General features: G+C 41.4%; 72 protein-coding genes, 2 tRNA genes and 1 pseudogene. 38 read left to right on the forward strand and 37 right to left on the reverse strand.

The window, feature by feature from the left end:
* The 5 genes from JR005_RS02985 to JR005_RS03005 all read left to right on the forward strand — a co-directional run.
* Positions 1 to 546 (forward strand): FimV family protein (locus JR005_RS02985; protein ID WP_416378505.1); only part of this gene is annotated, 546 nt, incomplete at its 5' end.
* Between the two features lie 63 nt (positions 547 to 609).
* Positions 610 to 1,920 carry a hypothetical protein gene (locus JR005_RS02990; protein WP_004994010.1) on the forward strand — a complete coding sequence of 437 codons (1,311 nt, stop codon included), beginning with the start codon at positions 610 to 612 and terminating at the stop codon, positions 1,918 to 1,920.
* A 48-nt stretch (positions 1,921 to 1,968) separates the two neighbouring features.
* Positions 1,969 to 2,934, forward strand: a complete 966-nt coding sequence (locus JR005_RS02995) for an asparaginase domain-containing protein (protein WP_218665532.1) — start codon at positions 1,969 to 1,971, stop codon at positions 2,932 to 2,934.
* A gap of 16 nt (positions 2,935 to 2,950) precedes the next feature.
* Entirely contained in the window at positions 2,951 to 3,757 is an 807-nt protein-coding gene (truA, locus tag JR005_RS03000) for a tRNA pseudouridine(38-40) synthase TruA (RefSeq protein WP_218665533.1), read from the forward strand.
* 79 nt (positions 3,758 to 3,836) lie between these two features.
* Positions 3,837 to 4,604, forward strand: coding sequence for an SDR family oxidoreductase (locus JR005_RS03005; RefSeq protein ID WP_228128169.1), 768 nt, complete (start codon positions 3,837 to 3,839; stop codon positions 4,602 to 4,604).
* A gap of 33 nt (positions 4,605 to 4,637) precedes the next feature.
* Here the strand turns inward: JR005_RS03005 and JR005_RS03010 are convergent, their stop codons facing one another.
* Positions 4,638 to 5,651 (reverse strand): AraC family transcriptional regulator, encoded by a 1,014-nt coding sequence (locus JR005_RS03010; protein WP_004991427.1) that lies wholly within the window; start codon positions 5,649 to 5,651, stop codon positions 4,638 to 4,640.
* A gap of 227 nt (positions 5,652 to 5,878) precedes the next feature.
* Here JR005_RS03010 and infA point away from each other — a divergent pair, with 227 nt between their 5' ends.
* Together infA and JR005_RS03020 are read left to right on the forward strand one after the other, a co-directional pair.
* Positions 5,879 to 6,100 (forward strand): translation initiation factor IF-1, encoded by a 222-nt coding sequence (gene infA / locus JR005_RS03015; protein ID WP_004718087.1) that lies wholly within the window; start codon positions 5,879 to 5,881, stop codon positions 6,098 to 6,100.
* Positions 6,101 to 6,300: 200 nt separating this feature from the next.
* On the forward strand, positions 6,301 to 6,693 hold the full coding sequence (locus JR005_RS03020; RefSeq protein WP_004991430.1) for a hypothetical protein: 393 nt from the start codon (positions 6,301 to 6,303) through the stop codon (positions 6,691 to 6,693).
* 78 nt (positions 6,694 to 6,771) lie between these two features.
* Here JR005_RS03020 and leuB read toward each other — a convergent pair whose 3' ends face one another.
* The 6 genes from leuB to JR005_RS03050 all read right to left on the reverse strand — a co-directional run bounded on the left by leuB (position 6,772) and on the right by JR005_RS03050 (position 11,707).
* Positions 6,772 to 7,851 carry a 3-isopropylmalate dehydrogenase gene (gene leuB / locus JR005_RS03025; protein WP_004991433.1) on the reverse strand — a complete coding sequence of 360 codons (1,080 nt, stop codon included), beginning with the start codon at positions 7,849 to 7,851 and terminating at the stop codon, positions 6,772 to 6,774.
* A gap of 48 nt (positions 7,852 to 7,899) precedes the next feature.
* Complete coding sequence (locus tag JR005_RS03030; protein ID WP_004991435.1) at positions 7,900 to 8,475, reverse strand: hypothetical protein; 576 nt, start codon at positions 8,473 to 8,475, stop codon at positions 7,900 to 7,902.
* Positions 8,476 to 8,588: 113 nt separating this feature from the next.
* The gene (gene leuD / locus JR005_RS03035; RefSeq protein ID WP_004991436.1) at positions 8,589 to 9,239 is read right to left on the reverse strand and encodes a 3-isopropylmalate dehydratase small subunit; all 651 of its coding nucleotides are present in this window, start codon (positions 9,237 to 9,239) and stop codon (positions 8,589 to 8,591) included.
* 11 nt (positions 9,240 to 9,250) lie between these two features.
* Positions 9,251 to 10,684 (reverse strand): 3-isopropylmalate dehydratase large subunit, encoded by a 1,434-nt coding sequence (leuC, locus tag JR005_RS03040; protein ID WP_010588573.1) that lies wholly within the window; start codon positions 10,682 to 10,684, stop codon positions 9,251 to 9,253.
* Between the two features lie 219 nt (positions 10,685 to 10,903).
* Entirely contained in the window at positions 10,904 to 11,170 is a 267-nt protein-coding gene (locus JR005_RS03045; RefSeq protein WP_004991440.1) for a DUF4282 domain-containing protein, read from the reverse strand.
* 18 nt (positions 11,171 to 11,188) lie between these two features.
* Positions 11,189 to 11,707 carry a hypothetical protein gene (locus JR005_RS03050; protein ID WP_004991442.1) on the reverse strand — a complete coding sequence of 173 codons (519 nt, stop codon included), beginning with the start codon at positions 11,705 to 11,707 and terminating at the stop codon, positions 11,189 to 11,191.
* Positions 11,708 to 11,939: 232 nt separating this feature from the next.
* Here JR005_RS03050 and JR005_RS03055 point away from each other — a divergent pair, with 232 nt between their 5' ends.
* Both JR005_RS03055 and ovoA read left to right on the forward strand, forming a co-directional pair.
* Positions 11,940 to 12,827 (forward strand): LysR family transcriptional regulator, encoded by an 888-nt coding sequence (locus JR005_RS03055; protein WP_218665534.1) that lies wholly within the window; start codon positions 11,940 to 11,942, stop codon positions 12,825 to 12,827.
* Between the two features lie 212 nt (positions 12,828 to 13,039).
* Positions 13,040 to 15,262: a 5-histidylcysteine sulfoxide synthase gene (ovoA, locus tag JR005_RS03060; protein ID WP_004991446.1), complete on the forward strand. Its 2,223-nt coding sequence runs from the start codon at positions 13,040 to 13,042 to the stop codon at positions 15,260 to 15,262.
* A 230-nt stretch (positions 15,263 to 15,492) separates the two neighbouring features.
* On the opposite strand, the gene JR005_RS03065 is transcribed toward ovoA, so the two are convergent.
* The gene (locus tag JR005_RS03065) at positions 15,493 to 16,143 is read right to left on the reverse strand and encodes an HAD family hydrolase (RefSeq protein ID WP_004991451.1); all 651 of its coding nucleotides are present in this window, start codon (positions 16,141 to 16,143) and stop codon (positions 15,493 to 15,495) included.
* 183 nt (positions 16,144 to 16,326) lie between these two features.
* On the opposite strand from JR005_RS03065, the gene JR005_RS03070 reads away from it, so the two are divergent.
* Both JR005_RS03070 and ptsP read left to right on the forward strand, forming a co-directional pair.
* Positions 16,327 to 16,827 (forward strand): RNA pyrophosphohydrolase, encoded by a 501-nt coding sequence (locus tag JR005_RS03070; protein ID WP_004991453.1) that lies wholly within the window; start codon positions 16,327 to 16,329, stop codon positions 16,825 to 16,827.
* A 69-nt stretch (positions 16,828 to 16,896) separates the two neighbouring features.
* Complete coding sequence (ptsP, locus tag JR005_RS03075) at positions 16,897 to 19,188, forward strand: phosphoenolpyruvate--protein phosphotransferase (RefSeq protein ID WP_004991456.1); 2,292 nt, start codon at positions 16,897 to 16,899, stop codon at positions 19,186 to 19,188.
* Between the two features lie 75 nt (positions 19,189 to 19,263).
* Here the strand turns inward: ptsP and JR005_RS03080 are convergent, their stop codons facing one another.
* Positions 19,264 to 20,928 carry an acyl-CoA dehydrogenase family protein gene (locus JR005_RS03080; protein ID WP_218665535.1) on the reverse strand — a complete coding sequence of 555 codons (1,665 nt, stop codon included), beginning with the start codon at positions 20,926 to 20,928 and terminating at the stop codon, positions 19,264 to 19,266.
* A gap of 68 nt (positions 20,929 to 20,996) precedes the next feature.
* Here JR005_RS03080 and JR005_RS03085 point away from each other — a divergent pair, with 68 nt between their 5' ends.
* Both JR005_RS03085 and JR005_RS03090 read left to right on the forward strand, forming a co-directional pair.
* Positions 20,997 to 21,623 (forward strand): TetR/AcrR family transcriptional regulator, encoded by a 627-nt coding sequence (locus tag JR005_RS03085; RefSeq protein ID WP_228731738.1) that lies wholly within the window; start codon positions 20,997 to 20,999, stop codon positions 21,621 to 21,623.
* A gap of 304 nt (positions 21,624 to 21,927) precedes the next feature.
* Positions 21,928 to 23,448 carry a catalase gene (locus tag JR005_RS03090; protein ID WP_004991461.1) on the forward strand — a complete coding sequence of 507 codons (1,521 nt, stop codon included), beginning with the start codon at positions 21,928 to 21,930 and terminating at the stop codon, positions 23,446 to 23,448.
* A gap of 105 nt (positions 23,449 to 23,553) precedes the next feature.
* Here JR005_RS03090 and JR005_RS03095 read toward each other — a convergent pair whose 3' ends face one another.
* From JR005_RS03095 to JR005_RS03105, 3 genes are all read right to left on the reverse strand, one after another.
* Positions 23,554 to 25,896, reverse strand: a complete 2,343-nt coding sequence (locus tag JR005_RS03095; protein ID WP_228731739.1) for a membrane-bound PQQ-dependent dehydrogenase, glucose/quinate/shikimate family — start codon at positions 25,894 to 25,896, stop codon at positions 23,554 to 23,556.
* Between the two features lie 125 nt (positions 25,897 to 26,021).
* Entirely contained in the window at positions 26,022 to 27,077 is a 1,056-nt protein-coding gene (locus tag JR005_RS03100) for an MBL fold metallo-hydrolase (RefSeq protein ID WP_004991466.1), read from the reverse strand.
* 84 nt (positions 27,078 to 27,161) lie between these two features.
* Positions 27,162 to 28,106, reverse strand: a complete 945-nt coding sequence (locus JR005_RS03105) for a cation diffusion facilitator family transporter (RefSeq protein ID WP_004991468.1) — start codon at positions 28,104 to 28,106, stop codon at positions 27,162 to 27,164.
* Positions 28,107 to 28,332: 226 nt separating this feature from the next.
* Here JR005_RS03105 and JR005_RS03110 point away from each other — a divergent pair, with 226 nt between their 5' ends.
* A complete protein-coding gene (locus tag JR005_RS03110; protein ID WP_218665537.1) occupies positions 28,333 to 29,217 on the forward strand; it encodes a LysR family transcriptional regulator in 885 nt (294 codons plus the stop codon).
* A gap of 135 nt (positions 29,218 to 29,352) precedes the next feature.
* Positions 29,353 to 30,048, forward strand: coding sequence for a DUF1345 domain-containing protein (locus tag JR005_RS03115; protein ID WP_151724124.1), 696 nt, complete (start codon positions 29,353 to 29,355; stop codon positions 30,046 to 30,048).
* A gap of 52 nt (positions 30,049 to 30,100) precedes the next feature.
* Here the strand turns inward: JR005_RS03115 and JR005_RS03120 are convergent, their stop codons facing one another.
* Together JR005_RS03120 and JR005_RS03125 are read right to left on the reverse strand one after the other, a co-directional pair.
* A complete protein-coding gene (locus tag JR005_RS03120; RefSeq protein WP_218665538.1) occupies positions 30,101 to 30,766 on the reverse strand; it encodes an HAD-IA family hydrolase in 666 nt (221 codons plus the stop codon).
* Positions 30,763 to 31,695, reverse strand: a complete 933-nt coding sequence (locus JR005_RS03125; RefSeq protein ID WP_218665539.1) for an RluA family pseudouridine synthase — start codon at positions 31,693 to 31,695, stop codon at positions 30,763 to 30,765. The genes JR005_RS03120 and JR005_RS03125 overlap by 4 nt, the downstream gene beginning before the upstream one ends.
* A 751-nt stretch (positions 31,696 to 32,446) precedes the next feature.
* Between JR005_RS03125 and JR005_RS03130 the strand changes: the two genes are divergently transcribed.
* The 5 genes from JR005_RS03130 to ahpC all read left to right on the forward strand — a co-directional run bounded on the left by JR005_RS03130 (position 32,447) and on the right by ahpC (position 39,103).
* Complete coding sequence (locus JR005_RS03130) at positions 32,447 to 35,854, forward strand: Rne/Rng family ribonuclease (protein ID WP_218665540.1); 3,408 nt, start codon at positions 32,447 to 32,449, stop codon at positions 35,852 to 35,854.
* A 196-nt stretch (positions 35,855 to 36,050) separates the two neighbouring features.
* Entirely contained in the window at positions 36,051 to 37,892 is a 1,842-nt protein-coding gene (locus tag JR005_RS03135; protein WP_218665541.1) for a long-chain-acyl-CoA synthetase, read from the forward strand.
* A gap of 243 nt (positions 37,893 to 38,135) precedes the next feature.
* Positions 38,136 to 38,211 (forward strand) — tRNA-Lys (locus JR005_RS03140).
* A 43-nt stretch (positions 38,212 to 38,254) separates the two neighbouring features.
* Positions 38,255 to 38,330 (forward strand) — tRNA-Lys (locus tag JR005_RS03145).
* Between the two features lie 209 nt (positions 38,331 to 38,539).
* Complete coding sequence (gene ahpC, locus JR005_RS03150) at positions 38,540 to 39,103, forward strand: alkyl hydroperoxide reductase subunit C (RefSeq protein ID WP_004991486.1); 564 nt, start codon at positions 38,540 to 38,542, stop codon at positions 39,101 to 39,103.
* 74 nt (positions 39,104 to 39,177) lie between these two features.
* Here ahpC and JR005_RS03155 read toward each other — a convergent pair whose 3' ends face one another.
* Entirely contained in the window at positions 39,178 to 40,074 is an 897-nt protein-coding gene (locus tag JR005_RS03155) for a LysR family transcriptional regulator (protein ID WP_004991487.1), read from the reverse strand.
* A gap of 114 nt (positions 40,075 to 40,188) precedes the next feature.
* On the opposite strand from JR005_RS03155, the gene JR005_RS03160 reads away from it, so the two are divergent.
* Complete coding sequence (locus tag JR005_RS03160) at positions 40,189 to 40,944, forward strand: SDR family oxidoreductase (RefSeq protein WP_125269271.1); 756 nt, start codon at positions 40,189 to 40,191, stop codon at positions 40,942 to 40,944.
* A 47-nt stretch (positions 40,945 to 40,991) separates the two neighbouring features.
* On the opposite strand, the gene JR005_RS03165 is transcribed toward JR005_RS03160, so the two are convergent.
* Both JR005_RS03165 and JR005_RS03170 read right to left on the reverse strand, forming a co-directional pair.
* Entirely contained in the window at positions 40,992 to 41,975 is a 984-nt protein-coding gene (locus JR005_RS03165) for a FecR family protein (RefSeq protein WP_218665542.1), read from the reverse strand.
* A 27-nt stretch (positions 41,976 to 42,002) separates the two neighbouring features.
* A complete protein-coding gene (locus tag JR005_RS03170) occupies positions 42,003 to 42,521 on the reverse strand; it encodes a sigma-70 family RNA polymerase sigma factor (RefSeq protein ID WP_218665543.1) in 519 nt (172 codons plus the stop codon).
* A gap of 214 nt (positions 42,522 to 42,735) precedes the next feature.
* On the opposite strand from JR005_RS03170, the gene JR005_RS03175 reads away from it, so the two are divergent.
* On the forward strand, positions 42,736 to 45,204 hold the full coding sequence (locus JR005_RS03175; protein ID WP_218665544.1) for a TonB-dependent siderophore receptor: 2,469 nt from the start codon (positions 42,736 to 42,738) through the stop codon (positions 45,202 to 45,204).
* Between the two features lie 92 nt (positions 45,205 to 45,296).
* Here JR005_RS03175 and hemW read toward each other — a convergent pair whose 3' ends face one another.
* Complete coding sequence (gene hemW / locus JR005_RS03180; protein ID WP_218665545.1) at positions 45,297 to 46,454, reverse strand: radical SAM family heme chaperone HemW; 1,158 nt, start codon at positions 46,452 to 46,454, stop codon at positions 45,297 to 45,299.
* A 120-nt stretch (positions 46,455 to 46,574) separates the two neighbouring features.
* Between hemW and JR005_RS03185 the strand changes: the two genes are divergently transcribed.
* Together JR005_RS03185 and JR005_RS03190 are read left to right on the forward strand one after the other, a co-directional pair.
* Positions 46,575 to 47,036, forward strand: coding sequence for a DMT family transporter (locus JR005_RS03185; protein WP_044433969.1), 462 nt, complete (start codon positions 46,575 to 46,577; stop codon positions 47,034 to 47,036).
* Between the two features lie 26 nt (positions 47,037 to 47,062).
* On the forward strand, positions 47,063 to 48,412 hold the full coding sequence (locus tag JR005_RS03190) for an MATE family efflux transporter (RefSeq protein ID WP_218665546.1): 1,350 nt from the start codon (positions 47,063 to 47,065) through the stop codon (positions 48,410 to 48,412).
* A 149-nt stretch (positions 48,413 to 48,561) separates the two neighbouring features.
* Here the strand turns inward: JR005_RS03190 and JR005_RS03195 are convergent, their stop codons facing one another.
* Together JR005_RS03195 and JR005_RS03200 are read right to left on the reverse strand one after the other, a co-directional pair.
* On the reverse strand, positions 48,562 to 49,815 hold the full coding sequence (locus JR005_RS03195) for an acyl-CoA dehydrogenase family protein (protein ID WP_026039853.1): 1,254 nt from the start codon (positions 49,813 to 49,815) through the stop codon (positions 48,562 to 48,564).
* A gap of 121 nt (positions 49,816 to 49,936) precedes the next feature.
* Positions 49,937 to 51,205, reverse strand: a complete 1,269-nt coding sequence (locus JR005_RS03200) for an SfnB family sulfur acquisition oxidoreductase (protein WP_218665547.1) — start codon at positions 51,203 to 51,205, stop codon at positions 49,937 to 49,939.
* Positions 51,206 to 51,453: 248 nt separating this feature from the next.
* Between JR005_RS03200 and JR005_RS03205 the strand changes: the two genes are divergently transcribed.
* The 3 genes from JR005_RS03205 (at position 51,454) to JR005_RS03215 (ending at position 53,689) form a co-directional block, all read left to right on the forward strand.
* Positions 51,454 to 52,746, forward strand: a complete 1,293-nt coding sequence (locus JR005_RS03205; protein ID WP_218665548.1) for an ABC1 kinase family protein — start codon at positions 51,454 to 51,456, stop codon at positions 52,744 to 52,746.
* 101 nt (positions 52,747 to 52,847) lie between these two features.
* Entirely contained in the window at positions 52,848 to 53,096 is a 249-nt protein-coding gene (locus tag JR005_RS03210) for a type B 50S ribosomal protein L31 (protein WP_218665549.1), read from the forward strand.
* A 260-nt stretch (positions 53,097 to 53,356) separates the two neighbouring features.
* Positions 53,357 to 53,689: a HopJ type III effector protein gene (locus JR005_RS03215; RefSeq protein ID WP_004994116.1), complete on the forward strand. Its 333-nt coding sequence runs from the start codon at positions 53,357 to 53,359 to the stop codon at positions 53,687 to 53,689.
* A 476-nt stretch (positions 53,690 to 54,165) separates the two neighbouring features.
* Here JR005_RS03215 and JR005_RS03220 read toward each other — a convergent pair whose 3' ends face one another.
* The 6 genes and pseudogenes from JR005_RS03220 to JR005_RS03245 form a co-directional block, all read right to left on the reverse strand.
* Positions 54,166 to 54,705, reverse strand: a complete 540-nt coding sequence (locus JR005_RS03220) for a flavin reductase (protein ID WP_035271676.1) — start codon at positions 54,703 to 54,705, stop codon at positions 54,166 to 54,168.
* Between the two features lie 80 nt (positions 54,706 to 54,785).
* Positions 54,786 to 55,817: pseudogene (locus JR005_RS03225) on the reverse strand (methionine synthase).
* Positions 55,818 to 55,840: 23 nt separating this feature from the next.
* The gene (locus JR005_RS03230; protein ID WP_035271674.1) at positions 55,841 to 56,875 is read right to left on the reverse strand and encodes a DUF1852 domain-containing protein; all 1,035 of its coding nucleotides are present in this window, start codon (positions 56,873 to 56,875) and stop codon (positions 55,841 to 55,843) included.
* Positions 56,876 to 57,192: 317 nt separating this feature from the next.
* Positions 57,193 to 57,606 carry a GFA family protein gene (locus JR005_RS03235; RefSeq protein ID WP_005001275.1) on the reverse strand — a complete coding sequence of 138 codons (414 nt, stop codon included), beginning with the start codon at positions 57,604 to 57,606 and terminating at the stop codon, positions 57,193 to 57,195.
* A gap of 77 nt (positions 57,607 to 57,683) precedes the next feature.
* Positions 57,684 to 58,889 (reverse strand): TIGR03862 family flavoprotein, encoded by a 1,206-nt coding sequence (locus JR005_RS03240; protein WP_218665550.1) that lies wholly within the window; start codon positions 58,887 to 58,889, stop codon positions 57,684 to 57,686.
* Complete coding sequence (locus JR005_RS03245; protein WP_218665551.1) at positions 58,879 to 59,517, reverse strand: SAM-dependent methyltransferase; 639 nt, start codon at positions 59,515 to 59,517, stop codon at positions 58,879 to 58,881. The genes JR005_RS03240 and JR005_RS03245 overlap by 11 nt, the downstream gene beginning before the upstream one ends.
* A gap of 96 nt (positions 59,518 to 59,613) precedes the next feature.
* On the opposite strand from JR005_RS03245, the gene JR005_RS03250 reads away from it, so the two are divergent.
* Both JR005_RS03250 and JR005_RS03255 read left to right on the forward strand, forming a co-directional pair.
* Complete coding sequence (locus JR005_RS03250) at positions 59,614 to 59,802, forward strand: DNA gyrase inhibitor YacG (RefSeq protein WP_004991521.1); 189 nt, start codon at positions 59,614 to 59,616, stop codon at positions 59,800 to 59,802.
* A gap of 136 nt (positions 59,803 to 59,938) precedes the next feature.
* The gene (locus JR005_RS03255) at positions 59,939 to 60,115 is read left to right on the forward strand and encodes a hypothetical protein (protein ID WP_004991523.1); all 177 of its coding nucleotides are present in this window, start codon (positions 59,939 to 59,941) and stop codon (positions 60,113 to 60,115) included.
* Between the two features lie 52 nt (positions 60,116 to 60,167).
* Here JR005_RS03255 and JR005_RS03260 read toward each other — a convergent pair whose 3' ends face one another.
* The 5 genes from JR005_RS03260 to JR005_RS03280 all read right to left on the reverse strand — a co-directional run bounded on the left by JR005_RS03260 (position 60,168) and on the right by JR005_RS03280 (position 64,610).
* On the reverse strand, positions 60,168 to 60,812 hold the full coding sequence (locus JR005_RS03260; RefSeq protein WP_044433999.1) for an MBL fold metallo-hydrolase: 645 nt from the start codon (positions 60,810 to 60,812) through the stop codon (positions 60,168 to 60,170).
* A 29-nt stretch (positions 60,813 to 60,841) separates the two neighbouring features.
* Positions 60,842 to 61,855, reverse strand: coding sequence for a ferrochelatase (hemH, locus tag JR005_RS03265; protein WP_218665552.1), 1,014 nt, complete (start codon positions 61,853 to 61,855; stop codon positions 60,842 to 60,844).
* An 82-nt stretch (positions 61,856 to 61,937) separates the two neighbouring features.
* A complete protein-coding gene (locus JR005_RS03270) occupies positions 61,938 to 62,963 on the reverse strand; it encodes a DUF4062 domain-containing protein (protein ID WP_218665553.1) in 1,026 nt (341 codons plus the stop codon).
* 103 nt (positions 62,964 to 63,066) lie between these two features.
* Positions 63,067 to 63,936, reverse strand: coding sequence for a glutamate racemase (murI, locus tag JR005_RS03275; protein WP_218665786.1), 870 nt, complete (start codon positions 63,934 to 63,936; stop codon positions 63,067 to 63,069).
* 47 nt (positions 63,937 to 63,983) lie between these two features.
* Positions 63,984 to 64,610 carry a DUF1285 domain-containing protein gene (locus JR005_RS03280; RefSeq protein ID WP_005001260.1) on the reverse strand — a complete coding sequence of 209 codons (627 nt, stop codon included), beginning with the start codon at positions 64,608 to 64,610 and terminating at the stop codon, positions 63,984 to 63,986.
* Positions 64,611 to 64,799: 189 nt separating this feature from the next.
* Here JR005_RS03280 and JR005_RS03285 point away from each other — a divergent pair, with 189 nt between their 5' ends.
* Positions 64,800 to 66,512, forward strand: coding sequence for an electron transfer flavoprotein-ubiquinone oxidoreductase (locus JR005_RS03285; protein ID WP_049173921.1), 1,713 nt, complete (start codon positions 64,800 to 64,802; stop codon positions 66,510 to 66,512).
* A 353-nt stretch (positions 66,513 to 66,865) separates the two neighbouring features.
* Positions 66,866 to 67,993, forward strand: coding sequence for a hypothetical protein (locus JR005_RS03290; RefSeq protein ID WP_218665554.1), 1,128 nt, complete (start codon positions 66,866 to 66,868; stop codon positions 67,991 to 67,993).
* A gap of 57 nt (positions 67,994 to 68,050) precedes the next feature.
* Here the strand turns inward: JR005_RS03290 and JR005_RS03295 are convergent, their stop codons facing one another.
* Positions 68,051 to 68,647: a LysE/ArgO family amino acid transporter gene (locus JR005_RS03295; RefSeq protein WP_218665787.1), complete on the reverse strand. Its 597-nt coding sequence runs from the start codon at positions 68,645 to 68,647 to the stop codon at positions 68,051 to 68,053.
* A 2-nt stretch (positions 68,648 to 68,649) separates the two neighbouring features.
* Positions 68,650 to 68,907, reverse strand: coding sequence for a sulfurtransferase TusA (gene tusA, locus JR005_RS03300; RefSeq protein WP_204470539.1), 258 nt, complete (start codon positions 68,905 to 68,907; stop codon positions 68,650 to 68,652).
* Positions 68,908 to 69,097: 190 nt separating this feature from the next.
* Here tusA and JR005_RS03305 point away from each other — a divergent pair, with 190 nt between their 5' ends.
* Together JR005_RS03305 and lnt are read left to right on the forward strand one after the other, a co-directional pair.
* Entirely contained in the window at positions 69,098 to 69,937 is an 840-nt protein-coding gene (locus JR005_RS03305; RefSeq protein WP_004991545.1) for an HlyC/CorC family transporter, read from the forward strand.
* Positions 69,934 to 71,493, forward strand: a complete 1,560-nt coding sequence (lnt, locus tag JR005_RS03310) for an apolipoprotein N-acyltransferase (RefSeq protein WP_218665555.1) — start codon at positions 69,934 to 69,936, stop codon at positions 71,491 to 71,493. Before JR005_RS03305 ends, lnt begins: the two co-directional genes overlap by 4 nt.
* A 65-nt stretch (positions 71,494 to 71,558) precedes the next feature.
* Here the strand turns inward: lnt and JR005_RS03315 are convergent, their stop codons facing one another.
* The 4 genes from JR005_RS03315 to gspF all read right to left on the reverse strand — a co-directional run bounded on the left by JR005_RS03315 (position 71,559) and on the right by gspF (position 74,381).
* Positions 71,559 to 71,897 (reverse strand): tRNA-binding protein, encoded by a 339-nt coding sequence (locus JR005_RS03315; RefSeq protein ID WP_004991549.1) that lies wholly within the window; start codon positions 71,895 to 71,897, stop codon positions 71,559 to 71,561.
* A gap of 133 nt (positions 71,898 to 72,030) precedes the next feature.
* Complete coding sequence (locus JR005_RS03320; RefSeq protein ID WP_004994178.1) at positions 72,031 to 72,369, reverse strand: hypothetical protein; 339 nt, start codon at positions 72,367 to 72,369, stop codon at positions 72,031 to 72,033.
* A gap of 330 nt (positions 72,370 to 72,699) precedes the next feature.
* On the reverse strand, positions 72,700 to 73,152 hold the full coding sequence (gspG, locus tag JR005_RS03325) for a type II secretion system major pseudopilin GspG (protein ID WP_005001245.1): 453 nt from the start codon (positions 73,150 to 73,152) through the stop codon (positions 72,700 to 72,702).
* 23 nt (positions 73,153 to 73,175) lie between these two features.
* Positions 73,176 to 74,381 carry a type II secretion system inner membrane protein GspF gene (gene gspF / locus JR005_RS03330; RefSeq protein ID WP_218665556.1) on the reverse strand — a complete coding sequence of 402 codons (1,206 nt, stop codon included), beginning with the start codon at positions 74,379 to 74,381 and terminating at the stop codon, positions 73,176 to 73,178.
* 156 nt (positions 74,382 to 74,537) lie between these two features.
* On the opposite strand from gspF, the gene JR005_RS03335 reads away from it, so the two are divergent.
* The 5 genes from JR005_RS03335 (at position 74,538) to JR005_RS03355 (ending at position 81,090) form a co-directional block, all read left to right on the forward strand.
* Complete coding sequence (locus JR005_RS03335) at positions 74,538 to 76,766, forward strand: primosomal protein N' (RefSeq protein WP_218665557.1); 2,229 nt, start codon at positions 74,538 to 74,540, stop codon at positions 76,764 to 76,766.
* Positions 76,767 to 76,854: 88 nt separating this feature from the next.
* Positions 76,855 to 78,708 carry a monovalent cation:proton antiporter-2 (CPA2) family protein gene (locus tag JR005_RS03340; RefSeq protein ID WP_004991563.1) on the forward strand — a complete coding sequence of 618 codons (1,854 nt, stop codon included), beginning with the start codon at positions 76,855 to 76,857 and terminating at the stop codon, positions 78,706 to 78,708.
* Between the two features lie 50 nt (positions 78,709 to 78,758).
* Complete coding sequence (locus JR005_RS03345) at positions 78,759 to 79,634, forward strand: Hsp33 family molecular chaperone HslO (RefSeq protein ID WP_004991565.1); 876 nt, start codon at positions 78,759 to 78,761, stop codon at positions 79,632 to 79,634.
* 170 nt (positions 79,635 to 79,804) lie between these two features.
* Positions 79,805 to 80,749, forward strand: coding sequence for a DnaJ C-terminal domain-containing protein (locus tag JR005_RS03350; RefSeq protein WP_151724101.1), 945 nt, complete (start codon positions 79,805 to 79,807; stop codon positions 80,747 to 80,749).
* 11 nt (positions 80,750 to 80,760) lie between these two features.
* Positions 80,761 to 81,090, forward strand: coding sequence for a chaperone modulator CbpM (locus JR005_RS03355; protein WP_004991571.1), 330 nt, complete (start codon positions 80,761 to 80,763; stop codon positions 81,088 to 81,090).
* The last annotated feature ends 74 nt before the right edge of the window (positions 81,091 to 81,164 follow it).

Raw genomic sequence — 81,164 nt, forward strand, 5'->3', positions numbered from 1 at the left:
TCTAGTGAAAATCAACATGTTGTACAACGTAATGAATCGCTATGGAGTATTGCAAATCGAATTGCGACTCAAACCAATCAACCCATTGCACAAGTCATGCAACAAATCAAAGCACAAAATAGTCACGCGTTTATTCAGGGTGATGTCAACCGTTTAAGACAGGGGGTTGCACTTAACTTATCTGCGGCAGTCGATCAGGGCCCACAAAAAACCGCTACCGTCAAAACTGCGCCGAATTCGACTCAAGCATCAGGACGAGCAAAATATCGCCTCAATCAGGCTGAAATGAACTTAGTTGCAGACAGTGAACAAGATTCCACACAAGGAAGTGCAAAACACAGCACAAAACAAGACAAAAGCACCACCGAGTTGTCATTAAAAGTTATGACAGCACGAGAAAAAACCGTTAAATTACAGCAAAGCGTCACTGAAATGGAACTGGCTCTGAGACAAAAGGATCAAAGAATCCAGCTTTTAAATGCGCGTCTGGCACAATTACAGCAACAGCTAAAAGAGCGAGAAAATGCAAAAAAGTCAGTTCGTTAAAGTCAAACGCATAGATATTTAAATGAGTCAAAGAAAATGGCTCATGCTTGAAGGGGTATAAGCATGTTGTATGTGATTCCGTTTATTATTTTATTGGTCATTGCGGTTGTTTTAAAAAAACGGGAAGCCAGCAAAGAAGAACAAAAACCTAAAAACAAGATCAATACAAATAAAAAGGGAAAAAAAGCTGCAGGAAAATCGGTAACTCGTCCTCGTAATGAGTCTCGCGAAGTTACACCTACGATTATTGCTGAACAAAAAAAGACCACACCCGTTTCTCAGGAATTACATCAAAAGATTATTTCACTGATCCAATCTGGAAATTATTCTACTGCAGAAGCACAAATTAATCAGGCTTTAAACCGCGATAATTCACAACACGGATTATATCTACACCTGTTAGATATTCATATTCTACAAAAAGATGAATTTGCTGTTGATCAATTAATTACTCACCTGCGCGCACTTGATTTACAAGATATTGTGATGCAGGCAGAAGCTAAAAAACGTGAGTATGATCAACAAAAGCAACCTGATTCAATCGAGTTTTCTGCAACCGGTTTAGATTTTCCTTCAACTGCACCACCACAAGCAGAAGCAACAGCGCCCCCTGTCATCAGTGATGCCGATTTTGATGCTTTGGTTCAGCCAGTGCAGCAAAACAATGCAATTACCACTGATCATATTGAAAGCAAAAAGCAAGATTCTGCTGAAATAGAAGCACTGGAATTTAATTTTTCTTTTGATCAAACAGCAAAACCTAGCGAACAAATACCGACACCTCCTGAAGCACCATCTGAGAATTTAACTGAGTTTTCATTAAGCTTAGAACCTAGAGAAGTTTCAAATCATCATATTGAAACAGCGCAAAATATTAATGTTGATTTTGCACAAGAATCTAGTACAGATGCAAAATTAGCAGAGCCAAGCAATCTCGATTTTTCCAATTTAGATTTTGCTCCACAACCTGCATTAAGTCCTGAAAACACCACTCAAGAAGCCCCTCCAGAGCAGCTAGCAGAGACATTACCTGAATTTAAGTTTGATCAGTTAGAACTTGAACCAACAGCAACACAGTTAGAACCAAGTGCAGAACCTGTATTATCCTTTGATCAAGTAGCGGAGCCCGTTACCCAGCCTCCATCTCAGGTTTCTACTGCATCTTCTGCCTTTGATTTAAATGATCCATTGGTTCAATCTTTTCCAGAACTTGCTCAGGTTAATGAAACTCAATTAGATCTTGATCTTGCAATAAAATATGTTGAATTGGGTGCCTATGATTCAGCACGGATTTTATTAACTAAAAATGAGACAGTTTTTAGTACTGAGCAGCGAGAACGTTCAAAAAACTTACTCAATCGCATAGCATCTTAAAAAAGATCGTTCTACCATAAGCAGTCTGTTCAGACTGCTTTTTTTATTATGAAGAAAATTGCATTAATCTATATGGGTGGAACCTTTGGCTGTGTTGGAGAACCTCTGGCACCCATGCCTTATATCCAGTTTATGCCCCAACTACAACGCATCATTCCTATAGAGCTGCATGTCGATTGTTTTTCTGCACCTGTCATCAAAGATAGTAGCGCCTGTACTGCGCCAGACTGGCTTATGTTGGTTCAACAAATACAACAGTTACAATTACAGGGCTATGCTCATTTTGTAGTCATTCATGGCACAGATACCTTAAGTTATGCTGCCGCCACATTGGCACGTTTCTTAGGGCAATCCTGTCATTTGGTCATTACAGGAAGTCAGTATCCCCTGCTCAACAAAGCTGGAACAGATACCCGCGAATTTACTGATGCACTGGATAATTTATATTACGCGCTTGATCAAGTCGTAAAATTACCCGCAGGAAGTTATTTGGCATTTCATCATCAGGTTTTCCATGCACAAACCGCGTTAAAAATACAAACCACTGAGCTGGATGCTTTTACTGGGATATTGGCCGAAAAAGACTGTGGCACAGCAACATCATCTTATCTGGTCAATGATGAAACAATATTACGTAGCCAAAATTTATCGCTTTTAAATATAATGGCACAGCCGATTGGCCTACACGCTTTTAAGCAACAATTACAAAACCTAGTTTCACATCCACCGCATTTTTTAATTATGCAAGGTTTTGGGACAGGTAATTTGGCTGTTGATGAAGAACTCATTTCACTTTTGCAACAGCTTCGACAACAAGACTGCCTGAGTATTTTAACCACTCAAGTCTGTTTTGGTCAGATGGATCAGCGTTATGCAGTCAGTGAATGGGTCCATAGCGCCAAAATATTGATCAATAATACCCTTAGCCATGCCGATTTATATGCCAAAGCATTGCAACTTTATTTACAATTTGACTCCCCAGAACTGCGTGAGCAACACTGGACACTATCTTAATCTTTGAGGTCTAAATATGCAGCGCTTTGCAATCGGTATTGAATTTTGCGGTATTCGTTATCGGGGCTGGCAAACGCAACAAGCGGGCGTACCAAGTGTGCAGGAAGCTTTGGAGCGTGTATTAAGTACCATCGCAGATGAACCGATTATTTTGCATGGTGCAGGTCGTACCGATGCGGGTGTGCATGCCACCAATATGGTGGCGCATTTTGATACCCATGCCATACGCCCTGAACGTGGCTGGATGATGGGTGCCAATAGCCAATTGTCTAAAGATATTTCGATCCAGTGGATCAAGGAAATGTCCCCTGATTTTCATGCGCGCTTTAAAGCCATCGCGCGTCGCTATCGTTATGTGGTGTATAACACAAACTATCGTCCCGCCTTACTTTATAAACAAGTCACACATATTTATCAGCCGCTAGATGTGGAAAAAATGAAGCTAGCGGCAGCTAAATTTGAAGGCACACATAATTTCGAGAGTTTCCGAGCAGCCGCATGTCAATCCAACCAACCCGTGCGTCATGTCAGTCATTGCCAACTCATTGAACATGGTCGTTATTTGGTACTCGATATTCAAGCTGATGGCTTTTTACATCATATGGTACGTAATATCATGGGATGTCTACTTGAAATTGGGCAAGGACTGTACGGCGTAGATCATATTGATACCATGTTTGCAGCGCAGGATCGAAAGGCCGCAGGCATCACAGCCCCAGCACATGGCTTATATTTTATTCAGGCTTATTATCCAGAACAATTTGAGCTTCCTCAACCACCACTTGGACCACATTGGCTGAATCTGCCTGATGCATTTGCCTAATTTTTGTATTAACGCAAGAATCGGGTCGTTACTTGCCCCCAAAATTTTCAAAATGAGTCTTTCAATATCATTGAGACTCATGATGAAACGTCTAGAAAATAAAATTGTTATTATTACAGGTGCAAGTTCAGGTATCGGTTGGGAAAGTGCTTTACTGTTTGCGCAGCAAGGTGCAATCGTGATCAATGTGGCTCGACGTGCCGAACGTCTTCAAGAGCTTGAGCAACGCATTAAAGCAGAAGGCAATATGTGTTTCTCTGTCGTTGGTGATCTTTGTGATCCATCGACCATGCAACGTGCTTTAGACTTAGCTTTACAACGTTTTGGTCGCATTGATATTGCCTTTAACAATGCGGGTATATTAGGCGCATTAAAACCTGCGCATCAAATCAGTCAAAATGAATGGGAAAATACCTTAAACACCAATCTTTCTGCAAATTTCTATGCTGCACAAATGCAATTAAACGCCATGCTTCAACAAAAAAAGGGCTGTATTTTATTTACCTCGACGTTTGTTGGGCATCGCATAGGTTTTCCAAATATGGCGGCTTATGCTGCCAGTAAAGCAGGTTTAATTGGCTTAACTCAGGTGATTGCCGCAGAGTATGGCGCCTTCGGTATTCGTTGTAACTGTCTCATTCCGGGAGGTACAGACACAGAAATGGGACGTGCTGCTGTAGATAACGAACAAGCACGTCAACATATTCAGAATTTACATGCTTTAAAACGAATGGCACAGCCTCAAGAAATTGCACACGCTGCTTTATTTGCAGTGAGTGACGAGTCGAGTTTTATGACAGGCTCAACCCTTTACGTTGACGGCGGTATTTCCGTAGTGCGGGGTTGACTCAAAAAAAGCATCCATTGAGGATGCTTTGTCTTAAGAAGAACGCTGCTTACGCTTTCTATATTCTACTGGCGTTTCATTGGTCCAGCGTTTAAATGCTCGATAAAAAGTACTTGGTTCAGAAAAACCCGTTAGATAAACAATACGTTCAACACTTTCATTGGTATTAGCCAGTAGTTTCTTGGCTAAACGGCAACGGTAATCTGACAAAATCTGCTGAAAACTGGTATTGGCTTCGCTCAATTGAGTTCTTAGGCGACGCGGTGTAATGTGTAACTGCGCTGCAACTGTTTCCAGTGTGGTTTCACCGCTTTCTAAGGTTGAACCAATCGCACGGCGGACTTCACCGACTAAATCATAGCGTGCCAGCTCCTGAAGCTTTTCAATCGCAAGTTGTTCATGTAACTGCAATAGCTCTGGTTCCGCTTGCCACAGTGGATAATCCAGAATATCGGCATCAAAATATAACCGTGTTTCTTTTTGACCTAGACTGACTGGGCAGCCATACACACGTATATATTCATCTTCTGCTGCGCCTTGATTAAAGTCAAAATCAATAAAAATAGGCTTAAACGCACCTTCGGTAATAAATTTAAAAAATCGTAAGATGCCTGATAAAGCGCATTCTGAAAAATGTCGATTGACAATATTGTCAGAGAATGACTGTTCGCCATTGGTCAAGTAACATCCATTTTCATCGACCACTAAGCGCGCTTGTAAAGCATCACTAATTAAACGTTGATAGGCTAATGCTCGTTTGAGTCCTTCACCAAATGTTGCACTACTAATAAATAAATGCTCAATCACCTGACCACGATATAAAGGTAAATGCTCACCCAAATGCAAACCAATATCGGGGTCTTTACTCACTTCTTCTGCCGCAATCCAAAAGGCATATTGCGCATTTAAAGGAGTACGGGTATTGGTATCCACCTGATTTAAGGCAACACCCGCTTTTGTTAAAATTTCTTCGGTTGGCAATCCCGCACGACGAATCGCCTGATAGCCAAATCGTAATACAACCGACGCATCTGTTAGCTGACCCACGTGACATCCTTCCTTGTATGTTCTTCATTTATACTTAAAAACGTAATTTAGATTACCGCTGATTGACCAAACTGACAACTCAATTCAGGTCATTTTTACACATTTTTTTTAATGAATTTGACCCATTTGCCACTTTGACAAGCACCATAAATTGGGGCACTGGTCTTGTTTTTTGATAAAAAATTGACTACAATTTGCGCCTTTCCAATTTGATCATCAGGTAGGCTATGGCCAATAAAGAGGAACTCATCGAGTTCGAAGGCGTTGTCACCGAAACGCTTCCTAATACGATGTTCCGTGTACGTTTAGAAAACGGTCACGAAGTAATTGCACACATTTCTGGTAAAATGCGTAAACACTATATTCGTATTTTAACGGGCGACAATGTTAAAGTTGAAATGACCCCATACGATTTGACCAAAGGTCGTATTACTTATCGTGCGCGCTAATTCCGTTTAGTGAATGCAAAGAAGCCACTGTTTATCTGTGGCTTTTTTTATATACATGAACTCACATAACTCAAATTAATATTGAGTTTTTAAAAAAATTAGATGAATTTTCAACTTATAACCTGTTTTTTTTATATAATTACGAACCCATACACTAAGGCTTTTAAAGCCTATCCTTAAAAGAAAATGGAATATTTAAAATGAAAAAATCTTGGATGGCACTTTCAACACTTTGCATTTGTTTTAGCTTATTTTCTGCCTGCACCACAACAGGGTGGAAATCTAAAGATCTTAATGCATATTTGCAACAATTTGTTGGGCAATCAACTCAACAAGTGCAACAAACCATTAACTTAAAATCCATGGGATATCAAACAACACAAAAGCCTATTCTCACATCAGATCAGCTCACATATACCGTGATACGTTCTTTAAACATCCCCACTCCAGCGGCTAGAAGTTTTGACGGGATGACCATTCAAACAGGTGCAAGCGGAGCAAATAGTTATAATTTAAATATAAAATGCGATATTGTATTTTTACTCAAAAATAACGTTGTTCAATCTTATCAATATCAGGGTCGAGCTTGTTAAAAATATATGATTATGTGGATTTAATAAAAATGCAGCCGAAGCTGCATTTTTATTGTTACCAATCTTGATGATTCAAAATTAAGCCAGTGCTTGAACCACAGCATCACCCATTTCTGAAGTACCAACCTTCGTCATGCCTTCAGACATAATATCACCCGTACGCAAGCCCTGATCCAATACGTTACCTACAGCATCTTCAATCGCTTTTGCTGCTGCTTCTTCACGGAAGGTGTAACGCAACATCATGGCAACCGATAAAATTGTGGCCAGTGGGTTTGCAATATTTTGTCCAGCGATATCTGGTGCCGAACCATGACAAGGTTCGTACATGCCTTTGCCATTTTCATCTAGCGACGCAGATGGCAACATACCAATGGAACCTGTCAACATCGCTGCTTCATCAGACAGAATATCACCAAACAAGTTACCTGTGACGATCACATCAAATTGCTTTGGCGCACGCACCAATTGCATAGCTGCGTTATCCACGTACATATGCGAAAGCTGAATGTCTGAATAATGAGCCTGTTGCAAATCAGTTACAGTTTGCTTCCACAGCTCAGTCACTTCTAACACATTGGCTTTATCGACTGAACAAACCTTACCACCACGTAACCCTGCCATCTCAAAAGCAACTTTGGCGATACGTTTAATTTCAGATTCGCTATAAACATCGGTGTTGTAGCCTTGTTTTTCGCCATTTTCCAGTTCACGAATACCACGTGGCTGACCAAAGTAAATACCACCTGTCAGTTCACGAACAATCAGAATATCCAGACCAGCAACGATCTCTGGTTTTAAGCTTGAAGCATCTGCCAATTGCGGATAAAGAATCGCTGGGCGTAAATTTGCAAATAAGTTTAATTCACTACGAATTTTTAATAAGCCACGTTCTGGACGGATCGAGCGCTCAATCGTATCCCACTTAGGCCCACCGACTGCACCAAGTAAAATTGCATCGGCTTTTTTGGCTTGTTGCGAAGTGACCGCAGGATATGGTTCACCATGTGCATCAATCGCAGAACCACCTAACAGTCCATGTTCCCAACTCAAACCTAAATTAAATTTTTGATTAACTGAAGTTAATACTTTTTCAGCGGCAGCCATAATTTCTGGGCCAATACCGTCACCCGCTAAAATTAAAATTTGTTTCGACATTTCTTCTTTCCATTTTTTCACTGTATCAGCCAATTTGCTGATGGGTCATTAAACCTTTTGCTCTACAAACTCACCCAAACCTGTCACAGCGTTAAAAGGACGACAAAAACGGCGAATGGTACGCTGACCCTCTTCCATTGCGACACATAACGGCTCTGGTGCAGACACATTGAGTAAGCTTCCGCCTGTATGTTTGGAGCGATCACGGTACATTTTAAAGGTATAGTGCTGATTCGATTTAAACTGATGAATCACATGAAAAGTTTCAGCACGATCAGGTGAAATAGGATAGAAACGAATCACTAATTCATATTGATCTGCGGGTACAGACAAATACATGACATTATGTGAGCTAAAAACAGAACCCTGTAAGCGGACAATGCCCTGCTCAAGACTTTCCGAACTTACCCGATGACTATTTGCATCCATAATGGGCGTTGTATTTAGACGCTCAAACTCACAATGTTTGACACCAGCACAATAGATAGAAGCATTGGCCCGAGTATTTCCTATCCCCGCTTGTTTAATACGTAATGTATCAACAACTGTGTTTGTGCTTTGACATGCACTCAGTGCAACTGAGCATATTCCAAGCATCACACTATGGAGAAATGTCCTCTTCATTGTCAGAGCCCAACCTTATTCAGAGTAAAGTTTTTCAACATCTTTTAGCCTGCATGGTAACAAGAGTTGAGCTTCTATGCTATTGCTATCTTTAAAAAGTACCGCTCTCCTATTTACTGCTGCAACTCCTGAAATACCCAAGGACGTGACTGTTTGGCCTGCGCTTCAAATGCACGAATTGCATCGGCATTTTGCAAGGTCAAGCCAATATCATCCAAACCATTCAACAAACAATGCTTGCGGAACGAATCAATTTCAAATGTAAATGCCTGACCCGATGGCGTACGTACTTCCTGTGCCGCTAAATCAACAGTCAGTTGATATCCTTCGTTTGCAGCGCATTCTTTAAATAACTGATCTACAATATCTTCTGGCAAAATTACAGGCAACATCCCATTCTTAAACGAGTTATTAAAGAAAATATCCGCATAACTTGGTGCAATCACGGTACGAAAACCGTATTCATTTAATGCCCACGGTGCATGTTCACGGCTTGAACCACAGCCAAAATTGGTCCGTGCCAATAAAATATTTGAACCTTGATAGCGTGGCTTATTTAAAACAAAATCAGGATTTTTAGGGCGCTTGCTAATATCCTGTCCCAAATAACCTTCGTCTAAATAGCGTAGCTCATCAAATAAGTTATCGCCAAAACCTGTACGTTTGATCGATTTTAAAAACTGTTTTGGAATAATTAAATCGGTATCGACATTGGCACGATCCAAAGGTGCAACAATACCCTGTTCAACTGTATATTTTTTCATGGTTTGCTTCCTTAGAATGAACGAACATCAACAAAATGACCCGCAATTGCGGCTGCTGCGGCCATTGCTGGACTGACCAAATGCGTTCTTCCCCCATTGCCCTGACGCCCTTCAAAGTTACGGTTTGACGTTGAAGCGCAATGCTCGCCTGGTTGTAACTTATCTGCATTCATGGCCAAACACATTGAACAACCCGGTTCACGCCATTCAAAACCTGCTTCCAAGAAAATTTGGTCTAAACCTTCTTGCTCTGCCTGTTGTTTGACCAAACCAGAACCCGGCACGATCATCGCCTGTTTAATGCTTGAAGCCACCTTACGACCTTTCACCACTTCTGCGGCTGCACGAATATCTTCTATACGCGAGTTGGTACATGAACCAATAAAGACGCGATCTAACTGAATATCTTCCAATGCCTGACCCGCAGTTAAACCCATATATTGATAAGCACGTGTCCAGTCATTGCGTTGTACGTCATCTTTGGCTTGTTCCAATGTCGGAACAGCTTTCGATACTGGAATGACCATCTCAGGTGAAGTGCCCCAAGATACTTGTGGCTCAATCTCTTCACCCTGCAAAACAACCACTGTATCAAAGTGAGCATCTTGATCAGAATGTAAAGTATTCCAGTAGGCGACTGCTTGATCCCATTGTTCATCTTTTGGTGCATACGGACGATTTTTCACATATTCAATGGTTTTATCATCGACTGCCACCATGCCCACGCGCGCGCCCGCTTCGATTGCCATATTACAGACCGTCATACGACCTTCAATCGACATATCACGGAAGACTTGTCCACCAAATTCAATCGCGTGACCTGTTCCACCCGCAGTCCCGATTTTTCCAATAATCGCCAAGACCACATCTTTCGAGGTGACACCTTTGCCTAAAGTGCCATCGACACGAACCAACATGTTTTTCATTTTCTTTTGAACAAGGCACTGGGTTGCCAAGACATGCTCAACTTCTGATGTTCCAATCCCATGTGCCAAGCAACCAAATGCACCATGTGTAGCAGTATGCGAGTCACCACATACCACGGTCATTCCTGGCAAAGTTAAACCTTGCTCAGGCCCCACCACATGTGCAATACCCTGACGAATATCATTGATACCAAATTCAACGATATCGAAAGTTTTGCAGTTATCATCAAGGGTTTGTACCTGAATGCGTGAAGTATCATCTTCAATCCCTGCAATCCCCTGCGCACGTTCTTTTTTGGAGGTTGGAACGTTATGATCAGGCGTTGCGATATTGGCACTTAAACGCCAAGGCTTACGATCTGCAAGTTGTAAACCTTCAAAAGCTTGCGGACTGGTCACTTCATGTAATAAATGACGATCGATATAAATGAGGCTTGAACCATCGTCTCGTTGTGAGACCAAATGGTCATCCCATAATTTGTCATATAAAGTTTTTGCGCCTTGGGTATTGCCTGCCATGTCGTCGCTCTCCACCGTGCTTGCCATTGGACTGGGTAATGCTAATCTTATCTTGATTATAGCGAATGTTTTACATAAAACTAATTTATCATTTTTATAAATTAATAAACTTTTTGGAATGAAATTTTTACTTTTTATTTCTACAAAAAAAATTGCTAAGTGCATATAACGCTCTGGTTATTTGTACTTAGCAATATGTTTTTGATGATCTGGGGACTTTTAGCTTTTATCTGCGATTTTTTTCAAATTATCATGAATTTTGAAAATAACAATGAGTAATTCACTATATACCCGAACTATCACCAAGCCAAAAATAATGACAAAAATAGCCATAAGAAAACGCATGCCGAAATTAGTATAGGCATAACGACCTATTCCAAATAGCATACTCATAGAAGTCAACGAAACACCCACTAGACCTAACCAATATATGATCGTAATAATTTTCGGGGTGATCATCGTATCGAGTTTAAGAAAATCTTTCATAAATATACCCTGTGCAGATTAAGATAATTTCTGTTGTATTCGTTTTTGTTGTTCAAGCAATTGCTTTTGAAGTGTGGCCATTTCCTCTTGAGTTTGTTTAACTTCAACAGGATTAGGTGGAGTAGCTGTTGTTTGTTCAACCATTTTTAAAGATAAATTGTTCATTTGAATCAACTTGTCTCTCAAGCTACTGACTTCAACACTTTTTAATTGAGCTTGTGCCAATTCATTATTAAAGCTATCAATAAAAGGCAACATGGATGTTAAAGTTTGTTTAACTTTATCGGCTTGACCACTTTGCATAGCTTTCATCATTTCATTTTGAAATTCAGATGCTTTTGCTACATTTTTTGTTGAAATTTGATCGATCAATTGTGTATCAGTCTTGATATCTGCCAGATTATTCGTACTAAATTTGTTTGCAGCAACCTGCTGACTCTGCGGTTGTTGTTCGCCTTCTGATTGATTGGCTTGTTTACTACATGCACTCAATGACACAGCAGTACAGCACATAAGTACAGTGATCAGTTTATTCATTAGGTTCCCCTCAAAATAATAATTTTAAGAGATCGCTTTTTTTATTAATTATCTAAAAACTGTTTTATTACTATCTTTTAAAGCAATAGAGAAAATAATCACTGAAGAAAAACTTGCCTTAAAACTCACCAAACAGATCGCTTTGTGTTGGAAAGGTGGGGGTGAAAATCATTTGCTGTTGTTAGCTGACTAAAGTTAAGATGATGTCAATCAAAGAACTTAATACTGCCCCATGAATCTCGCCGCCTTTGAAGCCTTTGTAAAAGTGATGGAAACAGGTTCAATTTCGCTGGCTGCCGAACAGTTGTTTATTACCCAACCTGCTGTCACCAAACGAATCCATAGTCTGGAAGAATATTTTGGAGTCAAATTATTTGAGTCCGCAGGTCGTGGCGTACAACCCACTCATGCAGCGCACTCCTTGTTACCGCGAGTCAAAAACTGGCTGAATGAACTCGGCGATATTCATTACACACTCAGCCATGAACATGATCAGGTGCAAGGTCGCTTAAAAATAGGGACGAGCCATCATATTGGCTTGCATCATCTGCCCTATTATTTAAAACAATATGTACAAGAGTTTCCAAATGTAAAACTGGATGTGCATTTTGTAGATTCTGAACAGGCACATGAACAAGTCTTGGCAGGTGATCTGGAACTCGCTTTTTTAACACTCCCCCCCCAAGGCGATGAACGTTTAAGCTATATGAATGTCTGGACAGATCCACTTGTCTTTGTAGCCGCCCCATTTCATCCATTGGCACAGCAAAAAAATCTAACCCTTGAAGATTTACTAAATTATCCAAGTCTGTTGCCCTCTGCACAAACCTATACCAGTCAAATCACTTTAGCTGAGTTTGAAAAACATGGCCTCAAACCCAAAATCACCATGAGTAATAATCCACTTGAATCCATTCGAATGCTGGTTTCGATTGGTTTAGGTTGGTCTGTTTTACCTAAAACGCTGGTGAATCAGGACTTGCAGCAACTCGATCTAAATATGGAACTACACCGACAATTAGGCATGGTCTGGCATCCATCACGTAGTCAATCCAAAGCAGCTCAAGCGCTTATTCATTTAGTACAATGTCATTTACACAATAAATCTTTTACACAATAAATCTTTGAGACCTATGTAACCCAGATTTACCGCTGTTTACTGAACTATAAAAAACCTAAAGCCAAATAGGAGTAAGTTGGTGCTTAAGCCATGCCTTATTCCTATTCAAGAATAACAAATCAATATGATTGAAATATCGAAGTACTGAAATATCAAAGCATGGTGAAGCTAAATAAAAATCGAATGATAGCCTGCCAAGATGGAGCCTCAGCATGTTGACCGAAACTTCAAAATTAGCCAGCGAACAAAATACTGATGATCCAACCCCAGCCACTTGTGCGATCAAAACATCTGAAGTTTTAAGTCAAAATACGTCTGCAAACAGTACTCGTCCGAAATTGCTACGGACACCCAATTTACGTGATCATGACAGTGCCAGCATGCGCGTGATTTTACGAGATTATTTCTTAAATACTTTTGATACTTATGAATGCCTATTTGAATGTCTGGCGAGTGATGAGGCATTTTATAAAAAACCAATTTCCTTACGCCATCCCCTGATTTTTTATTACGGGCATACTGCGACTTTTTTTGTGAATAAACTGTTATTGACCCGCATGATTGAACAGCGGGTTGATCAGAAAATGGAATCGATGTTTGCGGTCGGCGTCGATGAAATGAGTTGGGATGATCTGGATGATACCCATTATGAATGGCCAACGCCCCAACAAGTCAAAGCCTATCGCGATAAAGTCCGTCACCTCATATTAGATTTAATCGAACATGCACCACTGACTATGCCTATAGACTGGAATCATCCGTGGTGGGCGATCATCATGGGGATTGAACATGAGCGGATTCATCTGGAAACCTCTTCGGTTTTAATTCGCCAACATGATCTAAGTTTTGTAAAACCGCATCCAAGCTGGCAAGCCAATACACAAAGTCGTCATCCACCCGAAAATATGCTGCTTAAAGTATCTGCGGGAAAAGTCTTACTCAATAAAGAAAAACAGGATGCGTACTATGGCTGGGACAATGAATACGGTCAGCATGAAGCAGAGATTGAGGAATTTGAAGCCTCAAAATATCTGGTCAGTAATCAGGAATATTTAAATTTTGTTGAGGCACACGGCTATCAAACCCCTGAATACTGGCTAGAAGAAGGTCGATCTTGGCTAGAATTTAGCCAAGCGAGTCATCCTACTTTTTGGATCAAGAAAAAACAGGGTTGGTTTCTGCGTCTGATGACCGAAGAGGTGCCCATGCGCTGGGATTGGCCTGTCGAAGTCAACTACCATGAAGCTAAAGCATTTTGTCTCTGGAAAAAAACAACGAGTGGCTTAACTGTTCGTTTACCGACAGAGGATGAATGGTATCGTTTGTATGATATTGCAGGTTTAAAAGAACTCAATGACCATCCTGCCGACTCCAATTTACATCTGGACTATGCTGCCTCCTCCTGTCCGATTGATCAATTTCAACATGGCGATTTTTTTGATGTGCGAGGTAATGTCTGGCAATGGACAGAAACCCCGATTTATCCATTTGAAGGTTTTGATGTTCATCCGATTTATGACGATTTTACTACGCCCACTTTCGATGGGCGGCACAACTTAATTAAAGGCGGTTCGTGGATTTCTTGTGGGAATGAAAGTTTGTCTTCTTCCCGATACGCATTTCGCCGTCATTTTTTCCAACATGCAGGATTTCGCTACGTGGTTTCCGAACAAAATGCTATACATCCAGACTCTCACTATGAAACTGATCAATTGCTGTCGCAATATGCCGAATTTCATTATGGCGATGAATATTTTGGTGTCAAAAACTTTTCCAAAGCACTGGTTGATTTAGCCATTCAAACCTTGGGAGATCGACCCAAAATACAAGCACTCGATATCGGCTGCGCGCTTGGTCGCGCGAGTTTTGAATTAGCTCAACATTTTGAATATGTAACGGGCATTGATTTTTCAGCACGTTTTATCCAACATGGTGTACAACTCGCCAAAGGAGAAACTTTGCGTTACACCCTGACCACTGAAGGTGAATTAGTCGACTATAAGTCCTGTGCCTTACGTGATTTAGGTCTTGAATCTATTCAAGATCGGGTTGAGTTTTATCAAGGAGATGCCTGTAATCTCAAACCTCATTTTACCGCTTATGACTTTATCTTCGCGTCCAACCTCATTGACCGTTTATATAGTCCAAGTAAATTTTTAAAGCAGATTCATGAACGTTTAAACATTGGCGGTGTGCTGATGCTTGCCTCACCTTACACATGGCTAGAAGAGCATACCCCACGCGAAGAATGGATTGGCGGGTTTAAAAAAGACGGCGAGAATTTCACCACACTGGATGGCTTACATGAATTATTAGATCAACATTTTCGTTTGATTTCCCCACCACAAAAAACGCCTTTTGTAATTCGAGAAACTGCACATAAGTTCCAACACACTTTATCGGACGTGACATTTTGGGAACGTATCAAGGAATAGGAAATAAAATGCTCAACCCATAAGGGTCATCGTGACAGGCGACATGGATGTCGCCACGCTGGATTGCGGTTGCAGGGATGCATCGTCAATCCAGCAAAAGATTTTTGTTACTTTTCATCTTTGAAAAGTAAGGTAAACATAAAAATAGACAACCTCGATCCAAATCTCAAAAATCTAGAAACTCTTTAGCTGATCAAAATATAAACTAAAGCTATATCTAGACTGAAAACTTAAATCGACCAATCCTGAACTTCCCATCCTTTCTCTTGCGCCAATGTCTCTAAACGATCGTCTGGATTTACCGCAATCGCATGCGTTGCATATTCAAGTAAAAATCGATCATTGATTGAATCTGAATACGCCCAAGATTCATTTACTTGACGACCATCTAACCATTGATCCAGACGAAGCAATTTACCTTGTTGATAACATGGTAATCCTGCGACCTTGCCTGTATAAGCGCCTTCGACCACTTCGGCATTGGTGGCAATAATGTTTGTAATCCCAAACTCACGAAAAATAGGCGCAGTGATAAAATCACTGGTCGCAGTAATCCCCACAATCTCATGCCCCAAGGCTTTATGATGTTCAATCGCTGCAAAACCTTGTGGACGCATTTGTGGGCGAATCACCTTTTGCATAAATAACTGATGCAATTCGGTTAAATAGGCATTGTCATGCCGAGTCAAAAACTGAAAAACAAACTCATTATAAGCAATCGGGTCAAGTTGCCCTGCTTTATAGTCTTCATAAAATTGATCATTCATCTGACGATGATGTACGGGATCGACTAAACCTTCATTGACCAAAAACTCTCCCCAAGAATGGTCAGAATCTGTATTAAGTAAGGTGTGATCGAGATCAAACAAAGCCAATTTCATGAAAATACTCGTTAAAACTGAAATTTAAGAAAAAAAATGTAAATCTATCTCCGCTAGTCGATAGAAATTCGTTAAGATCATAGCAATTTTAATGCATTTTACTTTGATCTTTTCGAGCTGGGCTTCAAGAGTGACCGCCCCCGATTTCAAAGTCAACGATATTGATAAAATTTAGGTAGCCAAATGATCGACTCTGAAGGTTTCCGACCCAACGTCGGGATCATTTTGGCAAATGATAACGGACAGGTTTTATGGGCAAAACGCATTGGTCACAATGCTTGGCAATTTCCACAAGGAGGAATCCAGTTTGGAGAAACCCCTGAACAGGCACTTTACCGTGAGCTGAGAGAAGAAGTCGGCCTCTTGCCTGAACATGTCCAGATTATTGCGCAAACCAAAGGTTGGCTGCGTTATCGTTTGCCACACCGATACATTCGACCGGACTCAGATCCTGTCTGTATCGGACAAAAACAAAAATGGTTTTTACTGAAACTCACCGCTCCTGCGGGCAATATTCAGTTAAACCTCTCTGACCCTGCCGAATTTGATGAATGGCAATGGGTCAGCTATTGGTATCCACTGGGTCAAGTAGTGAACTTCAAACGTGATGTTTACCGCAGAGCCATGATGGAATTATGTATGTTATTGCCGCAGCAACAATCGGCTGAAAAATCACTTCTTTAGCAAGTGATTTTTTGACTGAGTGCTGTTATAACATCACTAAGCGCGATTCATTTTTTGGAGCATATATTCATGTCAAACATGCAACTCGACACCTTAAGACGGATTGTTCAGGAGATCAATGCGTCGGTGAGTTTGCATGAATCTTTGGACATTATGGTGAATCAGGTCGCCGAAGCCATGAAAGTTGATGTCTGTTCTATCTATTTACTGGATGAACGCAATCAGCGTTATTTACTCATGGCTTCCAAAGGTCTCAATCCAGATTCTGTCGGCAATGTCTCATTGCATGTCGGTGAAGGTTTGGTCGGCTTGGTCGGACAGCGCGAAGAAATTGTCAATCTGGAAAATGCCTCCAAACACGAACGCTTTGCCTATTTACCTGAAACAGGTGAAGAAATTTATCACTCCTTTCTTGGCGTACCCGTCATGTATCGCCGTAAGGTGATGGGTGTATTGGTGGTTCAAAATAAAGAACCTCAGGATTTTAGCGAAGCCGCTGAGTCATTCCTCGTGACGTTATGCGCTCAACTTTCAGGGGTGATTGCACATGCCCATGCGGTGGGTAATATCGATGTCTTTCGTAAACCAACTTCTGGCGCTGCCTATAAAACTTTTCAAGGTGTTTCTGGCGCGGGAGGTATTGCCTTAGGTCGGGCGATTGTGCTTTATCCCCCTGCGGACTTGGCAGCCGTTCCTGATCGTGAAGCCGAAGATATCAGTGATGAATTACAACTTCTAGATCAAGCCATTCTTTCAGTACGCACTGAAATTCAATCGCTTGATGAAAAGATGCAAGACTCACTGATGTCAGAAGAACGCGCACTCTTTAGCGTATTTTTACGCATGCTAGATGAAAATGCGCTGCCTGCCGAGATTAAAGAACTGATTCGGGCTGGAAACTGGGCGCAAGGTGCGGTACGCCGTGTGATTGATAAACACATCAGTCTGTTTGCGCAAATGGAAGATGATTATCTGCGTGAACGCGTTTCAGATTTAAAAGATCTTGGGCGACGGATTTTGGCCTCATTACAGGAAGCCGATTCTAGTCATCGTGAAATTAGCCCAGACAGTATTATTATTGGTGAAGAAATCAGCACAGCCGCACTGGTAGAACTGCCTGTCGATAATATTGCTGCCATTGTCACCACAGAAGGCGCGGCAAATTCACATATGGTGATTGTGGCACGTGCTCTCGGAATTCCGACCGTAGTTGGTGTGACCGAATTGCCGATTAACACCCTTGATGATGCAGAAATGATCGTCGATGCCTATCAGGGACGTGTTTTTATCAATCCCCCACGACGGATGCGCCAACGTTATAAAGAGATTCAAAAAGAAGAAGAACAAATCGCCAAAGATTTAAAACAGTACGAAACCCGCGATGCGATTACACCTGATGGTGTTGCAGTCCGTTTATATGTCAATACAGGCTTAATGATCGATGTGGTTCGCGGCGTACAACGTGGTGCCAAAGGCGTGGGCTTGTACCGCAGTGAAATTCCATTTATGTTGCGTGATCGCTTCCCAGGCGAAGAAGAACAACGCGCCATGTATCGTCAGCAACTCAGTCACTTTGCCAACAAACCTGTGACTATGCGTACACTGGACATTGGTGCAGATAAAGACTTACCTTATTTTAGTATTGAAGAAGAAAACTCGGCACTTGGCTGGCGTGGTTTACGCTTTACCCTTGATCATCCAGAGATTTTCTCGACACAGGTTCGCGCCATGCTCAAAGCAAGCATTGGCTTAAATAACCTGCATATTTTATTGCCAATGGTGACGAGCGTCAGTGAAGTCGAAGAAGTCTTGTATTTATTGGAACGCGACTGGATCGCCGTACAAGAAGAAGAACAGGTTAAAATTACCAAACCCAAAATTGGGATTATGGTCGAAGTTCCAAGTGTACTGTTACAGATCGATGAGTTTTCAGAATTGGTCGACTTTTTCTCTGTGGGATCAAATGACCTGATTCAATATCTACTGGCGGTTGACCGTAATAACCCTCGCGTTTCTAGCGTGTATTCACACTTTCATCCATCGGTATTACGTGCTTTGCAACGTCTGGTGAAAGAATGCCATAAATATGAAAAGCCTGTGAGTATTTGTGGCGAAATGGCAGGAGATCCTTTCTCGGCAATTCTATTGATGGCCATGGGTTTCAATACACTCTCCATGAGTTCGAGTAATATTTTACGGGTACGTAAAGCCATTTGCCATGTACCTATGAGTGATGCAGAAAAGTTACTGAGTGAAGTGGTTAAAATGAATAATCCATTGATGGTTAAAAGTTGGATGGAATATTATTTTAAAAAGCATGGTTTGGGCGATATGGTTAAATCTAATCGTTTATCCGTTTAAATTGACCCAACTAAGATTCTGATAAATAAGGGCACATCGATTGTGCCCTTATTTTTTACTTCAATTAAGCGTTTTTTAGATTGGTAAGCTACGCTCTAATATCTGTTGTACTATTCTTGCGTCTGGATCTGTTTCTGGCATTAAAATTAATCCTGTCACACGACCATGAAACATACTATAACGCGACTGGATAAAAGTATTTGCAACTTCATCAGGTGCATAACGTTTTAATAATACAGCCTGAGCGAGTATCACTAAACGACTCACAAAACTTCTTGCCATAAATTGCAGTTGTTCAGGCGATTGTTTTAAGACATCCAATAATTGATTCACTTCATTGTGCAGTTGTGGCACCTGCGAGGTCACGTCATAAAAAGATTCAAATAAAGTCTGAATCGATGCTGGATGACGTTGAATCGCGCGTAATACATCCAGACACATGACATTACCCGAGCCCTCCCAAATTGAATTGACAGGGGCTTCTTTAAATAGTCGTGCCATCATTCCAGTTTCGACATAACCATTACCACCAAACACTTCCATCGTCTCACCTGTCAGTTCAACGGCACGCTTACAAATCCAGAATTTTGCAGCAGGGGTCATGATACGCGCCCATGCCTGTGACAGATCATCCTGATCTTGATAACTCGCAGCTAAATGCATGCTGAGTTGGACTGCTGCTTCACTTTCTAAGGCCAAATCTGTCAAAACAGCCTGCATTAAAGGCTGATCAGCAAGGACTTTGCCAAATGCCTTGCGCTGACGCGTATAAGCAATACATTGCACCAAAGCCTGACGCAAAATGGCAGAACTTCCCACGACACATGTCAACCGAGTATATGCTGCCATTTCTATGATGGTCGGAATACCTCGCCCTTCCTCTCCAATCATAATGCCCCATGCATCATGAAACTCAACTTCACTGCTTGAATTACTACGATTCCCTACTTTATCTTTAAGACGCTGAATATGTACGCTGTTTTTTGTGCCATCTTCTAACCAACGCGGCACATAGAAACAACCTATTCCATCTGTCGGGGTTTGTGCAACCACTAAATGTGCATCCGACATCGGGGCTGAAAAAAACCATTTGTGCCCTGTGAGTAAATATTCCTGCCCCCGACCAGACCTTGCAATCGGTTTTGCCAAAGTTTGATTGGCACGAACATCTGAGCCACCTTGTTTCTCAGTCATGCCCATGCCAATCCAGATCGATGATTTTTCTGAAATGGGCACATCACGCTCATCATAATTTGTCGATAACAGCTTTTCTCCTAACTGTTGCCACAACTTCGGCTCACGCTGTAATAATGGAATACTGCCTAAAGTCATGGCATTTGGACATAAATTTCCACATTCCACTTGTCCACTCAGATAAAACCGTGCAGCCCAATCAACCCAATTTGTCTTAGACTGCGCGGCAATAAACGGATGCGCATGTACGCCATATTGACGATTTAACTTCATCCATGCATGCCATGCGGGATGAAATTCCAGATCATCGATACGACGACCGCGCGCATCAAAAGCGTGTAATTCTGGCGTATGCCGATTGGCTTGATCAGCCCATAGATAGGCCTGAGTAGTGCCCACTTTCTCGCCCAATTCTACAAGCAACGCTTGATCCTGACTGCCATAACGCATCAGGATTTCTTGTAAAACAGGATCGGTTCGATATAAGTTATAGTTCTGTAGCTCATCAAACTGATTTTCGATCTGATGGATCATCCTTGTATTCATTGCTTATCCTTGATTATTTTTATAACAGTATAGGAACAAATCAGACCTAAAGTGTTCGGATTTAATTTATGAAAATCACCAGTATCAAAGTGCGTAGAAAGCCCAAGCAGTCAAGAGCCCGATTTACTCAGGATGCACTGATAGATAGCTTTGTTCAGCTTTTACTGGAGAAAGAAGCGAATGCGATCACGATTCGGGAAATTACCGATCTGGCAGGTGTTGGTCTCGGGACTTTTTATGAATATTTCAGCCAAAAAGAAGATTTACTCGCGCTGACCATTCATCATTATGTGCAGCGTAATGCGCTGTCTCTACAGCAAGCGTCTGAAAAAGCTCTCAAACCAAGTCCCAATTTCAATACCTATATTCAGGCATTGATCCACTTACAGCTTGAACGCATTGCTGAACACGGTACTCTCTGGAAAAAATTATTTCTTCTGGAACGACAAATTTCAAATACCGAGATTTATCAAAAGCATTATTCACAACACGTAGAGGCGTGGTGTTTTGTGCTAAAGCAACATCCCGAACATGTGCTGATGGATGTTGAATGGCTTGCACTCAATATTCATCGTATTAGTTATGGTTTTATTTCCCAAACGCTGATGGTTTCGCAACACGATCAAACAACTGACTGGGAACGCCTTGAACAGGATATTCAAATCGCCATTTATGGATTTATCCAAACATCTTGATAATAATCGATTTTATCTCTTATAAAAATAAATTTAATCGTTTTTACATTGTACAAAATACAGCGTATGTTAAATGCATGAATCATTTACACGGAATGGATTGCCCTCTTTAAGTCGATTCATCATATTGCAATACAGCGCTTTTATGTTGCATAAGATATTGACCTCAGGCATCACAGATTCGATTATTTTTTACAAAATATCCAATGTCATTTAAGGTTGGGAATGTTAGTTATATAGTATTGCTATACCCATGACATTATTAGAATTTTAATCACAAGACCCTGTTTTATGGAGAATTAAAATGAGTGACGATAAACTAAAGTGTCCAGTCACCCACCTTACTACTGATGCAGGTGCGCCTGTTGTAGACAATCAGAATAGTATGACGGCAGGTGCACGTGGCCCTCTTCTTACTCAAGATCTCTGGCTCAATGAAAAGTTAGCCAATTTTGCCCGTGAAGTCATTCCAGAACGCCGTATGCATGCCAAAGGTTCAGGTGCATTTGGAACATTTACTGTAACCCATGACATCACTCAATATACCCGCGCTAAAATTTTCAGTGAAATTGGTAAAAAAACTGAAATGTTTGCCCGTTTTTCTACCGTGGCAGGTGAACGTGGTGCAGCCGATGCAGAGCGTGATATTCGTGGATTTGCCTTAAAGTTTTACACCGAAGAAGGTAACTGGGACATGGTGGGAAATAATACGCCGGTGTTCTTTTTCCGTGATCCTCGCCAGTTTCCTGATCTGAACAAAGCAGTTAAACGTGATCCTAAAACCAACTTACGTAATCCTACTTACAACTGGGATTTTTGGACACTTTTACCTGAAGCATTTCACCAAGTCACCATCGTAATGTCTGACCGTGGTATTCCAGATGGTTATCGTCATATGCATGGTTTTGGTAGCCATACCTATAGTTTTATTAATGCCAATAACGAACGCTTCTGGGTTAAATTTCACTTCCGCACTCAACAAGGGATTAAAAATCTAACCGATGCTGAAGCCGAAGCTCTCATTGGTAAAGACCGAGAAAGTAGTCAATCTGATTTGTTTAATGCCATTGAACGCGGTGATTTTCCAAAATGGAAATTATGTGTTCAAATTATGCCCGAAACCGATGCAGAAAAAGTCCCATATCATCCATTCGATTTAACCAAAGTTTGGCCACATGGCGATTATCCACTGATTGAAGTCGGTGAATTTGAACTGAATCGCAACCCTGAAAACTATTTTCAAGATGTTGAACAAGCGACTTTTGCACCGAGTAATCTAGTGCCTGGTATTAGCTATTCTCCAGACCGTATGTTACAGGCACGTTTGGTGAACTATGCTGATGCACATCGTTACCGCGTAGGTGTCAATCATATTCAGGTTCCAGTCAATGCCCCTCGTTGTCCTGTTCACAGTAATCGCCGTGATGGGCAAGGTCGTATGGATGGTAACTATGGCGGGCTTCCACACTATGAACCAAATAGTTTTCATCAGTGGCAAGAACAACCCCAATACCGTGAACCACCATTAAAAATTAATGGGGATGCAGATTTCTGGGATTATCGTAAAGATGATAGCGATTATTTCAGCCAACCACGCGCTTTGTTCAATTTGATGAATGCTGAACAAAAACAGGCTTTATTTGACAATACTGCACGTAATGTCGGTGGCGCATTAGACTTTATCCAATATCGTCATATTCGTAACTGCTACGCCTGCGATCCAGCTTATGGCGAAGGTGTCGCAAAAGCATTGGGTAAAACTGTTGCAGATGCACAAGCAGCTCGTGCCACTGATCCAGCTCAAGGTAATCCTGGTTTATTGTAAGTTTCATTGTTAGAGATGAAGATTAACTTATTCGAGTGATCTTTTATCTAAAATAAAACAGCCAGTAAAATTACTGGCTGTTTTGCATTTTAACCTATTGATTGATCATGACTGATTTAAGGCAAAAGCCATCACATAATCTCCCACTTCGCTAGAATGTGCTGCACCGCCGACAGAAACCACAATATATTGCTTCCCTGTCTTAGGCGACACATAAGTCATTGGAGTGGCACTAGAACCCACTGGCAAACGGTACTTCCAGATTTCTTGACCCGTTGCTGCATCATAAGCACGTAGGTAATAATCCTGACTCCCCGCAAAAAATAACACTCCGCCAGCAGTTACCGATGTACCTGCATAGGTTGGCATTCCCATCGCTAAAGGAATATGAGACTTGATGCCCCAAGGCCCTAAGTCTTTTGTGGTTCCTACTGGAACTTGCCACAGCACTTGTTTACTTTTCATATCAATCGCGCTAATCGTACCAAACGGTGGCTCAGTACATGGGGTTTGCATGGCAGATGTCCACATCATGGTGACCATTCCATACGGCGTACCCGTCTGTGGTGAAGGTCCATGTCCTGTACCATCGGATGGATATTTTTTATTAACCTGTGCAAACTCATCGCGTTTTACCAACCAGAATACAGATGGAATACGGATATCGTTCATATAGGCAATCTGATTTTTAGCATCATAGGCCACACTTCCCCAGTTCATTCCACCTAAATTTCCGGGCTGTTCCAATGTTTTATTGAATCCGACTGGCGTAAAGTCGCCTTCATAGCTCATTTTTTTAAACTGAATCCGACATACCAGTTGGTCAAATAAGGTAACACCCCAAATTTTCTTCTCATTTAAATGATCAGCACCAATGGTTGGCATACCCACTGAATATGGCTGAGTTGGAGAAAGTGGTTTTTCATCTGGAATCGGGCTTTTTGAAGGTACTGGTTTTTCCACGACATCAGCAATTGGCTGACCTGTTTCACGATTTAGCAGAAAGATTTGTCCACGTTTCGTGGTTTGCATTACCGCTGGAACGATCTGACCATTTTGATCTGGAACATCCATCAATGCAGGCTGCGATGGCAAATCATAGTCCCAAAGATCATAGTGTGTGGTTTGGAAATGCCATTTTTCTTTACCAGTACGCACATCCAATGCCACCAAAGATGAATTATATTGATTCGAAAATTCAGGGCGTTCTTTGCCATAGTAATCAGGCGTGTTATTACCCAATGGAATATAAACTAATCCGAGTTTGTCATCATAACTTAAAGTCGTCCATGAATTTGGCGTACCTCGTGTATAGGTTTGCCCCTCAGGCGGTAATTTATCAATCGCAGGATTACCCAAATCCCATGCCCATTTCAGTTCGCCTGTTTTGGCATCAAAACCACGAATCACTCCCGAAGGTTCAGCAACTTCCTGATTATCGACCACCCATCCACCAATCACGATAGTATCGTTTGCAACCAGTGGTGCCGAAGTCTGAAAATAAAAACCAGGTTTGACCTCACCCATGCCTGTCTTCAAATCAACATATCCTTGCTGACCAAACTCCTGACAAGGCTGACCCGTTTTCGAATCCAGCTCTAATAAACGTGCATCATTGGTGGTTTGTACAATCCGCTGCTGACATTGTGCCCGATGATTTTCACGGGTTAATGCGACTTGCCCAATTGAACGTTGAGGTGTTGCCACACGTGCATCAAAATATCCCAAACCTCGACAGCGTTGCCACATAGGTGATCGACCATTGGCATCAAACTTCCAGACTGATTTTCCTGTATCGACATCTAAAGCAGCAATAATGCCGTTACGTGAACAGCTATAGAGCAAGTTGTCGATTTGTAATGGCGTGTTTTGATCGACCCCAGGGCCTTTATCGCCAGTTTGATAGGTCCAAGCAACTTGCAGATTTTTGACATTATCACGGTTAATCAAGGTAAACGGTGAAAATCGGGTTCCTTCATTGGTACGGCCATAGGCTGTCCAGTTTTCAGGCATTCCAAAAGGCGTATGCGGTTGATACGACTTGCCATTTGCATATTGGGCATCATGCGGAAAGAAAGCGGCAATCGCCATACCAATGAAAATCACCAGTGAGCCTAAACTCAAGCCTAACGTTTTGGCATTGTAATGCTCTTTGCGTAAGGCATAGAGCGCCACAAAAGCCAAGCCTAACGGAACCATGATCCTTGCGAGCATCGGCCAGAAAGCAAAACCGCGTTCGTAAATTGCCCAAAGACCAGTCAAAACCAGCGCAATAATCGTTAAATAAAAACCAAGTGCTTTATTTTTATATAATAAAAAGCTACTTGCTAGATAAATCAAACCGAGTAAAAGGTAATAAAACGATCCACCTGCACTAATTAAGCTTATTCCTCCAATGATGAGAAATAAGCTGGTAAATAGCGTGATGAGAATGATTAAAATCCTCATTATTTTCATACTGAAGTGACCTCTTTTTTTGATCTTTTTATTTTTTATAGCATACGTTTAACATAATATGCTTGTCACTTCGTGAAAATTTATTTTACTTTTCACATAAAATAAGAAAAAATGAATTAAACCGTTAACTTATGTCCTTCTCTAATACAATAAAATGGATTAACAAATTTTGATGAAGTTTTTAGTAGATGACTCAACTCCTGCTCAGGCTCATCACGGCTTTCATCCGTCAGTTGAAAGGTTCGATAATGAATTGCCATAGAGCGATGTGCTTGTAAGTCTAAATGTGCATGCAAAGCATCCTGTGGATTCATATGCACATAATGCATCAATTGACGCGGTTCATAAGCTCCGATCGGTAACAAAGCAATTCGTGCATCCCCAAAGCGTTCATGGATTTCCTTAAAATGTGGAGAATAAGCGGTATCTCCTGCAAAGAAACAGTGTCCCTTTTGAGTAATCAGTGAAAATCCGCCCCACAATGCCTTATTTTGATCTCGCAAGCCGCGCCCTGAACCATGTTGTGCAGGGGTGTAGGCAATGGTGACTTCATCATGAAACGGAATCATTTGCCACCAATCCATTTCAATCACATGAAAATCTTTAGAAAGATAATAACGATTGCCCAACCCCGTATAAATCGGCATGGCAAATTTCTGGTGTAGCCAGTGTAACGTTGCCAGATCCATATGGTCATAATGATTATGACTGAGCAACACACCATGAATGGTCGGCAATTGCTCCAATGCAATGCCTGCTGGACAAACTCGACGAGGACCACGCCCCTGCAACGGACTGGCATATTCACACCAGACTGGATCCGTCAAAAAATTAAAGGGGCCAATTTGAATCAAAACGGTGGCATGTCCAACAAACCAGACTTGCCAATCATCCATATCCGCATTAGGGCGATTCTTAGGTAATCCAATTGGGGTATTGATTCTAGACTCATATTCCTGCTGTATATCGACCTGCCATGTAAATGATTCACGCGTGGCAAGCCAACGTAATAATTCTTTTGATCCTTTTGCACCAGAGCGTTTGATCTGATTGTGAAAGTGATTGCTGCTCGCATGTTCTGAATCTGCATACCGAAATGGTGGTTTACTCCATGTATGTGTCCAGCAGGATTGAGTCGGCAATTGATACGTTAATGTCGGCTTCTCTTTCATAGGGTAATTCGGTTATACAGCAATAGTTTAGGGTTGGGTGTTTATTCATCTTAACGATTAAATCAAATTATGCTACTGCTCAATTTATTTGTCTTGTAACCGTCCTTTCATTCGTTGCAACCAGACCTGCTTCGACTGAGGTTTGATAAACAGTGCAACAATTTCAGGGTGAATTTCTCTAGCTTTCATTTCGATACGATTCACACAGATTTCGATATCATCTGAAGTTAAACTATCTTTAAATTCAAGGCTTAATGATGCAATGACCTGATGCGCACCTATTTGCTCCGTTAACACACCATTTGCCGAAAAAACAGCAATATCCTGTTGCGCAATGAGTAAAAGATTTTCGCGAAGCTCCGGATTGGCCGTTTCGCCCATCAGCAAGCCTTTGGTCTCACGCGCCAATAAAAAAGCAGAAATCGCCAATACCACACCAATCAGGATAGATGCCACACCATCTAATACAGGCATATTGAAATAATGCGCTGCGGTAATTCCAATTAAAGCAATAAATAGACCAATCAATGCGGCAGAGTCTTCAAATAATACAGTAAAGGTCGTCGGATCTTTACTACGTCGAAATGCTTCAAAATAACCCAATGAGCCCTTTTCTTTACGAAATCCTTTCAGTGCGACGCGCCAGGATATCCCTTCACAAATAATCGCAATGCCAAGCACGATATAATTAATCATGGGCGAAACCATTTCTTCGGGTTGGCGAATATGTTGTATACCTTGATAAATTGAAACGATCGAACCCAATGCAAAAACCAGCAAAGATACAATAAAAGCCCAAAAATAAAGTTCACGACCATAACCAAAAGGATGGCGAAAATTGGCCGGTTTTTGTGACTGTTTTAATCCATGCAACAATAGAATTTCATTGAGTGTATCCACCACGGAATGTACGGCTTCACTCAGCATCGCCGAACTATTCGTTATATAAGCTGCGACAAATTTAACCAAAGCAATGATGAGATTGCCCAATAACGCCGCATACACCACGATTTTATTTGATTCAGCCATCGCAAAACCCTGTTCTTATTTTTTCGTTCATTGTTGTTATAGCGGTACTCGATTTATTTACAAAGACTTTTCCTGTTGTCATTTGTTGTTAAAGGGTCTCTATAACGATCCTTTACCCTGAATATTAGCGTTTAAAATATATCGGTTCTACTTGCTGTTTCTGCTTGCCTGATTTGTGCTTTATACTCAAATCCAATTGTATTGCTCATATTTTTGGATTCATTCGATGGAGTTAAGACATCTTCGATACTTTGTCACTGTTGCTGAAGAATTAAATTTTAGTAAAGCAGCGCTAAAACTATATACCGCTCAACCTTCTTTAAGCCAACAGATTAAAGATTTAGAAGAATATGTCGGTGTTCAATTATTCAATCGAACTAAACGTAAAGTTGAGCTAACCGAGGAAGGCGCGGCTTTTTTAGAGCAAGCTCGTTTAACTTTGATGCAAGCCGATAAGGCAGTCGCCACAGCCAGGCAAATTGCAAAAACAAAACAGCAACGCTTACGCATTGGTTTTGTAGCAGCAGCCGAGGTACACATTTTTCCGCAAGTACTGCCACAATTACGTATTCAACACCCCGAACTGATCACTGAGTTCACTTATCTGGATGAACAACAGAATATTCAAGCCTTGATCCAAAATCAGCTCGACATTGCTTTTACGCATCAAAATCTCAATACCGAGACCATTTGTAGTCAGAAAATATTCGATGAAGTTCTAATTTTTGTCTTACCAAAGAATCATCCATTCGCCAAAGAAAAAGTGATTCCTTTACATGCCTTGGGCTATCTGGATTTTGTATTACCTAGTGCAGAACAATTTCCCAGCTTATATGCACTCATTTGGAAATTTATCCAGCAGCATGATTTTACTCTACATACTCAGGAAATGACTGATGTTTTGATCAAAATCAATCAGCTAAAACATCAGAATTGGTGCACGATTTTACCTGCTTATGCACAGAACATGTTAAGTTTTGATCTTGTGATTGCGACATTGGCGATTGATTTGCCAAAGTTACCCTTATTTATCAATTTTAATTCGCAGCAGACGTCAAACCATACAAAAATATTACTCGAACAGCTATCAAAAGTATTTTGTTCTGAGTAAATCATGACTAAAGTAAATGATCAGGGCTGCATGATCGATGAATATCACAGGCACAGTCGCCACATCAGTTCTGTGAAAATCAATAAACCTAACACTCAAATAAATTAAAACGATTTTTTCAGGAGAAACCTGAGCATGTTATCTGTATTACATGGGTTGAAAACTGGATTACAGGGGCTGAAAAGCGGTATTTATAATCGTCCCCACTTTTTTATTTCGTTATGCATTGGCGTCGTGATTGCCGTAGTGTTAACGTTCAGCACAACTTGGCATTGGTCAACAATCATTTTGTTGAGCTGGAATATTTCTGTCGGTATATATCTCATTCATGCCAAAAAAATGATGTGGCAGGCAGATCATTCTGCCATGCAATCTCAAGCTCAAAAACAGGATGAAAGTAAATGGGTGATCATGCTTTTGGTCATTCTGGCACTATTGATGTGTCTTATTGCGATTGTGATGCAACTCTCCTCGATCACTAAAAATACGCCTTTTCAATATTGGCATTTGGGTTTATCCATATTAACCATTATTTCGGCATGGCTATTTATGCATACTGCATTTGCTTTGCACTATGCCCATGATTTTTATATGGCGCGTTCTGATGGCAAAGATGACGGTTTAGATTTCCCCAAAACCCAAGATCCGATGTATCCAGATTTTGTTTATTTTAGTTATATCATTGGTACTTCAGCTCAAACCGCTGATGTGTCGATTACCTCCCGCTCCATGCGGCTACTCAATATTTTCCATGCCATGTTGGCTTTTGGCTTTAATACGACCATTTTAGCCATTTGTATTAATATCGCGGCCAGTTTTATATCGGGTTAATAGACGAGTCTAAACCTGTCTAAAACTAGCGCTGGAAAAAATGATTTAAATTTTATGCGTCTATGTTTATTTGAATCAATTGATTCAAATAATGATGTAATCCCGCAATGTCATCAACAATGGTTAAGGGCTGATATTGTTTGAGTATTTCAATATCATGCACGCCATAGCTCACCCCTATACGCGGCATGTCGATATTCATCGCCATTTCAAGATCATAACTACTATCTCCGACCATAATCGCATGTTGAACATCTACGCCTGTAATCGCCAAAATCTCTTCAAGCATCAATGGATGTGGTTTAGACATAGTTTCACTGGCTGCACGGGTAATATCAAAGAGCTCATGACTCTGGGTCTGGCTGAGAACACGATCTAAGCCACGACGACTTTTACCTGTTGCGACCGCAAGTTTGATACCTTGTTCTTTTAAATTCTGTAAAAGTTCGGCTACACCGTCAAACCAAGCATCATGCTTAGAATTTTGCACATAATGCTCGCCATAACTGACCAAGATATCCTGTTGCAAATGTGGAACTTGCGGAAACAAGGTTTGCATCACCTCAGGCAAACCCAGACCAATAATGCTTTGAGCAGCCTCGTCTGTTAAAGGTTGTTCATATTTTGCTGCGGCAAATTTGAGGCTTTCCACAATTTGCCCCACTGAATTAAATAGTGTGCCATCCCAGTCAAAGATAATCAGTTCTGGTCGTTTCATTTTTGCGCTCTCAACTGTGCCACGACACTTTGAATATCTTCAGGCAACGGTGCTTCAATCACAGGATAATCAGGAATTTCCAGACGCATGGCATGCAAACACAAACGTCGCGCTTCTGGGCCCGTGTAAACCGTTTGATGCCCGTATTTATCATCACCCACCAATGGATGCCCAATACTCAAACCATGTACCCGAATCTGATGGGTACGTCCAGATAAGGGCGAAGCATAAACCAAAGTGGCTTCCTTAAAGCGTTCTGCAATCACCCATTCGGTTTTACTCGGCTTACCCTCTTTAGACACACGGACACGACGCTCGCCATTGGCCAGTTCATAACGTAACAATGGCGCATCGATCAGTTGCTTATCCAGACTGACCTGACCTTTCACTAAGGCGGCGTAAGTCTTACGAATTTTATGCTCGCGTAATAGATCCTGTAGATGTTTTAAAGTACTGCGTTTTTTGCTGATCATGACCAACCCTGAGGTATCTCGGTCAATCCGATGAATCAGCTCCAGATACTTTTTACCTGTTGCGGCGCGCATTGCTTCAATCAAACCGTATGCGACACCACTCCCGCCATGCACCGCGATTCCCGCTGGTTTATTCACAACCAATAAGCCTTCATCTTCATAGATCACACGCTTTAATAAGCTTTGTGCCACTTGATCACTCACAGGCGCAGCAGTTTCATCTTTTGGTTCATAACGAATCGGAGCCACACGAATTTGATCACCAATATTAAGCTTGCTTTCCGCTTTTATTCGTTTTTTATTGACCCGCACTTGTCCTTCACGAATTAGCCGATAAATTCGACTTTTCGGCACACCTTTTAATCGGCTAAATAAAAAATTATCAATGCGCTGCCCGGCTTGATGCTCGTCCACGTCAAACCAAGTGACACTTTGCCATTGCTGTGTAGAATTCATACAGTATTTGAAACCCGATTATTTATTAAATTTGAGTGAAAAATAACCACTTAGACAGTTGATTTCACAAGAAACATCTATTTAGCCCATAGGCAGATGCTGCAAGGTTTGATATAGTCAGCGCACGGATACCGCCGTAAGTGAACAAAAACGAAAAATATTTCAATGTTTATGAAATTGATTTTCGTTCAAGATTTCATCAAAATCTCGGAAAGGTCCCAAAAGAATATGCCGACGCCGAAGGCTTATTATATCGGCAAAATGACAAACTGTTGCGTTTAATTATGCTTTTGCATATGCAGTTTGTTGAAAAATATATGTCGCCAACCGTTAATGTTGGTTATTAAACGTAAACTGATGCACATCAGACACGTTGCGTCATCATGACCTTTCAGGCTCAAGCGTTGATGCATTGGAACTGCCGAGCACCGATACGATGATCATTCCGTATCAAGACTTTACAAGATAAGTCTTCAAGCTCCGTGACAGTGAAAGTCATCATCCAATGCACCGCTCACTCGCCAGTGAAAAGTCAGGACTCGCCGTTAATCGAAACGGGATGAATACGCGACTGCTGACATCATCACCAGCATCATTCACCGAAGCTACATGTGAGATCAGGGAATTTAGCAGCCAGAGCAAAAAACTTTTGTGATCTGGGTTAAATAAGATGCATGATGACTGCCGACAGTTGTCCGCTTTATCGATGTTCGCACTTTGTCTGAGTGAGTCACTATTAGGTGTCACACCCATGAAACGTATGTTGATTAATGCAACTCATGCTGAAGAAGTACGCGTTGCACTTATCACTGGTAATCGTCTTTACGATTTTGACTTAGAGAATCGTACCCGCGAACAAAAAAAATCTAACATCTACAAAGGTCATGTCACTCGCGTAGAACCTTCTCTAGAAGCCGTATTTGTTGAATATGGTGCGCAGCGTCAGGGCTTTTTGTCCATGCGCGAAATCGCCAATACTTACTTTAAGGCTGACCCACGCCAAACTTCAAATATCCGTGAATTGATCACTGAAGGTACTGAACTTTTGGTACAAGTGGAAAAAGAAGAACGTGGCAATAAAGGTGCTGCGCTTTCAACTTTTATTTCTCTTGCAGGTCGTTATCTGGTCCTCATGCCAAACAATCCGAAAGGTGGCGGTATTAGCCGTCAAATTTCGGGTTCAGTTCGTGAAGAATTGAAAGAAATGTTGGCATCACTCAATATTCCTCGCGGAATGAGCGTGATTGTACGTACTGCGGGGATTGGTCGTTCACAAGAAGAATTACAGCTTGACCTGCAACATTTGCTCGACTTATGGAATCAAATCCAAAACACAGCAAACTCGGGTCCATCTCCGATGTTGGTACATCAAGAAGCAGGTGTCGTGACTCGCGCGATTCGTGATTACCTGCGTGATGATGTTTCTGAAATCCTGATTGATAGCGAACAGGCCTATAACGAAGCTTACAACTTTGTAAAAGCAGTGATGCCGCGTCAATTAGACAAGCTAAAAACCTATACATTAAATGAGCCTTTGTTTGCTCACTTTGGTATTGAAAGTCAAATTCAAACCGCTTATGAACGTGAAGTGAAGCTTCCATCTGGTGGTTCAATTGTCATTGACCAGACTGAAGCGTTGGTTTCGATTGATATTAACTCGGCTAAATCAACACGTGGTCATGATGTTGAAGAAACTGCACTGAATACCAACCTTGAAGCGGCTGAAGAAATTGCACGTCAATTGCGTTTGCGTGATATTGGTGGTTTGGTAGTGATCGATTTCATCGACATGACCAAAGATCGCAACCAGCGTATGGTCGAAGCCAAATTGCGTGAAGCAACCCAAAGTGATCGTGCACGTATCCAGTTTGGTCAGCTTTCACGTTTTGGCTTGATGGAAATGAGCCGCCAGCGTTTACGTCCATCTTTAGAAGAAGCCACAGGTTATGTCTGCCCGCGTTGTCATGGTACAGGCATGGTGCGTGATCTACGTTCTTTATCACTTTCGATTATGCGTAAAGTGGAAGAAATTGCACTACGTGAACGTCATGGTGAAGTACAGGTTGAAGTTCCTGTTGAAATTGCAGCATTTTTGCTGAATGAAAAACGCCATAGTCTGGTGTATTTAGAACAAACCTCAGGTGTTCGTGTCACCGTGTTGCCACACCCTCACTTGGAAACACCTCACTACGAAATTCAGTACAATCCTGAAGGTTTTGCACCTTCTAGCTATGAGCGTACTGAAGCGACACGTTCAAGTGAAAAAGAACTTGGCTACGAGTCATCTGAATGGCATCTGGAAGAAGCAGATCATAGTCATGCTGCTGCACCTGTTCAGTCTGAGCAAAATAAACGTAAAGCTACGGCTCAAACACCTGCGCCAGCAGCACAAGCCGCGGTTGCCCCTAAAGCTGCAAGCCCATGCGCATGGTTAGAAAATCTATTTGTACAAAAACAGGCCCAAACCGTTGACCAGTCACGCTCGGCCCAAAATGCAGCATCAGCGATTGAGCAAATGGTGAATGGTGGTGCAGTCAGTCGTGGTCAATTTGGTCAGGTGAACGTTGCTAGTGTGACCGAAACTGTCACTATTGCAGCATCTGGCAATAATGCGTATATGTCTCAAACGCCTGTAGCTAAACAGGAAGCACGTGACAATACCACTGAACGTGACGAGAAAAATAATCGTCCAAATAACAACAAAAAGCGTAAACACAAAGATCAACGCGAACGTACCGAGCGTGAACAACCACAACAACGTGAGCCAAATCAAGAGCAACAACCTGCTCAAGTTCATGAAGAAGTGGTCCAACTGTCACGCCATGAGCAACGTGAACTCAAACGTCAGCAAAAGCGTCAGCAGCCACAAGAACAAAGCCACACGCAAAATCAGGCGCAAACTGACGTACATGCTGAAGAAGCCGTACCACGTCGTGACCGTAACAATCAGCAACGTCCAAATCGCCCACATCGCAACCGTGACCAAAGTGTATTAGACAATGCCCATCAAACGACCAATAAGCCTGTAGCCAATGATGCAAAACAGGTCACAGTCGATGTGGTTGATGCGCCACGTAATGAAATGATGACGACTGCACTGGTGATTAATGTCGATCAAGCGCAAAGCGAAATTGTGGCATTAAATCCACAAGTTGAACCACAGGAATCACCAAAACAGGCTGAAAATCCTTTTGCAAATCCAGTTGAAGAAGCCGTTGTAACTGAAGCTCAACCTTCTGAAGCAGCGACTAAATCCACTGAAGTTGCGACCGAGCAAACTCGCTCACAAGTGAAACGTGCTAGCAATGATCCGCGTATGCGTCGTCGTCAGCAACGTGAAGCACAGCACTCTAAAGTAGCAGCACCAAAAGTACAGCCATCACAAATTCCTGAGCTGGCCAACTATACTTTGGGTAGCCTCATTCGCCATGTCTATGGTGAAGACTGTACCGTACTGATCGAACAGTTTGGACTTGTGCCAACGTTTAATCGTGCTTTGGTCAAGTTTACTGAGCAATATGCCAGTTCACAGGTCGCAGAAGCAAAAACCGTTGAAGAAGACAAAAAACCTGTAACACGTGATGCACAACTTCCAAGCAAGAAAGCGCTTGAAGAAAGTGAAGCAGCGGAGGTGTTACCATTGACGCCACCAGAAGCGCCTGCAACGCGTGTAGCCAATGACCCTCGTGAACGTCGTCGTTTAGCAAAACTTGCGGCAGAACAAGCGCATGAGCAAGCTAAACAAGCTCAAGCTGAGCCAAAAGCTGAAACGGTGAATGAACAAGGCACAGAAATCGAAGCCGTTGCCTCTGAAACCGTAGCGAGTGCAACTAATGTTTCTGAAACTGTCGCATCACCTGAGCAACCACTTGAAACAGCAACTCCTGTTTCTAAGCAAAAAGTGACAGCACCGACAGAAACCGCACAGCCTGAAGTAAAAGCTGAATCAGAAAACGTTTCGAGCGCAGCTCAAACTCAACCTGTGCAAGCTGAATTAAATGAAGTAACGGCTTCAGAGCAAGCATCAGAAGTGAAAGCCAATGATGAAACAACTGAAAAATCAGCCACTCAAGAGACTGCTGCCGATGCGGATAAACCAAGTCGTCCGCGTCGTCCACGTGGTCGTCCACCGAAAAAGGCCAGCACAACTACGGAATAATTTGCACAATTGCATGTAAGTTATGAAAGCCTAGTCATTTCGGTGACTAGGTTTTTTTTGATACTTTATGTCAGATTAGGTTGATTGCACTAGTGCAAAACCTTTAAAACAACTTCTGCGTCATTTTAATGTCTACGTCGTCGTAGCCCGTAGTCATAAAACTGTATTGGATAGATCGAAAAATAATAGGATGTATATGAGCCAGACTGCACAACCCGATATCATTACGCTTGCTAATGTTGCTTCACGCCTCCCTGCTTTTTTGCCCAAAGTGCCGCATATTCTTGCAGGTCTTAAGCAAGCCTATTTGCGTACTTCATCTACACCAGCAGGTTTGGGTATTGCCTTTGAAAAAGCAGTCAAACGTAATCCTCAAGGTGATGCTTTATTATTTGAAGATGAGCGCTACAGCTATCAAGATTTAAATGAATGGGCCAACCAGATTGCACATTATTATCTTTCGATAGGTGCGCGTAAGGGTGATGTTATTGCGGTGATGCTGGAAAATCGTTCCGAGCTGATCGCAACAGTTATTGGTCTAGCTAAAATTGGTGTCACCAGTGCATTGGTCAATACCTCTCAAACAGGTAAGGTACTCACGCATAGTATCAATCTGGTCAATCCAATTGCACTGATTTTGGGTGAGGAAGTTCAATCCTGTATTGATGACATTCGTGCCGATATCAAACTTGCTGAAGATCGCTTTCATTGGTTTGCAGATCAGGCCACACGTCAAAACGTGGGTTCTGCTCCATCTGGTTATGTCAATCTGGCAGAAAAAATTGATCATTTTGCCAAATTCAATCCAGCGACCACTCATACTGTTCAGGGTAAGGATGGATTGTTCTATATCTATACCTCAGGCACTACAGGATTACCTAAAGCGGTGATTTTCACCCATAGTCGCTGGACACTGGCGTATGGAACTTATGGGCATATCCTTGATTTAAAAACTGATGATGTCATGTATGTTACCCTACCGCTTTACCATGCAACGGGTATTGTGGTGTGTTGGTGTGGCGTGATTGCGGGTAGTGCTACGCTTGCTATTCGTCGTAAATATTCGACCAGTGCCTTCTGGAAAGATGTACAAAAATTTAATGCCTCTGCGATTGGCTATGTGGGCGAGCTGTGCCGCTATCTTATGGATGCACCACCCTCAGAAATTGACCGTGCCCATCGTGTGACGAAAATGATTGGTAATGGCATGCGTCCTAATATCTGGGACAAATTCAAACAACGTTTTGGAGTAAAAGAAGTCCTAGAGCTCTATGCGTCGAGTGAAGGCAATGTCGGTTTTAGCAATATTTTCAACTTTGACAATACTGTTGGCTTCTCTCCGACTCCTTATGCAATTGTGCAATATGACAAAGAAAAAGGGGAAGCCATTCGCGATCAAAAAGGTCACTGCATTAAAGTTGAAACAGGCGATGTTGGACTGCTCATTGGTAAAATTACTCGTCGCTCCCCCTTCGATGGTTACACCGATCCTGAAAAAAACAAGTCTGTGATCCTAAAAGATGTGTTTAAAAAAGGTGACTCTTACTTTAATACTGGAGACTTGGTCCGTGACATTGGCTTTCGCCATGCACAGTTTGTCGATCGTCTGGGCGATACTTTCCGCTGGAAAGGTGAAAACGTATCGACCACTGAAGTAGAAAATATGATTTGCGACTATGACAAAATCGCAGAAGCAGTGGTCTATGGCGTTGAAATTCCAAATACCAATGGTCGAGCAGGTATGGCGGCTATCACACTGAGCGATGGCGCAGAATTAAATGAGCAGGATTTGACCGAAATGGTCAATCAGTTCAAAAAGAATTTGCCAGCCTATGCTATCCCTGTATTTTTACGTGTTCAAGCAGTGGTAGAAACCACTGGAACCTTTAAATATCAGAAAAATAAACTCAAGGAACAGGCATTTGATCCGAGTCAAACCGATGAGCGTTTACTGGTACTCTTACCAAATGCAGAGGCCTATTGTGATGTAACTGCTGAGATTTTTGAGAACATTCAGGCGTATAAATACCGTTTCTAGCATATTTTTTGACTAAACAAGAGAAAATCGTGCTTTTTATAAACAGTTATTCGATTGTTTTTCAATTTTCTCTTGTGTTAGTTGAAGATCTTGCTAAAATACGCTCCATCAAAACGATACAGTGTTAGAAAGTTTACTTTCCTCTGAATCCAGTCGAGTTTGAACAATTTTTGAAATTAATTTTTCTTTTTGCGTTCGGGTAAATCCTTAAAGCAATATTTTAAGTTTACTTATCCTCACTCAGGGTCGTTAGCTCAGTTGGTAGAGCAGCGGACTTTTAATCCGTTGGTCCCGCGTTCGAGTCGCGGACGACCCACCATTGATTGTTTTGATACTCCTAGCATAGCTTAAATGCTTGCTCAGGGTCGTTAGCTCAGTTGGTAGAGCAGCGGACTTTTAATCCGTTGGTCCCGCGTTCGAGTCGCGGACGACCCACCAGATTCTAAAAAGCCTCAACACATCATGTTGAGGCTTTTTTTATGGATACTTTATTTTCTCAGCATGAATATTTCATGACATTCAATACGACCCAAAATCTAAATATTCGATTAATTTTATAAAAAATAACTGTTTTTACGATTTAAATAAATGCGTTATCTTGGTTCTCACATTAAGAGCTTTCTCATACCATTAAGAGGATCAAGACAATGAGTTTAATCAATACTGAAATCAAACCCTTTCAAGCTACTGCTTACCAAAATGGTCAATTTATTGATATTTCTGACGCTGATCTAAAAGGAAAATGGTCTGTAGTATTTTTCTACCCTGCTGACTTTACCTTTGTGTGCCCCACTGAACTTGAAGACCTTGCCGATCAATATGCAGAATTTCAGAAGCTAGGTGTCGAGATTTACTCTGTTTCTACAGATACTCACTTCACGCATAAAGCATGGCATGATACATCAGATGCGATTGGTAAAATCCAGTACGCCATGATTGGCGATCCGACTTGGACCATTTCTAAAAACTTTGAAGTTTTAATCGAAGCTGAAGGTCTGGCAGATCGAGGAACCTTTGTAATTGATCCAGAAGGTAAAATCCAAATTGTCGAAATCAATGCAGGTGGAATCGGCCGTGACGCTCAGGAATTACTACGCAAAGTCAAAGCAGCCGTTTATGTCTATAATCACCCGGGTGAAGTCTGCCCTGCCAAGTGGAAAGAAGGCGATGCAACGCTTGCGCCATCCATTGATCTGGTGGGTAAAATTTAAACCTGAGCCATCATATCGCTGAATAGAGCTTAATCATTTTGTAGACCACGTCCTAACATGGAGGTGGTCTTGTTTTAAGACTCTAAGCAACACTGCTGTTTCAACACAGGAATCAGCCAACTCATAAACACATCCAGACGGCGCGGTATATACTGCCGATTAGGATACAACACATTTAAAGGTAAGGCAGGACAAGTGTAATCACTTAAAATTTCTATCAATCTGCCCTGTTCCAGATCCTGACGCACATCATAATAAGGAATTTGAATAATTCCGAGTCCAGAACGTGCTGCCTGAATATAAGCTTCAGTATTATTGACACTTAATTGAGCCATTAATTTGACCCGCTCTTGCCCGTAAAAGAAGACCCCCTGTTGCTCGCCTACGCCACTCGGGTAATTAATCATAATATGGTTTTGTAAATCCTCTAATGTTTGCGGAACACCACAGCGCTGTAAATAAGTTGGACTGGCACAATTCACCATTGCTAACAACCCGACAGACTTGGCAATTAGACTGCTATTTTCAAGTGCTCCGACACGCACCACACAATCAACTTCTTGTTCGACCAGATTGGTTAAATGATCTGAACTATGCAGTTGAATTTTGATATCAGGATATTGTTGAAAAAAATCAGACAATGCAGGCACCACGATTTGATGCGAAATACGACCGGGCATATCCACTTTTAAAATCCCCTGATAATCCTGATGATGAGTCTGAATCATCTGTCCAAGCAGTTGATAATCCATGAGAAGATTTTGACAATCGGGCAAAATTCGTTTTCCATCCTGAGTCAGACTCACCCGTCGTGTGGTTCGTTGAAATAATCGGACTTTGTAAAATGACTCCAAACTTTGAATGGCTGAAGTCACCGTAGATCGGGGTAAGTCCAACCGTAATGCCGCTTCACTAAAACTTTCTCTTTTGGCAACTTCTACAAAGATTTCAAATTGCTGTAAACGATCCATCTGATTGTTCGTGATTTCTGAATAGTGAAACTAAATTAGCATAATTGATGGTTACATGATTCAGAACTAGACTAATAAACATCCAAAAATAGTTCCATTAAAGGAAAGAACATCATGGCGGCACAAACGTTAAAAGATAAAGTGGTTTTAATTACAGGCGGTGCGAAAAATTTAGGCGGACTAATCTCGCGTAAATTTGCAGAACAAGGAGCCAAACTGGCCATTCATTACAACAGTGAATCGAGCAAAGCTGATGCAGAAAAAACCTTGGCTGAGGTGAAAGCTTTAGGTATCGATGCAATTCTGCTACAAGCAGATCTCAGTTCAATTGATCGGATTGAAGAACTTTTTGTCAAAACTAAACAACATTTTGGTGGAATAGATATTGCCATTAATACTGTAGGCCGAGTTCTTAAAAAGCCGATTGTGGATACCACCGAAGCTGAATTCGATTCGATGAGCGACATCAACTCCAAAATTGCCTATTTCTTTATTCAATCGGCAGGTCGTCATCTCAATGATGGTGGCAAAATTTGTACCATTGTGACCTCATTACTCGCAGCATATACAGGGCTTTATTCGACGTATGAGGGCTTAAAAGCACCAGTTGAACATTATACTCGCGCTGCATCTAAAGAGTTTGGTGAACGCGGTATTTCAGTGACTGCGGTGGCACCAGGTCCCATGGATACGCCATTTTTCTATGGTCAGGAAGCACCAGAAGCCGTGGCTTATCATAAATCAGCTTCTGCGCTTGGCGGGCTTACCAAAATTGAAGATATCGAACCTTTAGTGCGTTTTCTGGTGACAGACGGCTGGTGGATTACAGGTCAAACGATTTTTGCCAACGGTGGTTATACCACACGTTAATCAAACTATCTTTTATAGGCTGAGGGCCCTCTTTCCTCAGCTTTTTTTTATGGTTGTAGAGCGATGCGATTCTGTTGATTATGCACAACATTAAAATGATAAGTAGTTTGCAACATATTCAATGTTCTGGATAAGTCCTGAGTAGAATACGCACCAGAAACCAGAATTTTTTCCAGACTAGGGTCAATATCAATTTGTTGTTGATGATAGCGGGATAACTCAGTGATAAATTGTTTTAACGACATACTATGTACCACCAAAAGCTGCTGTCGCCAGAGTAGTGGCATATCACTATAATTTTCGTGATAGATCTGTTGTGCATCAAATCTCACGGTATGCTGTGCAGCAATATCCTGATAATCGGTAGCATAACGTGGTTGGGTACGCACAATCCCCTGTTTGACGATCAGTTCAGTTTGGGTTGATAAATGGCGCACATTAAACACCGTTCCCAGTGCCAATAAATCTCCATCTGCGGTATGTACCGTAAATGGGCGCTGCTGAATATCCTGATGTGTTTCAATATAAATTTCACCACGAGCAAACTCAATACGGCGTTGCTTGGTATTGTATTTGACCCGAATCTTACTATTACTATTTAACCAAAGTTGGCTGCCATCGGCCAAAGTTAGTTGTTGTTGCTCCCCGATGTGTGTTTTATAAATATCAACGGGGTCAAAACTCAACATCTCAGGTAAATAATCTTGCTGACGAATTCCCTGCACCGCATAAAGCGCAATGCATAGCGCAAAAAGAATGAGGCTAAATTTAGTCGCAAATTGCGGTTTTGGCTTGAGTTGCTGCATGGTTTGAGCCATGACCGTCTTGGGAACTCGACCTAATTTTTCATCAAACATGATGACATTTGCCCAGACCTCTTGATGCAATACGTCAGCAGCTAGCCATTGATCAAAGCCTGTTTTTTGCTTTGCATCCAAAGCCTGTTCCTGCATCTGCATATACCATGCAGCAGCTTCACGGTAGGCACGCTGTCTAGCTCGATCTATTTTAGTCTTTAAAGGGATCTTCATATAGCAGCCAAAATATTAAAACTGGCATTATTCCATCGCCATAAAGCACGCTGCCATGGCATGGGTTAAATCACGCTTAATCGTTGAAATTGAGATATTAAGTTGTTGTGCAATTTGGGCATAATTTAAACCCTGTAACTGTGACCGCATAAACACCTGCTTTTGCCGTTCTAGTAGTGCGTCGATAATGTCACATAACTCACATAAGGTTTCGATCCATAACATCTGCTCTTCTAGAGAAATGCTATGTTCAGGATAAGCGTCGGCTAAAGCACTCAAATAGGCTTGTTCAATTTTTTTGCGTCGATACAAATTAAACATCAAGCTTTTGGCGATAGTCGTCAGTAACGCCCGAGGCTCATAATAATAATAGTCAGCGTAACGGCTCATAATTTTGACAAAAGTATCCTGAGTCAAATCGGCTGCATCACAGTGATTACTCATTTTTTTACACAGCCAAGCGTATAACCATGATTGATGTTCGCGATATAAACCATCAATGTGTTGATTGACTTGTTGTTTTGTCAAAATCTGATCGGAAAGCATCTCGCTAAACCAAAGAGAAAATAATAATAATTATCGATACTATGTGGCGTTTTGTAAATAACTTAATCTTTATAATTTTTAAAACTATAAATTTCACACAGTTAATCAAAATAAAAAAATAAATAACCAATCAATGAGCTGTTTTTGATTCTCAGGTGATAAGGCTATAAGCAGAACATCTTTTGATCACAGACAATTTTTATGGGGAATCTTCATGTCAGCAGCATCTACTACACTTCTTCGATTTAAAAGTCCTCTAACCATCGCCATCCATTCGATCATGTTAGGCACCTTGTTCAGTAGTTTTTCAACAATCTCTTTAGCCGCAGAAACAGCCCCTGTTTTATCTAAGACTCAGTCTGTTCAAATTCGTGCAGGAAATCTAGATCAAGCTCTGGCGCTATTTGCAGGCCAAACCAATTCAGAACTTTCTTATGATCCAATATTGGTCTCAGGTAAAAAGACACAAGGCTTAAATGGTCAATATACATTTGAACAAGGGATTACCCAATTATTGAAAGGAACTGGCTTAACTTTAGTGAAGCGTCAGGATGGGACATGGGGCATCATTAATTCTAAAACACAGCCGCGTGAAGTGGGTCAGTTACAGTCGATTCATTCAACTGCAACACAGCAAGGTCAGACATCTAATTCTGCACAGCTTCCACTGATAACAGTGACAGCAGACAATCCAACTTATACCTCACGTAAATCCACCAGTGCGACCAAGCTCAATCTGTCCCAGAAAGAAACGCCTCAATCTATTTCAGTCATTACCAGTCAACAGATAGAAGACCAACATCTGACTTCGCTTGAAGATGTCATGGACCAAACGCCAGGTATTTCAGCATTCAAACAAGGACAACGCGCCGCAGGCTATCGTACCTTTAGTGCTCGTGGTTTTTCCATTTCAAACTATTTACGCGATGGTATTCCCACGTCTTATGGGGCAACTTATGGCAAAGACATTGCTGCATTAGAAAACTCGGCAATCTATGAAAAAATTGAAGTCATTCGTGGTTCAACAGGTTTAACCACTGGCTCAGGAAATCCAGCCGCCAGTATTAACTTAGTCCGAAAAAGACCAACTGATGATCTAAAAGGCTCTGTCCAAGTTTCAGCAGGTTTGTGGAACAATTATAGCAGCACAGTAGACGTATCAGGCCCACTGGATCAATCAGGTGATCTTAAAGGAAGAATGGTTTTGTCCGCTCAGGAAGGGGACAACTGGCAAGACCGCTATGATTTTTCCGACAAACTTATATACGGTGCATTGGATTATGATGTCAGCGATAAGACGGTACTGACCAGTGCGTTAACTTATGAAAAAACACGTGCCAATGACGCAACAGCACAAGGATTCCCTTTTTATACCCGAACCCAGACGGGTGTGATTAATTCAGTACAAACCATCTTTGACCGAAAGGATAATCCTGCAACAGATTTCGCCTATTCAGATACGGAACGTCTAAATGTACTGGCAGGTGTCGAACACCAGTTTAATGAAAACTGGAAAGGCGTTGCAAATTATAGCTACTCTGACTCCGAAATGGATCGTGTGGTGGGTGTGGCAGGTTCGACTTTCTTTGATCCAGACAAGGATCGGATGTCTATTGTGTATGGTCGTATTTATACTGCCCCTAAAGTCCATTCTTTAGACTTGTATACAACAGGGAAATTTACAGCATTCGACCATGAACATACGCTTTCATTTGGTGTAAATGGCTACACCCTCACAGATAAAAACTTATTTAAACTGGCTCGTAATAGCGTTGCATCCATTTCAAACTGGAATGGACAACCGATTAGTTACGGAGATATTCCATCCAAAGACTTGGCAACGGATGTAGACTCGAAACAACTGGGGATTTTTGGCGCGGCAAATCTGCAACTGCTTGACCCGCTAAGATTAGTTTTAGGTAGCCGTTTGAGTTATTGGGAGCGTGACAATGGTCCAGAGAACAAACAAAAAGAAAATGGTGTGTTTACTCCTTATGCAGGTTTAATCTACGACATTAATCATTATTTATCTGCGTATGCCAGTTATACTTCGATTTTTAACCCATCATCACGCAAAGATATTGACAATAATTACCTCGATCCAGAACAAGGAAATACCTCTGAATTCGGTTTAAAATCTGAATTTTATGATGGGCTACTGAATACCAGTCTGGCTTATTTTATCTCAAAAATGGATACCTCGGTGGTTGGTGGTACTCAAGCAGATGGCTCGACTTATTATGTCCAAGCCAACGACACGAAAACCAAAGGCTGGGAATTGACCGTTGCAGGTGAAATCCTACCAAACTGGAATATTCAGGCAGGCTATACTTATACGGATGCCAAAGACAATAATGGTATTCGCTTAAATGCAGCAGAAATTCCAAAAAAATTATTTAAATTATTTACCAGTTATAAAATTAATCAATTGACTCTTGGTGCTGGTGTGAATTGGCAAAGTGAAATATACAGTCAAGTGGCAAATCTAAAGCCTTTGCAACTACAGGAAGATCGACAAAAATCCTATGCACTGGTGAATGCGATGGCAAAATATCAAATTAATAAAGATATGGACGTTCGTATCAATTTGACCAATCTATTCGATAAAGAATATAAACAAAGCGTTTATAACGTCTATGGTGATCCAAGAAACTTTACCGCAACATTGACCTATAAATTCTAAATAATCAAAATGAGAGTGTCCCAAAATCAGAATGAATGACACTGATTTAGGGGCGCTCTTTATTTTCAGGATCTGTGTTTTTTATTGCAAGATTACAAAAAAGCATCAAGTACCGAATTTAAGAACAAATGTCCCTGTTCCGTACAGGCAATACGTTCAGAAGCAGCGACAAGTAATTTTTTCTGACGCAAACCATTTAGGACAGGCTCTATTTCGGACAGGGATAAACCTGTACGCTGTTCATAAAAATAGGCTGGCACACCCTCATTTAGACGTAACGCGTTCATCATAAATTCAAAGGGTAATTCATCCGCTTCGATTCGTTTCCACTGTCCATGTTCAGCGGGTACTTTGGCGAGATAATCCTTAGGCAATCGGGTTTTTTGAAAACGATAAATGCCGTCAGATTGAGTAACTTTACCGTGCGCTCCTGCCCCGATCGCAAGATAATCACCAAATTGCCAGTAATTTAAATTATGGGCAGAAGGGTGCTCTTTACGCCATGCCGAAACTTCATAATTGATGAAACCCTGCGCTTTTAAATATTGCTCACCTTGTAATTGAATCTGTTCAAGGGTTTCATCCTGTGGCAAGACAGGTTGTGTTCTGAAAAACACCGTATTCGGTTCAATCGTGAGTTGATACCAACTGATATGCGTTGCACCACTTTCAACCGCGAGTTTTAAATCAAGTAAAGCTTGCTCTAAAGTTTGTTCAGGTAAGCCATGCATTAAATCAACATTAACACGCTCAAAACCTGCCTGTTTTGCCAGTTTGATCGCCTCAATCGCATTGGCTGAACTATGAATACGTTCCAATCGTTGTAAATGCTCCTGATTGAAACTTTGCACCCCAATTGACAAGCGATTAATCCCAGATTTTAAATAATCGGCAAAAGGATCATATTCCACTGTGCCTGGATTAGCTTCCAAGGTAATTTCACAGCCCTGTTCAAACTCAAGCAAAGATCGTAATTGTGTAAATAACCATTGATAACCTTGTGCCGAAATCAGCGAAGGCGTTCCCCCGCCGATAAACACACTGTGAATTTTACGTCCCTGAGCAAAATCAAGCTGTGTCTGAAAATCAGCCACTAATGCCTTTAAATATTGTTGTTCCAAATCCAATGACAATGCACCGTTGGGTACCGCATGCGAATTGAAGTCACAGTAAGGACATTTACGCACACACCACGGCATATGAATATATAAAGAAAGTGGAATTTGGGTAGGATCAAGTAAACCAGTCAAGAACAACGCTCAGGTAATACAACTGCATTAGTGTAACATGACTACCGCAATTCGTTGTGCCGAAGCGCGTTGAATTGATTTAGACTGAAGTGAAATGAAGAATAATGACATGGAAAAACAATGCTCAAAATCAGTTCACAGTTGCTATTCTTTTTACCTCTAGCGCTTGGGATTGGCGTTGCGATGGCGATTCAAACGGCATTAAATACGCAGTTACGTAGTTATCTCCACTCCCCTTTGCAGGCCGCTTTTTTATCTTTTCTAGTCGGTACAATTTTATTGGCATTGATGGTTTTATTACAAAATCAGCCTAAACCTTCATTGCAACAACTCAGCCAAATCCCGTGGTTTTTGTGGCTTGGTGGTTTTTTAGGGGTTTATGCGATTAGTCTGAGCATTTATACTGCTCCCAAATTGGGTTTTCTCACATTATCTGGATTGATTATTTTTGGCCAACTGGCAATGTCATTATTGTTAGATCATTTTGGCTGGCTCGGGACAGAGAAAATGCCTGTCAATTGGCAACGCCTACTTGGGGCGATCATCATTTTCGTTGGGGTCATGTTGACCTTACAGCGATAATTTTCTTTTATAGATGAGTATTTTTTGTGTCAAATGTCGCGGGATTCCGCTTTGAACTAAAACAACTGTTTCACTTAATGTGGCCGATTCTGATCACACAATTTGCACAAGCAGGATTAGGTCTGATCGATACCATTATGGCAGGGCATTTATCTGCCAATGATTTGGCTGCGATTGCGGTCGGTGTCGGTTTGTGGATGCCTGTCATGTTGCTGTTTAGTGCGATCATGATTGCCACTACCCCACTGGTTGCTGAAGCCAAAGGTGCGAGAACGCCAGAAAATATTCCTGTGATTGTCAGGCAGTCTTTATGGGTCGCGTTTATTCTGGGCATCATTGCGATGCTAATTTTACAGATCATGCCATTTTTATTACCCATACTTGGTGTACCAGAAAGCTTGCAAGCGAAAGCAGGATTATTTTTACATGCCATTGGTTTTGGTATGCCTGCGGTAACCATGTATGCCGCATTACGCGGTTATTCTGAAGCTTTAGGTTATCCGCGCCCTGTGACGGTCATTAGCTTATTGGCGCTCGTAGTGTTGATTCCACTCAATTATCTGTTTATGTATGGAATCGGTCCTATTCCACACTTAGGGAGTGCAGGCTGTGGTTTTGCAACCGCAACGCTACAGTGGCTGATGTTTATAACTTTGGCCAATTATATTTATCGCGCCAAAGCTTATCGATCTACTCAAGTATTTTCACATTGGGAAAAAATCAATCCTGTTTTAGTGAAACGAATTTTAAAACTGGGGCTTCCTATTGGATTGGCTGTATTTTTTGAAGTCAGTATTTTTAGTACAGGTGCAATTGTTTTAAGTCCACTCGGCGATACGCTGGTTGCTGCACATCAAATCGCGATGTCAGTCACCTCACAACTCTTTATGATCCCAATGTCACTCGCAATTGCACTGACCATTCGAGTCGGTATGTATTATGGAGAAAAAAACTGGGTGGCCATGCGTCATGTACAAAAACTGGGCTTAGCAACTGCGACTTTTTTTGCGATTTGTACCATGAGTTTAATCTGGTTTGCCCGTCCACAAATTGTGGCCATTTATACTCAGGATCCTGCGGTATTTAACGTGGCTTTATATTTGTTATTGTTTGCAATGGCATATCAATTGATGGATGCATGGCAAGTAGGTGCGGCAGGCTGTCTGCGTGGTATGCAAGATACCAAAGGCCCGATGTGGATTACGCTGATTGCTTATTGGGTGATTGCATTTCCAGTCGGGATCTATCTGGCACGGGTTGCAAAGATGGGGCCTGCTGGAGTTTGGCTCGGACTTATTATTGGTCTCAGCATTGCTTGCGTTCTACTTTTGGCGCGGTTGTATAGCAATAATCGTAAACTTGCGGCACAACCATAGACTTGTTTCATGTCCCTTTTCTTTTCCCTATATGAGAAAAATAAATAAKGGTTTGAACAATGATGAAAGAAATCTGATCATCCAATATGTTTGATTTAAAAGAAAATGCCAATCGGATTTGATTGGCATTTTTATTACCTATTTTTTTATCAGGCTGACTTGGCTTTCGGACTGGCACCAATTTGCCAGACAAAAGGAAGTTCGGTTTGATTCACGATCCAGTCACCAATGACTTTTTCTTTATAAATAAGTGGATTATGTGAAGACACCGTTCGAGCATTACGCCAGAAACGATCGAGTTGCTTGGCTGTACTACTCGCAGAGGCACTGAGCGCGTTAAACAATTTAGTCGTAAGCTCTAGAACTAAATCAGCAATGACCACTTGCCCTTGTGCAGACTCCAATTCAGCATCAATGTTGGCCAGACGTTCTTTTTCATCAGATTCGGCAAAATGACTGAGATAAGCCCGTTGTAATGCTTCGGCTGTAGCTTGCGTAATTGCCTCACTAGCATAAGCCTGTGCAGATGCTTTTCCAATCACTTGTAGTACTTGTGGATCGTGTCGTGCCAGATCAGTATTGGCATGACTAAAAATACGTTTACGCTCACGAACTTCCTGACTAAAGGTGTCTACCGCAGCCTGAGCAATCCCCGACAACGTTGCCAGATGCACCACCTGATAAAAAGCGGTTTGATATTTAAAACGCTGATCAAAGGGAATAATATGTGCAGCAGGCAGTTCTACTTGTTCCAAACGGAGTGTTCCACTTCCTGTGGTTTTTTGACCGAAGCCATCCCAATCATCATCAACCTGAACCCCTGAAGCATGCCGATCAATCGCGGCAATCACATGCTGCTGACTGACTTCATCGTAGGCAAATAAATCGATCCAGTCTGCAAAAATACTGCCAGTTGAATAGTATTTTTCTCCATTGACCAGCAACTTACCTGTTGCTTCATCTTGCGTAATTCTCGTATTTACATCGCCAATCTGGACAGAACCCACTTCTGTCCATGCATTGCCAAAAATATCACCCGATACAAACCGTTCAAACCAGTCATTTTGTGGCTGCGTGCTATGTGCAACTAAACGATCTTCTACAAAAGCAAAGTGGCCACGTAATGCCTGTACGATATTAGAATCGGCTTGAGCTAATTCAGTCAATAATTGAAATAGCTGTGGCAATGACACACCTGCCCCGCCATAGGCAACAGGAACACGTAATGCACCGAAACCCGCCTGTTTTAACCATTGAATTTGCTCATAAGGCAACTGACGGCGTTGTTCACGTTCTAAGGCACCTGCTTCAATTTTGTTAAAAATAGGGCGGTACTTTGCAGCGACCGCCTCATAATCTGCGCCCAAAGAAAGCTGATCTTTAATTTGCTCAAACTGACTCATCTTTTTATCCTCATTTTGTTTTTTGTTATAGACTTCTTTCATAAGTCCTTTTCATTTTTGCCTTTAGGAGAAAAATAAAGAAGAGGTAAATAATGATGAAAGAAGTCCTATGTTCATGTCCTTAACTCCACGCATGGCGCGGGGGCTGAACACCGTTTAGGTAATAATTTCCAACAATGTGATACTTCCAGCGCACAGGATCATGTAGCGTATGGGTACGTGCATTACGCCAATGTCGATCCAGATTGAGCTCAGACAAAGTTGAGCGAGTGCCTGACAATTCAAATAGTTTATTGGCAGCCAAAATAGCCACTTCAGTGGTCAACACTTTTGCTTCTGCAACCAGTAAAGTCGCCTGAGAAACATGCTGTTCTGTTGGCTCATCTATTGCCAGATCAATCTGGTCGGCAGCCAAATCCAATACCGCTTCTGCTGCACGGAGTTTAATTTTTAAATCGCCAATACTGGCAATGGTATAGGGATCATCGGTCGCACGTTCTAAACCTGAATCAATCCACGGACGACTGTATTTTTTTACGTATTGAATGGTTTCTTCAATCGCACCACGCGCAATCCCCGCGTCTACCGCCGCCTGTATGAACTGGGAAATCGCGCCTGCTGCGGTTGGCCGTTCAAAGGCTTGATAAATCGGAACGACATATTCCTCACGTACAGGAACTTTTTTCAATTCAACACTACCACTGGCAGTGGTACGTTGCCCAAATCCAGACCAGTCATTAATAACATTCACCCCTTCGGTTTCACGTGGCACTAAAGCAGCAAAGGGCTGACCTGATTCATTAATCGCTACAATTGGAATCCAGTGCGCTAACAATGCGCCTGTGGCAAAAAACTTCTGTCCATTGATTTCATATCCTGTTGCGGTTTTATGAATGGTGGTGGTCAAATCTGCGACCGTTTTACTGCCTTTTTCTGAATAAGCATTACCAAAACGAATACCCTTGAGCACCAGATCAAAGAAAAAACGTTGCTGCTCCAAACTGGCATCCAGACGTAAATGCTCTAAAAATGCCCAGTGGTTTTGTGGTAATTGTCCCAGTGAAGAATCGACACTAGAAATGGTTTTGACCACTTCCGCCAAGGTACGATATTTAACTTGTGCACCACCAAATGCTTTAGGAATGGTAATTCCCCATAAACCACTTTGCGAATATTGCTGGATTTCATTGATAGGCAAACGGCGTTCTTGATCACGCAAGGAAGCTTCTTTGGCAAATTCGTGAGCCAACTGCTTGGCAACCTGAATTGCTTCGGCATCGTTTTGAATAATATGTGCATTTTGTGGTTGTTCAAACACCTGTAATGGCACAGAATTTGCTCGATGAGCATAAGAAGTATGGGAAGAAACCGCTGTATTTAGTTGGCTCATAGTGGAAAATCTCTTCAGTTTTTTTTAGGCTATGCAAATCAACATAGCACCAAAAAAATGAAGCTGTTATAGTGATTAACGCATTGTTTATGAAATGGTTTTTGCAATACTTTGCATAAAAAATGCAATATATTTAAACCCTTGTTTTTAGAATTGATTCTAATTTATTAACAATTTGAAGTAGGCAATTTAGACTTTGTCACCTATGATCAAGACTGAATCCAGCGCGGATAAAAGGTAAAATAGAGATGGCTAAAAATACGAGTTCTCCAGGTCGACGTTTTATGAAACTTGCGGGAATGACTGCCAGTATCGCGACTAAAACAGTCTCAAGCTCGATTCGAAATTTAACCGCGGATGATGAACAAAAACTTGCGGCGAAAACCAAACTTTTTCAGGATATTGGCGTTCAAATTGCAGATACTTTGGGCGAAATGAAAGGCGCGGTCATGAAAGTTGGACAAATCGCCTCGCAATATAAAGACATTTTTCCACCAGAAGTCGCCAAAGCCATTGCCAAACTGCAACGCCAAGCACCTGCTGTTCCATTTAGTGCGATTCAGCAACAAGTTGAAAAAGAATTAGGACAACCTTTACTGACCATTTTTCAATCTTTTGAACAACAACCCTTTGCCGCTGCATCTATTGGACAGGTTCATCGTGCTGTTCTGCCCAATGGACAAGAGGTGGTGGTCAAAGTGCAATATCCGGGCGTAGATGAAGCTTGTGAAAGTGACCTCAAACAGGTTCGTTTGGCTTTACGCTTGATGGGTGTGATCAAGATTGATAAGAAACTTCAGGATAAACTTTTTGCAGAAATTCAGGACAGTCTGTCTGATGAACTAAATTATGAAATTGAAGCGCAAAATCTTGAGGTTTTTAAAACGTTCCATGAACAACTAGATGATAAAATCATTATTCCAACGGTATATAAAAACTATTCTTCACGGCGTATTTTAACTTTAAGTCTAGAGCGTGGAGAGTCGATTGAAACCGCCAGTACATGGCCTATTGAGATTCGTAATGAAATTGGTCGCCGTCTAATACGCGCTTTAGGTCAGGAAATCTTTTATTTAAAACGCTTCCATTGTGATCCACATCCGGGAAATTTTGCATTTCGTGAAGATGGCAGTGTGATTATTTATGATTTTGGCGGTGTAAAAACCTTAACTATTGAAATCATTGAACATTTTAAACATTTGGTACAAGCAGCACGCCAACAAGATGTTGCAGCAATCGAAAATCATCTGGATGCTTTACATTCGCTTTCTGAGAAAGGATTATTCCCCCAAGCGCTTTATTTAGAATGGCTAGAAGTCCTGTTACGCCCTCTCACAACGCAATATGATTTTGCTCAGAATTCTGCACATCATGATGGCGTAGCTTTAGTCAAAAAATCCCTAAAATACTGGGATGTATTTAAGCCATCACCAGACACGCTGATGGTGAATCGAACTATTTCAGGACATTACTGGAATCTTATCCATTTAAAAGTCGATGATAACCTGAATGATTTATTTGAAGAACTTGTTCCTCACTAACTGAGAAAAACAGTCAGGATATTGACGATCCAGTTCCTTATTTGACTTATTAAATGAAATATTATAACATAACTAAAAATAACTCAATTGGAGGGTTTCCCATGCGTAACGGTATACATCCTGAATATCAACAAGTGCTCTTTCATGACACCAATGCAGATGCCTATTTTGTGATTGGTAGCACTATCCAAACCAAACAAACTCGTGAATATGAAGGCAAGACTTATCCCTATGTGACTTTGGATATTTCCAGTGCATCTCATCCGTTTTATACAGGTGAAGTCCGTCAAGCCAGTAACGAAGGTCGTGTCGCAAGCTTTAACAAACGTTTTTCACGTTTTAAGGGTTAATCTTGCCTTAAGTTTTTAGTTTTATACTGAATCCTATTCGAAGCCTAAGCAACTATCTCCTCCACTTAGGCTTCTTTTTTTGACCAAAATTCGGCCTTGTGTATAAACATGAAGTTATCCACAGTTGCCACCTCTGTTCTTGATAAAAGCAATTCTAACTAAGTTTTCTTCAGCTTATTTGCTCAAATGAATGCTGAAACCCATAAATTCAATGCTATGCTTCATCATACTTTTGACTTGTCATTGAATCACGGAAAATCATGGTACACGAACTCTTGCAACAGCTTCAAAATGGTGAAGCCAAATTTGCTGATGTTTTGGCGCATATCGAAGCACGTTTTGAACATCATCCAACAGCATTTAAAAACGGTCAACAACACAATGCTGCCACTGAAAATCAAGGCAGTGCTAAAGTATTTTCTTTTGCTCAAATTGAAGGTCTGGATCAAGCACAAACTTTAAGTCTGTTTGCAGAACATTATGCTTCTGTGCTTGCAACACCAGAAAGTACAGATCATCAAAACATTCGTCAGTTTATGCAACATGGCTGGGATGGTGTGACTTTTGAAGGTCAGGCACTCACTGCAAAATAAAATAATAAAGTCATAAAAAAACCCMGACATCCWGTCKGGGTTTTTTCGYATTTCCGTTTTAGGGTYAACTCCTGTCATCCCTCACGATCCTGATGATTGACTAATTGTTGTTGTTTTACGTCTTCGAACATCCTGTTCTTTATGGGTTCATCATAGGAAATTTATATTGTGGTGAATATTGGCAATTTTCCTGAATTGATGTAAGCCAGAACTTACATACTATCTCGTTTAAGGTCATTTTTTGAGATCAGTAGATGCGGGTATTGAAGAACTAAATAGCTCTAGAATCTCATTATAAACTTTAACGTTTAGAATAAATTCAAGATTTTCATCACATTCTATAATTTTGGCAATATATCTTGTTTCTATTCAGATTTCCTAAAATTTCACAACTCACCCACATCAATCAGTTTATTTCTAACCATGATTCAAGATGAATCCATCATTGATCTAGATCATTCCATGCAAAAATCATATTAAACACTTTCTATCTGTTTTACACGATGCACAATAGAATGTTCTTCATGCTGCACAATCTGATGCCCCACTCGATGATAACCACGATTAAAATACACCAAACTTTGAGTCTGCTGACTTTGTTGAATCGCAACAATACGACACATCAAAATCGTATGTGTTCCCACTTGTTGAACCTGATCAATTTCACAATCAAAATTCACTAAAGCATTGTCTAAAACTGGCGCACCTGTTTCGAGTTCCGTCCAAAATCCGTGTTCAAATCTTTGTTCTGGGCTCAATTTTGACGAAAATGCTTGAGAAATATGCTGATGATCTGCGCCTAATACATTCACCGTTAAAATTTTATTTTCTAAAAAGTGTGCATGGGAACTTGATGCTTGATTCATACAAACTAACAATGTCGGTGGCGTATCGGTCACACTGCATACCGCAGATGCAGTAAAGCCATAACGACCAGACGCGCCTGCTGTGGTTACCACACTGACCGCACTGCTTAATAAAGACATTGCATTTCGAAAGTCTGACGCTTCAATCATCATTTTATTCCTCAATCAGCTCAATCGTTTGATCACCCATAGCATCAAACGATTGAGCTTAGATCTGACTATACCGAGTATTACCCGTTTGCGAGTTCTTTTCGGATAATTTCTGCACCTGCGCTAAGTGCTTGTAACTTGCCTCGTGCCACATCACGAGAAAGTGGTGTCATACCACAATTGGTCGATGGATACAGTTTATCTGCATCCACAAATTGGAGTGCCTTGCGCAAGGTATCAGCGACTTCTTCAGGCGTTTCAATGCTATTGGTGGCAACATCAATCGCGCCGACCATGACTTTTTTGCCACGAATCAACTCGATCAAATCCATCGGCACGCGAGAGTTGTGACATTCCAGTGAGATAATATCAATCTTGGATTGTTGTAACTTAGGAAAGGCTTCTTCATATTGACGCCATTCTGACCCCAAAGTCTTTTTCCAGTCAGTATTGGCTTTAATACCATAGCCATAACAAATATGCACAGCCGTTTCACACTTAAGACCTTCAAGCGCGCGTTCAAGCGTCGCAACGCCCCAATCATTGACTTCATCAAAGAACACATTAAACGCAGGCTCATCAAACTGGATAATATCCACGCCCGCAGCTTCTAATTCCAGTGCTTCCTGATTCAAAATTTTGGCGAATTCCCAAGCCAATTTTTCACGACTTTTATAGTGCGCATCATACAACGTATCAATCATGGTCATTGGACCAGGTAATGCCCATTTAATCGGTTGAGTCGTTTGCTGACGTAAAAACTTGGCATCTTCTACAAATACGGGTTTTTGACGCGATACTGCACCGACAACGGTCGGTACGCTGGCATCATAACGATTACGAATTCGAACCGTTTCACGTTTTTCAAAGTCAACGCCATCCAGATGTTCAATGAATGTGGTGACAAAATGTTGGCGAGTTTGTTCACCATCACTCACGATATCAATGCCCGCCAATAGCTGCTCGTGTAGCGATACTCATAGCGCATCACGTTTGCCTTGCGCCAGTTCATCACCTTGTAATTTCCACGGTGACCAGAGTTTTTCAGGTTCTGCAATCCATGATGGTTTTGGTAGGCTACCCGCAGTTGAGGTTGGTAATAATCGTTTCATCTTCAATAATCTTCTATATCCAGTTACACAGCAGCGGTTTTATTCGGATGACTTCTATCCAAACTTTTATCCGAATTATTTTTATCGGAGTAATTGGCAGCCCAGCGTTCAAGAATATTCTGGTAAGGCTTAATGAAGTTTTCCTCAGTCCATTTACCTTGTTTTACTGCTAATTGACCACGTTCCACACGATCATAGACGATGCGTGTTAATGAATAATCTGGATATTCAAGACTTGCTTGATAGATTTGTGCCGCTGATGAATTTGCATTGTAAATTTCAGGGCGATAAATCTTTTGGAAAGTTTCCATCGTACTAATTGCACTAATCAATTCAAAATCAGTGTAATCACGTAGTAAATCACCTGCAAAATAGAAGGCTAAAGGTGCAACGCTCCCTTTTGGCATAAAGAAGCGAACCTGTAAGCCCATTTTATGGAAATACTCATCAGTCCGTGAGTATTGGTCTTGTTTGTATTCAACGCCCAAAATAGAATGTTCATTGCTTGTGCGATGATACTTTCTCGCGGTCGAAACACTCAGGCAAATCACAGGTTGTTGATTAAACTCTGCCTTAAAGGTGTCAGAATTTACAAGATATCGATATAGCTTGCCATGTAAATCACCAAAGTTTTCAGGTGCATACGATGTTGAGTTTTCTTTATTATGTTCTTTAAGCACCACGCTGAAATCGTAGTCACGAACGTATGATGAAAAGCTATTTCCAATCATTCCTTCAATACGTTGATTGGTTTTATGATCAATAATTGTACTTTTCAGCATTTCAATGATTGGGAAGGTTGTACCATTGCCTTCAATATCCAAATCGGCAGAAATAATATCGATTTCAAGTGAGTAACGATCACCATTAGGATTGTCTGATTGTGCTAAGGCATTGAAACGATTATTAATCATGCGGAGGGTATTGCGCAGATTCTGCTCACGGCTTTCACCACGTGCCAAATTGGCGAAATTAGTTGTAAGACGTGTACTATCTGCGGGTTGATAGTTTTCATCAAAACGAATACGTTTAATTGAACATGCGAACTCTTTACTCATGGCAAAATCTACTACCCTAAATTCTATAGAGTCATTTATACCTAAAGACAAACATGAATAAAAACGATTTTGTTTCATTAAAAGATGAGCCAAATTCATGTTTAGAAATTTAGCCCAATTGAAGATGGATAATGCGAGTCATGTCTTAGCAGAAGTTGGGATAATCAGGCAATCTAATAAAAACTGCCCTCCCGCCTTTTCAGTAAAAATTAATTTTTCATTTTTATCAAAATCTTAGATACTATTTCAACGATCCACTTAAACTCTATCAAAGTCCGCTATCTGAAATAAAAACAGTAAACTCCTAACTTTTTGACCTATGGTCGTTCTGCATACTGCGGTAAGTCATCACAAATCGTGTCCCACTCTGCTTTGTGCGCAGCGAAAATATGCATACTCGGTTTTTGCTCAATTTTGGTATCTAAAGTTCCAATCCGCAAACGATAAAATTCAGGGGTATCTATTTTTATGCTCATGATGGGCGAACCACATTCGCTACAAAAACAACGCTGCGTGGTTGGAGTGGATTGATATTTCTTAAGCAAATGTTCGCCTTGCACAATTTTAAAATCATTCACATGCACAGGCGTATTGGTTGCATAAGCTGTACCATTGGCTTTACGGCAACGTTGGCAATGGCATTGAATAATATCACCCAAGCCATGACCTGAAACCTCGTAACGAATGCCCTGACATAAACAGCTTCCCGTCAATAATGCAGCTTGTGACATGAAGATACTCCGTGTAATTATTGATTTTTTAACCAAATTAACAGGTTTTGAGGATAACAAAAATAGTGAATTTCAATTTAGTCAGAATTTAGTTGTGCATGAACACCTTGTGCTGCTGTTCGTCCTGTCGCCAGACAAGCGTTCAGTAAATAACCACCTGTAGGTGCATCCCAATCCAGCATCTCACCACAAGCAAAAATATAAGGAGAATTCTTTAGCATCAGATGCTTATTTAATGCATCGAGTCGAATCCCACCTGCGCAGCTAATCGCTTCTTCAATTGGACGAAAACCCTGTATCTGCACGGCAATTTGTTTAATATGCTGCGCCATTTTGATTGCATCATTCCAGTCATTTTTACTGACGACATCACGAATCAAAGCAATTTTGGTTTTATCCAAGCCAATCTTTTGCCATAAAGTATTTAAAGACTGCTTTTTGCCTTGCTGTAACTTTTGTAAAATTTGTTCTTGGCTCAGGTCTGGCAGTAAATCCAGATATAAAATTGCGGGACCTTGCGTCTGCATCGCTTCACGCAAATCGCGATTACAGCGATAGACCAAACCACCTTCCAATCCATAATGGCTGATCACCATTTCGCCAAACTGAGGTACTTGACCAGCTACCCACGCCTGAATCCGCTTAAGCGGTTGTCCGAAAATGGGTTGCAAATATTCAGACCAATTGACTAACACCCCGACATTACTGGCAATAAAAGGTTGAATAATCGATGCATCTAACCAGTTTTGCCATTTTCCATCACTTCCCAGTTGTGGCCACGACACCGCCCCACACGCCATTACAATCGCATCAGCCGTAATGTGATTCTGCTGTTGTTGCACTAAATCCAGAACTGTCAAAGACTGATTCTGTATTGCCAAGACTTGATGACGATAATGAAATTTTACCTCACGCTCATGCAACCGCTTAAGCCATGCGCGTAATAATGGCGCGGCTTTCATCTCGTTTGGGAAAATCCGTCCTGAACTACCAATGTACGATTCAATCCCTAAACCTTTCATCCACGCTTGAATGGTTTCGGCATTGCAAGTTTCAAGCATTGGGCGCAACCAGTTGGCATGATCATAGCGTGATATAAAATGATCTAAATCTTCAGCGTGGCTGATATTAAGCCCTGTTTTTCCCGCCATTAAAAACTTACGTGCTGCCGATGGCTTTTGCTCGTAGATGGTAATGTCATAATCACCCAGTTCAGACAAAACTTCGGCACAGGCTAGTCCCGCAGGACCTGCACCGACAATTACAACCTGCTTACTCGGCATGGGTTTGCCCTTGCAATGGCAAAAATTCATCAAACCGAGTCTGATAGCTTTCAGGTTTAGTGATGATGAGCTGTTGGCAAAGTTCAGCACGCTCTAGATATTTGATCTCAAAATGGGTACGTGCCGAATCAGATGTAATGCGCTGTTTAACGTAAGGCAAATGCCAGAGGTGTAAAAGTTGCTGTTCCGCTTCATCAATATAATCTGGAATATTACTAGCAAGCGTAATCGTACCTTGCGGTTTTAAACGTGACAGCAAAAATTCAAAAAACGGCATATTCAGCCAGCGCTGTGCAGGATTATGCGGTTCAGGATTTGGGTATAAAATAAAAAAATGTTCAACTTGCTGAGGATAAAGCGCATGGACGATCCACGGCAAAGCATCCGCATGGATGGGATATAAATTATCTCTAGGTTCCAATCCTTTTTGTTTCTGCATCGCCAAAAATTTTTCTTTGGTGCGCTCGATTGCAAACAATGTTTGTTCTGGATGTTCACCACTAAATAACAAGGCATGCTTGCCCTTACCCGCACCAATTTCAACACAAATGGGGGTATTTTCAATGGAACTAAAATCACGCGGCGCCTGCATGCGCTGGGCTTGAAATTGACGAATCGAGATAATCACAGCAAACTATTCAAACTAGGTATTGAAATCAGGCTAAGTCTAACAAGTGATTTGAGCTTTGCCTAATATCTTGATGATGAATTTGAGGATTTTACTATGCCACGCACATTTCCCTGTCCCCGTTGTGGAGAACCCTCTGTCTGGGAAGGCAATGAGTTTCGTCCCTTTTGTTCAGAGCGTTGTAAACTGATTGATCTGGGCGCATGGGCCAATGAGGACTATAAATTACAGACTCAAGATGCTCCAACATCGGAAAATGGCAACCCTTATGATTACGATAGCTAAGCTGCTATACCCGCCTCGATGGTCATCTTTCGTTGCAAAATTTACTCAAAATCGTGCAATTAGCAAACAAAATTAAACACACAGGGCTTAAAGTACTCGTCAATAATATGGCTCTTCTCACAATAGGAGAATTTTGATGCTTTTGTTGAGATTACTTTTCGCTGTTTTTGCTATTTGCTGTTTAATCTTCCTCGTTTTAGGTTTTATGGCTTCAGATGCCGTTTTATTTGTTATTGCCGTATTATTTGCAGTTGCAAGCATTTTAATTGCACTGGAAGCCAAACAGCGTTTCCATAGCTTATTTCACTCTTGACGTCTGGGACAATGATTGCAAGTTCAATCATTGTCCTTTTATTGTATCTCTTTTAACCTGCTTTACCTGCAACAAAAGGATTAAATTGTTTTTCATAGCCAATGCTGCTCATCGGCCCATGTCCTGAAATAAACTGTGTATCATCGGGTAGACTAAAACATTCACGTTGAATCGAGTCCAGTAGTTGTTGGTGATTGCCTTTCGGAAAATCTGTACGCCCAATCGAACCCTTAAACAACACGTCTCCTGTCCATAATAATGCATGTTGTTGGTTATAAAACATCACATGGCCTGGTGTATGTCCAGGCGCAAATCGCACTTCAAACTGATGCTCACCTAATGCCAAAACTTCGCCACCTTCAAGCCACTGATTCACATGTACAAGCTCAGGAATTGGAAATCCATAACGTTGCGACACTTCCTGAATCATATCTAGCCAAAATTGATCCTCTTTGTGCGGGCCAATCACAGGAATACTCCAGATTCTAGCTAATTCACCAACTGCCCCTGCATGATCAAGATGTCCATGGGTCAACCACAATGCTTTGACCTTTAAGCCAAGTGCTTCGACTTCTTGTCTTAGTTTGGCTGCATCTCCCCCTGCATCAATTAAAATTGCGTCTTTAGTTTCGCTGTCCCAGACAATAGAACAATTTTGAGCGAAAGCCGTTACAGGAACTATTTTAACTTGCAGCATAACAACCTCTGGCGAAACATCATGATGTTTTATTGGGCTAAGGTGATTTCAAGCGCATTTAAATGGGCTTGAACCAGTTGGCGGAGTAATTGTAGATGGGCATCTGAGTCGTTTAATGCAGGAATGTACTGATAAGACTCACCACCAGCATTCAAAAACAATTCTGCATTTTGAATCGCGAGTTCTTCTAAGGTTTCCAGACAATCCGCAGAAAAAGCAGGGCTTAGAATCTGAACAGATTTAACCCCCTGCTCTGCCCATTGAGTAAGCAATTGATCGGTATAAGGTTTAACCCATTCCTGTTTACCAAAGCGCGATTGAAAACTAATGGCCCATTGATTGTGTTCAAGCCCCAGTGCTTGGGCAACTAAACGCGCGGTTTCCCGACATTGATCTGCATAAGGATCACCTTTATCAGCATACGGCTGGGGAATTCCATGAAAAGACATTAATAATTTTTCTGCTGTCCCATGCTGATTCTGAAAATCCCGAATACTTTTCACTAGCGCCTGAATAAATAAAGGATGGCGATAATATTCTTTAACAATGCTTAAGCCCGGTAAATTACGTTGCTGTGGAATCCATTTGGCAAAAGCATCATAAAGCGGTGCCGTTGAGGTCGCAGAATATTGCGGAAATAAAGGCAATAATAAAATATGATCCTGAGGAGATTGCGCCAATTGTTGCAATAATGAGGTGATTCCCGGTTGACCATAAGTCATGGCAGGAACCACCCTTAAATCAAACTGCGGATAAGCATCCGTAAGATCAGATTTCAAACGTTCAGTCTGCGCAAAAAGAATTTCTCGCATGGGTGAATCTTTACGCCAAACTGTTGCATAGGCATGCGCCACACGTTTAGGACGAAAAGGCAGCACAAAACAGCGTAGAATAATTTGCCAAAGCAGTGTGGGAATTTCAATCACCCGTGAATCTGACAAAAACTGTTTTAAAAACTGCCTCACTGCTGGAACAGTGGCTGCATCAGGAGTTCCCAAATTGGCTAAAATAACAGTCACTTTTGGCTTAGATGCAGTAGACATTCTTTTTCCTGTTCAATGCGTACATGAAAATCTGTTGAGTACGCTTACTTTAACAGTTTTATGGCTTTTTCAAAATAAATGACTAATTTGTTTTTATTTGCGTCGTGCGTAGATATTCTGGCTGTTGAGTTTCCAGTAATTTCAAAGCCTTAGGTGTAAGCTGCCACAATAAACGTTGACGCTCATCACGACCAGCGGGGACAATCCAGTCATTTTGTCGCATCTGCATTTTAATATGATGTAATGCACGGATATTAATTTGCGAACGCGCAACTGCATGTGCTCGCGGTAAGACTAACCTTGCATCTTCGAGCCCCGTTTCATTCAGATAATCATTAATCCTTTTAGAAAAATATTCCTCAGGTGTCGGGATTTTAAAGACCACACTTAAAATGGATAAAATCTGCAACCAAGTCAGCTTACGTTCAGGTTTGAGTTCCTGAAAATTACCATCCTGATAGGCATGAACACGGTATTCAAAAGAGTAAATTTCATTGGTATACACTCTTGGCATTGCGACCAAAGGATCATTTTCACGCTTACCTTGCTCGGTTTCCAGACGAGTGACTTTAGCGCGTAAACTATCAATTTCATCTTGTAAAACTTGGGTATTTTGCGGTCTGACCCACCCCAATACAGGATAACGTTCCAACATTTGAGACATATTGAAACGCACCGCCAGTTCTAAGTCGCGCAGGCTGTGATAACAAAAAACCTGATCGACCTCTTGTTGAAGCTGTTTACGAAATTCATGAAATTTTTCTTTTAATTCTGGTTTGCTATCCTGCAACGCAGCATCACGGCTTTCTGGCGCATCATGCATAAAGACAATGATCGGTTTTTGTTTGGTTACGGCATAAATATATTCAAGATGTAGATAACTCACTCCTGAAACTGATTGTTCACCGTACTGACTACCAAGCAATAATACAACATAATCACAATCGTCAATTTGACGACGCGCAATGGAGGTACTCAGTGGTGTACGTTGCTCAAGCCCCCATGAAAAAAATCCCATTCCGATGAGTGTCTGTGCCAATACCATACGTTCTGGTTGCATTTCTGCACCAGAAGTTGAAATAAACACTTGATAACGCTTATCCAGCATGGTTATCCCCTAAAATTTAACATTCCTCATCACGTTCCGTGTGATGTAAAAATATATAACCTCAAATTTAGATCTAAAATTTATGCAATCATCGCCATATTGTTCAATCATCAATATTGTGAATACGCCAAGTCATATGATCTTTAATCATATGTTTTAACACAAACTTTAACTCATCTGCATTATTTCCGCTGACAAAACACTCAATTTGTAGATGATTCTGACGCATTTCGTCAAATAATAACTCATTTTTAATCAAAATGCGGGCTGTTTGCCTCGCCACCGCTAAACCTGAGTCAATTAATGTCAGTTTCTGCCCAAAAAGATGAGTAATTGCTTCATTTAGAAACGGATAATGAGTACAGCCTAACACCAAGAAATCTGCATGCTGATCCACGACAGGCTGTAAACATTGCTGCAATACCGTTAAACAAGCGGGACTCATTTGTTCGCCTGCTTCAACAAAAGGCACCAGTTCCAGACAAGTGACAGCTAAGACCTCTACCCCTGCTGGATGCGCGAAATTTTGAATCACATCCTTAATCAGTTGCCCACGAAATGTTGCAGGTGTTGCCAATACTGCAACGACTTTAGACTGAGTTTGTAGCACTGCGGGTTTGAGCGCAGGCACTAAGCCAACGATTGGAAAAGACGCTCCATAATGTTCGCGCAAATAATCCAGACTAAATGCTGAGGCTGTATTACATGCCACAACTGCCATTTTACAACCACGACGATATAACCATTCAATCGCCTGTGCAGTTAATTGTCGGATTTCCTGATCTGAGCGTGGCCCATAAGGAACATGTGCAGTATCGGCATAATAAATAATCTGTTCATTGGGTAAATGCTGAACGATTTCCTGTGCAATGGTTAATCCCCCCACACCAGAATCAAAAATACCAATCGGTGCATCTTTAGATGCTTGAAGTCTGGATTTTAATTCAGCATAAATAGGGTGTATTGCGGTCATTTCTTTGGATAAATCCATCATGTCAGATTCAGAATTAAGCTTAAACCTCAACTGCTCAATTGCAAGAGCAAATCACCACTTTTTAACTCAAGCACTGCTTCTCCATCAGAATTTTCAGTCAAAACACCTAACTCAATCAAATGATAAAAAGCGGCGCGCTGAATTAAGGCATTTAAACCAAAGCGCACATGTACATAAGGGCGTAATTCCTCTTCTCCTGCTTCACTTACATAACCACGCATAAAAATCGGATGTTCCTCATCCACGATCACAATATCTTGATTGGTGGTGGTTAATTGAATAAAAGATTTACAATCAATCTCAATCACATCGACTTGATTGACCAGCAAAGGTTCATCTTCAACCTCGATCTCAATTTGCTCAACGGGCGTCTTTAAATAATACTTTGCATCCTCTTTCCAAAGCACTTTAGAAAATAGGTCTAAAAGCGCCTGCCGCTTGATCAATTGACCTTCGTGCCACCATTCTCCATTGGCTTTTATGATCAAATCCATTTTACCGCAATGCTTTGGATGCCATTGGTCAAGAGGTGGAATTGACCTTTTGTGACTTTGCTGTGCATCTTTTAGATATTGTGCGATACTCATTAAGTTTTTATCATCTAACGATGTTGACTGGTTTGTCTCTTGAGACGAATGATGATGATTTACCATGGTTTATGCCTTGCTGACGAGAAAATATAACGACTCAGCCAATTGGCTAGATCAGGGTTTGAAACTATACTAGCCGCAAACTATTTAAGACACGATTGTCTGTTTGTGTCTAGACATTAAAGAACACTCATGGCAGCACCGAAGCGCTGATGTGACGGTTGCCACCCTTAGCAATATGAGGAGTCCTACATGGAGCACATCGAACGCGAAGCGATGGAGTTTGACGTAGTGATCGTTGGTGCTGGACCTGCGGGTCTATCGTCTGCGATTAAAATTCGCCAACTTGCGATTGAACATAATTTACCCGATCTATCCGTCTGCGTCGTCGAAAAAGGCTCCGAAGTGGGCGCTCATATTTTGTCTGGTGCGGTCCTTGAGCCACGTGCCATCAATGAGCTATTTCCGAACTGGAAAGAAGAAGGTGCGCCTTTAAATGTCCCTGTGACTGAAGACAAAACCTACTTCCTGCTCTCTGATGAAAAATCGCAGGAAGCACCGCACTGGATGGTGCCAAAAACCATGCATAACGATGGCAATTATGTCATCTCGCTCGGCAACGTGGTGCGCTGGTTAGGTCAAAAAGCTGAAGAATTAGAAGTGTCTATTTTCCCGGGCTTTGCTGCTGCTGAAATTTTGTATCATGAAGATGGTACCGTCAAAGGCGTACAAACAGGCGATATGGGCATTGGTAAAGATGGTGAACCGACGCATAACTTTGCGCCGGGTTACGAGCTACATGCCAAATACACTTTGTTTGCAGAAGGCTGTCGTGGTCACCTAGGTAAACGCTTAATCAGCAAATTTAATCTGGATAAAGATGTAGATCCGCAGCATTACGGTATCGGGATTAAAGAACTGTGGGAAATTGATCCAGCCAAACATAAAGAAGGTCTGGTGATGCACGGTTCAGGTTGGCCACTGACTGAAACTGGCTCTTCAGGTGGTTGGTGGTTATATCACGCTGAAAACAACCAAGTGACTTTGGGGATGATCGTGGATTTATCTTATGAAAATCCGCATATGTTCCCGTTCATGGAAATGCAGCGCTGGAAAACCCATCCTCTGATTAAGCAGTATTTAGAAGGCGGTAAACGCATTTCTTACGGCGCTCGTGCGGTTGTGAAAGGTGGCTTAAACTCTTTACCTAAACTCACCTTCCCAGGTGGCTGTCTGATTGGTGATGATGCTGGCTTCTTAAACTTTGCCAAAATCAAAGGCTCTCACACTGCCATGAAATCAGGCATGTTATGTGGTGAAGCAGTCTTTGAAGCGATTGCGCGTGGTGTAGAAAAAGGCGGTGATTTAGCCATTGCCCGTGTGCTCGAAGGTGAAGATTTCTTTGATAAAGAACTCACCGCTTATACGCAAAAGTTTGACAATAGCTGGCTCAAAGAAGAGTTACATCGTAGCCGTAACTTTGGTCCTGCAATGCATAAGTTTGGTTTGTGGATTGGTGGTGCGTTTAACTTTCTGGATCAAAATATCTTTAAAGTGCCATTTACCTTGCATGACTTACAACCAGACTACAGCGTATTAAAGACTCAGGATAAAGCCACCTTTAAACCGACTTATCCAAAACCAGATGGCAAGTTGACTTTTGACCGTTTATCTTCAGTGTTTGTCTCCAACACGGTACATGAAGAAAACCAACCGTCACATTTGAAATTGACTGATCCAAGTATTCCAGTCGATGTCAATTTACCGAAATGGGATGAACCTGCACAGCGTTATTGCCCAGCAGGGGTTTATGAGATTGTGGATGAAGGTGAAGGCAATAAGCGCTTCCAGATCAATGCAGCCAACTGTGTCCACTGTAAAACCTGTGATATTAAAGATCCATCACAGAATATTACTTGGGTGACACCTGAAGGTGGCGGTGGTCCGAATTATCCGAATATGTAATCTTTGGATAGTGCTTGCGAAGCTATAACGGCTTCTCATCCCCCGAAGGATAAAACTTAATCTGTTTTCAAATGCACCGCAATTTAAATTACGGTGCATTTTTATTTCTTGCCAGTGCGTTATTTTATTCTGCTCATCTGCTTACATTTCTATCAATCTTTGTTACCTAATTTGAGCGCAGAAATGCATAGACTAATTTTTAAACATTTTATTTTTTCTGATTCCTTTGTTAATTGCGGGTTTGTTACCTTTTAGCCAATTTACTCAAGTCTTTGTCTATGAATCCATATTCAGATCATATCTTGGGCAAGGGATCACTTTTCTTCACATGATTTGAAAAAAGGATGAGAGTCATGCTTGATTTAAAACACACACTGCAATCACTTCAAAATATACGTGCTAACCCAGCAGTTTCGATTTTTGTTCCTACCCATCGTACTTTTCCAGATAATCAACAAGACCATATCGCACTAAAAAATCAACTCAAACAACTCGAAGAACAATTACTGAAAACTTATGACAAAGTTTTTGTTGCCCAATTTTTAAAGCGTATCCATGAAAAAACGGATGAATTAAATCCCAATTATTATCTAGATACTTTGGCCATTTTTGCGACCGCTGATCAGGTCGAGGTGATTTGTTTACCGTTTAAAACTCGAGCCAGAATTATGATTGATACGCAATTTGTATTGCGCGACTTTATTCGAGAACTGTCTTATGCACTGGATTATTATATTGTGGTCGTGACCCGCGAAATGGGTCGCTTAATACAAGCATCCAATAATCGCGTTATTCATGAGTTTTCAGAACTGGATCTTGAACTCACTCCGCTTTTGCCACATGGGGCTTTTCCAGTCAAAAATGAAACATTATATAGCCTGACTGCCGCAGAGCGATCTGCTGCTGCACAGGAAGATCGTTATCTTAAAGAGTTTTTAAATCGAGTGGATAAAAATGTACAGGTGATTCATGCACAAAAACCTTTGCCAATTGTGCTTGTTGCTGATCGTCGCAATATCAGTTTCTACGAAACCATCTGCGATCATCCTAACCAAATTATTATCAAGGTCGACAATGTCACTCAATTGGAGAATAGCGAACCACGCCATATCGTAGACAGTGTTCAAAATGCATTAAAAGATTATCAGAATAAAATTCATCAAAATCATGCCAATCAACTGGATCAAGTTTATGGAAGTGAGCGGGTTGTGACTGATTTACAACACATTTATCAGGCTGCTTTACAGGGCAATATCGACACGCTCTATGTACAACAAGGTTATTCGGTAAATGGTTTTATTGATGAAAACGAGCAGCGTATAGAATTTAGCGCCGCACCAGAAGATGATTCTACGCCTACCGATGTTATTCACCATATCATCGATGCGGCTCAGACGCATGGCGGTCATATTGTATTTTTACCCGAAGCGTATTTAAGTGGTAAAACCCCAGTGACTTTACTTAGTCGATATGCAATTTAAATTTATAAAATCAAGCCTTTGCATAAGGCTTGATTATTTTACTGACGCATTGCAAGCTTATGAATCAAGCAAAGACCATGCAATCAACCACATCACTACACCAATAATGATATCCAAAACCTTCCAAGCTTTTGGATTTTCGAATACGGGTTCAAACAATCTTGCACCAAAACCCAAACTAAAAAAGAAAACAAACGATGCTGTCACCGCTCCAGCAGCAAAAGCAGCTTTATTGGCATATTGAGAAGAAATAGAACCCAATAGCACAACGGTATCCAGATAAACATGCGGATTCAGCCACGAAAAACTTAAACATAAAATTAAAGTCTGTGCTAAAGAATTGACTTTCTGCCCTGCCGCATGTAACCCGTCTTTGGTGGTATAAGCGCTATAAAAGCTGCGTAAACCATAAGCGAATAAAAAAATGGCACCAAACCATTTCATTGCTTGAATCAACCATACTTGTTGGCTGAGTAAACTTGCGAAACCAAAAACACCCAATGAAATCAGCAATGCATCTGAAACCGCACAGATTAAACACACCCAAAAGACATGTTGTCTGAGCAAACCCTGTTTTAAAACAAAAGCATTTTGTGCGCCAATCGCTAAGATTAAGGAAAATCCCAGTAATAAACCTGAAAAATAGGTCGACATCATTATCCTTTTTGCACCAGATAACGATATTCTTTTAAACCTGCTGCATCCAGTAATTCTTCCTGAGCCAACAATTCATGCCCCAGATGCAGACAAAACTTGGGAATATCCCATGAAGTGGATGGGTCAGTCGCCAACACCTCCACCACATCCCCTGACTTTGACTTCCGAATGGCTTGATGCAGCATCATCACAGGTTCAGGACAACGCAAACCGCGTGTATTCAATTGAATGGTCGGAGTTAAATCTGGTGAAGACATGCCTATACTTGAGTTCAAAAACAGGGGCATAGTTTACCATAAAGTTAAGTCTCCTAGAAAAAGCAAAAAAAGCTGACTCATCAATTTGAATCATTTACGTTTTCCAATCGTTTTAGTAATGCATAAGCCATTTTTCTTCGGTATGATTAAAAATCATTGATTGACACATTAAGAGTCTTTAGGAAAGATCATGCAAGAGGAATCAGGCCCATCGTGGGGTATGCGTGGCTTAAGAAAATGGTTAGGCACTGCACCAGAAACCCGTGACGAACTGTTAAAACTCGTTCAGGATTCACAGCGTTTTTTAGAACCCGATACTGTGGCAATGCTAGAAGGCGTTCTAGACCTTCCTGCCACCAAAATTCGTGAAGTCATGACTCCACGCACTGCCATGATCAGCTTGCAAGAAGACGATGAATTACTGGATATTTTGCACGTTCTGGTTGAATCAGCACATTCTCGTTTTCCTGTCTTCTCATCCGATCAACCTGATAATGTAGTGGGAATTCTCCTTGCTAAAGACTTACTGCCTTTTCTGACCGAACAAGGTGCGAAAGTTGATGTACGCGCCTTAATGCGACAACCGCTGTTTGTTCCAGAAAGTGCTCGTTCGGATCAGGTTTTACGTATGCTTAAACACACGCAAACGCATATCGCGATTGTGATTGATGAGTACGGGACGACATCTGGTCTGGTCACGCTTGAAGATATTTTAGAAGAAATTGTCGGTGAAATTGAAGATGAACATGACAATGCCGATGAAGAGGCGCAGTACATTGTGCCAGATCCGACACAGCAAACAGCAAACACTTGGTTGGTACAGGCACTTACACCGATTGAACACTTTAATACAGTTTTAGATGCAGACTTTTCTGACGATGAAGTAGAAACTATGGGCGGTTTATTGCTTCAGGAAATTGGTTTAGTCAGTGATTTGCAGGGTCAGACCGTTGAACTTGAAAATTGGGAATTTACCATCGTTGAAGCAGATGCACGTACCATTCATCTGATTCGAGCTGTTCGTAAATGAGAACATATTTTAATACATTGTTAGGATCTTCCCAGCAACAAAAACAACTCCCCTTTATTATTCCCCTGCTGATTTCACTCTGTGCTGGTGCTATTTTTAGTCTGGCACTTGCGCCTTACTATTACTGGTGGCTGGCGATTTTATCGCCAGCATTATTATATGCTTCTCTCAAAAACCGTACAGCCAAACAAGCGTTTGGGATTGGCTGGGCCTATGGTTTTGGCTTATGGTTTGTCGGAGCATTTTGGCTCTATACTTCGATCCATGTCTACGGCGATACCAACGCTGTTTTAAGTGTCCTTATGATTGGCTTTATGGCCTTAGTCATGGGACTGTTTACCGCAGTTCAAACTTGGCTATATCGTCGGTTTTTCCCCGAAACACCGCTGACGTTTGCACCACTCTGGATCTTCTTTGAATGGGCAAAAACTTGGGTGTTTACAGGTTTCCCATGGCTTTTTGCAGGTTATGCTTTCACCGAACGTTTTCTGGATGGTTATGCGCCGTTGTTCGGAATTTTTGGGGTTTCCTTTGCGGTCATCATACTGGCCTGCGCATTAGTTGAAATTTTACAACGTCGCATTTTCTGGGTGATTCCATCAGCCCTATTATTATTGGGTGCATGGGGAGCATCGAAAATTGAATTTGTTCAGCCCAAAAACAGCAAACCCTTATCTGTATCTCTGATTCAAGGTAATATTCCGCAAGATTTAAAATGGCTGACTGAATATCAAGTTAAAACCTTGATGATCTATGCCAATTTGACCCGCACAGAATGGGGCCGTGATTTAATCGTTTGGCCTGAATCGTCCATTCCGATGTTTCAAACCGACATTGAACCTTTTCTGGATGCCATGCAGCAGCAAGCTAAGAAAACAGGTTCAGCATGGGTGACAGGTATTCCATATTGGGATATGGACGCTTCTCAGCAGGTTGGAACGCCACAGTACTACAACAGTATTATGGCCTCGGGCAGTGATTCATCAGGGCTGTATAAAAAACAACGTTTAGTCCCTTTTGGTGAATATATTCCGCTTTCTGGACTACTGAGTTGGGTGTTACCAGCCTTGCAAAATGATCCTTCGATGAGTGGTTTTAGTCAGGGGGCGAGTGATCAAAAACCCTTGATGATTAAAGGCCATCCACTTGCAGCAGCCATTTGTTATGAAATTGCTTATCCAAATTTAACCCGACGTAATGCGGAAAATAGTGACTTTCTGGTGACGGTTTCCAATGATGCATGGTTTACTGGAACCGCAGGCCCCATGCAGCATTTACAAATGGTGCAGATGCGCGCTAAAGAAAATGGACGCTGGTTTATTCGTGCCACCAATACAGGTGTAACTGCGTTTATCGATCAGAATGGTCATATTGTTAAACAAGCACCAATTGATAAAGAAGCCGTGCTCCGTGGTGAATTGCCTGCGATGCAGGGTGAAACGCTATATACCCGTTTAAGTGACTGGCCAATTTTAGGCTTTTCATTGTTACTCTTAATCATGGGTTGGTTCTATCGCCCCAAACAAGTCGATGTCAGCTTTAAATCACGACGTTAACGTCCGATTGACCGCTTCAAAAAACCGAGATTTCTGCTGAATCTCGGTTTTTTAATGCATTCAAACTATAATAATTTTGTTCCCACTGGCACGTCAAAATCAGGCACACAAAGCGCCACATCTCCCTCTGCATTATGAAAACCAGTAACCAGACATTCGGACTGAATCGGGCCGATCTGTTTTTTAGGAAAATTCACCACTGCAACCACCAGTTTATTGATTAAATCTTCTGGTTGGTACAGCTTGGTAATTTGCGCACTGGATTTTTTAATGCCCAATTCCTCACCAAAATCCACATGCAAGATATATGCAGGCTTACGTGCTTTTTCAAAAACCTCAGCCTGTATAATTTTACCGACACGCAGTTCTACTTTTAAAAAATCCTGCCATTCGATTAAATCCATCGCACTTATTCCTGTTATTTATTTCAATGAGGATTATGCATACTGCTTAAACTGATTGAAAAGAATAAAAATTAAAAAAATAATCACGCCATAAAAAAACGAGGCATCAGCCTCGTTCGATCATATATCATCGTTATAGTGTCGCAGTCAGATAAGATAACATAGCAGCTAGACTCAACATCGGAACATAACGATAAATAGAAACGATAACTTGCTCAACATTTGAAATTTGTTGTTCAAGCACAATTTTTAATACCGTTGCTTTTAACGCTGAATAAAAACTTAAAATTAGAATCGCACTAAATATACTCAGCGCAATGAAACCTACCATAATTTGGCTAGTTGCGTCTGACATTTGCCAAAGGGTTAAAATGCCTTGACTCAGTGGAAGTAAACTCAAAATCAGGAGAACAGATTTGAGCATTGACCAATGAAACTGATGAATTTCATCCGAAAAAAATAATGCTTTCATGCTATCCTCCGACAGTAAAATGGCTGACTTAAAAACTATTATGCAAGGTTTTAATTAAATAAAAAGTCTATTTTTATTCATAATTCATTTATCTTGTAATCAGTAAATATGGGAATAGTTCTTATTATAAATCTCATATCTTGATATTTTATTAAATTATATAAAAATCAATGCAATAAATTAAATTTATAAATTGAGATGTATTATCATTCCAGTGTTTTATTTTTTAATTCGATTCAACCCATCCATAATTCCCATCAAGCCAAGTACATTATTTTAAATAGATAGCACTTCATTTAAAAATGCTACCTATGATCTTAAAACTAAATTTTAAGGTTTGTAGTAAATATCCGCATCGTTTCCTTCACCGCCAGATTTTCCATCTGCCCCAAAAGAATATAAGTCGTAGGCATGGCCCTCGGTACCAGGAATCACATACTGAATATCATTTTCCCAGCTATCTTTCGGATAGCCCCCTTTGACATAACCGCCTGGCAACCAGTTTTTCGCAGTGGCAGGCTGAGTCACAAGCGCATCCAGACCACCTTCTTGCATAGATGGATAATGACCATTGTCTAGCTTGTATTGATCTAATGCTCCTGCCACACCTTTTAAGGTGATTTGTGTGGTATCGACTTTGGCTTTTTCACCACGCCCCATCACATTTGGAACAATCAATGCAGCTAAAACACCTAAAATTACGATCACGACCATCACTTCAATAAGTGTGAATCCAGACTGTTTGTTCATAATTTTATTACCCTGCATTTTCTGCTTATTCATTTTCATCTCTAACATACAACTCATTAAATCATATTATTCATATTTACAATTGGCAGCATGACCGCAATCACGATCACCAGTACAATAGCCGCCATAAACACCAGCATCAACGGTTCAAGCAGCGCCAATAAGGTTGAGATGAATGTTGTGACTTCACGATCCTGCATATCGGATGCTCGCTGCAACATTCGGTCGAGTTCGCCTGATGCTTCACCACTGCGTATCATTTGTACCATCATTGGTGGAAAATAACCACAGCGTTCAAGCTGGGTTGCCAAGTTTCCCCCTTCCGTGACTTTTTCCGCCGCAATATTAATCGCATCACGAATCACCCAATTACTACTCACCGCAGCCCCAATTTTAAGCGCATCGACTAAAGGAACACCCGATTGAGTCAAAATCGATAAGGTACTGGCGAAACGTGCCGAATTTATACCACGTGATAATTTACCAAATAATGGCAATCTGAGCGTTAAACGATCAAATGCATAATAGCCTGCGGTGGTTTTTAAAAAGCGGACAAAAGCAATGATGCCAATGATACTGATCAGCAATAGGAACGGCCATGTGTGACGAATCAGATCGCTGGCTTTCATCAAAGCCACGGTAATCCACGGTAAAGCCTGTTTACTCTGGTCAAACGTTTTAACAATATCTGGGACAACATAAGTCATGAGCCCCATCACAATTGCAAAAGACATCAGCAATAAAATGATTGGATAGATCATCGCACCCTGAATTTTCTTTTGCATGGCAAAACGGTTTTCGGTGTAGTCTGAAAGCTGATCGAGTATTAGATCCAAATGTCCAGAGCGTTCACCTGCGGCAATAGTGGCAATATATAAGTCAGGAAAACGTCCTGATTGCTGCATGCCCTGTGCCAGCGAATGTCCTTCTAGTACTTTGGAACGTACCGAAAGGAGTAAATTCTGCACATGGGCTTTTTCATTTTGTTTAGCCACGGCACGTAATGCTTCTTCAAGTGGAATCGCCGCTGCCACCAATACAGAAAGCTGCCTCGTCATGAGCGCTAGATCATAAGCACTAAACTTTTTTTGAAACCATGAACGTTGCTGATGTTTATCTTTTTGCTCAACAGGTTCAACGGCGATCGGGGTCCAAGTTTTATCTCGCAATTGCTGGCGAATTTGTCGTGCAGAGTCCCCTTCCAGCACCCCTTTTTGCTGTTTTCCCGAAGCGTCAATGGCAGTAAATTGATAGGCAGGCATGATCTTTTCTAATTTTTTCCAAAAAATAATCGGTTAGCTGTTGCATCTTTCCTACAGAATCCCTCATATTTCGGAGCATTACAGCTTTGCACACTTTAGCACAGCGCCTATCATCCGAAAACGAATCATCTTAAAAAATAGTGACGATACAGATTTATGCCAAACACGCCGCCACCTCAAACAGAGATTTACCGTATTCGGGTCGCTGTACCTGTCTATCTGTATGAGACCTTTGATTACAGCTTAACTCAGGCTCAATATCAACAGGCTCAGGTTGGCGCGCGCGTGGCAATTCCTTTCGGTCGGCAAAAACTGGTTGGCATCATTACCGAGAAAATCGCGCCAGATGTTCCACTGGATTCACGGTTTCAGCTCAAAGCTATTTTTGAGCTGCTTGATGATGATGCCATTTTAGATGACAAAGTTTTAACTTTGTTGACATGGTCAGCGCAGTATTATCAGTTCCCGATTGGGGAGGTGATGCAAGCGGCTTTGCCTGCACTGTTACGACAAGGCAAACCATTGGATATTTTGGCGCATATCTGGAAAATCAAACCTTGTGAAGATGCAGAATCCAAACTTAAACGCTCGCAAAAGCAATTTGAAGCCTATCAAATTTTAAAACTACACCCGACTGGAACGACCGAAAACATTTTAAATTTAAGTGGGGTAGAAACTGCGACTTTACGCGCTTTGGCAAAAAAAGATCTGGTCGAATGTCATTTAGAAACACAAGATTTTCGACCGACACCCGTTCAACTGGCACAAATGCCCCTCACGCCCAACGACGATCAGAAAAAAGCTATTCAACACGTGGTTCAGTCACTCCATCATTATCAAGCTTTTTTACTGGACGGCTTAACAGGCAGTGGCAAAACCGAAGTCTATCTACACATCATGCATGAGGTGTTGAAACAAGGTAAGCAAGTGCTGGTTTTAGTGCCTGAAATCGGACTAACTCCGCAAACCATTTCCCGATTTAAATCGCGTTTTCATTGTGATGTTGCGTTGATGCATTCGGGCTTAAACGACTCCAAACGTCTGCAAGCATGGCAACAAGCCAAAATGGGTAAAGCTTCAATCATTTTAGGCACACGCTCTGCTATTTATACGCCTTTGCATAATCTTGGTTTAATCATTTTGGATGAAGAACACGATATTTCCTATAAACAACAGGAAGGCTTTCGTTATCATGCACGGGATGTGGCGCTGTATCGAGGGCATTTAGAAAACTGCCCTGTTATTTTAGGCTCAGCCACACCAAGTATTGATAGTTACCATCTGGTCGAACAGGAAAAATTAAAACTGCTACAACTCAATCAACGTGCGGGTGTGGCACTTATGCCCAAAATGCATGTGATTGATTTAAAGGTTGCCAAGAAAAAGCAAGGGTTGAGTCAACAACTGATTGAGCAAATCAAAAAAAAACTGGATAAAAAAGAACAAGTGCTCATTTTTCTGAATCGTCGGGGTTATGCACCTGTTTTGGTTTGCGAAAGCTGTGGCTGGCAAGCCAATTGTCCACATTGTGATGCGCATTTTACGCTGCATACTCAACCTTACACTTATCTGCATTGTCACCATTGCGGTACGATTCAGCGCTTACCCGATCAATGTCCAGAGTGTCAGCATCAGAGCCTAAAGACTCTCGGAATGGGAACAGGTAAAGTTGAAGAACATTTGAATGAACTTTTTCCAGATCATGATGTGATTCGGGTCGACCGCGACAGCACCAGTCGGGTCGGAAGCTGGCAGAAAATTTATGATCGGATTCAGCAAAATCAACCCATGATCTTGCTGGGTACACAAATGCTCGCCAAAGGTCATCATTTTCCTTTTGTCACCTTGGTTGCGATTTTAGATATTGATGCAGGTTTACTGTCTGTCGATGTTCGTGCACCTGAACGTACTGCACAATTGATTGTACAAGTGTCTGGTCGCGCTGGGCGGGGGGAACATAAAGGTGACGTTTATTTACAGACATTGAGACCTGATCATCCCATGCTCACCACGCTGATCGAAAAAGATTATCGTGCTGTCGCCAAACATATGCTGCAAGAGCGTAAAGCTGCATTGTTGCCTCCTTATCGTTATGCAGTATTGATTCGTTCAGATTCTAAAAACCGTGACTATAGTCAGCAATTCTTAGCCGACATCGCAGCCCAATTACAGTTAATGGCGCAGGATAGTATTGAGATTTGGGGGCCTATTCCCGCGCCGATGGAACGCAAAGCTGGACGCTATCGGGCGCATATGGTGATCTTGTCGCAAGATCGCGCACGTATGCACTTCTTTTTACGGCAATGGTGGGCGCAAGTGGTACATTTACCTAAACAGCATCAATTACGTTTATCGATTGATGTTGATCCACAGGAATTTAACTAAAATGTTCATGATCTGACATCTATCTTGTTTTAAATGATGTTTATACTGGTGAGATAAGGAACTGAGCTCAAAACGATCAAGGTAATCCATGTCATTATTATTACAAATCACTATATTTTTAGGCGCAGCCTTACTGATCGTGCCACTGGGTAAACGCTTTGGCATTGCCACGGTACTTGGTTATCTATTTACGGGTATTTTACTCGGTCCCAGTGTTTTAAATATCGCCAGTGATGCCAATGCCATTATGCATCTAGCAGAATTTGGCGTGATTTTATTGATGTTCATTATTGGCTTGGAACTTCGTCCACAGCGTTTATGGGAAATGCGACATTCCATTTTTGTCATGGGAAGTATGCAAGTGGTGATCACGGGTGTGATTTTAATGCTGATCACACTACTTTTATTCAAGCAAAATCTAGCCAGTAGTTTTGTGATCGGATTTGCATTGGCACTGTCTTCAACGGCCTTTGTCTTACAATTATTAAGTGAAAAACAACAACTCAATACAACTTATGGACAATCATCCTTTTCCATTTTACTTTTTCAAGATATTGCCGCAATTCCGTTATTAGCCGTGATTCCGCTTTTGGCTGGCACACAGACCACACATCATGGAATTGCTTACTTTGCTGCCATTGTAGCGACCTTTACTGGTTTGTTTTTATTTAGTCGATATATTCTGCGTTATTTCTTTCGCTTTGTCGTGGATAGTGGTGCAAGTGAACTGATTACTGCGGTTGGTTTATTTATTGTATTGGCCGTGGTTTTGCTGATGGATTTATTAGGTATCAGTACGACACTGGGTGCATTTTTAACTGGAGTATTACTAGCTGATTCCGAATTTCGTCATGAGCTTGAAGCCAGCATTGCCCCGTTTAAAGGATTACTTTTGGGTCTGTTCTTTATGACTGTGGGCATGACTGCTCAGATCTCGCTATTTGTCGATATGCCGTGGCTGATTATTGGGGGTGCAATCAGTTTAATGCTGATCAAACTGATCATTTTAACGGGGATTGCCCGATTTAATCAGTACAGTTGGAAAAATAGCCTGTTGATGGGCACCTGTCTGGCACAAGGGGGCGAGTTTGCGTTTGTGGTACTCAGTGCAGCAAAAAGCGAGAAAGTCCTCACTCAGGCATTAGTAGAGCCGCTGACCTTAATAGTGACTTTATCGATGATGTTGACTCCCGTTTTATACTGGCTCATGACCTCGAAAATTGTGCCTGTTTTATTTAAGGACAAAGCACCCGAATATGATGAAATACCCGCCAATGATCACCCGATTATCATTGCAGGTTTTGGTCGTTTTGGACAAATCATTGCGCGCATCGCACGGCTGCATCATTTTTGTTTTACCGCAATTGACAATAACATGCAGCGTATTGATTTCGTCAGACGTTACGGTGGAACGCTGTATTATGGAGATGTCACACAGCCTGAGATCTTACGTGCAGCAGGTATTGAAAAGGCTCGAATTTTTGTTCTGGCGGTGGATGATGTAGAAGACAACATGAACGTCGCGCGACATATTCGCCTGAATTATCCTGAAATTAAACTGTTTGTCCGCGCTCGTGATCGACATCATGTGCATTTGCTGCGTGATCTCGGAATCGAGCATATCTGGCGTGAAACCTATTTATCCTCACTGGGTATGGCTTATCGGGTACTTTGTGATCTGGGCGTCTCTGCCGAACAGGCCTATGAAAATATCGAAACCTTCCGTGATTATGATGAAAAATTGTTGGCGAGACAGCAAAGTATTTATACGGACGAACAAAAAATCGTTGAAACGCATCGTAATATGTTAGCGGAACTTGAACATTTGTTTGAAAGTGATGAAAGAAATCAGCCTGTCAGTTCAGGTGTGAATTTACAACGTGGTTTAGAAAACGATACACAAAAGCACCGTATTAATGTGACACGAGATGATCACGATTGACTTGTGTTTTACAATAAAGACACCATTAAGACAGGGTTATGGAGAAAAATATGTCTGATCTACGCCAACGTTTTTACATTGAGGACTGCCCTGTTCGTGGAGAAGTGGTTCATCTTGAAGAATCCTTGCAAACCATTTTAGCGCAACGTGATTATATGCCTGCGGTCAAAGCCCTATTGGGTGAAATGCTAAGTGCAACAGCATTACTGGCCAGCACCTTAAAAATTAAAGGTCGTATTAGCCTACAAATTCAGGCTTCGGGGACATTTAAATGGGCAATGGCGGAATGTAACCATTTGGGTGAAATCCGTGCTTTGGCAGATTATGAACAAGACCCACACTTTCAGGAAGGCACAGACAGCAGCGTAGTGTTAGGCAGCCTGCAAAATCCAGTATTGTTTATTAATATTGAACCCGAATTTGGTGATCGTTATCAGGGTATTGTACCGTTGGATCAACCAACGCTGGCAGGTTGTTTAATGCAATATTATGATTTATCTGCCCAGATTCCGACCCATATTGTATTGGCTACCACGCCGAAACGCTCTGGGGGGTTATTGATTCAACTGCTTCCACGTAACAATGAAGAAGAACAACAGTTGATCGATGAAGACATTTGGCCACGTTTGACCATGTTAACTGAAACCCTCAAGCCAGAAGAGCTGACCGAACTTTCAGCCAATGAAATTTTGTATCGTTTGTATAATGAAGAGCAAGTTCGTTTGCCTGAAATTGAGCATCTCAAATTTGGCTGTACCTGCTCCAAAGAACGCTGCGCCGAAGCTCTGATTCAGATTGGTGTGGAGTCGGTACGTGAAACATTGACCGAGCAAAACCCGATTCGTATGGACTGCCAATTCTGTAATACTCAATATAGCTTTACTGCAGAAGAAGCATTGGGTCTGTTTGGCGAGCATTTAAGCTAAAAGACATCGGATACAAAGCTAATAAAAGCCTTTAGAATTCTGAGATTCTGAAGGCTTTTTGCTGTGTTTCATTTTCCAAATCTCAACATTTTACTATGCTTATAGTCTTGTAATTGCTCAGTTCATCACCATAATTAAAAGAAATAAAACCCAATTTTAAAAGAGCTTTTATGGCAAAAAACTACTATGAAGAACTCGGGGTTACACGAAGCGCCTCAGCAGACGAAATCAAGAAAGCCTATCGTAAATTAGCAAAGAAATATCATCCTGATATTAGTAAAGAATCAGATGCTGAAACCAAAATGCAGGCGATTAATGTCGCCTACGATACGTTGGGCGATGCCACTAAAAAGGCTGAATATGATCAAATGCTGGATCATCCTCAAGGCTTTGCAGGATTTGGACAAGGAACTCAGGGTGCATCTAGTGGTTTTGATGGCGCACAATTCTACCGTCAAGGCAATGCCTCTGACTTTCAGGGCTTTGAAGATCTATTTGGTCGCTTTGGCTCAGGTTTTGGCGGAGGTGATTACCAATATCAACGCCAAAAGCGCAGTTATCGTGGTGAAGACCAACATGCCAGTATCGAAGTAGATGTCGAAATTGCCTACCATGGAACCACTCAGAATATCACGCTGCAAATTCCAACCGTCAATGCCTACGGTGAACCAGAAGTTCAACGTAAAACCTTACAGGTCAAAATTCCAAAAGGCATGAAAGAAGGTCAGCAAATTCGCTTAAGTGGACAAGGTCAAAGTGGCATCAATGGCGGTGAAAATGGCGATCTTTATATCGAAATCCAGTATAAAGACACCGATCGCTTACGGGTAGAAGGCGCAGATGTCTATGCAACAATCGATGTTGCTCCATGGGAAGCGGCATTGGGGCAAAAAATTGAAGTGAATACTCCTGCGGGTAAGCTAGGAGTTAATTTGCCGAAAAATGCCAAAACAGGCCAACAACTTCGCCTGAAAGATAAAGGGATTCCAAATAAAACCGCAGGTCATCTCTATTTGGTCTTAAATATCGTGCTACCTAGCGCCACAACCGCAGAGCAACAGCAAGCTTATGAGAGCTTTGCTCAAGCCTTTTCATCCTTTACACCGCGTTCATAAGGAGCTGAATGATGCCTACTATTCATTATCGTGAAATCACATATAGCGGATTGAATGAAGCAGAAGTCATTGATGAACAGTGTACTTTTGATTTGACTCACTTTGCACAAGTCAGTGGTCAAAGTCCTGAATGGATTTTGCAATTAATCGAGTACGATATTTTATCGACTTCAGGTCAACCGCAACAGTACCGTTTCTCTGGTACAGATGTGATTCGCGCACGACGAGCCTATCGTTTACAACGTGATTTTGACGCCAGTCTTTCTGCGGTGTCGGTTATGCTGGATTTAATTGATGAAGTTCATCAGTTACGTCGACAAATTCGTTCAAATCAGGCATGATCATTTTATATTCGCGATAATGCCACTTATCGCGAACTTTTCTGGACATAAAATGGTTCAGAACTGTATGAAAC

The sequence above is a fragment of the Acinetobacter sp. Colony158 genome, assembly GCF_019264745.1.
GTDB classification, from domain to species: Bacteria; Pseudomonadota; Gammaproteobacteria; order Pseudomonadales; family Moraxellaceae; genus Acinetobacter; species Acinetobacter ursingii.

Excerpts from the sequence above, each read along its gene's own strand:
- JR005_RS03120 (WP_218665538.1), bottom strand. The coding sequence starts at position 30,766 with ATGAAACGACCAGAACTGATTATCTTTGACTGGGATGGCACACTATTT.
- JR005_RS03100 (WP_004991466.1), bottom strand. The coding sequence starts at position 27,077 with ATGAAAGAGAAGCCGACATTAACGTATCAATTGCCGACTCAATCCTGC.
- JR005_RS03290 (WP_218665554.1), top strand. The coding sequence starts at position 66,866 with ATGCTTGATTTAAAACACACACTGCAATCACTTCAAAATATACGTGCT.
- ptsP (WP_004991456.1), top strand. The coding sequence starts at position 16,897 with ATGTCAAACATGCAACTCGACACCTTAAGACGGATTGTTCAGGAGATC.
- JR005_RS03005 (WP_228128169.1), top strand. The coding sequence starts at position 3,837 with ATGATGAAACGTCTAGAAAATAAAATTGTTATTATTACAGGTGCAAGT.
- JR005_RS03030 (WP_004991435.1), bottom strand. The coding sequence starts at position 8,475 with ATGAAGAGGACATTTCTCCATAGTGTGATGCTTGGAATATGCTCAGTT.
- ovoA (WP_004991446.1), top strand. The coding sequence starts at position 13,040 with ATGTTGACCGAAACTTCAAAATTAGCCAGCGAACAAAATACTGATGAT.
- JR005_RS03110 (WP_218665537.1), top strand. The coding sequence starts at position 28,333 with ATGGAGTTAAGACATCTTCGATACTTTGTCACTGTTGCTGAAGAATTA.
- truA (WP_218665533.1), top strand. The coding sequence starts at position 2,951 with ATGCAGCGCTTTGCAATCGGTATTGAATTTTGCGGTATTCGTTATCGG.
- JR005_RS03255 (WP_004991523.1), top strand. The coding sequence starts at position 59,939 with ATGCTTTTGTTGAGATTACTTTTCGCTGTTTTTGCTATTTGCTGTTTA.
- JR005_RS03295 (WP_218665787.1), bottom strand. The coding sequence starts at position 68,647 with ATGTCGACCTATTTTTCAGGTTTATTACTGGGATTTTCCTTAATCTTA.
- JR005_RS03335 (WP_218665557.1), top strand. The coding sequence starts at position 74,538 with ATGCCAAACACGCCGCCACCTCAAACAGAGATTTACCGTATTCGGGTC.
- JR005_RS03105 (WP_004991468.1), bottom strand. The coding sequence starts at position 28,106 with ATGGCTGAATCAAATAAAATCGTGGTGTATGCGGCGTTATTGGGCAAT.
- JR005_RS03315 (WP_004991549.1), bottom strand. The coding sequence starts at position 71,897 with ATGGATTTAATCGAATGGCAGGATTTTTTAAAAGTAGAACTGCGTGTC.
- JR005_RS03085 (WP_228731738.1), top strand. The coding sequence starts at position 20,997 with ATGAAAATCACCAGTATCAAAGTGCGTAGAAAGCCCAAGCAGTCAAGA.
- JR005_RS03155 (WP_004991487.1), bottom strand. The coding sequence starts at position 40,074 with ATGGATCGTTTACAGCAATTTGAAATCTTTGTAGAAGTTGCCAAAAGA.
- leuB (WP_004991433.1), bottom strand. The coding sequence starts at position 7,851 with ATGTCGAAACAAATTTTAATTTTAGCGGGTGACGGTATTGGCCCAGAA.
- JR005_RS03195 (WP_026039853.1), bottom strand. The coding sequence starts at position 49,815 with ATGAGTCAGTTTGAGCAAATTAAAGATCAGCTTTCTTTGGGCGCAGAT.
- murI (WP_218665786.1), bottom strand. The coding sequence starts at position 63,936 with ATGACCGCAATACACCCTATTTATGCTGAATTAAAATCCAGACTTCAA.
- JR005_RS03205 (WP_218665548.1), top strand. The coding sequence starts at position 51,454 with ATGGCTAAAAATACGAGTTCTCCAGGTCGACGTTTTATGAAACTTGCG.
- lnt (WP_218665555.1), top strand. The coding sequence starts at position 69,934 with ATGAGAACATATTTTAATACATTGTTAGGATCTTCCCAGCAACAAAAA.
- JR005_RS03125 (WP_218665539.1), bottom strand. The coding sequence starts at position 31,695 with ATGAATTCTACACAGCAATGGCAAAGTGTCACTTGGTTTGACGTGGAC.
- JR005_RS03050 (WP_004991442.1), bottom strand. The coding sequence starts at position 11,707 with ATGAATAAACTGATCACTGTACTTATGTGCTGTACTGCTGTGTCATTG.
- gspF (WP_218665556.1), bottom strand. The coding sequence starts at position 74,381 with ATGCCTGCCTATCAATTTACTGCCATTGACGCTTCGGGAAAACAGCAA.
- JR005_RS03240 (WP_218665550.1), bottom strand. The coding sequence starts at position 58,889 with ATGCCGAGTAAGCAGGTTGTAATTGTCGGTGCAGGTCCTGCGGGACTA.
- JR005_RS03260 (WP_044433999.1), bottom strand. The coding sequence starts at position 60,812 with ATGCTGCAAGTTAAAATAGTTCCTGTAACGGCTTTCGCTCAAAATTGT.
- JR005_RS03130 (WP_218665540.1), top strand. The coding sequence starts at position 32,447 with ATGAAACGTATGTTGATTAATGCAACTCATGCTGAAGAAGTACGCGTT.
- ahpC (WP_004991486.1), top strand. The coding sequence starts at position 38,540 with ATGAGTTTAATCAATACTGAAATCAAACCCTTTCAAGCTACTGCTTAC.
- JR005_RS03170 (WP_218665543.1), bottom strand. The coding sequence starts at position 42,521 with ATGCTTTCCGATCAGATTTTGACAAAACAACAAGTCAATCAACACATT.
- JR005_RS03045 (WP_004991440.1), bottom strand. The coding sequence starts at position 11,170 with ATGAAAGATTTTCTTAAACTCGATACGATGATCACCCCGAAAATTATT.
- JR005_RS03020 (WP_004991430.1), top strand. The coding sequence starts at position 6,301 with ATGAAAAAATCTTGGATGGCACTTTCAACACTTTGCATTTGTTTTAGC.
- JR005_RS03165 (WP_218665542.1), bottom strand. The coding sequence starts at position 41,975 with ATGAAGATCCCTTTAAAGACTAAAATAGATCGAGCTAGACAGCGTGCC.
- JR005_RS03135 (WP_218665541.1), top strand. The coding sequence starts at position 36,051 with ATGAGCCAGACTGCACAACCCGATATCATTACGCTTGCTAATGTTGCT.
- JR005_RS03175 (WP_218665544.1), top strand. The coding sequence starts at position 42,736 with ATGTCAGCAGCATCTACTACACTTCTTCGATTTAAAAGTCCTCTAACC.
- leuC (WP_010588573.1), bottom strand. The coding sequence starts at position 10,684 with ATGGCAGGCAATACCCAAGGCGCAAAAACTTTATATGACAAATTATGG.
- JR005_RS03270 (WP_218665553.1), bottom strand. The coding sequence starts at position 62,963 with ATGCTGGATAAGCGTTATCAAGTGTTTATTTCAACTTCTGGTGCAGAA.
- gspG (WP_005001245.1), bottom strand. The coding sequence starts at position 73,152 with ATGAATAAGCAGAAAATGCAGGGTAATAAAATTATGAACAAACAGTCT.
- JR005_RS03070 (WP_004991453.1), top strand. The coding sequence starts at position 16,327 with ATGATCGACTCTGAAGGTTTCCGACCCAACGTCGGGATCATTTTGGCA.
- JR005_RS03160 (WP_125269271.1), top strand. The coding sequence starts at position 40,189 with ATGGCGGCACAAACGTTAAAAGATAAAGTGGTTTTAATTACAGGCGGT.
- JR005_RS03200 (WP_218665547.1), bottom strand. The coding sequence starts at position 51,205 with ATGAGCCAACTAAATACAGCGGTTTCTTCCCATACTTCTTATGCTCAT.
- JR005_RS03345 (WP_004991565.1), top strand. The coding sequence starts at position 78,759 with ATGTCTGATCTACGCCAACGTTTTTACATTGAGGACTGCCCTGTTCGT.
- JR005_RS02990 (WP_004994010.1), top strand. The coding sequence starts at position 610 with ATGTTGTATGTGATTCCGTTTATTATTTTATTGGTCATTGCGGTTGTT.
- JR005_RS03090 (WP_004991461.1), top strand. The coding sequence starts at position 21,928 with ATGAGTGACGATAAACTAAAGTGTCCAGTCACCCACCTTACTACTGAT.
- JR005_RS03305 (WP_004991545.1), top strand. The coding sequence starts at position 69,098 with ATGCAAGAGGAATCAGGCCCATCGTGGGGTATGCGTGGCTTAAGAAAA.
- JR005_RS03065 (WP_004991451.1), bottom strand. The coding sequence starts at position 16,143 with ATGAAATTGGCTTTGTTTGATCTCGATCACACCTTACTTAATACAGAT.
- infA (WP_004718087.1), top strand. The coding sequence starts at position 5,879 with ATGGCCAATAAAGAGGAACTCATCGAGTTCGAAGGCGTTGTCACCGAA.
- JR005_RS02995 (WP_218665532.1), top strand. The coding sequence starts at position 1,969 with ATGAAGAAAATTGCATTAATCTATATGGGTGGAACCTTTGGCTGTGTT.
- hemH (WP_218665552.1), bottom strand. The coding sequence starts at position 61,855 with ATGTCTACTGCATCTAAGCCAAAAGTGACTGTTATTTTAGCCAATTTG.
- JR005_RS03250 (WP_004991521.1), top strand. The coding sequence starts at position 59,614 with ATGCCACGCACATTTCCCTGTCCCCGTTGTGGAGAACCCTCTGTCTGG.
- JR005_RS03095 (WP_228731739.1), bottom strand. The coding sequence starts at position 25,896 with ATGAGGATTTTAATCATTCTCATCACGCTATTTACCAGCTTATTTCTC.
- JR005_RS03220 (WP_035271676.1), bottom strand. The coding sequence starts at position 54,705 with ATGATTGAAGCGTCAGACTTTCGAAATGCAATGTCTTTATTAAGCAGT.
- JR005_RS03055 (WP_218665534.1), top strand. The coding sequence starts at position 11,940 with ATGAATCTCGCCGCCTTTGAAGCCTTTGTAAAAGTGATGGAAACAGGT.
- JR005_RS03215 (WP_004994116.1), top strand. The coding sequence starts at position 53,357 with ATGGTACACGAACTCTTGCAACAGCTTCAAAATGGTGAAGCCAAATTT.
- JR005_RS03355 (WP_004991571.1), top strand. The coding sequence starts at position 80,761 with ATGCCTACTATTCATTATCGTGAAATCACATATAGCGGATTGAATGAA.
- JR005_RS03080 (WP_218665535.1), bottom strand. The coding sequence starts at position 20,928 with ATGAATACAAGGATGATCCATCAGATCGAAAATCAGTTTGATGAGCTA.
- JR005_RS03280 (WP_005001260.1), bottom strand. The coding sequence starts at position 64,610 with ATGGTAAATCATCATCATTCGTCTCAAGAGACAAACCAGTCAACATCG.
- JR005_RS03210 (WP_218665549.1), top strand. The coding sequence starts at position 52,848 with ATGCGTAACGGTATACATCCTGAATATCAACAAGTGCTCTTTCATGAC.
- tusA (WP_204470539.1), bottom strand. The coding sequence starts at position 68,907 with ATGTCTTCACCAGATTTAACTCCGACCATTCAATTGAATACACGCGGT.
- JR005_RS03230 (WP_035271674.1), bottom strand. The coding sequence starts at position 56,875 with ATGAGTAAAGAGTTCGCATGTTCAATTAAACGTATTCGTTTTGATGAA.
- JR005_RS03185 (WP_044433969.1), top strand. The coding sequence starts at position 46,575 with ATGCTCAAAATCAGTTCACAGTTGCTATTCTTTTTACCTCTAGCGCTT.
- JR005_RS03320 (WP_004994178.1), bottom strand. The coding sequence starts at position 72,369 with ATGAAAGCATTATTTTTTTCGGATGAAATTCATCAGTTTCATTGGTCA.
- JR005_RS03285 (WP_049173921.1), top strand. The coding sequence starts at position 64,800 with ATGGAGCACATCGAACGCGAAGCGATGGAGTTTGACGTAGTGATCGTT.
- leuD (WP_004991436.1), bottom strand. The coding sequence starts at position 9,239 with ATGAAAAAATATACAGTTGAACAGGGTATTGTTGCACCTTTGGATCGT.
- JR005_RS03235 (WP_005001275.1), bottom strand. The coding sequence starts at position 57,606 with ATGTCACAAGCTGCATTATTGACGGGAAGCTGTTTATGTCAGGGCATT.
- JR005_RS03350 (WP_151724101.1), top strand. The coding sequence starts at position 79,805 with ATGGCAAAAAACTACTATGAAGAACTCGGGGTTACACGAAGCGCCTCA.
- JR005_RS03115 (WP_151724124.1), top strand. The coding sequence starts at position 29,353 with ATGTTATCTGTATTACATGGGTTGAAAACTGGATTACAGGGGCTGAAA.
- JR005_RS03340 (WP_004991563.1), top strand. The coding sequence starts at position 76,855 with ATGTCATTATTATTACAAATCACTATATTTTTAGGCGCAGCCTTACTG.